The sequence below is a fragment of the Pseudoalteromonas sp. SG45-5 genome (genome assembly GCF_014164085.1).
In the GTDB taxonomy this organism is placed as follows: Bacteria; Pseudomonadota; Gammaproteobacteria; order Enterobacterales; family Alteromonadaceae; genus Pseudoalteromonas; species Pseudoalteromonas aliena.
In genome coordinates this window covers 1-104,540 of the sequence record NZ_JACJEM010000006.1, presented here as the reverse complement: position 1 = coordinate 104,540, position 104,540 = coordinate 1, and the positions used below count along the sequence as shown (strand labels likewise).

At 39.4% G+C, this 104,540-nt stretch carries 95 protein-coding genes and 1 pseudogene; 60 read left to right on the top strand and 36 right to left on the bottom strand.

What is annotated here, in order from left to right; all coding sequences use genetic code 11:
- The first annotated feature begins 795 nt into the window (after positions 1 to 795).
- Positions 796 to 1,719: a glutaminase B gene (glsB, locus tag H5119_RS03090; RefSeq protein WP_138584423.1), complete on the top strand. Its 924-nt coding sequence runs from the start codon at positions 796 to 798 to the stop codon at positions 1,717 to 1,719.
- A gap of 36 nt (positions 1,720 to 1,755) precedes the next feature.
- Here the strand turns inward: glsB and H5119_RS03085 are convergent, their stop codons facing one another.
- A complete protein-coding gene (locus tag H5119_RS03085) occupies positions 1,756 to 3,060 on the bottom strand; it encodes an inosine/guanosine kinase (protein ID WP_138584424.1) in 1,305 nt (434 codons plus the stop codon).
- Between the two features lie 178 nt (positions 3,061 to 3,238).
- Between H5119_RS03085 and tadA the strand changes: the two genes are divergently transcribed.
- Positions 3,239 to 3,748: a tRNA adenosine(34) deaminase TadA gene (gene tadA / locus H5119_RS03080; RefSeq protein ID WP_182701169.1), complete on the top strand. Its 510-nt coding sequence runs from the start codon at positions 3,239 to 3,241 to the stop codon at positions 3,746 to 3,748.
- Here the strand turns inward: tadA and H5119_RS03075 are convergent.
- The gene (locus H5119_RS03075) at positions 3,741 to 3,908 is read right to left on the bottom strand and encodes a hypothetical protein (RefSeq protein WP_167368314.1); all 168 of its coding nucleotides are present in this window, start codon (positions 3,906 to 3,908) and stop codon (positions 3,741 to 3,743) included. The two genes, tadA and H5119_RS03075, sit on opposite strands and share 8 nt — an antisense overlap.
- A gap of 164 nt (positions 3,909 to 4,072) precedes the next feature.
- On the bottom strand, positions 4,073 to 5,581 hold the full coding sequence (gene mltF / locus H5119_RS03070; RefSeq protein WP_182701168.1) for a membrane-bound lytic murein transglycosylase MltF: 1,509 nt from the start codon (positions 5,579 to 5,581) through the stop codon (positions 4,073 to 4,075).
- A 211-nt stretch (positions 5,582 to 5,792) separates the two neighbouring features.
- Here mltF and purL point away from each other — a divergent pair, with 211 nt between their 5' ends.
- From purL to H5119_RS03050, 4 genes are all read left to right on the top strand, one after another.
- A complete protein-coding gene (gene purL, locus H5119_RS03065) occupies positions 5,793 to 9,683 on the top strand; it encodes a phosphoribosylformylglycinamidine synthase (protein ID WP_182701167.1) in 3,891 nt (1,296 codons plus the stop codon).
- 120 nt (positions 9,684 to 9,803) lie between these two features.
- Complete coding sequence (locus H5119_RS03060; RefSeq protein WP_182701166.1) at positions 9,804 to 12,272, top strand: YdbH domain-containing protein; 2,469 nt, start codon at positions 9,804 to 9,806, stop codon at positions 12,270 to 12,272.
- Between the two features lie 2 nt (positions 12,273 to 12,274).
- Complete coding sequence (locus H5119_RS03055; protein ID WP_007584699.1) at positions 12,275 to 12,472, top strand: YnbE family lipoprotein; 198 nt, start codon at positions 12,275 to 12,277, stop codon at positions 12,470 to 12,472.
- A gap of 11 nt (positions 12,473 to 12,483) precedes the next feature.
- A complete protein-coding gene (locus H5119_RS03050) occupies positions 12,484 to 12,813 on the top strand; it encodes a YdbL family protein (RefSeq protein ID WP_182701165.1) in 330 nt (109 codons plus the stop codon).
- 70 nt (positions 12,814 to 12,883) lie between these two features.
- On the opposite strand, the gene H5119_RS03045 is transcribed toward H5119_RS03050, so the two are convergent.
- Positions 12,884 to 13,432: a DUF1415 domain-containing protein gene (locus H5119_RS03045; protein ID WP_024598958.1), complete on the bottom strand. Its 549-nt coding sequence runs from the start codon at positions 13,430 to 13,432 to the stop codon at positions 12,884 to 12,886.
- Positions 13,429 to 14,712, bottom strand: coding sequence for a lipid IV(A) 3-deoxy-D-manno-octulosonic acid transferase (gene waaA / locus H5119_RS03040; protein ID WP_182701164.1), 1,284 nt, complete (start codon positions 14,710 to 14,712; stop codon positions 13,429 to 13,431). The genes H5119_RS03045 and waaA overlap by 4 nt, the downstream gene beginning before the upstream one ends.
- Positions 14,713 to 14,894: 182 nt before the next feature.
- Here waaA and H5119_RS03035 point away from each other — a divergent pair, with 182 nt between their 5' ends.
- Both H5119_RS03035 and hldE read left to right on the top strand, forming a co-directional pair.
- Positions 14,895 to 15,485, top strand: a complete 591-nt coding sequence (locus tag H5119_RS03035) for an SIS domain-containing protein (protein WP_002961065.1) — start codon at positions 14,895 to 14,897, stop codon at positions 15,483 to 15,485.
- The gene (gene hldE, locus H5119_RS03030; RefSeq protein WP_165729385.1) at positions 15,485 to 16,924 is read left to right on the top strand and encodes a bifunctional D-glycero-beta-D-manno-heptose-7-phosphate kinase/D-glycero-beta-D-manno-heptose 1-phosphate adenylyltransferase HldE; all 1,440 of its coding nucleotides are present in this window, start codon (positions 15,485 to 15,487) and stop codon (positions 16,922 to 16,924) included. Before H5119_RS03035 ends, hldE begins: the two co-directional genes overlap by 1 nt.
- A 420-nt stretch (positions 16,925 to 17,344) precedes the next feature.
- On the opposite strand, the gene H5119_RS03025 is transcribed toward hldE, so the two are convergent.
- Positions 17,345 to 18,892 (bottom strand): capsule assembly Wzi family protein, encoded by a 1,548-nt coding sequence (locus tag H5119_RS03025; protein WP_182701163.1) that lies wholly within the window; start codon positions 18,890 to 18,892, stop codon positions 17,345 to 17,347.
- A 169-nt stretch (positions 18,893 to 19,061) separates the two neighbouring features.
- Here H5119_RS03025 and H5119_RS03020 point away from each other — a divergent pair, with 169 nt between their 5' ends.
- Both H5119_RS03020 and H5119_RS03015 read left to right on the top strand, forming a co-directional pair.
- The gene (locus H5119_RS03020) at positions 19,062 to 20,135 is read left to right on the top strand and encodes a glycosyltransferase family 1 protein (RefSeq protein ID WP_182701162.1); all 1,074 of its coding nucleotides are present in this window, start codon (positions 19,062 to 19,064) and stop codon (positions 20,133 to 20,135) included.
- Positions 20,132 to 21,217, top strand: coding sequence for a glycosyltransferase (locus H5119_RS03015; protein WP_182701161.1), 1,086 nt, complete (start codon positions 20,132 to 20,134; stop codon positions 21,215 to 21,217). Before H5119_RS03020 ends, H5119_RS03015 begins: the two co-directional genes overlap by 4 nt.
- Here the strand turns inward: H5119_RS03015 and H5119_RS03010 are convergent.
- Entirely contained in the window at positions 21,206 to 21,937 is a 732-nt protein-coding gene (locus H5119_RS03010; protein WP_182701160.1) for a 3-deoxy-D-manno-octulosonic acid kinase, read from the bottom strand. The two genes, H5119_RS03015 and H5119_RS03010, sit on opposite strands and share 12 nt — an antisense overlap.
- Before the next feature lie 122 nt (positions 21,938 to 22,059).
- Between H5119_RS03010 and H5119_RS03005 the strand changes: the two genes are divergently transcribed.
- The 6 genes from H5119_RS03005 to glpG all read left to right on the top strand — a co-directional run bounded on the left by H5119_RS03005 (position 22,060) and on the right by glpG (position 27,318).
- Positions 22,060 to 23,118: a glycosyltransferase family 9 protein gene (locus tag H5119_RS03005; RefSeq protein WP_182701159.1), complete on the top strand. Its 1,059-nt coding sequence runs from the start codon at positions 22,060 to 22,062 to the stop codon at positions 23,116 to 23,118.
- Positions 23,118 to 23,681 (top strand): D-glycero-beta-D-manno-heptose 1,7-bisphosphate 7-phosphatase, encoded by a 564-nt coding sequence (gene gmhB / locus H5119_RS03000; RefSeq protein WP_182701158.1) that lies wholly within the window; start codon positions 23,118 to 23,120, stop codon positions 23,679 to 23,681. The genes H5119_RS03005 and gmhB overlap by 1 nt, the downstream gene beginning before the upstream one ends.
- 169 nt (positions 23,682 to 23,850) lie before the next feature.
- Positions 23,851 to 25,044 (top strand): glycine C-acetyltransferase, encoded by a 1,194-nt coding sequence (locus H5119_RS02995; RefSeq protein ID WP_182701157.1) that lies wholly within the window; start codon positions 23,851 to 23,853, stop codon positions 25,042 to 25,044.
- 50 nt (positions 25,045 to 25,094) lie between these two features.
- Positions 25,095 to 26,120, top strand: a complete 1,026-nt coding sequence (gene tdh, locus H5119_RS02990; RefSeq protein ID WP_182701156.1) for an L-threonine 3-dehydrogenase — start codon at positions 25,095 to 25,097, stop codon at positions 26,118 to 26,120.
- 65 nt (positions 26,121 to 26,185) lie between these two features.
- A complete protein-coding gene (gene glpE, locus H5119_RS02985) occupies positions 26,186 to 26,503 on the top strand; it encodes a thiosulfate sulfurtransferase GlpE (RefSeq protein WP_077537084.1) in 318 nt (105 codons plus the stop codon).
- Positions 26,500 to 27,318: a rhomboid family intramembrane serine protease GlpG gene (gene glpG / locus H5119_RS02980; RefSeq protein ID WP_182701155.1), complete on the top strand. Its 819-nt coding sequence runs from the start codon at positions 26,500 to 26,502 to the stop codon at positions 27,316 to 27,318. Before glpE ends, glpG begins: the two co-directional genes overlap by 4 nt.
- A gap of 98 nt (positions 27,319 to 27,416) precedes the next feature.
- On the opposite strand, the gene H5119_RS02975 is transcribed toward glpG, so the two are convergent.
- Complete coding sequence (locus H5119_RS02975; protein ID WP_077537086.1) at positions 27,417 to 27,815, bottom strand: flagellar basal body-associated protein FliL; 399 nt, start codon at positions 27,813 to 27,815, stop codon at positions 27,417 to 27,419.
- 168 nt (positions 27,816 to 27,983) lie between these two features.
- Between H5119_RS02975 and H5119_RS02970 the strand changes: the two genes are divergently transcribed.
- Positions 27,984 to 28,535 carry a chorismate lyase gene (locus tag H5119_RS02970; protein ID WP_182701154.1) on the top strand — a complete coding sequence of 184 codons (552 nt, stop codon included), beginning with the start codon at positions 27,984 to 27,986 and terminating at the stop codon, positions 28,533 to 28,535.
- Positions 28,532 to 29,410, top strand: coding sequence for a 4-hydroxybenzoate octaprenyltransferase (ubiA, locus tag H5119_RS02965; protein ID WP_182701153.1), 879 nt, complete (start codon positions 28,532 to 28,534; stop codon positions 29,408 to 29,410). The genes H5119_RS02970 and ubiA overlap by 4 nt, the downstream gene beginning before the upstream one ends.
- 37 nt (positions 29,411 to 29,447) lie before the next feature.
- Here ubiA and H5119_RS02960 read toward each other — a convergent pair whose 3' ends face one another.
- The 3 genes from H5119_RS02960 to H5119_RS02950 form a co-directional block, all read right to left on the bottom strand.
- Complete coding sequence (locus H5119_RS02960; protein WP_182701152.1) at positions 29,448 to 30,068, bottom strand: 2OG-Fe(II) oxygenase; 621 nt, start codon at positions 30,066 to 30,068, stop codon at positions 29,448 to 29,450.
- Positions 30,069 to 30,363: 295 nt separating this feature from the next.
- Complete coding sequence (locus H5119_RS02955; RefSeq protein ID WP_077537090.1) at positions 30,364 to 31,248, bottom strand: LysR family transcriptional regulator; 885 nt, start codon at positions 31,246 to 31,248, stop codon at positions 30,364 to 30,366.
- Between the two features lie 320 nt (positions 31,249 to 31,568).
- Complete coding sequence (locus tag H5119_RS02950; RefSeq protein ID WP_077537091.1) at positions 31,569 to 31,991, bottom strand: DUF2721 domain-containing protein; 423 nt, start codon at positions 31,989 to 31,991, stop codon at positions 31,569 to 31,571.
- A gap of 69 nt (positions 31,992 to 32,060) precedes the next feature.
- Here H5119_RS02950 and H5119_RS02945 point away from each other — a divergent pair, with 69 nt between their 5' ends.
- The 3 genes from H5119_RS02945 to tsaD are packed head-to-tail and all read left to right on the top strand — an operon-like array spanning position 32,061 to position 34,049.
- Complete coding sequence (locus tag H5119_RS02945; protein WP_138584664.1) at positions 32,061 to 32,414, top strand: DUF2007 domain-containing protein; 354 nt, start codon at positions 32,061 to 32,063, stop codon at positions 32,412 to 32,414.
- Positions 32,407 to 32,997: a YjaG family protein gene (locus tag H5119_RS02940; RefSeq protein WP_138584663.1), complete on the top strand. Its 591-nt coding sequence runs from the start codon at positions 32,407 to 32,409 to the stop codon at positions 32,995 to 32,997. Before H5119_RS02945 ends, H5119_RS02940 begins: the two co-directional genes overlap by 8 nt.
- 38 nt (positions 32,998 to 33,035) lie before the next feature.
- Positions 33,036 to 34,049, top strand: coding sequence for a tRNA (adenosine(37)-N6)-threonylcarbamoyltransferase complex transferase subunit TsaD (gene tsaD / locus H5119_RS02935; protein WP_077537094.1), 1,014 nt, complete (start codon positions 33,036 to 33,038; stop codon positions 34,047 to 34,049).
- Positions 34,050 to 34,060: 11 nt separating this feature from the next.
- Here the strand turns inward: tsaD and plsY are convergent, their stop codons facing one another.
- Positions 34,061 to 34,672, bottom strand: a complete 612-nt coding sequence (gene plsY, locus H5119_RS02930; protein WP_182701151.1) for a glycerol-3-phosphate 1-O-acyltransferase PlsY — start codon at positions 34,670 to 34,672, stop codon at positions 34,061 to 34,063.
- 247 nt (positions 34,673 to 34,919) lie between these two features.
- Here plsY and folB point away from each other — a divergent pair, with 247 nt between their 5' ends.
- From folB to H5119_RS02890, 8 genes are all read left to right on the top strand, one after another.
- Complete coding sequence (gene folB / locus H5119_RS02925) at positions 34,920 to 35,279, top strand: dihydroneopterin aldolase (protein WP_182701150.1); 360 nt, start codon at positions 34,920 to 34,922, stop codon at positions 35,277 to 35,279.
- Positions 35,280 to 35,768 carry a 2-amino-4-hydroxy-6-hydroxymethyldihydropteridine diphosphokinase gene (folK, locus tag H5119_RS02920; RefSeq protein ID WP_077537097.1) on the top strand — a complete coding sequence of 163 codons (489 nt, stop codon included), beginning with the start codon at positions 35,280 to 35,282 and terminating at the stop codon, positions 35,766 to 35,768.
- Positions 35,765 to 36,565: an undecaprenyl-diphosphate phosphatase gene (locus H5119_RS02915; protein ID WP_182701149.1), complete on the top strand. Its 801-nt coding sequence runs from the start codon at positions 35,765 to 35,767 to the stop codon at positions 36,563 to 36,565. Before folK ends, H5119_RS02915 begins: the two co-directional genes overlap by 4 nt.
- A 176-nt stretch (positions 36,566 to 36,741) precedes the next feature.
- The gene (gene mpl, locus H5119_RS02910) at positions 36,742 to 38,097 is read left to right on the top strand and encodes a UDP-N-acetylmuramate:L-alanyl-gamma-D-glutamyl-meso-diaminopimelate ligase (protein ID WP_182701148.1); all 1,356 of its coding nucleotides are present in this window, start codon (positions 36,742 to 36,744) and stop codon (positions 38,095 to 38,097) included.
- 1 nt (position 38,098) lies between these two features.
- A complete protein-coding gene (locus tag H5119_RS02905) occupies positions 38,099 to 38,719 on the top strand; it encodes a flavin prenyltransferase UbiX (protein ID WP_182701147.1) in 621 nt (206 codons plus the stop codon).
- Positions 38,719 to 39,648, top strand: coding sequence for an ABC transporter ATP-binding protein (locus tag H5119_RS02900; RefSeq protein ID WP_182701146.1), 930 nt, complete (start codon positions 38,719 to 38,721; stop codon positions 39,646 to 39,648). Before H5119_RS02905 ends, H5119_RS02900 begins: the two co-directional genes overlap by 1 nt.
- The gene (locus H5119_RS02895; protein WP_182701145.1) at positions 39,649 to 40,416 is read left to right on the top strand and encodes an ABC transporter permease; all 768 of its coding nucleotides are present in this window, start codon (positions 39,649 to 39,651) and stop codon (positions 40,414 to 40,416) included.
- Positions 40,416 to 41,084 (top strand): tRNA (guanosine(46)-N(7))-methyltransferase TrmB, encoded by a 669-nt coding sequence (locus H5119_RS02890; protein ID WP_182701144.1) that lies wholly within the window; start codon positions 40,416 to 40,418, stop codon positions 41,082 to 41,084. The genes H5119_RS02895 and H5119_RS02890 overlap by 1 nt, the downstream gene beginning before the upstream one ends.
- 13 nt (positions 41,085 to 41,097) lie before the next feature.
- On the opposite strand, the gene H5119_RS02885 is transcribed toward H5119_RS02890, so the two are convergent.
- Positions 41,098 to 42,981: an EAL domain-containing protein gene (locus H5119_RS02885; RefSeq protein ID WP_182701143.1), complete on the bottom strand. Its 1,884-nt coding sequence runs from the start codon at positions 42,979 to 42,981 to the stop codon at positions 41,098 to 41,100.
- A gap of 271 nt (positions 42,982 to 43,252) precedes the next feature.
- Here H5119_RS02885 and panP point away from each other — a divergent pair, with 271 nt between their 5' ends.
- Positions 43,253 to 44,878 carry a pyridoxal-dependent aspartate 1-decarboxylase PanP gene (gene panP, locus H5119_RS02880; protein ID WP_182701142.1) on the top strand — a complete coding sequence of 542 codons (1,626 nt, stop codon included), beginning with the start codon at positions 43,253 to 43,255 and terminating at the stop codon, positions 44,876 to 44,878.
- A gap of 32 nt (positions 44,879 to 44,910) precedes the next feature.
- On the opposite strand, the gene serA is transcribed toward panP, so the two are convergent.
- From serA to H5119_RS02860, 4 genes are read right to left on the bottom strand one after another with little or no spacing between them, the layout of a single operon-like run.
- Positions 44,911 to 46,140 (bottom strand): phosphoglycerate dehydrogenase, encoded by a 1,230-nt coding sequence (serA, locus tag H5119_RS02875; protein ID WP_182701141.1) that lies wholly within the window; start codon positions 46,138 to 46,140, stop codon positions 44,911 to 44,913.
- Between the two features lie 9 nt (positions 46,141 to 46,149).
- Positions 46,150 to 46,803 (bottom strand): ribose-5-phosphate isomerase RpiA, encoded by a 654-nt coding sequence (gene rpiA / locus H5119_RS02870; RefSeq protein WP_182701140.1) that lies wholly within the window; start codon positions 46,801 to 46,803, stop codon positions 46,150 to 46,152.
- A gap of 52 nt (positions 46,804 to 46,855) precedes the next feature.
- Positions 46,856 to 47,452 carry a 5-formyltetrahydrofolate cyclo-ligase gene (locus H5119_RS02865; RefSeq protein WP_138584650.1) on the bottom strand — a complete coding sequence of 199 codons (597 nt, stop codon included), beginning with the start codon at positions 47,450 to 47,452 and terminating at the stop codon, positions 46,856 to 46,858.
- A 19-nt stretch (positions 47,453 to 47,471) separates the two neighbouring features.
- Positions 47,472 to 48,020, bottom strand: a complete 549-nt coding sequence (locus H5119_RS02860; RefSeq protein WP_182701139.1) for a hypothetical protein — start codon at positions 48,018 to 48,020, stop codon at positions 47,472 to 47,474.
- A gap of 181 nt (positions 48,021 to 48,201) precedes the next feature.
- Between H5119_RS02860 and H5119_RS02855 the strand changes: the two genes are divergently transcribed.
- The gene (locus H5119_RS02855) at positions 48,202 to 50,193 is read left to right on the top strand and encodes an LTA synthase family protein (RefSeq protein ID WP_259399623.1); all 1,992 of its coding nucleotides are present in this window, start codon (positions 48,202 to 48,204) and stop codon (positions 50,191 to 50,193) included.
- A 163-nt stretch (positions 50,194 to 50,356) separates the two neighbouring features.
- Here H5119_RS02855 and metK read toward each other — a convergent pair whose 3' ends face one another.
- Complete coding sequence (gene metK / locus H5119_RS02850) at positions 50,357 to 51,508, bottom strand: methionine adenosyltransferase (RefSeq protein WP_182701138.1); 1,152 nt, start codon at positions 51,506 to 51,508, stop codon at positions 50,357 to 50,359.
- Positions 51,509 to 51,810: 302 nt separating this feature from the next.
- On the opposite strand from metK, the gene tkt reads away from it, so the two are divergent.
- The 7 genes from tkt (at position 51,811) to H5119_RS02815 (ending at position 58,963) form a co-directional block, all read left to right on the top strand.
- Positions 51,811 to 53,802, top strand: coding sequence for a transketolase (gene tkt, locus H5119_RS02845; RefSeq protein WP_182701137.1), 1,992 nt, complete (start codon positions 51,811 to 51,813; stop codon positions 53,800 to 53,802).
- A 537-nt stretch (positions 53,803 to 54,339) separates the two neighbouring features.
- Positions 54,340 to 55,389, top strand: a complete 1,050-nt coding sequence (locus H5119_RS02840) for a hypothetical protein (protein WP_259399009.1) — start codon at positions 54,340 to 54,342, stop codon at positions 55,387 to 55,389.
- The gene (locus H5119_RS02835; RefSeq protein WP_182701136.1) at positions 55,386 to 56,192 is read left to right on the top strand and encodes a hypothetical protein; all 807 of its coding nucleotides are present in this window, start codon (positions 55,386 to 55,388) and stop codon (positions 56,190 to 56,192) included. The genes H5119_RS02840 and H5119_RS02835 overlap by 4 nt, the downstream gene beginning before the upstream one ends.
- A 298-nt stretch (positions 56,193 to 56,490) precedes the next feature.
- Positions 56,491 to 56,805 carry a pyrimidine/purine nucleoside phosphorylase gene (locus H5119_RS02830; protein WP_077537112.1) on the top strand — a complete coding sequence of 105 codons (315 nt, stop codon included), beginning with the start codon at positions 56,491 to 56,493 and terminating at the stop codon, positions 56,803 to 56,805.
- 188 nt (positions 56,806 to 56,993) lie between these two features.
- A complete protein-coding gene (gene hpf / locus H5119_RS02825) occupies positions 56,994 to 57,350 on the top strand; it encodes a ribosome hibernation-promoting factor, HPF/YfiA family (RefSeq protein ID WP_077537113.1) in 357 nt (118 codons plus the stop codon).
- Positions 57,351 to 57,451: 101 nt separating this feature from the next.
- Positions 57,452 to 58,687 carry an NRAMP family divalent metal transporter gene (locus tag H5119_RS02820; RefSeq protein WP_182701135.1) on the top strand — a complete coding sequence of 412 codons (1,236 nt, stop codon included), beginning with the start codon at positions 57,452 to 57,454 and terminating at the stop codon, positions 58,685 to 58,687.
- Between the two features lie 66 nt (positions 58,688 to 58,753).
- Complete coding sequence (locus tag H5119_RS02815; RefSeq protein ID WP_182701134.1) at positions 58,754 to 58,963, top strand: hypothetical protein; 210 nt, start codon at positions 58,754 to 58,756, stop codon at positions 58,961 to 58,963.
- A 371-nt stretch (positions 58,964 to 59,334) separates the two neighbouring features.
- Here the strand turns inward: H5119_RS02815 and H5119_RS02810 are convergent, their stop codons facing one another.
- Positions 59,335 to 60,237: a LysR family transcriptional regulator gene (locus H5119_RS02810; protein ID WP_182701133.1), complete on the bottom strand. Its 903-nt coding sequence runs from the start codon at positions 60,235 to 60,237 to the stop codon at positions 59,335 to 59,337.
- A gap of 105 nt (positions 60,238 to 60,342) precedes the next feature.
- On the opposite strand from H5119_RS02810, the gene H5119_RS02805 reads away from it, so the two are divergent.
- Positions 60,343 to 61,092: a CPBP family intramembrane glutamic endopeptidase gene (locus tag H5119_RS02805; RefSeq protein WP_182701132.1), complete on the top strand. Its 750-nt coding sequence runs from the start codon at positions 60,343 to 60,345 to the stop codon at positions 61,090 to 61,092.
- Positions 61,093 to 61,626: 534 nt separating this feature from the next.
- A pseudogene (locus H5119_RS02800) lies at positions 61,627 to 61,785 on the top strand (helix-turn-helix domain-containing protein); the annotation flags it as partial.
- Between the two features lie 159 nt (positions 61,786 to 61,944).
- Here the strand turns inward: H5119_RS02800 and H5119_RS02795 are convergent.
- Positions 61,945 to 62,340, bottom strand: coding sequence for a hypothetical protein (locus tag H5119_RS02795; protein ID WP_182701131.1), 396 nt, complete (start codon positions 62,338 to 62,340; stop codon positions 61,945 to 61,947).
- A 104-nt stretch (positions 62,341 to 62,444) separates the two neighbouring features.
- Here H5119_RS02795 and H5119_RS20675 point away from each other — a divergent pair, with 104 nt between their 5' ends.
- Positions 62,445 to 63,275 (top strand): LysR family transcriptional regulator, encoded by an 831-nt coding sequence (locus tag H5119_RS20675; protein WP_182701130.1) that lies wholly within the window; start codon positions 62,445 to 62,447, stop codon positions 63,273 to 63,275.
- 35 nt (positions 63,276 to 63,310) lie between these two features.
- On the opposite strand, the gene H5119_RS02785 is transcribed toward H5119_RS20675, so the two are convergent.
- The 3 genes from H5119_RS02785 to H5119_RS02775 all read right to left on the bottom strand — a co-directional run bounded on the left by H5119_RS02785 (position 63,311) and on the right by H5119_RS02775 (position 65,902).
- Positions 63,311 to 64,498 carry a VWA domain-containing protein gene (locus H5119_RS02785; RefSeq protein ID WP_182701129.1) on the bottom strand — a complete coding sequence of 396 codons (1,188 nt, stop codon included), beginning with the start codon at positions 64,496 to 64,498 and terminating at the stop codon, positions 63,311 to 63,313.
- Between the two features lie 266 nt (positions 64,499 to 64,764).
- On the bottom strand, positions 64,765 to 65,610 hold the full coding sequence (locus H5119_RS02780) for a MoxR family ATPase (RefSeq protein ID WP_182701128.1): 846 nt from the start codon (positions 65,608 to 65,610) through the stop codon (positions 64,765 to 64,767).
- A gap of 52 nt (positions 65,611 to 65,662) precedes the next feature.
- Positions 65,663 to 65,902: a DUF1653 domain-containing protein gene (locus H5119_RS02775; RefSeq protein WP_077537121.1), complete on the bottom strand. Its 240-nt coding sequence runs from the start codon at positions 65,900 to 65,902 to the stop codon at positions 65,663 to 65,665.
- A 60-nt stretch (positions 65,903 to 65,962) separates the two neighbouring features.
- On the opposite strand from H5119_RS02775, the gene H5119_RS02770 reads away from it, so the two are divergent.
- From H5119_RS02770 to rpoS, 11 genes are all read left to right on the top strand, one after another.
- Positions 65,963 to 66,442: a DUF2947 domain-containing protein gene (locus H5119_RS02770; RefSeq protein ID WP_077537122.1), complete on the top strand. Its 480-nt coding sequence runs from the start codon at positions 65,963 to 65,965 to the stop codon at positions 66,440 to 66,442.
- A 74-nt stretch (positions 66,443 to 66,516) separates the two neighbouring features.
- Entirely contained in the window at positions 66,517 to 67,149 is a 633-nt protein-coding gene (locus tag H5119_RS02765) for a hypothetical protein (RefSeq protein WP_182701127.1), read from the top strand.
- A 41-nt stretch (positions 67,150 to 67,190) separates the two neighbouring features.
- Entirely contained in the window at positions 67,191 to 67,478 is a 288-nt protein-coding gene (gene ftsB / locus H5119_RS02760) for a cell division protein FtsB (protein ID WP_077537124.1), read from the top strand.
- Positions 67,468 to 68,169: a 2-C-methyl-D-erythritol 4-phosphate cytidylyltransferase gene (ispD, locus tag H5119_RS02755; protein ID WP_182701126.1), complete on the top strand. Its 702-nt coding sequence runs from the start codon at positions 67,468 to 67,470 to the stop codon at positions 68,167 to 68,169. Before ftsB ends, ispD begins: the two co-directional genes overlap by 11 nt.
- Positions 68,166 to 68,663 carry a 2-C-methyl-D-erythritol 2,4-cyclodiphosphate synthase gene (gene ispF / locus H5119_RS02750; protein ID WP_182701125.1) on the top strand — a complete coding sequence of 166 codons (498 nt, stop codon included), beginning with the start codon at positions 68,166 to 68,168 and terminating at the stop codon, positions 68,661 to 68,663. Before ispD ends, ispF begins: the two co-directional genes overlap by 4 nt.
- A complete protein-coding gene (truD, locus tag H5119_RS02745; RefSeq protein ID WP_182701124.1) occupies positions 68,660 to 69,712 on the top strand; it encodes a tRNA pseudouridine(13) synthase TruD in 1,053 nt (350 codons plus the stop codon). The genes ispF and truD overlap by 4 nt, the downstream gene beginning before the upstream one ends.
- Positions 69,693 to 70,457: a 5'/3'-nucleotidase SurE gene (gene surE, locus H5119_RS02740; RefSeq protein WP_077537128.1), complete on the top strand. Its 765-nt coding sequence runs from the start codon at positions 69,693 to 69,695 to the stop codon at positions 70,455 to 70,457. The genes truD and surE overlap by 20 nt, the downstream gene beginning before the upstream one ends.
- Positions 70,447 to 71,085: a protein-L-isoaspartate(D-aspartate) O-methyltransferase gene (locus H5119_RS02735; protein WP_077537129.1), complete on the top strand. Its 639-nt coding sequence runs from the start codon at positions 70,447 to 70,449 to the stop codon at positions 71,083 to 71,085. The genes surE and H5119_RS02735 overlap by 11 nt, the downstream gene beginning before the upstream one ends.
- Positions 71,086 to 71,094: 9 nt before the next feature.
- Complete coding sequence (locus H5119_RS02730; RefSeq protein ID WP_182701123.1) at positions 71,095 to 71,673, top strand: YqaA family protein; 579 nt, start codon at positions 71,095 to 71,097, stop codon at positions 71,671 to 71,673.
- A 41-nt stretch (positions 71,674 to 71,714) separates the two neighbouring features.
- A complete protein-coding gene (locus tag H5119_RS02725) occupies positions 71,715 to 72,539 on the top strand; it encodes a peptidoglycan DD-metalloendopeptidase family protein (RefSeq protein ID WP_182701122.1) in 825 nt (274 codons plus the stop codon).
- Between the two features lie 35 nt (positions 72,540 to 72,574).
- Positions 72,575 to 73,549 carry an RNA polymerase sigma factor RpoS gene (gene rpoS / locus H5119_RS02720; protein WP_077537132.1) on the top strand — a complete coding sequence of 325 codons (975 nt, stop codon included), beginning with the start codon at positions 72,575 to 72,577 and terminating at the stop codon, positions 73,547 to 73,549.
- A gap of 92 nt (positions 73,550 to 73,641) precedes the next feature.
- On the opposite strand, the gene mutS is transcribed toward rpoS, so the two are convergent.
- Positions 73,642 to 76,227: a DNA mismatch repair protein MutS gene (mutS, locus tag H5119_RS02715; protein WP_182701121.1), complete on the bottom strand. Its 2,586-nt coding sequence runs from the start codon at positions 76,225 to 76,227 to the stop codon at positions 73,642 to 73,644.
- 21 nt (positions 76,228 to 76,248) lie between these two features.
- Between mutS and pncC the strand changes: the two genes are divergently transcribed.
- Both pncC and recA read left to right on the top strand, forming a co-directional pair.
- Positions 76,249 to 76,737, top strand: a complete 489-nt coding sequence (gene pncC / locus H5119_RS02710; RefSeq protein WP_182701120.1) for a nicotinamide-nucleotide amidase — start codon at positions 76,249 to 76,251, stop codon at positions 76,735 to 76,737.
- A 67-nt stretch (positions 76,738 to 76,804) separates the two neighbouring features.
- Complete coding sequence (gene recA, locus H5119_RS02705) at positions 76,805 to 77,848, top strand: recombinase RecA (protein ID WP_182701119.1); 1,044 nt, start codon at positions 76,805 to 76,807, stop codon at positions 77,846 to 77,848.
- 181 nt (positions 77,849 to 78,029) lie between these two features.
- Here recA and H5119_RS02700 read toward each other — a convergent pair whose 3' ends face one another.
- Both H5119_RS02700 and H5119_RS02695 read right to left on the bottom strand, forming a co-directional pair.
- Positions 78,030 to 80,153, bottom strand: a complete 2,124-nt coding sequence (locus H5119_RS02700) for a TonB-dependent siderophore receptor (protein ID WP_182701118.1) — start codon at positions 80,151 to 80,153, stop codon at positions 78,030 to 78,032.
- A gap of 303 nt (positions 80,154 to 80,456) precedes the next feature.
- Positions 80,457 to 81,623 (bottom strand): DcaP family trimeric outer membrane transporter, encoded by a 1,167-nt coding sequence (locus tag H5119_RS02695; protein ID WP_182701117.1) that lies wholly within the window; start codon positions 81,621 to 81,623, stop codon positions 80,457 to 80,459.
- 692 nt (positions 81,624 to 82,315) lie between these two features.
- Here H5119_RS02695 and acs point away from each other — a divergent pair.
- From acs to H5119_RS02680, 3 genes are all read left to right on the top strand, one after another.
- Entirely contained in the window at positions 82,316 to 84,256 is a 1,941-nt protein-coding gene (acs, locus tag H5119_RS02690) for an acetate--CoA ligase (RefSeq protein WP_182701116.1), read from the top strand.
- A 96-nt stretch (positions 84,257 to 84,352) separates the two neighbouring features.
- A complete protein-coding gene (locus H5119_RS02685; protein WP_182701115.1) occupies positions 84,353 to 85,003 on the top strand; it encodes a response regulator transcription factor in 651 nt (216 codons plus the stop codon).
- Positions 85,004 to 85,226: 223 nt separating this feature from the next.
- Positions 85,227 to 86,819 carry an AbgT family transporter gene (locus H5119_RS02680; RefSeq protein WP_182701114.1) on the top strand — a complete coding sequence of 531 codons (1,593 nt, stop codon included), beginning with the start codon at positions 85,227 to 85,229 and terminating at the stop codon, positions 86,817 to 86,819.
- 76 nt (positions 86,820 to 86,895) lie between these two features.
- Here the strand turns inward: H5119_RS02680 and purU are convergent, their stop codons facing one another.
- On the bottom strand, positions 86,896 to 87,726 hold the full coding sequence (gene purU / locus H5119_RS02675; protein ID WP_182701113.1) for a formyltetrahydrofolate deformylase: 831 nt from the start codon (positions 87,724 to 87,726) through the stop codon (positions 86,896 to 86,898).
- A gap of 181 nt (positions 87,727 to 87,907) precedes the next feature.
- Positions 87,908 to 89,794, bottom strand: coding sequence for a hypothetical protein (locus H5119_RS02670; protein ID WP_182701112.1), 1,887 nt, complete (start codon positions 89,792 to 89,794; stop codon positions 87,908 to 87,910).
- A 391-nt stretch (positions 89,795 to 90,185) separates the two neighbouring features.
- Here H5119_RS02670 and H5119_RS02665 point away from each other — a divergent pair, with 391 nt between their 5' ends.
- The 3 genes from H5119_RS02665 to H5119_RS02655 all read left to right on the top strand — a co-directional run bounded on the left by H5119_RS02665 (position 90,186) and on the right by H5119_RS02655 (position 94,691).
- Positions 90,186 to 91,853, top strand: a complete 1,668-nt coding sequence (locus H5119_RS02665; protein WP_182701111.1) for a methyl-accepting chemotaxis protein — start codon at positions 90,186 to 90,188, stop codon at positions 91,851 to 91,853.
- A 402-nt stretch (positions 91,854 to 92,255) separates the two neighbouring features.
- Complete coding sequence (locus H5119_RS02660) at positions 92,256 to 93,608, top strand: magnesium transporter (RefSeq protein WP_182701110.1); 1,353 nt, start codon at positions 92,256 to 92,258, stop codon at positions 93,606 to 93,608.
- A gap of 21 nt (positions 93,609 to 93,629) precedes the next feature.
- Entirely contained in the window at positions 93,630 to 94,691 is a 1,062-nt protein-coding gene (locus H5119_RS02655) for a DUF21 domain-containing protein (RefSeq protein WP_138586289.1), read from the top strand.
- Positions 94,692 to 94,889: 198 nt separating this feature from the next.
- Here the strand turns inward: H5119_RS02655 and H5119_RS02650 are convergent, their stop codons facing one another.
- The 8 genes from H5119_RS02650 to H5119_RS02615 form a co-directional block, all read right to left on the bottom strand.
- The gene (locus H5119_RS02650) at positions 94,890 to 95,879 is read right to left on the bottom strand and encodes a sensor domain-containing diguanylate cyclase (RefSeq protein ID WP_182701109.1); all 990 of its coding nucleotides are present in this window, start codon (positions 95,877 to 95,879) and stop codon (positions 94,890 to 94,892) included.
- A gap of 247 nt (positions 95,880 to 96,126) precedes the next feature.
- Positions 96,127 to 96,564 (bottom strand): hypothetical protein, encoded by a 438-nt coding sequence (locus H5119_RS02645; RefSeq protein WP_182701108.1) that lies wholly within the window; start codon positions 96,562 to 96,564, stop codon positions 96,127 to 96,129.
- Positions 96,565 to 96,577: 13 nt separating this feature from the next.
- Complete coding sequence (locus H5119_RS02640; protein ID WP_182701107.1) at positions 96,578 to 98,353, bottom strand: S8 family serine peptidase; 1,776 nt, start codon at positions 98,351 to 98,353, stop codon at positions 96,578 to 96,580.
- A gap of 219 nt (positions 98,354 to 98,572) precedes the next feature.
- The gene (locus tag H5119_RS02635; protein WP_182701106.1) at positions 98,573 to 98,956 is read right to left on the bottom strand and encodes a DP-EP family protein; all 384 of its coding nucleotides are present in this window, start codon (positions 98,954 to 98,956) and stop codon (positions 98,573 to 98,575) included.
- Between the two features lie 23 nt (positions 98,957 to 98,979).
- Positions 98,980 to 102,234, bottom strand: a complete 3,255-nt coding sequence (locus H5119_RS02630) for a winged helix-turn-helix domain-containing protein (protein ID WP_182701105.1) — start codon at positions 102,232 to 102,234, stop codon at positions 98,980 to 98,982.
- Between the two features lie 168 nt (positions 102,235 to 102,402).
- Complete coding sequence (locus H5119_RS02625) at positions 102,403 to 103,233, bottom strand: mechanosensitive ion channel family protein (protein WP_138585361.1); 831 nt, start codon at positions 103,231 to 103,233, stop codon at positions 102,403 to 102,405.
- Positions 103,234 to 103,269: 36 nt separating this feature from the next.
- Positions 103,270 to 104,010, bottom strand: coding sequence for an LrgB family protein (locus tag H5119_RS02620; RefSeq protein ID WP_259399036.1), 741 nt, complete (start codon positions 104,008 to 104,010; stop codon positions 103,270 to 103,272).
- On the bottom strand, positions 104,003 to 104,356 hold the full coding sequence (locus tag H5119_RS02615; protein ID WP_182701104.1) for a CidA/LrgA family protein: 354 nt from the start codon (positions 104,354 to 104,356) through the stop codon (positions 104,003 to 104,005). The genes H5119_RS02620 and H5119_RS02615 overlap by 8 nt, the downstream gene beginning before the upstream one ends.
- Positions 104,357 to 104,540: the final 184 nt, after the last annotated feature.

Here is a 104,540-nt window from a genome sequence, read left to right as displayed (position 1 = left end):
CTTTTTTACGTCTGCAGAAAAGTAAAATACGCGCAATTAATACACACTCATATCGCGACACAAAGATAGTGTAGCATTTGCTATGTGGCTCTCCACCGCTGTGGGCACTACGACATCACCAGGCTACAAATTGTAGAAACCCGTTACAGAAATGTGACGGGTTTTTTGCTGTCTGGGATTTAGTAAATAGCCAAGAGCCCATGCCGTACTCAGTAGTGAAACGAAACAGCTCGAAGGCGAGCCCCACGGAAGGCCGCCCCGACACAAAGATAGTGTAGCATTTGCTATGTGGCTCTCCACCGCTGTGGGCACTACGACATCACTAGGCTTCAAATTGTAGAGAGCCCGAATCTAACGATTCGGGCTTTTTTACGCCTGCAGAAAAGTGAAATACACGCAATTAACACACACTCATATCAACATTCATCATGTAGGTCGGGCGAGCGCAGCGACTCCCGACGTTAAAAGCATAAAAAATCTTCTCTCGGTAATGAGTGCGTAGCATTTGCACTGTGGCTCTCCACCGCTATGGGCACTACGACATTCTACTGCGTAGCGCACCGACCTCAAATTGTAGAAAGCCCGAATCTAATTATTCGGGCTTTTTTACACCTGCAGAAAAGTAAAGTTGGGTGGATAAGCGTATCTTAGCCAATTTTCCTTCATAATGAGCTCTGCCATAACTTCATATTAATTTTTTAATTTAATCTTTTTCAACTTTCATAACAAAGTTAGCCGTAGTTAATCTTAGCGTGTTAAAATTTATTTTTATATTACTACTTTTTGAGGTGCCGATTGCCTACTGCTGATTATCAAGATGTATTGAATGAAATAACCCAAGAAGTAGCACCTTTACTATCACAAGGTAAAGTAGCTGATTATATACCAGCTCTTGCGGAGGTTGACCCTAAGCAATTTTCAATTGCTATATACACTACTGAAGGTGAAACTATTTGTGCAGGTGATTGCACGCAACGTTTTACTATTCAATCGGTTTCTAAAGTGATGACTCTCACTATGGCGCTGCAACGTTATGGTGATGAGCTTTGGCACCGAGTAGGAAAAGAACCATCAGGCACCGCATTTAACTCGCTTACACAGCTTGAATTTGAAAAAGGGATACCACGTAACCCTTTCATTAATGCAGGCGCAATTGTAACGTGTGACGCGTTATATAGTCGTTTATCTGCCCCGATGCACTCTATGCTTGAAACGTTTAGATTGTTAGCAGATAACCGAGGTATTGTGATCGATAAAAAAGTAGCTAATTCAGAGTATGAGTTTAGGCATCGTAACGCGGCTATGGCGCATTTAATGAAATCGTTTGGTAACTTTGAAAATGAAGTTGATGATGTTTTATGGTCTTACTTTAATTTTTGTTCTATTGAGCTCAATTGTATTGAACTAGCTAAAGCTTATAATTTTTTAGCTAATAAAGGTGTTGATAATCGATCGGGTAATCGTGTTTTAAGTAGTCGTCAAAACAAGCAGTTAAACTCGCTTTTATTTACGAGCGGTTTATACGATGCAGCAGGTGATTTTGGTTACAGAGTCGGTATGCCTGGTAAATCAGGTGTGTCGGGGACTATTTTAGCGGTATTACCAAATAAGTTTACTGTGGCGGTTTATTCTCCGGGGCTTAATTCGTTTGGTAATTCTGTGGCAGGAATAGCAGCACTTGAGCTGCTATCCAAAAAGCTTGATATTTCTATTTTTTAGATCCCATCAGGGAACAATAATTGCTCCCTCAGTGATTTACTGCTCCCAATAAACCTGCTCTAAACAATCCTCACGCTCAGGTAAGCCGCGAGATAAACGAGGCGAATGCTGAACTAACACTTCATAGCTAGCTCGGTTAGCATATTTACTAATTTGCGATAGTGATGAATAAGTAATAGCCTGTTGCTGATGTTTAGCTGAGTTTGCCACATTAAGTTTATGGTAAACATTCGCTGATAAATCATGTAGTACAGCGGCTAGAGCACAATCGCCTGCACCATTGGTGTTTTTGATTGAATCAGGTCCACCCATAAAGGGGGCTGTATGGCTGTATGCTCTGATTGGTTCAGCACATTCATCTTTGCGCATAGCTCGTGAGAATTCGTAACGGTTAAAGTCAGGTATTGCACCTGGTAATAACGGGTATTCGGTTTCACGTTTTAAACTGTCATCAACGTAGCCGGCCATAAATAAGCCTTTTTCGCCTGCAGTACAAATAACTAAGTCTACCCAATCAAGTGCTTTGTCAGCGGCTAAAAGAGGGTCTTCAAAGCCTGTAATTGCTAGGCCTTCTTCTTCGTTCATAGCAAGTATATCAACATGCTGTTCAACAAAGTTTGCCCACCAAGTAGGATCTTGTTCAATTAAGAACTTGGTACCGAGTGTTAATACAACTGGCACGCCTGCATCATTAGCGTATTTAACCGCTTGCAGAGTAGCTTCAGTCATTGTTTCACTGCCTTGAGTACGCATCAGGTAAGCACTGATCACTAGCGCAGATGAGTTTTCAATAAGTTCTTTATCGATTGACTCAGGACGTAAGTGATTCATTAGACCTGCACTTATTGCGAAGGTACGTTCACCGGTTTCATCAATTAACGTAAAGCAGCGGCCAATAGGTCCGTCAACCGGTTGAAGGTAGTCTAAATCTACACGGCTTGAGGTGTTACATAAAAAACGATAGGCGTAGCTACCTATTTTTATGTTTTCGCTCATTACGCCTAATAAAACTGAGCGATCATCTGCAAGTACGGAGTAGTTGTGCATAGTGTTACCAATAGTGCCACCTGCAAACTCGTAATCAACCATGTCGTTTAATTTTAAACGATCGTATAAAGCGTTTGTTATATCGCTATCAATAACTTGCGACATACCTCTGCGCAATTGAAACTCGTCAAGGAAAGCCTGATCAACTTTTGCCTCTATATCAACAACGATCTGATCGATACCCGTAATATAACTACGTTGTAATCGCTCAGTTGCGTTAAGTTGATTGGTAAGTGGATCTTTGGCTTCCACTGGAAAATAATGTTTATGCCTGCGGCGTCCAGGAAATTTCATTTGCTACCCGTGTTGTGAGCTAAATAAAAAAAGCGTGAGATTATAGCGTAAATCAGCACGAGTGAGCCATTACAAACGGGTAAATATTGTTTTATTTTTGCAATAAACTAATCAATAGCGCACTTTCAAGCGCTAACTAGGTATAATTACAGCATAAAAAGTTATTTAAGTAGAAATTATGAACGAGCAATTTGACGATTCTTATTGGATGGAACAAGCACTTTTGTATGCTAAACAAGCAGAACAGCTTAATGAAATACCAGTAGGTGCAATTGTAGTGAAAGATAACCAACTAGTTTCAGCTGGCTATAACCGTTCAATAACGGATAACGATCCCTCTGCGCATGCCGAAATGATTGCAATACGCGAAGCTGGAAAAGTACTAAATAACTACCGCTTGATTGATTGTACGTTGTACGTGACGCTAGAGCCTTGCTCTATGTGTGCGGGATTGTTAGTTCATAGTAGAATAAAGCGTTTAGTTTTTGGTGCTGCGGATGCAAAAACAGGATCTGCAGGCTCTATTATGAATTTGCTGCAAGAGCCTAGATTGAATCATCAAGTAGATGTGTGTGGTGGCGTTTTAAGTGAGCAGTGTGGGAATGCTATTTCTGATTTTTTTAAATCTAGAAGGGCACAAATTAAAGCAGCTAAAAAAGCTGCTCGTGATGCTGCTGATTTTAGTTAGTCTCTGTCTTAATTTCTAGCTCTGCCATTTCTTGCACTGCAAACATGCGTCTGCGCCAGATTATTTTCTTATGGAGCTTACGTAACATAACACGACGACGTGTGGCGGTAGAATAAATTACATTACGTTTTAATTTTTGTGTGCGTCTACGTTTTAGCATGTTTTCTCCTAATGCAAGAGTGAGAAAGGCACGGGTATATCTTATAAAATAATGATATACGATAAACACACATTAGTGATCATTTGACGACAAGTAAACAGATATTTAATTTACTTAAATTCTACTTATTAATATGCTCAAAAAAACGGATACCTATACGAATCTTAGTTATTGTTTTCACTCGGCTGTTTGGGCTCAATTAAAGCTTGTTGTTTTTCTGTTTGAGCTTCATCTTCCTCATCTTTTACGTCACTTTGTCCATTTAGCTTTGGCTTGGTATCAGTGCTCAGCTCTTTGATTGGTTCTGGCTCACGTTCTTCTGTAATAGCATTATTTTCATCTAACCAAACAAGTGCATCGTAATAGCGACGAATATTATCAACGTATTTAACAGCGACATCGCCACGAGCATAACCGTAGCGGGTTTTACGGTAATAGCGCTTTTTAATTAAAAGTGGCAGGCGTTTTTTAACGTCAGCCCATTTGTCGGGGCTTGCACCTTGTTGCTCGGTAATTGTACGTGCGTCATTAACGTGCCCCCAACCTACGTTGTAAGCCGCTAATGCAAGCCATGTTCTATCCGGTTGCGGGATTCTGTCTGGAATGCGTTTAATCAACTTAGTTAAATATTTTGCACCACCGCGAATATTTTGTTCAGGCTCTAATCTGTTAGTGACACCAACCTGCTTTGCCGTGCTGCGAGTAAGCATCATTATACCGCGCACGCCAGTAGGAGATTTAGCGCGTGGATTCCACATCGATTCTTGATAACTAAGTGCTGCTAATAAACGCCAATCAAGACTCCCAGCATATTGTTCAAACCATGGCTGATAGGTGGGTAAAGTTTCTTTAATTGCTTCTATATAGGCGAGTGTATTTACATAATTAAATTGGCGTACGTGGCCAAAGTACTTTTCTTCAAGTACGTAAAGTTGGTTGCTTTGTTTTATATCGCCAAAAAAAGGTACGAGTAAAGCATATAATGAATCGTCTTTTGTTTTTTGAAGTATCCATGCAATAGGGTCGTTATGACTCACTGAAAAACCAATACTTAAATTTGGGTGATAACGACGAAATAATGACAACGTATGTGTGTCGGCAAGTGTGTAATCTATCTCACCATCAATAACCGCTTGAAGTAGTTCTTCTTCATCAAACTCTTCGCTTTCTGTCCAAGTTAGCTCGGGGTTGTTTTTCTTTATTTTTTGTAGAGTAAGCGAGTGACTACTTTTAGCTATAACGGTAAAGTTACCATCTAGGTCGTCAAAGTCACGTGGACGCACACGCCCTTGTTTATAAACTAATTTTTGGCTAATTGTGCGATAAGTTGGGCCATAGCGATATTGCTCTGCCCGAGCTTTATTATAGGTAAGTCCTGAGGCAATTAAATCTAAGTCGCCGTTTTCAAGGCGTTCAAACATATCAGATAAGTTAAAAAATGGCACTATTTCAAGCTCTACACCTAAATATTCGGCAAAAGCTTGTGATAATTCATATTCAAAACCTTGCTCGCCTTGTACCGCTTGATAATAGTTACTAGCACTGGCAAGTGTGCCTACACGAATTTTATTTTGCTCTTTTATTTGGGCGAGTTGAGTTGGTTGTTCTTGCATATCACATGCACATAACAATATAACTAAAGTAATGATTATTATTAGTTTTTCTTTGAACATTGTGTGCCCCTTAATCTCGCTAGCCACCGTTATAGCAAAACTAAGCCATCGCGTCACTTTACGTTTTATTTTATTAACTAAAATAGACTATAAATAAAGCCAAAAAGTTAATTTTATGAAAAGCGTAATTTTGAGTTAAATCTGAATGCTAATTGGACTATAATGCGTGCCTAAAATATCGTTCAATCCCTAACCCCGGATGAAATTATCTATGTTGATCCTTCGTGGTGCACCAGCACTTTCAGAGTTCAGAGTTAATAAAATTTTAGCGCGTTGCCAACAATCGCAACTTCCTGTCACTAACGTATATGCCGAATATACTCACTTTGCCGATTTAACATCGCCCTTGAGTACTGCTGAGCAAACCAAGCTTGAAAAGCTATTAACTTACGGTCCAACTATTGCTGAGCATACCCCAGCAGGCAAACTTGTACTCGTTACACCTCGCCCTGGTACCATTTCACCTTGGGCATCTAAAGCAACTGACATTGCCCACAACTGTGGTTTAAAGCAAGTTCATCGCGTTGAACGCGGTATTGCTTATTATGTAGAAGGTGATTTAAACGCAGAGCAATTTGCACAAGTCACGGCGTTATTACACGACCGTATGACTGAAGCCACGCACAGTGAGTTTGAAGATGCAGCGCAGTTATTTCGCAGTGATGCACCGCGCCAAATGTCGTCTGTCGATATCTTAGGTGGTGGACGCGAAGCGTTAGCTAAAGCGAATGTTGAGCAAGGTTTTGCCCTTGCTGATGACGAAATAGACTACTTGGTAGAAAACTTTATAAAGTTAGGGCGTAATCCTAACGACATCGAATTGTTTATGTTTGCACAAGCAAACTCAGAGCATTGTCGCCATAAAATATTTAATGCTGACTGGACAATCGATGGAAAAGAGCAGCCAAAATCGCTGTTTAAAATGATTAAAAATACGTTTGAGCTAAATCCTGAAAATGTATTGTCGGCGTATAAAGATAACGCGGCAGTAATGAAAGGCTCAAAAGCGGGTCGCTTCTTCCCCAATGCGCAAGGTGAATATGCGTATCACCAAGAAGACATTGAAATACTAATGAAGGTTGAAACTCATAACCACCCAACCGCTATTGCGCCATTCTCTGGTGCGGCTACAGGTTCTGGTGGTGAGATTCGCGATGAAGGCGCAACAGGTCGTGGCTCTAAGCCAAAAGCAGGTTTAGTTGGCTTTACTGTATCAAACTTACGTATTCCAGGTTACGAGCAACCATGGGAAAGCGATTTTGGAAAACCGGGTCGTATTGTTAACGCACTTGATATAATGACAGAAGGTCCGCTAGGTGGCGCTGCATTTAATAATGAGTTTGGTCGTCCTAACTTATTAGGTTACTTCCGTACTTACGAAGAAAAAGTAACAAGCCATAATGGCGAAGAAGTACGTGGTTATCATAAACCAATTATGCTTGCCGGAGGTTTAGGTAATATTCGCTCTGATCATGTTCAAAAAGGCGATATTCCTGTTGGCGCTAAATTAATTGCGCTAGGTGGGCCTGCAATGAACATTGGTTTGGGTGGTGGTGCTGCATCAAGCATGGCTTCTGGTCAATCGAACGAAGATTTAGATTTTGCTTCAGTACAACGCGAAAATCCAGAAATGGAACGTCGTTGCCAAGAAGTTATCGATAAATGCTGGCAGCTAGGTGATGAAAACCCAATTGCATTCATCCACGATGTAGGTGCTGGCGGTTTATCAAATGCGTTTCCTGAGCTTGTTAATGATGGCGGACGTGGTGGTAAGTTCCAATTACGTAGCATTCCTAACGATGAGCCAGGCATGGCACCACACGAAATTTGGTGTAATGAATCACAAGAGCGTTATGTACTCGCTGTTGGCGTAGAAGACTTTGACCGCTTTGAAGCAATTTGTAAGCGTGAACGTGCCCAGTACGCTGTTATAGGTGAAGCAACCGCTGAACCTCACTTAACTGTGTCAGACAGCCATTTTGAAAATAACCCTGTTGATTTGCCGCTGGACGTATTATTAGGTAAAGCACCTAAAATGCACCGCGATGTAACGTCAAAGCAAGTTGTTGGCAAAGCGCTTGATACTACATCAATAAATGCAGCAGATGCAGCGCAGCGCTTAATGCGTTTGCCAACTATTGCAGAAAAAACATTCTTAATAACAATCGGCGATCGTTCAGTTACGGGTTTAGTCGCGCGTGACCAAATGGTTGGTCCTTGGCAAGTACCTGTTGCTAACTGTGCAGTAACTGCGGCAACGTATGACACTTACCACGGCGAAGCTATGTCACTTGGTGAGCGTACGCCGGCGGCATTACTTAATTACGGTGCATCGGCTCGTTTAGCGGTAGCTGAGTCGTTAACTAATATTGCCTGTACAAATATTGGTAGCCTTGAAAACATTAAGTTATCGGCAAACTGGATGGCAGCAGCGGGTCACCCAGGTGAAGATGCTGGTTTATACGAAGCGGTTAAAGCCGTAGGCGAAGAGCTTTGTCCTGCGCTTGGTTTAACGATTCCAGTAGGTAAAGATTCTATGTCGATGAAAACGACATGGAAAGATGACAGTGACTCACAAGAGAAGTCAGTAACATCGCCGCTTTCACTGGTTATAACGGCGTTTGGTCGTGTTGACGACGTACGTAAAACAGTAACGCCACAACTGCGCACAGATAAAGGCGATACATCGCTTATATTAATTGATTTAGGTGCGGGTAAAAACCGCATGGGCGCATCAAGCCTTGCGCAAGTTTATAAGCAATTAGGTGATGTAACCCCTGATGTTGATAGTCCAGAGTTATTAAAAGGCTTCTATAACGCAATGCAAGCGCTTGTGGCTGATAGTAAGTTACTTGCTTATCATGACCGCTCAGACGGTGGTTTATTTACCACGGTTGCTGAAATGGCGTTTACGGGTCATACCGGTGTAACGGTTGATTTAGCTGGCTTAACGGGTTCAGACATTGAAGCGCTTTATAACGAAGAGCTAGGTGCAGTAATTCAAGTTGCAAATAGTGATTTAGATGCGGTAAATGCAGTGTTTGAACAACATGGTATAGCAGCCATTAGCCACAATATTGGCACGCTTAACAGTGACGATACGATTATATTTAACCGTGGCGAAAATACGGTACTTAATCATACGCGTACTGAGCTTCGTACTATTTGGGCTGAAACAACGTATCAAATGCAAGCACGCCGTGATAACCCTGAGTGTGCTAAGCAAGAGTTTGATGCTAAATTTGATGCAAAAGATCCAGGCTTAAACGTAAAACTTAACTTTGATTTGAACGAAGATATAGCGGCGCCATACATTGCAACCGGTGCTAAACCGCAAATGGCTATTTTACGTGAGCAGGGTGTTAACTCTCATTTAGAAATGGCGGCTGCGTTTAATCGTGCTGGTTTTGCTGCCATTGATGTACACATGAGCGACATTTTAGAAGGTCGTTTAACGCTAGAGCAATTTAAAGGTTTAGTGGCCTGTGGTGGTTTCTCATACGGTGACGTACTTGGTGCGGGTGAAGGTTGGGCTAAGTCTATTTTGTTTAACGACATGGCACGCGAACAGTTCCAAAACTTTTTCCACCGTGAAGATACCTTTAGCTTAGGTGTGTGTAACGGTTGCCAAATGTTATCAACGTTAAAAGAGCTGATCCCTGGCACTGAACATTGGCCGCGCTTTGTAACTAATAAATCAGAGCGTTTCGAAGCACGCTTTAGTTTAGTAGAAATACAAGAAAACCCGTCTGTGTTCTTTAACGGAATGGCTGGCTCGCGTATGCCTATAGCGGTTTCTCATGGTGAAGGTCATGCTGAGTTTGCAAACGATGCAGCCATTAAAGCTGCGCTTAATAGCGGCACTGTTGCGGTTAAGTTTGTAGATAACTACGGTAATCCTACAACGCAATACCCAGCGAATCCTAATGGTTCTCCAGAAGGTATTACCGGTATTACGTCTACTGATGGTCGCGCCACTGTAATGATGCCGCATCCAGAACGCGTATTCAGAAGCGTTGCCAATTCTTGGCATCCTGATGAGTGGATCGAGGATAGCCCGTGGATGCGTATGTTCCGTAACGCACGCAAAAACGTAGGGTAATTTAATTACTTTTATACAAGTTAGATTCATAATCTAGCTGTAAAATAAAAAAGGCTGCACTGTGCAGCCTTTTTTGATTAGTATAGTTTTAGCTAAAAGCACAAAGCATTTAAGGATAGTATGTTTAAGCGAGTTGGTTTAATTGTTGGAGCTGTATTACTAAGCATCTTGCTGCTTGGTTATGTATTTCGCTTGCCATTATTACAGTGGGTTATAGCGCCTGAGCTTAAAAAAGCAGGCATTACGTTAAGTTGTCTCGATTTTTCAATTACGTCTAGCTTAAATATCCATTCTGATAAAGTGTGTTTAAATTATCAAAATCAACAATTACAACTCACTGGTATTACTGCAAATACAAAGCGTATAGATATTAAAAATGCAGTGCTAACGGTTAATTCACTCCCTAAAAGTGATAATGCTAATCAAGGTGCTAAAAATCTCGATTTAGCACTTCCCTTAAATCGCCCATTAATCAGCATTAAACAGCTTGTAGTAAAAAGTGACGAGCTCAATAAGCCACTTAAAATAAGTATATTAGAACCCGAGCTAAATAAATTTAATGTCTCAGGTGATATAAAAGCGAGTGCAATTTTGACTGCTAATAAAGTAAGTGGTCAGTTTTTAATTAATGACACACTTTTAAAGCAAGTTATAAACACTAAAAATACATTAATCTCAGATGCTAATTTTAATATTCAGCAAGCATTTAGTTTTGATGGTATAGAACTTGAGTTAAATGGCGATATTAGCTCCCAGTTTACTCACATGTATGAGTTTTCTCATACAAATCAGCAGTGCCAGGTTAACGTATTAACCAATGGTAAATTAGCGACTCGTTTTAATTTAAATAGCCAAGCGTTAATATTGAATACCGACTTTCTAAATAACAAAATTAATTTAACACCAAGCTGTGCCGAGTTAATTCCACCGAGTGAATACTCAGACTTTGTGAGCAATCAAGTTCCTTTAAATTGGCAACTTAAACTCCCTCAATCAATTCGCTTAGAGGGTAGTGAGCTCAGTGTACCTGTAATTAATTTGGTAAGCGTGGGCTATAAGCAATTTGATATTTTAATAACAGATACAACACTAAATATTACATCTCCACTTGAGTACTTACAGACAAATTTATCAGCTCAAATAAATACACCCGATATAAATAATATTAGCGTTAATGCTCAGTTATCTGGCGCTGTGATTAAAGGCGATTACGCCGTTATGCTTGAAAGCTTGCCTGAGTTTGTCCCTGCAACAGCGAATGGGCTTAGCCTTAGTGGTCGCTTTGATATAAGTGAGTTTATAGACTCAAAACCAATTGGGCTTATAAATGCTAAATTAACGCTTAATAGTGTAGATGCGTTTGATATAAGTGCAGTGCAATATCAAGGTGATTTAACAGCAAAAATGGATAAACAGTTAAACGCAGAGGTAGCGTTAACTCAGCAATTAAAAAGCGCAGAATATAAAGAATTTAAAGTCACAGATATAAGTAACACATTAACAGCAAATGCTAATTTAGGCGTAGGTGAGTTATTTGCTGATCTAACAGCAAAAACGAATATAAAGGCTGTTAATAGCCCTGACATAAAACTTAATAATATAAAAGTAGAGTCTACGGGCTTGCAAAGCCGTGCACTAAAAGCCTCGCATCACGCATTTATAAACGATGTTGAGTTAGTTATAAATCATCATGTGTCGTCGCAAGCTCATCCGTTTGAAGTCATTATTCCTGAACAAAGTACTCTGCCGTTAAATGCATTTATTAGGCAATTTGAGCCACTTGCACAGCTAACTAAGGGCGAATTTAATGGCTATATTAGTGGCGATGTAAACTTACAAAATGCACTGTTCAATATAGGGATTAGTCATGCAAGTGCACTGTATAACGATTACCTTGCGAGCGATTTAAACAGTACATTTAGTGGGGAATATAATTCAGGTAAGCTTAATGTAAAACCAACTACCTTTAATTTAAATGAGTTTAGGGCGGGTGCCGTAGTTAAAGCGATTGAAGGGCAATGGCAAGTTAATAGCAATACCGCGCTTATAAATGATGTAAAAGGAAGTGTGTTTGGTGGCGAGTTTTCATTAGATAGCTACACAGTAGGGAAGCCAAACCAAGTTGCTAATGTTAAGTTTGAAAATATTGATGCGAGTAAACTTGTTACATTCGACGATAAGTCGGGCATTGTATTAACGGGACGCTTGGCGGGGTCTTTACCGGTTCACTTTGATAGTGGAAAAATTGAAATAATTGACGGTAGCTTATTTAGCCAAGGAACAAGTAATTTAAAAATTACCAATAATGCCGCGTTTGATTCAGTAATGCAGCAACAGCAAGAGTTACAACCTGTGTTAGGGCTATTAACTAATTTAGATATTCAAAAACTTAATAGCAGTGTGGCACTAAAAAATGATGGTTGGTTAAAACTAGGGGTTAATTTGCAAGGCTATAATAAAGCAGAACAGCAGCAGGTTAACTTTAATTATAACCACGAAGAAAACGTATTTACACTTTTACGCGCACTGCGTTTAAGTGACGAAATTACACAGAAAGTTGAGCAACAATACTCACAAAAAGGAAACTAATAATGAGACAGTCGTTATTGATAAAAGTACTGCTCGCGCTAGGTGCTATTAGTGCACTCAGTGCCTGCACGCACCGTGTTGAGGTGTCTGCTAAAGAGCCCATTACTATTAATTTAAATGTGAAGGTCGATCACGAAATTCGCGTAAAAGTAGATAAAGAGCTCGACAGTTTGTTTAGTGACGACAGTGAATTGTTTTAAGGAGTTAGGAGATGAATAGTATGAAAAAATTAAATGTTATTACGTTAGTTAGTGCAGTATGTATGTCGTTCTCTGCTTGGGCTATTAGCCTTGATGACGCTAAAAACCAAGGTTTAGTAGGTGAGGATAGCTCTGGTTATTTAGGACTTGTTGTACAAAACGCAGAAGCTAAAGCCGTTGTTGATGACATAAATGCAAAGCGTAAAGCGCAGTACTTAAAGTTGGCTAAAAAGAATAACTTGTCACTTTCACAAGTAGAAGCGCTTGCTGCCGCTAAAACAATTGAAAAAACCCAAAGTGGTCATTACGTTGAAGTAAATGGTAACTGGGTTAAAAAATAAGCTTAAGTATTACCTTGTTTTTCAAAAGTTTTGCACAAAGTTTTGTACAAAACAAAATAAAACCGAGCATTTAAGCGCTCGGTTTTTTACAGCCTTCAAGTAACTGCTGCCAAAAATCAATACCCTTACGCCTTGCTAAATTTATATTATGCTCAGGAATAGATTCAGGCTCGTTATAACTATCAAGTGCTTCACTCATACTTGCTTCGCGAATTAAATGCAGGGTAGGAAAGGGTGCTCTATTTGTGTAGTTTGCGGCATCGGTCTCATCGCTATCGGCAAATACGTAATCAGGATGAAAATTAGCAATTTGATACTTACCTTCAAACCCCTGCGCGACTAAAAGTGCATTAGCTAAATCGACCAAGTCTAAAAAGTCTTCAAAGTCACTAAAGCCGTTGTCAAACATGATAAGGGTGGTTTCGCGCTCTGGTTCACGGTCAAGCTCAACACATTGCTCAAGCATATCCATTACAGCATCATCCATACTTGCTGCTGGACTTACGATGTAATGAATACAGTTGTTTTCTACTTCTTTGCGAGCAAACGGGCAAAAGTTATATTTAACAATAACAGATGACACCCATTCGCGGGTTTGGCTTATAGCTATGTTGGTCACGGTTTTGGCTCTAAATATTGATTAATAATGGTAAGTGTTTTTTGTATAGCACCTTGGTTTTTAGTTACGCATTGCGCAGCTTTAATACCTAAGGTTTGGCACGCTTTTGTGTTTTGGCTAAACGTTATAAGCTGCTTTGCGAGTTCGTCGTTACTATCAACCACTACAGCGCCTTTAAGTTTTATTAGCTCGGGATAAACATGGTCAAAATTGTATGTGTGTGGACCTGTTATTACACCTACCGAAAACGCTGCTGATTCCAGTGGGTTATGCCCACCTCTGCGAATTAAGCTGCCACCAATAAAGCTCACATTTGCAGCGCCATATAAACACTGTAATTCACCAAGCGTATCAGCAAGAAGTACTTGCTCATTATTATAGTTATTTTGGCTACGACGGCTAAAACTAAGTGGGCTTTGTGTTAAATGCTCAGCCACTTTATCAAATTTCTCTGAATGGCGCGGGGCAATTATAAGTAATGCATTAGGTTGCTTTTTTAGTAACTGTTGGTGAGCTGCCAATACTAATTCATGTTCTACAGGATGTGTTGAGCCTGCTGCCCATACAAAGCGTTCGTCACTTCTATAAAGCTGTTTAAGGTTGAGTACTTTAGCTAATTGCTCGTCACTTGGTGTTATATCAAATTTTATTGAGCCTGTTACATGGCTTTTTGACTTATCAAGACCAAGCTCTATAAAGCGTTCAGCATCTGCTTTGTTATGGCTCGCAAGTACTGTAATTGAGCGCATAATAATATGCGTTAATTTAGCGACCTTTTGATAGCCTTGCTGCGACTTTTCAGAGAGTCTTGCATTGATAACAAGTACCGGTATATTTTTTTTGTGACTTATCGCCATTAAATTTGGCCATAGCTCGGTTTCTAAAATACATAATGCTTGTGGCTTAATACGCTTTAAAAATCGGGCTGTCGCAAACGGAAAATCGATTGGTAAGTAGCTACACGCCACAGTATTTTTAAACTGGCTAAGTATTTGCTCTCTGCCTGTTGGGGTATTACAGGTTATAAGTATATTTAGATTTGGATGCGCTTTTTGAAGAGCTTTAATAAGCGGCGTTGCGGCAAGTACCTCACCAACAGAAGCACAATGAAAAACTAAAGGTTTGGTTTTAGTCGTAAATAAAGACTTACTGATAAAGCCAAAGCGCTCTTTAAAGTGTGCACGATAGCCTTGGTTTTTTTTACCTCGTAATATATAGAGATAAAATACAATCAGTGGGCTAATAAAAATTAATGCGGATGAGTAAAAAATGCGTGCCATACTGATCTTTCTTAAAGGGAGATGGCGTTAGTTTACCGTGAAATAGCCGTTTTCTAAACATACTCACAATAAAATATGGTCTGGGTTCAGTTATTACCCGATAAAATGCACACAATTAAATAAAATTATGGAATAATGGATTTAATTTTTCCCTGCTATTTCAGTTCCTAGAGGAATTTTTCATGTCAATTATCGATTCAGTGGCAACTAGCTACGTTGAAACATTAAACCGTCATCAAGCATTATTTGAAACGATGGAAGCTTATCATCAAGAATCTATGCAACTGTTAGAAGCATGCCACAGCGCATTACAAGCTGGTGGCAAGATTGTTTGGTTTGGTAACGGCGGTAGTGCAGCCGATGCGCAGCATTTAGCAGCAGAATTTGTAGTGCGTTACAAATTAGAACGTGGTCCGCTTGCCTCTATGGCATTGACGACTGACACCTCTATTTTAACAGCGCACAGCAACGATTATCACTTTGATACGGTGTTTGAACGCCAAGTTCAAGCGCTATGTAAGCCAGAAGATTTGGTTATTGGTTTAACCACATCAGGTACTAGTAATAATATTAATTTAGCATTAGAAGCGGCAAATAAACTAGGCGCTTTTACAGTGGCATTAACTGGACGTGATGGCGGTAAAGTAAAAGATATTGCTAAGTTACCTATCATTATAAAAAATGACGAAACAGCACGTATTCAAGAAGCTCATATGTTTATAGGTCACTGGTTATGTGAAGCCATGGATATGGTTGTTGCGGAGCAGCAGTAATGGATTTATCGTTATTAAAAAACTTATCAGCGGCACGCATATTAGTTGTTGGCGATGTAATGCTAGACCGTTATTGGTATGGCGATACAGGGCGTATTTCGCCAGAAGCGCCAGTACCTGTTGTTAAGGTAAGTAAATTTGAAGACAAAGCGGGCGGCGCAGCTAACGTTGCAAAAAATATAGCGCGGTTAGATGCAAAAGTTGGCTTACTGGGCTTAATTGGTGAAGATGAAAGCGGGCAGATTTTAGAGACTATTCTAAAAGGTGAAAAAATAAGTTCACAATTAGTCAGTGTATGTGATTTACCGACTATTTCAAAAATGCGTGTTATTAGCCGTCATCAACAACTCGTTCGTCTTGATTTAGAAGAAACGTTTACCGAGCAACACAGCCAGCTTTTATTAAACCGGTTAGAGTTGGTACTTGATGAATACGACTTTATTGTGTTTTCTGATTACAGCAAAGGATCTTTAAGCTTAATTAAAGAGATGGTAAGCCTTGCTAAGGGCGCCGGAAAAACGGTTTTAATCGACCCTAAATCGCCAGATTTACATTTATATGAAGGTGCTGATTACATTACGCCTAATTTACATGAGTTTAAGTTAGCGGGTGGTCAAACCGATTCAGAAGAAGCTTTAGCTGCAAGTGCGCGTGATTTAATTAGCAAAAATGGCATTAAAGCCATGTTGCTTACGCGTTCTGAGCAAGGTATGTCGTTAATTAATGCAGATGAAAAGTTTGATTTTGCAGCACAAGAGCTTGAAGTAAGCGATGTGACAGGGGCCGGTGATACGGTTATAGCTACATTAGCCGTTATGCTTGGTGCGGGCATGGAACCCAAAGATGCTGTCGAAATTGCTAATTTAGCGGCAGGTATAGCGGTTAGTAAATTTGGTGCTGCAACTGTTTCGCCAGAAGAGTTAAGTCGTAAGCTTGGTCAGTATTTACATACTACTGGTGAGCATTACCAAACCCCATTTGATGATGTACTTCAGCATATTGAATTTGCAAAACAAAACGGTGAAACCATTGTATTCACTAATGGTTGTTTTGATATTTTACATGCTGGGCATGTGCGTTATTTAGCACAAGCTAAAGCGCGAGGCGATAGGCTCGTTGTTGGATTAAATAACGATGAATCTATTACGCGCTTAAAAGGGGCGGATCGTCCTATTAACCCACTAGATGAGCGTGCAATGGTACTTAGCGCACTTTCATCTGTTGATTGGGTTATTCCGTTTGGTAGCTTAGATGAAAATGATACTCCCGCTAAATTAATTGAGCAAATAAGCCCTGATATTTTAGTTAAAGGTGGCGACTATACCGTAGAGCAAATAGCGGGTGCTGAGCATGTACTTCGCCATGGCGGAAAAGTTGAAGTGCTTGAATTTTTAGATGGGTGTTCAACATCAAAGGTAATAAGTAAAATTAAACAGTAATACCAATTTTATTAAAAACATGATCATTCTAGCGTATTAAATAACTCACTAACTACGTTAAAAATTATTTATATAGAACAACTATGCATCATAATTTTAGCCTTGTTATTGAGCTGTTTTCTTATCGCTATAATAGATCACTAATTTAATGCAATTGGTATAATACCAAACTGCATAAATCTTTGATCAATTTAACGAATTAAATTGCACTATAACGTCGTTAAAAATTTTTTATTTAGAACAACTAGATACAAAAATTTTTGCCTAGTTCCAGCGTAATTTTCTTAACGTTAAATAGACCCTATATATAAGCAGATTGGTATAATTACTGATTTAAGTTACTAAAAATACAAAAAAGGGATGAAAACACGGTTTTCATCCCTTTTGCTTTTAATATCTTACTTTATTAAAAATAACGTATTAAAAGTTATATTCGTACTTGGCAAATGCTGATGTATCGTTTTCAGCGCCGTCATTGTTAGAAGCAAAAGCACCTAGCGTTAAGCGTCCGCCCATAGAAAGCATTCTGTAACGTAATTCTAACTGCTTACTATTAAATCCTGTTTTGGTAATTGTATTACCTAAGTTAGGGTTGTTAGGGTAACGGTCGCGATTATCACTGTTGTAATCAACATTGCGCAATTTAACCTGCCAATCATCGCCATTAGATAGTTGGCCTAATAAAGTTAAAACAACGGATTGTGCATCGTTATCATAGGTTGAACCAATAGTGCGACCATGGTAGCGATAACCTGATTTATATTCAGTGTGTTCGTAATAGCAATTTTCAGTGGAAGACTCAGAACTACAAGATACGCCCGTATCTGTATATTCAACATTCACCAATATATTTTGATCGTATATGCGCTGTGTTGTTTGTACACCAAATAAATAGGCTCTATCAGCAGGTTTAAATTGCGAACTTGCATCTTCACCAATTGTGCTTGCATATAATGCATAAGGTTGCTCAAAGAGTGTGTCAGACCAGCGAATGTCGACACCGGCAAGTTGGTTGCCAATTTTTGAATCCAGTGCGCTGTCACAGCTTTCACTGCCATTAGCACACGTCGTTTGCCCGGTGATAACATCAATAAAATCCCCCGCTGAACTTGGCTGACCGTCACCAGCCCATTGTGCTGACCAGCTAAGTGCAACTTCTAACTGTTGGAGTGGGCGAAAATTAACACGGCTACTCCAAAGTAACGCGTCAGGAATTACACGAGTTGATTCAAGCTTTGCCATTTGGGCGGTAAAGCCCCATTGGCCGATCCAACTTAACCAAGGGGTTTCAAAGGCAGTACTTTGCTCTCGCGTTATGCTTACTGCTGGGAGTGGCTTGGCATTGCCTGACATTATTAAACTGTTATCAACACCAGGTCCCCAAAACTGTTCAACAGCACCTGCTCTAAAAATCCAGTTACCTAAGCGATACGCTAAATAACTATCGTCGAACGAGGTATCTTTACAGTCTATAAGTGCTTGTTCATTAGTAACAATATCATCTGTTTTTTTGTCTTTGGCTAAACACTTCTTTCCATCACTTCTTGAGTTAACGGCGATTTTAGCTGCAAAGTTATTGCCTAAATAAGTGTAAGCTGCTGAAAGTTCAGACTCTTGCGTGTTAGTCGCACCAAAACTGGTTGCAATAATAGAATCTGTGGCTGCAAAAGCGGCAAGTTGAACGTTATGCGAACTACTATTTTCTGATTTATAGCGATGCTTTACGCGCAGTAACGCATCTTGCAAGCTTGGCGTTAATTGCTCAAGTGGCGTGCTGTCAACATCATTTATAAAGCTCTTCCACATCAGCGGGTAAGTGGTTACAGGGGCTAAAATAACACCAGCATCAGCTAATTGTTGAATATCAGCTCTTAAGCCATAATCATCTGGTTTTACCCATGGTTCAGCATTAACTGATACGCTTATTGCACAAAAGAGAGTAGAAAGAAGAAAAATTCTGTTTCGCAAAGTTCAGATCCTTATGATTGAAATTGCCGCCAAGTTTATCAACCTAAGCTAGCTATTGCAGCAAATAATAAAATAAAGAGGGTTAATTTTTTGTATAAAAATGTAAGCTATCTATCGTAATAAGTATGCGATTGATATACTGGATGCAAAATAGGAAATAAGGAATGTAATGAGCAACAAACGACTTTTATTTATTCCGGTATCATCACCACAAGGCATTGGTGAATATATGCGTTCGTTGCTATTGGCGCAAAGTTTACAAATCGAATTTGCGAACTCTATTGATATCCACTTCATATTAAATAAGCATACGGCGTATGCAAAAGATTGCCCTTTTGAAACCACATTACTTGAACATTCAGCCACTAAAGAACTTGATTATGTTTGCGAATTTATAGAGCAATTTAAACCTGATGTTGTGGTTTTTGATTGTGCAGGACGCGCAGGGCATATGAAAGCAGCTAAAAAAGTAGGGGCTAAAGTCGTTTTTATTTCCCAGCATGCTAAAAAACGAGCAAAAGGCTTAAAGCTTAATCGAGTTAATTTAATTGATGTACATTGGGTTGTGCAGCCCGATTATTGCATAGAGCCACTAACTTGGGCTGAAAGCACTAAGTTAGCAATGTTTTCTCTGGCATACCCAAATAATGTAGGTCCTTTTGTTGCTTTTGCATCTAGTGAGCAAAAACGGGATGTGTTGAATCGATATCATTTAGAGCCAAATAGCTACTTTATTGTTAATGCGGGCTCCGGTGGGCACAGTGTAAATAACTTAAATTGTGCGGATGTTTATTTTAATGCTGCTCTTAAAATTACTAAACGTACAGGGTTAACAGGTGTTGTGGTTTTTGGTCCAAATTATCCAGGCGTTATCCCAAACTCTAATGAACTTATTTGCTTATCAAGCTTACAAAATACTGATTTTTTGGCGCTAATGAGCCAAGCTAAAGTCGCGCTGCTTAGTGGTGGCGATACTTTACTGCAAGCTATTGCAGTTCAAACTCCTGTTGCTGCATGCGCTATATCTAAAGACCAAGCAGCACGTTTAGCGCACTGCGTTGGTACAGGGGTTGTTTTAAAAGCGAATTTTGATACTGATGATATATCGGCTAAAGTCGAGCATATTATTGAAACGTCTTTTTATAATGGGCTTGTTAATAAATATGCTCAGCTTGAAAATATACACAGCTATGATGTTATTACTGAAGGTGTAAAAAATATGCTCATAGGAGATCATTCATGAACGTTATAATTGTTATTGATTCATTGGTTGGCGGTGGTGCTGAAAAAGTGATGCTTACGCTTACCGAGGAGTTGATAAAGCTACAGCATAATGTCACTATTTTATCTCTTGCTAGCAGTGTTGAGTACGATATTCCAGACATGGTGAATGTTGATAGTTTATTTTCAGATAGAGCATCTAAAGTTGATAGATTTTGGCAGCGTAAAAACAGTGTTTTGAAACTCGAAGCGTGGTTTGAAAAAAAACAGAGCGAGATTGGCAGTATTGATTTAGTTCTTTCTAACCTTGATAGAAGTAATAACTTACTCGCACGCAGTAATATCAAAAATGTTCATTTTGTTATTCATAACTCCGTTAATGCTGAACTTGCTCGTCAAAAAAAGTTAGGTCCATTTTCTTACTTATACCTTAAAAAAAGTAAACAAAATTTAAATGGTAAATCACTGATTTGCGTATCAAAGGGGGTTGAAAAAGAAATAACACAAGGGGATTTAATTCGCCCAAGTGCAATTACGACTATTTATAACCCGTTTGATTTTGAAAAAATAAATCAGCAAGCGAACGAGCAAAATAACAATATTCCAAGTGAGCCTTATTTAATTCACGTCGGGAGGCTTGCTAAACAAAAGCGCCACGATATATTATTTGCAGCGTTTGCCAAGCTTGATAAAAAATACAAGTTAGTACTTTTATGTAATAAACCGGCTAAAGCACTAAAGCTTGCACAGGCGTACGGCATAGAAAAGCAGTTAGTAGTGCCGGGCTTTCAGCAAAACCCGTATAACTGGATTAGACATGCCAAAGCATTGATCCTTAGCTCTGATTTTGAAGGGTTTGGAAATGTAATAGTTGAGGCATTAGCGGTGGGTACTCCGGTAGTTAGCACTAATTGTACATTTGGACCAAACGAAATATTAACAGGCGAGCTAAGTAAATATTTAGTACCCGTTCAGCAAAGTGAGGTATTAGCCAGCGCTGTTAAGCAGGTATTAGCTGACAAACCTAATATAAAAAACGCTGAAATTTTAAAACAAGTACAGGCAGAGCAGGTGGCTCTGCAGTATTTAGCGCTAGTTAACTAGCGCTTTATAAGCTTTAAGGTAGTTGCTGTGTAGTGTTTGCCAGTCGCTCACTTGCCAATTAAATGTATTATTTCGGCCTTGTTCTTTTAAAAATGAACGTTCAAGGCGCGTTATATTACTTTGTTGCCACTGTGCATTAGGTTTTTTTATTTCACCTCTATCAAAGTCGATAATATACACATCACCAATGTCATTAAATAAAATGTTATTAATGTTCAAATCGGCGTGGTACACACCTTTTGCATGAAATAGCGCGATTGTTTTCGCAATGCGCTCCAACTCATCGTTAGTCAATGGGCGTTCAATTAATATATCGAGTACACTTTTAGCACCAGTGACGGCCTCTGTAATAATATCACCACGATAAATTAACCCGCTGCGGGTTACTTTAGCTGCAATAGGGGTTGGTACGTTTAAACCAAGCTCTATAAGCTTACTCATTAAACTAAACTCTTTATACACGCGGGTTTGTTCAAGCCCTAGGAATGAATATTGATCGCTTAGTAATTTACCGACTAAACCACCACGCCAATAATGCCTCAGGACGGCTGTTAATTTGTCTTGTTTAAAAAACCATGCTGTTGCTCTGCCTTTTTTAGCACCCACAATTTTATTTTGTTGTTGCCAAAAATTGGCATCAAACCAATCGAGAGTAATTTGGCTTGTGTATTTAGGATGGCTTAATACAGTGTGATTGCCTTGCACGTGTTGTTTAAACATAGCTCTGTGTAATTGCTAAATAATGTGACTATATTAGCGCGTTTTAAAGCGCAGGATAAGTGCTTGCAATAGCGTGATTATAATTTAAGATCGGCTTTTGTATTTAATACCTAAGGGAATGTGTGACTCAAGCTCCTAATTATTCATCTATTTGTATATTAAGACTCTCAGCCATTGGTGACGTATGTCATGGTGTGAGTGCAGTACAAGCTATTCAAAAAGCACATCCTAATGCAAAAATCACCTGGATTATTGGCAAAGTAGAAGCCATGTTACTTGCTGACTTACTGGGCGTTGAGCTGGTGGTATTTGATAAAAAGCAAGGCAAAGCTGCACTTAAAAGCTTAAAACAACGCTTTAAAGGTCAACAGTTTGATGTACTGCTTAATATGCAAGTTGCACTAAGAGCGGGGTTAGTAGCGCGTTGTATTCCGGCAAAAGTAAAAATAGGGTTCGATTGGGCACGTTCAAAAGAATTACATAGCTTATTTATTAATAAACGAATAGCCCCAGAAGCTCAGGCGCATGTGCTTGAAGGCTTTAAAGGTTTTGCAAAAGCCATTGGTGTAGCTGATTATAAGCCTAGCTGGAACATGCCATATACAGAGCAAGACCAAGCGGCTGCAGATGAGTTACTAACACCAGAGTACCTAACTAATAAACTATTAGTAATATCGCCCGCAGCAAGTAAAGCACAGCGCAATTGGCTCGTTGATCGTTATGCAGCATTGGCTGATTATGCAAGTGGGCAAGGCTTTAAGGTGGTATTGACGGGCGGCCCAACCGAGCTTGAAATTAGCCTAGCAAATAGCATTATTGAGCACAGCAACACGCCTATTTTAAACTTGGTGGGTAAAACGAAACTCAAAGAATTGTTGTGCGTGTTAAAGCGTGGCAGCTTAGTGCTCGCGCCCGATACTGGTCCTGCACATATGGCAGTAACTGTTGGTACGCCGGTTATTGGTTTATATGCACATTCAAACCCAGCACGAACAGGTCCTTACTTATACCAAGACTACGTGGTTGAGGTTTATCATCAAAATTTGCTTAAACAAACCGGTAAAACGGCAAAACAAGTCTCGTGGGGGACGCGCGTTAAAGGCGATGATTTAATGAGTCAGATTACGGTTGATGATGTAAAAGCGATGTTTGATCATGTTGTACAAAAAGAGTCTTTGTAATGAATAAGCAACAAAAAAATAAAGCACTTTTTTTAGATCGAGATGGCGTGGTAAACGTTGATCATGGTTATGTGTATCAAAGCGATAAATTTGAATTTATTGACGGTGTTTTTAGCACTTGTAAAACATTTTATGATGCAAGCTATAAAATCATAATCGTCACTAATCAATCTGGAATTGGTCGAGGTTATTACAGCGAAGCTGATTTTTTAGCACTGACCGACTGGATGAAAGACCAGTTTAGTGCCCACAGCATTGAAGTTACCGATGTGTATTTTTGCCCGCATCACCCTAAAAAAGCGCGCCCTGAATATTTGAAAGAGTGCAGTTGCAGAAAGCCTGCGCCAGGTATGTTATTACAAGGCATACAAGAGCATAACATCGACCCTGCTTGCAGTATTATGGTGGGCGATAAACTCAGTGATATGCAGGCTGCGAAAAAAGCGGGCATCACTACACGCGTTTTAGTGCGTTCAGGGCAAAGCTTTGACGAAAGCGCTAAGCAAGAAGCTGATTTAATTATCGATTCTATAAACAGTTTACCTGCACTTTTAAATACATAAATAAACTAAACAGATTAGCCTGTAAACTGGCAGGAATTCCTTCCAGTTTAGGGCGTTTGCGACGAACTGCAAACCGTGCATTTTCCCCATTAAACTTTTACAATACCCCCCATAATAAACAGTCGCTTAAATGTGGTTGTGTACCCGTTCAAATAGATGGAGAACCTAGATGAGAGCATCTGCTTTTTTTAGCCAGTTACAACAGCAAATTGAAGACGTAAAAACCGAAGGTTTGTATAAAAACGAACGTATTATTAAGTCCCAGCAGCAAGCTCAAATCGAAGTTGCATCAGGTAAAGTAATCAACTTTTGTGCTAATAACTACTTAGGTTTAGCTAATAGCCCAGAGTTAATTGAAGCGGCGCAAAATGGTTTAAATAATCATGGTTTTGGTGTGGCTTCAGTACGTTTTATTTGTGGCACTCAAGATATTCATAAAACACTAGAGCAAAAAATCAGTGCGTTTTTAGAAACAGAGGATACTATTTTATATTCTTCATGTTTTGACGCAAATACAGGTTTGTTTGAAACTATTTTAGGCGCAGAAGACGCTATTATTTCTGATTCGTTAAATCATGCATCAATTATCGACGGTGTACGTTTATGTAAAGCTAAGCGTTTTCGTTATGCAAATAACGACATGGGTGATCTTGAGAAGCAACTTATTGCAGCAGATGAAGCAGGCGCTAAAACTAAACTAATTGCTACCGATGGCGTGTTTTCTATGGACGGCGTTATTTGTAATTTAGAAGCTGTGTGCGACTTAGCCGATAAATATGATGCGCTTGTAATGGTAGATGACTCTCACGCAGTTGGCTTTGTTGGCGAAAACGGTAAGGGTACACCTGAGTACTGTAATGTATTAGACCGTGTAGATATTATTACCGGTACATTAGGTAAAGCGCTGGGCGGTGCTTCAGGTGGTTATACATCAGGTAAAAAAGAAATTGTTGAATGGTTACGTCAGCGTTCACGCCCATACTTGTTCTCAAACTCATTAGCGCCTTCAATTGTTACTGCATCAATTAAAGTACTTGAAATGCTTGAAAATGGCGGCGAGCTTCGCGCTAAACTTTGGTCAAATGCTAAATATTTCCGCGAGCAAATGGAAGCTGCTGGTTTTACGTGTGCAGGTAAAGATCATGCAATCATCCCTGTAATGCTAGGGGATGCCAAAGTAGCCTCGTTAATGGCTGATAAGCTACTTGCTGAAGGCATTTATGTCACTGGTTTTTCATTCCCTGTAGTACCAAAAGGGCAAGCGCGTATTCGTACACAAATTTCAGCGGCGCATAGTATTGAGCAACTTGATATTGCGATTGATGCATTTACCCGTATTGGTAAAGAAATGGGCGTTATTTAATTTTATTTTAAACCGAAGCCTCGCTTCGGTTTTTTAGTTGAGTGTGGATTATGAAAGCATTATCTAAATTAAAAGCAGAACCGGGCATTTGGATGACAGATGCACCAAAGCCAGAAGTGGGTCACAACGACTTACTGATTAAAATTCGCAAAACAGCTATTTGTGGTACCGACGTACATATTTACAAGTGGGACGAGTGGGCAAGTAAAACCATTCCAACGCCTATGGTTGTTGGTCATGAATATGTTGGTGAAGTCGTTGATATGGGACAGGAAGTTCGTGGCTTTAAAGTAGGTGACCGCGTATCTGGTGAAGGTCATATTACGTGTGGGCACTGTCGAAATTGTCGTGCAGGGCGTGTACATTTATGCCGTAATACAACGGGTGTAGGTGTAAACCGTGAAGGTGCGTTTGCCGAATATTTAGTTATTCCTGCATTTAACGCATTTAAAATTCCAGATAATATTTCTGACGAACTCGCTTCAATTTTTGACCCATTTGGTAATGCAGTTCATACCGCACTATCGTTTGACTTAGTTGGTGAAGATGTACTTATCACTGGTGCAGGCCCAATTGGTATTATGGCAGCAGCCGTTGCAAGGCATGTTGGAGCTCGCCACGTTGTAATTACCGACGTAAACGAATATCGCCTAGATTTAGCACGTAAAATGGGGGCTTCACGCGCTGTAAACGTTGCAAATGAAAAGCTTGAAGATGTAATGAAAGAGCTAGGTATGACAGAGGGTTTTGATATTGGCCTTGAAATGTCAGGTGTGCCAAGCGCGTTTAATTCAATGCTTAATAATATGAACCACGGCGGTAAAATTGCCATGCTAGGTATTCCACCATCTGATATGGCAGTTGACTGGAACCAAGTTATTTTTAAAGGCTTGGTGATTAAAGGTATTTACGGTCGCGAAATGTTTGAAACGTGGTACAAAATGGCAAGTTTGATTCAATCTGGTCTCGATTTGAATCCAATCATCACACATCAGTATTCTGTGGATGACTTCCAAGCTGGCTTTGATATGATGATTTCAGGCCAGTCAGGCAAAGTAATTTTAAACTGGGATTAGTTTTAAAAATTCTAGATAGGGCGGCTTAGGCCGCCTTTTTTATACTATTAATTAAAGAGACTCCAATGGCATTTAAACATATTTCTATAGCGCAAACGTTAGAGCTTTTAGATAAAGAAGACGTTGTAATTGCAGATATTCGCGATCCTAATTCGTATCAGGCTGGTCATATTCCAGGCTCTGAAGCGCTGTCTAACGGTAATATTGCGCAATTTATGATGGAAAAAGAGTTCGATCAGCCAATTATTATCGTGTGTTATCACGGGATGAGCTCTCAAGGTGCCGCTAGCTATTTAGTTGAGCAAGGTTTTGAAGACGTTTACAGTATGGATGGTGGTTTTACTGCTTGGGAAGCGGCTTATAGCGAGAAAGTAGAGCGATGATAGAGCTTGGCAGTTTAAATAACCCGCGCGCCGCACAGGGCTTTATAGATTATTTAAAAAGCCAAGGCCTAGATGCAAAGATACACCCAGCTGATGGCAGTAATGTCATTATTAGTGTGCTTGAGGAGGACTTTCATCAAGTGCAGCCGCTATGGGCTGAATTTACACAAAACCCTAATCATGAACGCTATCAACAAGCGTCTTGGGATGTAGGTAGCACACAATCGCCGCTTAAATATCAAGGGCAATCACTTAATTTAATGGCGCGATTTAAAGCGCTAAGCTGGCTTAATCAAACGGTTAGCATATTGAGTCTTGTTATTTATGTTGCTTTTTTATTGGGGGGATTTAATGAAATTTATACTGTGCTGCAATTTAATCCATCGCAACCGCTTAGCTGGTTAACTCCCGCTCTTGTTCACTTTAGCGCGATGCATATTGTGTTTAACTTAATTTGGTGGATGTCGCTTGGTGATAATATCGAAAAGCAATGTGGGAAATTAAGCTTAATCGGCTTATTTTTGGTGACTGCGCTTATTAGTAATTGGGCACAATATTTAATGGTTGGCCCCAATTTTGGCGGCTTGAGTGGTGTAGTGTACGGGCTACTTGGTTTTTGCTGGATCCATAGCTTTTTAAACCCTAACAAGCCTGCGTTAGTAAGTACGGCAATAGTTGGTTTTATGTTAGTTTGGTTAGTGCTTGGCTTTGCAGATGTATTGTTTGTAGGTATGGCTAATTGGGCGCACTTAGGTGGGTTAATAAGCGGTATTGCTTATGCCTACACCGCAAAAATATTTAACAAAAACAGTTAGCGTTAAAACCAATCCGCTTGATTATGGCCATTATTTAACTATTTATAAGAATTTACTCTGTTAAATTAAGCAATGCTTACGCGGATTGGTATCAATTACTAATGATATAAATACTTAGTAAACAACACTTCACGGATAATTTCGTGGCCAGTTTCTTCTTTTAACAAGCTTTTAAGTCTTTCGAAGCATTTAGCGCGTATTTCTTCGCGGCCAATAAGTGATTTTATTTTTTCTTCAGGTTCTTTTGATAATATTTCAACCAATGCGTCGCGAAGTAAAGGCGTGTGGTGTTCTACAATCGCTATGTCTGATGTATCGGTCAGCATTAAATCCACAGTGACACGCACATAGCCCATTTTTTTACTCGAAACGCCAATGTAGTTAGTAATAATGTCAGGCTCAAAACCAAAATAACCAACGGTCGATTTTGCGTTTGCCGTTAAGCTTATAGCGCTCATTATTAGTGCAAAAAGACCTATGTATACTATTTTTTTCATATTTAAAGCGTTTCCGTAAATCTGTTACAAATAGTTTATACTTAATAAGTCCTAATAAACAGCGCCAAGCAATTATTTATATTAGTTATTTTAGGCTGCCGAATCATCACTTTTTCAAATGCATCGGCAATGTTATCATTACCTTGGATTTTATTTTATTGAGCTAATGTGACTACTTTCCCTATTTCTTTATCTGTTGATTGGTCTCCTGCTTCACAAGTAAGTGATTTATCTAATTCTGAGCACGATTGGCTGTTTGAATCGCATTCTTTAACGGCTAAATTAAAAAGTCATTCGCAATCCTTTAGTGTGAAAGTGCTTAGTGAGCAGGTTTTTGACTTATCAATACAGCAGCAAAAATTACTTAATTGCACCTTAACATCAGCATTGAATCGCGAAGTGCTATTATTGTGTGACGATAAACCTATGGTATACGCGCAAAGTTGGCTGCCAGATAATCTATTACTAAAGCAATCAAAAAACCCTTTGCATAATATGGGAGAAAGGCCATTAGGCGATGTGATTTTTCAAGATCCAGAACTTGTTCGTAAAAATATAGAAATTGCGCGCTTTAATTCCATCCATCCATTGCAGCAACTCGTGTCACAATTAAATTTGCCTAAGCAAACCTTACTAGGCAGACGCAGTGTATTTTCATTGCAAACTTATAACTTTTTAGTCTGTGAAGTTTTTTTACCCGGAGCGTATTTGTACTCATGAAGCTAGCCCTTTTAAAAGCCAACCATATTCCTTATTACATACAGCTAATGCGTGTAGATAAGCCTATTGGTACGTTATTATTGCTTTGGCCAACATATTGGGCATTATGGTTTGCTAATAATGGCATGCCAAGCTTGGTTAATTTTGTTGTATTTACACTTGGCGTTATTGTGATGCGAAGTGCTGGATGTGTAATAAACGACTTTGCAGATAGAAAAATAGACGGCTCAGTAAAGCGCACAGCCCAGCGCCCACTGGCTTCAGGGGTCGTTAGTAGTGGTGAAGCGCTTAGTTTATTTTTGCTGCTTATTGTACTCGCGTTTATTTTGGTATTAATGCTAAGCATTAATACTATTTTACTTTCTTTCGCAGCGCTGGCATTGGCATTTTGTTACCCGTTTATGAAACGCTACACACAGTTACCCCAAGTTGTACTCGGTGCAGCTTTTGGTTGGGCAATACCTATGGCTTACATGGCTTCAATAAATCAATTACCTATACAAGCTTGGTTGTTGTTTTTTGCAAATGTTTGTTGGACGGTGGCTTACGACACTATGTATGCCATGGTTGATAGAGACGATGATTTAAAAATAGGTGTTAAATCAACAGCTATCTTATTTGGTAGGTATGACCGCCATCTCATTTTTTTACTTAATGCGATGTTTATTACGTTAGTTGCTTTTATAGGTTTAGTTAATGGGTTGTCTGTCCCCTTTGGAATTGGTTTGGGGATAGCAGCGGGTTTATTAGTTTATCAACAAGTGCTTATCCATCATCGTGAACGAGATGCCTGCTTTAAAGCATTTTTAAATAACCACTATGTAGGCTTAGCTATTTTTATTGGTTTGTTGTTTTCATATCCAATAGTATTTTAAAGCCTCAATAAAGGTTGTTAAAATACGCTATTTTGAGCTATCGGGGTGGATCAATAATACCGCTAATAGATGCATTTTTTCTAAACCAACCAGCTATTGAGTAGCGCTTGTCTATGGCTGGGAGTACCTCGTGAACAAAGCGCTCACTTTCAAATAGCACTAAGGTGCCAGCTGTGGGCTTAATAATGATTTCGATTTCTTTACTTTTATGTTTATAAATAACAAGTTCGCCGCCTTGAGCTGGCGTGTTTAAGTAGAGCACACTCGTTATAACCCTATTGGAGCGGCCTTTAAAAGCATCAACATGTTTTTTATAAAAATCACCCGACGTATATTTGGCATAATGGCATTCATAATCAAATAAGCCGATAAAAAACGTGCGATTGAGTGTCGTTTTAATGTTTTCCATTATAGCTTGATAAGCTACTTGAGCTTGTGAAGTGCCATCAAACCAATAGGTTTTATCTTTGCGAATACTATCGTCTACTTGTAAATTATTTAAACGACCAATACCAGCAAGTGTAAAATGCGGGTTTATACGATAACAATCTGCCATTAAATCGCTAATAAGTCGTTCATCAATAGCTTGATGAATAACACTGTAACCTTGTACTTCTATTTCAGTTAAATAATTGTCGTAGGCTAATAGGTTGAGCATTTATGTCAGCTGTTTTTTTAAGGTGCGACAGTGTAGCCGAAAAGATATCAAAAGCTACCACTTTTATGTCGCATAGTTCTTAAAAACAGCGCTGTTTCAGTAACCTGAACTCTGGATAATAAATTCATCTCAAATTGCTATTGTCAGTGCTAACTGCGTTGAATTTACTTGCAATAAGCCCGCTATTGACACGTAAATTCGCCTTGTTTTCACTGATAATCACTGGTTAGAGAAAGATAAGCTTACATGTTTTTACATTTCAATGTGTTAATGAATCTCTTAACCAGAGTCCAAGTTACGTAATCGCCGTTGCTGCCTTTTTGATCAGCGATAACAAGTGCTCTACATGTTCGCCAACAGCTGTTTTTTGGCTTGTTTGAACAACCAATTGTTCATGGCTTACATCTTTATTAGTTTTTAATTGAACCAGTTCAGAGTGTTCGGCGACTGTGTTTGCATGCTCAATACTTGCAATAGCAAAATGATCAGACTTAGCAAGGCCAACCATCACCTGATCAATATTACCCACTTTAATACTTGACGATTTATTCAAAGAATCAATCGCTTCATTTAACATAGTTTGCACTTGCTTTGATTGGGAAAAGCAGCCAAACATAGGGTATTTATCTAAGTCACGCTTACTAATATCATTTTGATGAGCAAGTGGGTGATTATTAGAAACGAATAAAATGAGTTGATCTGGCAAATGTATATCACTGCCTATGCTATTAACTGCTTGGGAGTAAACACTAATATCTATTTCACCTTGCTGCAGTTTACGGCTAAGTTCGTGCTGCTCTTGCAGTTGCATCTCTATTTTTACATGAGGGTATTGTGCTAAAAATTGCCCACAAGAAATAGGAACTATACTGCTTGCTGTATTAGTGTAGCCAATCACGAGTTTTTCATCAGGGCTGCCATTAGCTGATTGAAAAATACGTTTTTTGGTTAGCTCTAGTTCACAGAGGGTGTTTTGGGCGTATTCAAGAAAAAGTTCACCCTCAGGAGTCAGTTTTACTGAGCGAGTAGAGCGCTTTACTAATTTATATCCAATTTCATCTTCAAGAGTTTGAATGCTGCGGGTCAGTGCTGAAGTACTTATTTTAGTTTGCTCTGCTGCTTGTCTAAAATGACGTAATACGCCAAGCGCTAAAAATTGCTCTAATTGTTCAAATCTCACTCTATAGTCCCTTTTTATAAGTAAGCTGTAAATTGTGCACACATCAATTATATTAAGTTTAGCTGCGTGGCTAAAAAATTAATATTTGATGTATTTACAATTTTTGGGAATCCCTTTTATATCTCAATATCTAACCGTTAAAAGTTTACTTTTTATTCATCCAATATAAGTAAATAATAAAAAATATTTTTAAAATTAGATTAATAGTCATCTTACATTAAGTTAACCATTCGATTTAATGAAAAAGTATGCCACAAATAAGGGTACTGATTAAAGCACAATTTATAAATAATTGAGTGAAAAATGACTTGTATCAGTTTTTACTTAACAAAATTACGGTTAATACGATTACTAAGAGGTTTATTCTCAATGCTTTGTAATTCTATTTCGATCGCATCGCATGAAATATAGATCTCAAACAAGGAAGTTAAGAGTGACAAGCTTAGGCAGGTCAAACTAATACCAAACAAAATAATACCGGTTGTATTAAATTCAATAAACAAAGCGAACATAGACAGTGTGCACAATAAAAATGCAGCTACGCCATATACCTGCATTGTTCTTATTAAGTTTATCCGTTTTCTTAAGTTAGTGATTTGAGCAACTACAACAGGGCGAATTGATTCGCCTTCACGGGCATTTAACTCCCTAATTAATTGCGCTAGCACTAAAAATCGGTTTGTATAGGCTAGTAATAATAGTGATATCGCTGGAAAAAGTAGGCCTGGGGTTGTGAGTGTCATGTTTATTCCTTAGAAAGTGCAGCATGCAAGTAGTGCAGATATTGTTAACATAAATAAATGAGGTGGATATTGCAAAATATTAATAATAGCAGTTCAACAGATAGTGCTTTTCAATGGGTTACAATATACAAAGCTGAAAATACCCTTGAAGCTAATATTATTAAAGGTTTAATACTCGCAAGTGGGATTGAATGTAAAATTGCAGGTGAAATGCTACAAGGAGCCATCGGTGAGATACCATTTGAACAGACACAGGTTAGTGTGCAGGTTTATGTGATAAAAGAGCGCCATGCGCGGCAAATATTGGTAAACTATCAACAAGTAAAACAATCAGCTCCAGACTGGGTATGCCCTAACTGCAATGAGCATAATGGATCAACATTTGATTTTTGTTGGTCGTGTGAGACGTTAAAAAATGACTAAAGCAAATAATTTTCAGCGCATTAGAGAGCTAAACTATTTACAAAAAGCCGTTTTAGCGAGTGCTTTAATAGAGCGCATGCTACCAAATTACGGTTTATTTAGCGAGGCAACTGGGTTTGGTGATGAAACCTTGTTACGTAGTTCGCTTAATGTTTGTTGGGAAAAAATATTACTGCCTAAAAGTAAAATAGATCTCGAAAAACAAGTTGAAAAAATAGAACCAAATGTTCCTGAACTTGCTGATTTTGATATGTTTGGTACTTACCCTGCAATTGATGCTGCTACCTCTTTACTTAGTTTAATGCATGGTTTAATGGCGCAAGATGAGCAAGAGTTCATTAGTGTGAGTAAAATATCGCAAGCTACCGTTGCGCGCTTTATTGAATATCAAATGACCGTTGAAGGTGAAGTTGCAGATAATAAAGCAGTGAGAGAGCATCCACTAATGCAATACGAAATTGAAGTATTGGGTGAGCTAATTGATTTTGTAGAAAACATGGGGCGTATTACCTCTGAAAGCGTAAAGGCGCTTAAAAAGTTTGCCCTAGAAGATGGCCAAACCAATATTGGCCTGGCGTTATAAAAACAGCGAAGTGAAATTTTAAAGGCAGGAGAAGTACAGTGCGAATTTTAGGCATTGAGTCGTCGTGTGATGAAACAGGTATTGCGATATATGATGACGAAAAAGGCTTATTAGCTCATCAGCTATACAGTCAAGTAAAAGTACATGCCGATTATGGGGGCGTAGTACCTGAGCTCGCATCGCGCGATCATGTTCGAAAAACGCTACCGCTTATAGACGCAGCTTTTGCGCAAGCGGGTTGTGGTCCCGAAGACTTAGATGGCATCGCCTATACAGCGGGGCCTGGCCTAGTAGGGGCATTATTAGTTGGCACCTCTATTGGTCGCTCGCTTGCATACGGTTGGGATATTCCAGCTGTTGCTGTTCATCATATGGAAGGGCATTTACTCGCCCCAATGCTTGAAGAAAATGTACCAGAGTTCCCGTTTATTGCATTGCTTGTATCGGGCGGTCATACCATGATGGTAAAAGTGGCTGGTATTGGTCAATACGAAGTACTCGGTGAGTCAGTTGATGATGCCGCAGGCGAAGCGTTTGATAAAACGGCTAAGTTACTTGGACTTGATTACCCAGGTGGTCCTCGCTTAGCTAAAATGGCTGAACAAGGTGTTGCTAAACGCTTCGTATTTCCTCGCCCAATGACTGACAAGCCAGGCCTTGATTTTAGTTTTAGTGGTCTAAAAACGGCCGCCTCTATTACTATTCGTGAAAATGACGATGACGAGCAGACCAAAGCCGATATAGCGCATGCATTTCAAACCGCAGTTATTGATACCCTTGTTATTAAATGTAAGCGTGCGCTCAAACAAACGGGCATTAAACGTTTAGTAATTGCAGGTGGAGTGAGCGCCAATACGCAGCTTCGACTGCAGCTTGAGCGTGTTATGAAAGGTATGAAAGGTGAGGTGTTTTATCCTCGCACTGAATTTTGTACCGACAATGGTGCTATGATTGCTTATGCAGGTATGCAGCGTTTAAAGGCTGGCCAATTTGCAAGTCTTGATATGAAAACAAAGCCACGTTGGCCAATAGACAGTCTTGAGCCGATTTAATGACTCATATTTTAGATATTTTTGTTTTCATCAGTGGGTGCTTTTTTAGCGCCCACCTTTGGTTCATCCCCACTGAATAAACGAACAATATTAGTGCGATGACGAAAAATAATTAATAGCGTTATAAATACAACTGGAAGCGTATAAAGAGGTTTTATTAACCAAGTGTAAAGAGGTGCTAGCGATACGGTAACTAATGCGGCAAGTGATGAATAACGTGTTATTGCAACAATAAGAAGCCAAGTACATACCAGTAAACCAGCTAGTGATAAGCCAATAGGCAATAATGAACCGAACGCAGTTGCTACAGCTTTACCGCCCTTAAAGCTAAAAAATACAGGGTACATATGCCCCAAACAAGCACCTACGGCGACTAACCCAAGCGCTAAAGGTTCCAACTCTAAAAAGTAAGCCCCCCAAACCGGAATAGTGCCTTTTAAAATATCAAAAACCAAAACAAGGCATGCGGGCAATGTTCCGCCTAATCGGTAAACATTTGTAGCGCCGGGGTTGTTAGAACCGTTAGTACGAGGATCAGGAAGTTTGAATAGCCGTGACACTAATATAGCCGATGAAATCGACCCGAGGAAATAAGCTAAAACAAACATCAAAATGGCTAACACACGCTTCCTTACTTTTTTATCATTATACTAATCACATTTAATGCAATTAGCATTGCTTTTGGGCTATTATTGGCGGCAAAATTTATCGTAAAAAATTATTATGCTTCTTTAATTATTAGCTAACCGAGCTATTTCGTTATTGTAGAAGGATTTTTTACATATTTAAACACTGATTAAAGCATAGGCAGTATTAATTTTATTAATGCTTAATATCACTATTCAGTCGTTTTTGTCATTTGGAGTATCAATGGACAAGGTATTTATATCTCAATTGCACGTCGACACCATTATTGGAGTGTACGACTTTGAAAAAGAAAGTAAACAGAGCCTTTATTTTGATATTGAAATGCTTAGTGATATTAAGCCCGCAGCAGCCAATGATGACATTAATTTAGCACTTGATTATTCAAAGGTGAGTGAACGAGTCATTGAACACAGCACCGCTAAGCCTGTTGAATTACTTGAAACGCTAGTGGAGCAGCTAGCGGATATTATTTTAAGCGAGTTCAATACGCCACAAGTTACTATAAGAGTAAGTAAACCTGCAGCAGTAGCACAAGCACAAACTGTGGGTGTTGAAATTACACGTGTTAAGGCAACTGACTAAATGGCTCAAATTTATATCAGCCTAGGGTCAAATATAAATAAAGCGCATTATATTCAATGTGCATTAATTGCACTTAAGCAGCAATTTGAGCACATTGTGCACTCGTCTGTTTTTGAAAGTGAAGCAGTTGGGTTTGCTGGCAATAATTTTTATAATTCAGTAGTTGGCGCTACAACTGATATGTCGCTTGCTGATGTATGCGCTTTATTAAAACTAATAGAGCGTGATAATGGACGCACAGCGAATGATAAAAAATTTAGTCCACGAACGCTCGATTTAGATTTACTGTTTTATGATGATGTAATTTGCGACTCCCCAGCGCAATTACCACGTGATGAAATAACTAAAAATGCATTTGTATTACAACCTCTGAGTGAGGTTGCCCCAGATTTTTATCATCCTGTGGCTAAGCAAACGATTGCGCAGTTATGGAATGAATATAATAACCCCCAACAAAAGCTATGGAAGGTGGAGTTTTCTAACCTATGAGTATTATCGAAATAATTATTTTAGCCCTCATACAGGGATTTACAGAGTTTTTACCAATATCAAGTTCTGCGCATTTAATTCTACCATCACAAATTTTAGGCTGGGAAGATCAAGGACTCGCATTTGATGTGGCAGTACATGTTGGTACTTTAATTGCCGTTGTTATTTATTTTCGCAAAGAGGTGGCCGATATACTCAGTGCGTGGTTTAAATCATTTGGCGCGCAAGGTACTACTGACGATAGTAAGCTAGGCTGGTGGATAATTTTAGGGACTGTCCCCGCTGCTATTTTAGGCTTACTTTTAAAAGATTTTATTGAGTTGTATCTGCGAAGCGCTTGGGTAATTGCTACTACCACAATTGTGTTTGGTTTATTGCTTTGGTACGCCGATGCAAAAGGTAAACAAATTAAAACTATTTACCAACTTAATTGGAAAACAGCGCTCATTATTGGTTTTGCACAAGCTGTTGCAATGATCCCTGGTACTTCACGTTCAGGTATAACCATGACTGCAGGTTTAATGCTGGGCATGAATAAACAAAGCGCTGCACGTTTTTCGTTTTTACTAGCTATTCCGATTATTTCTATGATGGGGCTTTATTATATTGCAGAGCTTGCACTGGGTGACCATGTAGTTGATTGGAATACATTATTACTTGGTGTGGTACTATCGTTCTTATCGGCTTATGCATGTATATTTATGTTTTTAAAAGTAATAGAGCGAATGGGTATGTTGCCATTTGTGATATATCGTTTATTACTCGGTGTAGGTTTAATTATACTTTTAACGATGTAGTAAATTATCGAATAACAAAAAAGCCTTCTGACTAAGAAGGCTTTTTTGTTATCAAGTGGTCAGTTAGGCACGAGTGAAATGCTTACTCGCAATGGTAACTAAGCGCGAATTTTGGCATCATAGCGCCATTAAACTTTGCACCGCTGTAAAGTAGTCACACAATTTAAGGAAAGTATATGCATATACATATTTTGGGTATTTGTGGCACGTTTATGGGTGGTATTGCAGCCATTGCTAAATCACTAGGGCATAAAGTAACGGGTTCTGATCAAAACGTTTATCCACCAATGAGCACGCAACTTGAAGAACTCGGCATTGAACTGACTCAAGGCTATGCTGTATCTCAATTAGATCCAAAGCCAGATATGGTAGTTATCGGTAATGCAATGAGCCGTGGTAACCCGTGTGTTGAATATGTGCTTGATAAAGGTCTGCCTTACACCTCCGGCCCTGAATGGCTTAAACATAATTTATTACAAAACTCGTGGGTACTTGCTGTCGCCGGTACGCATGGTAAAACAACCACAGCAAGTATGCTTGCGTGGGTTTTAGAGTACGCAGGTTTAAAACCAGGGTTTTTAATTGGCGGCATAGTCCAAAATTTTGGTGTATCGGCCAAAGTCGGTGAAACGCCATTTTTTGTTATTGAAGCCGATGAATACGACACTGCTTTTTTTGATAAGCGCAGTAAGTTTGTACACTACCTTCCGCGTACGCTTATTTTAAACAATCTTGAATTTGATCATGCTGATATTTTTGAAGATTTAAACGCAATAAAAAAACAATTTCATCACTTAATGCGTACATTACCTCAAAGTGGCAAAGTAATTTGGCCTAAGCAAGACCTAGCGCTTAATGACGTAATAGCACAAGGGCTTTGGAGTGAAAGCGAAACCCTAGGGGGTGATTGGGGCTATGAATTAATAAAAGCCGATGGTAGTGAGTTTAATGTACTTTTAAATAACGAAAAGCAGGGCACTGTTTGCTGGCAAGCAATAGGCGAGCATAACGTTAAAAATGCAATTATGACTATCGCAGCAGCGCGCCATGTGGGTATAGCTGTTGATCATAGTATTGATGCGTTAGGGGAGTTTATTAGCCCGAAAAGGCGCATGGAGCTAAAGGCTGATATAAATAATATTAAAGTGTATGACGATTTTGCGCATCACCCAACGGCAATTAAAACAACGCTTGCAGGACTGCGCGCAAAAGTAGGCGATGAAAAAATTATCGCTATTTTAGAGCCACGCTCAAACACCATGAAAATGGGCGTGCACCAATATACATTATTAGATTCACTACGTGATGCTGACGACGTGCTACTTTTTGAGCCAGAGAATCTAAACTGGTCGCTAAAAGAGCAAGCAGATAAAGCCGGTATGCAGTGCTTTACCAGTACACAAACAATTATTGATACGGTGCTTGAAAATATTGAGCCTAATCAACATATTTTAATTATGAGCAATGGCGGTTTTAATGGTCTTCATCAACACCTTGTTGATGGTTTAGCTGCTAAATACAGCGGAGAATAACGTGCAATTTAAAGATAAAATTACGCTCGCTTTTAGTGGCGCATCGGGTGCGCCTTATGGTTTAAGGCTACTTGAAGTATTGCTTGAGCAGCAATTTCAAGTTTACGTACTTATCTCAAGTGCTGCGCGAGTGGTGCTTGATACAGAATCAAATATTAAGCTCTCTGGTAATGAAGATAAAGCCACAGAGCAGTTAAGTACGCTGTTTAATGCCAAACTTGAACAGCTAAAAGTATACGGTAAAGATAACTGGTTTAGCCCTGTGGCTTCGGGCTCTGCTGCACCTAAAAAAATGGTGGTATGTCCATGCAGTGCTGGGTCGGTTTCTGCAATTGCAGTAGGGGCGTCTGATAACTTATTAGAGCGCGCCGCTGATGTGGTTATTAAAGAACGTGGGCAGCTTATTTTAGTACCACGCGAAACACCATTTAACGAAATTCATTTAGAAAACATGCTTAAGTTATCTCGTTTAGGGGTAACAATTATGCCAGCAGCGCCGGGCTTTTATCATAAACCGCAAAGTATTGAAGACTTAGTTGATTTTATGGTGGCGAGAATTTTAGATCATTTAAACATTGAACATAACCTAACAAAACGTTGGGGTTATGGTGAGGGTAAGTAATGAATAAGCAAACTATTGCTTTAAATATTGAAGGCCTTACCAAGGTTTATAAAAATGGTGTTGAGGCTATAAAAGGCGTTGATTTACAAGTGCGAGAGGGCGACTTTTTTGCGCTGCTTGGTCCAAATGGAGCGGGTAAATCAACCACTATTGGTGTTATTTCGTCTTTGGTGAATAAAACAAAAGGTAAAGTAGAAGTATTCGGTTGTGATATTGATACTGACTTAGAAGCAGCTAAAGCGCATTTGGGCTTAGTGCCGCAAGAGTTTAACTTCAGCCAATTTGAAACGCTTAGCCAAATACTCGTTAATCAAGCTGGTTATTATGGAGTACCACGCGGTGAAGCCCACAAGCGCGCCGACAAATACCTAGCGCAGCTTGGCTTACTTGAGAAAAAAGACAAACAAGCGCGTACGCTTTCAGGTGGTATGAAACGCCGCTTAATGATTGCTCGCGCACTCATGCACGAACCAAAACTGCTTATACTTGATGAGCCAACAGCAGGGGTCGACATAGAACTTCGTCGTTCAATGTGGGACTTTTTACGCCAAATTAATGAGCAAGGCGTGACCATTATTTTAACCACCCATTACCTTGAAGAAGCCGAATTACTGTGTAAAAACATTGCTATTATCGACAGTGGCCGAATTGTTGAAAACACCACAATTAAAGCACTGCTTGCAAAGCTTGATAAAGAAACCTTTATTTTAGATTTAAAAGTGCCAGCAAATCCAGTCACACTTGATGGTTATAAATTTACCATGACGGATGATCATACTGTTGAAGTCGAAGTCGCTAAATCACAGGGCTTAAATGCGGTATTTAGCGCATTAACAAACCAAGGTAATACAGTGTTAAGTATGCGAAATAAAGCAAACAGACTCGAAGAGTTATTTGTCGGATTACTAGAGCAAGGGCGGGGCGAATAAATGTTTAAATATGGCGTAGCCTTAAAAAGTTTATGGATCAAAGAATGTATTCGTTTTTTACGTATTTGGGTGCAAACCTTAGTACCGCCTGCAATTACAATGAGTTTATATTTTGTTATTTTTGGTAACTTAATAGGTTCACGCATTGGCGACATGGGGGGCTTTAGCTACATGGAGTTTATTGTACCGGGCCTTATAATGATGTCGGTCATTACTAATTCCTATTCAAATGTAGCCTCTAGTTTTTATTCAACAAAGTTTCAAAAAAGTATTGAAGAGCTTTTAGTTGCACCTGTACCTAACTACATCATTGTTCTAGGTTATATGGGTGGCGGTATGACGCGCGGTATAATGGTGGGCTTTATAGTGACCTGTGTGTCGTTATTATTTGTTGATATTCAAATTCATAATATTTTTGTAATTATGGCGACGGTTATTTTAACCTCGGCTGTATTTGCACTAGGTGGTTTAATTAATGCAATTTACGCAAATAGTTTTGACGATATAAGCATTATCCCTACTTTTATTTTAACGCCATTAACTTACTTAGGTGGTGTATTTTATTCAATTACGCTATTGCCAGAATTTTGGCAAAACGTATCGCAAATAAACCCTATAATTTATATGGTTAACGCGTTTCGTTACGGCTTTTTGGGTGTGTCGGATGTTGATTTAACACTCGCGCTAGGCATTATTTTAGTATTTATAACAGCGTTATTTACATTAGCGCTTACGTTAATTAAAAAAGGTGTGGGGCTAAGACACTAATGAGTGATGCAAATTCACGTAGTATTGTATCTAATCAAGCGGGTATTCACGAAAAGCTTGATGAAATAGTAAATAAGCACTTAGAGGCTGAGTTTAAAAAACCGATTGCAGCGCATACTCAGGCCGCATTTGACGAGGTTAATGCTAAAGTACAAGCCTTTAGTGGCCCGCTTATTTTAGACTCGTGTTGTGGGGTCGGGGAAAGTACAGCTAATTTAGCTAAGCGCCACCCTGATGCACTTGTGGTAGGCATTGATAAATCATCGCACCGCCTTGATAAACATGATGTTGAATATAAACAAACCGACAGCGGGCAATATATTTTAGTGCAAGCAGACTTAAACGACTTTTGGCGCTTAGCGGTTGCTGCTAATTGGCAACCTACGCACCATTATTTGTTGTATCCAAACCCGTGGCCTAAGTCTAAACATATTCGAAGACGTTGGCATGGCGCGGCTATTTTTCCGTTTATCGTTAAATTAGGCGGTTTACTAGAAGTACGTAGCAATTGGGATATTTACGTTAAAGAGTTTGCAAGAGCGCTTGAACTCACTGGTAACTCTTGCGATGTAGCGCTTTATGAATCTGATGATGCGATTACGCCTTTTGAGCGAAAATACTGGGCCAGTGGCCAGCAAAGCCACCGACTTATTATTAATTTAACTTAATTTGATGACCAATTTAGCTTGTTAATTCTTCATCAATTTGTGAATTAACATGTGGCGCTGGGTGAGCAAAGTAAACACCTTGCATCAGCGTCACATTCGCTTTTTTCAGCGCGGTCACTATGGTCGCATTTTCCACCGAACCAGCCATTAACTGTAACCCCAACTGATTTGCAAAGCTAGCAATGTGCTCAATAAATAGATAGATATCTTTATCGTTTACTATTTGCTTTATTAAAGCGCCATCTAGTTTAATACCATCGACTTCAAGTTTAAGCACGTTAGAAATATTCGAATAACCGCTACCAAAATCATCAATAATTACTTTTACACCTTTGGTTTTAACCATTCCTATAAATGCTTTTACCTCTGAAAAATTAGCAATTGCCTGTGTTTCCAAAAGTTCCAAAGTGATGTTGCTCGGGTGTGGATAACGTTTTAATTCGTCGGCTATAAACTCACTCAAACTAGGATCAAGCATATCTTGCGCGGTTATATTTAAGCTCCAGCAAATATCTGTTTTTCTAAAGCGGCTAATACATTGTGAAAATAGTGTGCGGGTCAATAAGCCATCCATTCTTGAACGGGTAACCACATTTAAAAAAGCCTCAGGCTTGAGTATTTCACCACTTGCTGTAACCATGCGCGCTAAACATTCATACTGCACTACGCGTTTAGTGTTTATATCAATAATAGGCTGAAAATAAGGGACAATGCGATTGTTATCAAACGCTTCGCGAACCTCTTTAGCCATTTCGACATTGTATTGATATTGTACTTTTACATCGTGAAGTGCTTTTGAGTAATTAACGACGGTATGACGACCTTGTTTGGCTTGTAATGCCGCTATGTGAGCATTTTCGAGTAGCAGCGATTTATTGCCACTGGCTATTCCAGCGCACAGAGTAATATAAATAAATGGATCGGTGAGCAGTGGAGCATTAAAGTTATAGGTTTCAATAAGATCAGTAAATTCATCGTAAGGGATTTCCTTAGGCGCAAGTAACACTAGCTTATTCGTCGCTAAGCGGTACACACGACAACGAGAAGAGCTGCGGCGTTTAAAATGAATAAGTAAGTTTTTCATTACTTTATCGCCGACCTCAGTACCATAGAAGCTATTTATATCTTCAATTTCGTTGATCCAAATAACCGCAAGTTGCATATGGTGTGCATTACTTTGTTTAATAAAATACTCAAGAGCAATATGATTTTCAAAGCCTGTACTTGAGTCTGTTGCTAAAGAACGTTTGAGCAAATAGATATAAATAGCTGCAACAAGTAATGCGATAAAAAAGAAGAAACTCGCCATTGCCGCTGCTTTAGATACACTTTCCTTAAGCTTTTGGTTTAAATCATAAATTGTAATGTCGGCACCGGTTAGGTAGGTGTGCCCACTCGCTGTATCAACATAAGGAATAAAAATGGTTTTAAAATGACCCCATTGATCGCTCGATATTTCAAATACGGGTTCGGTTGAATAAAAAGCGCTAATATTTGCATCTGTTGCTTCAGGGTAAATATCTAAAAACTGAGTTACTTTGCCATTGCTTAGATCGTCTTGTGTATAGCTAGAACCACTAAAGTAAATTTTGTCGTTCTTTAATATCATAGAGTAAACATAAGCGATGTCGAGCGCTTGGGCAAACTCAGAAAGCTGTTTGCTCTTAGTTTGATATTCAGAAAAATCAATGGCTTCACCTCGATTAACTCTGCTGAGGTACTCCTCGCCCAAAATATGCTTTACGCTAGTTGCAGCATTTAGTAGGCGGGTGTCGACCGATTGCATTATTTCAGCGCGAGTCGTTTGATAGGTGTAGTAAACATAAGTAAGTAAACTGATTAAAAATAATGAAAAGCCAGCCATTAACCAACTTACTTTTACTCTTCCTTTAAGCATAAATATTCCTTTTTTATTATCATTTTATTATACGCAAAATATGTAAATGCCCAATAAATAATTGGTATTTATTGGGCCGATTAAAATATTAATTAAATTATCATTTTTTTGTCATGGATTTGAGCGCTTTTATGGCTTTAAACGAGACATTTTAGTTATATTGCAGTAAAGTTAGCGCAATTATTCAAAAACACTGTTGCTTAAAAAATGCCTAAATTGAGCATTTTCCTCTGATAAACACGTGTTTTAGCTACACACACTAGGTATTAAGATGGATCAAAAGCGTTGTGCCGTCGCCTCTAAAGAAAGCCTTAAGCGTATATTTACTGTACCTGAAGCGCCAGACTCAACTTTAAGCAAAATCGAGCTTGAAATTTCGAGTAATTTAGCAGGTTTCTTAAACGAAAATATTGCGGCAATTGAAAAACCATTACATGAAATTGAAAAAGATTTTCAATCGGCTGTTATCCCTGAGGATCCAACGTTTGTATCTGCTTATGCACAGGACATAATGGAGCAGCTCGTTGCGCATTCAGTGCATACCGCAGCCCCCAGTTTTATAGGTCATATGACTTCGGCTTTGCCACATTTTTTATTACCGCTGTCAAAATTGATGGTGGGGCTAAACCAAAACCTAGTAAAAATAGAAACGTCTAAAGCATTTACACCTCTTGAGCGCCAAGTGCTTGGAATGATGCATCATTTAGCTTATGGGCAAGAAGACTCATTTTATTCTAAATGGATGCACAGCGCTAAAACCTCTCTCGGTGCTTTTTGCTCAGGTGGTACGGTTGCTAATATTACTGCGCTTTGGATTGCACGAAACCGCTTATTCAAGCCTGATGGTGATTTTAGAGGGATAGGCGCACAAGGCTTAATTGCTGGTATGCTGCATTACGGATACAAAGGTTTAGCGGTATTAATATCAGAACGTGGACATTACTCGTTAGGTAAATCGGTAGATTTATTAGGTATCGGTCGCGAAAATTTAATAGGCATTAAAACCAGCGAAGATAATAAAGTCGATGTAGGAGCGATGCGTGAAAAGGCACTTGAGCTAGAATCGCAAGGCATTAAAGTAATGGCAATTATTGGGGTCGCCGGTACAACCGAAACTGGAAATATAGATCCCCTTAATGAAATGGCCGATTTAGCAGAGCAAATCAATTGTCATTTTCATGTCGATGCAGCATGGGGAGGAGCAACACTTTTATCAACGACTCATCGCCCTTTATTAAAAGGCATTGAACGCGCTGATTCAATCACCATTGATGCGCACAAACAAATGTATGTACCAATGGGGGCAGGTTTGGTTTTATTTAAAGACCCTGCGGCAACCGATGCGATAGAACACCACGCAGAGTATATTTTGCGTAAAGGCTCTAAAGACTTAGGTAGTCACACGCTTGAAGGTAGTCGTCCTGGAATGGCGATGTTAGTGCATGCTTGCTTACGTGTTATTGGTCGTAAAGGCTACGAAATGTTGATCGATCGAAGCATTAAAAAGGCGCACTATTTTGCTGATTTAATTAAAGCCGACGAGGATTTCGAACTTATTTCAGAGCCCGAGTTGTGTTTATTAACATACCGCTACGTACCTAAAAAAATAAAACAAGCAATAGCTGAAGCGGATGTAGCAACGCGTTTAGATATTTTTGCATCATTAAATCGCTTTACTGCCAGCATGCAAAAAAGGCAGCGTGAATCAGGTCGCTCGTTCGTATCTCGTACGCGTTTAACACCTTCTAAATATGATAACCAGCCAACCGTTGTATTTAGGGTTGTACTTGCAAACCCACTTACATCGGGGGCTATTTTAAAAGATATTTTAGCTGAGCAAAAAGAATTGGCTAAAACTGATCCCGTGTTCAAAAAGTATTTAAGAAAGTACATGTAGTTTAAAAGGGTCCATAAGGACCCTTTTAAATATTAATGTAAAATACGCGCTCTAATTGTTCCTTCAACGGCACTGAGTTCTTTTAGTGCAACTTCTGAATGATCTGTATCCACATCAATAACAACATAACCAATTGCTTCATCAGTTTGCAAATACTGTGCGGCAATATTAATACCGTGCTGGGCAAAGGCTTGGTTAATTTGTGTTAATACGCCAGGGCGATTGTGGTGTACGTGTAATAAGCGGCTACGATTAGCAAGCTCTGGCAGTGATACTTCAGGGAAATTGACCGCGGTGATGGTAGAGCCATTATCTGAGTATTTAGCTAGTTTACCGGCAACTTCAATGCCAATATTTTCTTGTGCTTCTTGTGTTGAACCACCAATGTGCGGCGTTAAAATAACATTGTCGAACTCACGCAATGGCGATACAAATTCCTCATCGTTAGATTTAGGCTCAACTGGGAATACATCGATTGCTGCACCACTGAGTTTTTTCTCTGTTAATGCCTCTGCAAGTGCGTCAATATCAACCACAGTTCCGCGAGAAGCATTAATTAAAATAGCTCCATGCTTCATAACAGCAAGCTCAGCGGTGCCAATTAGGTTTTTAGTTTGCGGTGTTTCTGGTACGTGCAAGCTAATAATATCAGAGCGTTGTAATAACTGAGTTAAATTATGTACTTGAGTGGCGTTCCCAAGTGATAATTTATCCTCAATGTCGTAAAAATCAACGTTCATACCAATGTTTTCGGCCATGATACCTAATTGCGTACCAATATGACCATAGCCAATAATACCTAAGGTTTTGCCACGCGCTTCAAACGAACCATTGGCCGTTTTTAACCAACCGCCACGGTGAGCTGCTGCATTACGTTGTGGAATACCACGTAATAATAATAAAATTTCACCAAGCACCAGCTCTGCAACTGAACGAGTGTTAGAAAATGGCGCATTAAATACGGCAATACCACGTTCGCGTGCGCTGTTTAAGTCAACTTGGTTTGTACCAATACAAAAACAGCCAATTGCGATGAGCTTTTCAGCCGCATCTAATACGGCTTCATTTATATGAGTGCGAGAACGAAGTCCTACAAAGTGTGCATCTTTAATACGTTCTTTGAGCTCGTCCTCAGGTAGGGATGTTTTAACGTAGTCGATATTGCTATAACCATTGCGCTTTAGCGTTTCAACTGCGCTTTGGTGCACACCCTCAAGCAAGAGAATTTTAATTTTGTCTTTTGCTAATGATACCTTACTCATAACCTCATCCTATTTAATTTGAGGCCCATTTTTAGTGCCAATAATTACTTTATCAGCACCACGCTCTGCGAATAGGCCATTGGTAACTACGCCAACAATTGAATTTATTTGTGCTTCAAGTTGTTTAGCATTGGTAATATTTAAATTGTACACATCTAAAATAACGTTACCGTTATCGGTCACTACGCCTTGACGGTAAACAGGATCGCCCCCCAACTTTAACAACTCACGTGCTACGTAGCTGCGCGCCATTGGAATAACTTCTATCGGAAGTGGGAAATCTCCTAATGTCTCTACTAACTTAGTGTCATCAACAATACATACAAATTGTTTAGCAACAGCCGCGACTATTTTTTCGCGAGTCAGAGCTGCACCACCGCCTTTGATCATTTCATTTTGGGCGTTAATTTCATCTGCGCCATCAACGTATACATCTAAAACATCGATGTTGTTAAGCTCAAACACTTCAATACCCAACTCTTTTAAACGAGCAGTAGAGGCTTCTGAGCTTGATACCGCGCCTACAATTGTGTCTTTTACTGAGCCTAATGCATCAATAAAATGATTAACTGTTGAGCCTGTGCCTACACCCACTATGGTGTTTTCTTTTACAAACTCGAGTGCAGCCCATGCTGCAGCTTTTTTTAATTCGTCTTGTGTCATTGCTCTGTGCTCATTTAGTCATAAATATGTCGCTAGTATACAAGTTAACGTGTTACCAGCAGTAGGTTTTATCTGGAGTGATAATAGTTTTAAGTGGTACGTCCCACGATTCAATAGGTAGCTCATCAACTTTTTGGCATTCATGTGCTAAGCCAATTAGTTGCGGTTTTTGCCAGTGTTGATCATGTAAACGTGCCAACGTTCTATCGTAAAATCCACCCCCCATTCCCAAACGATTACCTTGTTCATCAAATGCAACAAGTGGCATAAGTAAGTAATCAAGCGTTGGTAACGGGCATATTTGAGTGCAGTTGAGCTTAGGTTCCAAGATACCATAGCGATTTGCTCTCATGGGTGAGTTTTTTTCATAACGCTGAAATAGTAAATTAGCGCCATTGAAGGGGTGTATTACAGGGAGGTAGATGTGGTGATTTAAATCCCATAAACTCTTAATTAACAATGAAGTGTCTAACTCTCCGTCATTAGTTAAATAAATTGCAATATGCTCTTTTTTAGTTGTTTTTTTATCTTTTAAATATTGAATAAAATTCATGTTTACTTGCTGAGCCGCTGTACCCTGTTGACTTTTTGATAAGTTATTACGGGTTTTACGGATATATTCTCTTATCTGTGAACGTTTATTGCTCATTTTCGTTCCCAGAACATAATTAAAAAGAGAATAAATTAGGAAATGCTAAATATGCAGCTAACACTATGAGCAGTGTGATTACTGTTGCTATAAGTGAATATAAAACGATATTACTGCGCTCATTAGGCGGGCTAATAAGCTCTTCATCAAGCATAAGATCGTCGTCCTGCCATTCTTCACTATTTGAAACGGGTGTTTTTGATTCAATTTCAGGAAGACGTTGCTCTAGCTCTTCTAGTTTTTCTTCGAGGCGAATTAAGCTACTTGTGATGTAATCTAGCGCATCAAAAATTCGTTCATCACGTCGATCATTATTTGCTAGAGCAGAAGTGTTTTGAGCGTTACTCGAAACGGCTTGTAGTTTGCTTTGGATCCCTAAACTAGCAAGTAATTTAGCCTGTTTTAAGGCTTTATCTTTATTGCTCGGTGCGAAGAGTGATTTACCCTTAAAAAAAGTAGTTACTTTTTCTTCAGAGGTTTTTAATTTTTCTGCTAGGTTTGTACATGCTGTTTTAGCGTTAGTGCCATCAGCTAACCCTGCAAATATAACGCGAAAATTGTCGGCCATCTAACTACCCTTAAAGCTTTTATTATTTAACGAGTATAAACCTAACTCATTTAGAAATGCAGTCCTACCTATAAATTAAAGTTATTTAATTAATTACAAATAATTACATTTGTTTTGTTGTTGGCTTTTGTTTATTCAGTAAAATTGCGCGCCCAAGGATATTTCATTTAAGGACACACCTTTGTTTGATTCTCACATGGCTCCTGCGAGTCGTTGGCTACAGTTTGTAAAAGAAAGTGGACGTATTGCAACACTATGGTTTGCCGGCGTTTTACTTTTTATGAGTTTTCGCGTTTTCTTTTTGATCTATTTTAAAGACAGAATAACAGCACAGTTAGATGCAGATGCTATTTTTGCAACGTTAAAAGCGGGTTTTGCATTTGATTCAGCAGCTACCGGTGTATGCTTTAGCATCGCATTTCTTTTAAACTGTATTTTACAACCTATGCGTTTAGGGCACTGGGTAAGTAAGGCTCGTCTGTATACGGGAAGAATATTTTTTATAGTCACCACGTTACTATGCATTGTGAGTGTTACTTATATAACAGAGTACGGCAGCCAATTTAACTACTTTATGCTTGAAGGGTTGAAAGACGATCAACAGGCTATTGCTTTAACAGTTGTTGAGCAATATAAACCATGGGGTAGTCTTCTTAGTTTAGTTATTTTATTAGCGCTAACGTTTAAAATAAATAAAGTGGTTGATCAAAAACACTATACATTTATTAATCGCCTTTTCACTACTTGTATTTATAAGCGCACAATACTAATTATTTTAATAGTTGTGTTATTTGTATGCGCAATACGAGGGTCTTTTGAAACACGTCCAGCGTCCAGAAAATGGTCAGCAGTAACAGCCGATGCATTTGTAAATAACCTAGTAATAAACCCGTTTAGAAGCTTTATTTATGCGATTAAAGACTATAACGACTTACAGAGCTTTGGTTTAAATGGCCACAACCCTTATCTAGAAAAAAACTTACCAACGATAGAAAACCCTCTAGCCGCTTTTGAGCAAAAAACAAATGCTCCATTATTGGCTGCTCCATCACAGATATTTTTTATCGTAATGGAAAGTTACGATGCTTGGCCGTTACAACAAAAATATGCATCACTTAACTTAACTAACGAACTAAGTAACTTGGCGAGTAAAGGCATCTATTTAGATAATGTTTTGCCTGCCGCAAGTAGCACAATGAATTCGTTATCAAGCCTTATGTCGGGTATTGCGTATGCTGGTGTGAATATGAGCCGTATTGGACCTCAAAAGCCAACCAGTAAAATGTCAATATTTAGCCAAGTAGAGCAGCTAGGTTACAAAAGCCGATTTTACTATGGTGGCTTATTATCATGGCAAAATGTCGGAGAATATGCACTTTCACAAGGTGTCGATAAAGTATTTTCAGCAGTTGATGCTGGAGGAAAAGGCAGTGCTGGTGTGTGGGGAATTGACGATGGGCAATTATTTGATTTAGTTGATAAGACAACAAACGATAAAAGTTTTAATCTCATTATGAGCGGCAGCTACCATGGTCCATTTAACCTAGATTTAGATCAATATGGTTACCCTTTTAAATCTTTGGCAGATTATCCAAAAGAAATCCAAGCCTTAGGCGATGACTTGCTAGACCCTTATGTGTTGGGACACCTTTGGTACTCAGACAAAATGTTAGGTCAGTTTGTTCGTAAAATGGAGCAGCGATACCCAGATGCTTTATTCATAATAACGGGGGATCATTATGGTCGTCGTTACCTTCATCACCAGCCTGATCTGTACGAGCTAACTCATGTTCCGATTGTAATTTATGGTAAAGGGGTTAATTCAAATTGGGTCGCTAAAGATCAACTAGCAAGCCACATGGATATTGCACCGACTTTATTAAACCTAATAGCGCCAAAAAATACTGAATTTTATAGTATGGGGCAATCATTACTAAATATGCCAGAAAAAGAGCGCACTGTATTTGGCTTTCAAACAATACGAACTGAAACAGAGCTTTGGCGTGGTGATTTATCTTCGGTCTATGAATACCAAAAAATAGATCCACTTGATAAAACACGTTTATCACCAAACCATAAACCTGAATTTAAAGCCGTCGACAGCCAAACAGAGCAAGCATATAATCAATATATGGCTACAGCGTGGCATTTGCTTACCAGAGGGATGGATTAAAAAAGCAGTTTTTACAGGCTGCCTTTATTTAATTTTTGATACTTTAATTATGCATAAAAAAAGCGCCAATTGGCGCTTTTTTTGTATTTAACCTGAACACTGGTTAAGAGATTTACCAACTTATTATCCAGGGTTCAAGTTATTTAGATAGTTACTTAACCAATTAAAGGCCAGCTGCTGCGCGAAGTGCTTCAGCTTTATCTGTACGTTCCCAAGGGAATTCGTCACGACCAAAGTGGCCATAAGCCGCTGTAGGAAGGTAGATAGGGCGCTCTAAATCAAGCATTTGAATTAAGCCGTAAGGACGTAAGTCAAAGTGTTCACGAATAAGCTCGATTAAACGGCTTTCTTCTAGCTTGCTTGTACCAAACGTTTCAACGCTAATAGATGTAGGCTCTGCAACACCAATTGCGTAAGAAACTTGTAGCTCACACTTGTCAGCAAGACCAGCAGCAACAATGTTTTTAGCAACATAACGTGCAGCGTATGCAGCACTACGGTCAACTTTTGATGGATCTTTACCTGAGAAAGCACCACCACCGTGACGAGCCATACCACCGTATGTATCTACAATGATTTTACGACCTGTTAAACCACAATCGCCCATTGGTCCGCCAATTACAAAACGACCTGTTGGGTTAATGAAAAACTTAGTCGCGCTTGTAATAAGCTCTGCAGGAAGTACTGGCTTGATGATAGTTTCCATTACAGCTTCTACTAAATCAGCTTGAGAAATGTCTTCGCTGTGCTGAGTAGACAGTACAACAGCATCAATACCTACTGGCTTGCCGTTTTCGTATGCAAAAGTAACTTGAGATTTTGCATCTGGACGTAACCAGTTAAGCTCGCCGCTTTTACGAACCTCAGCTTGGCGTTGTACTAAGCGGTGTGAGTAAGTAATTGGAGCAGGCATTAGTACTTCTGTTTCGTTACATGCGTAACCAAACATTAAGCCTTGATCGCCCGCGCCTTGCTCTTCTGGGCTAGTACGGTCAACACCTTGGTTAATGTCAGGAGACTGTTTACCAATAGTGTTTAAAATTGCACATGAGTCTGCATCAAAACCCATGTCTGAATTTGTGTAGCCAATGTCACGAATTGTTTTACGTGTAATTTCTTCGATATCAACCCATGCGCTAGTAGTGATTTCACCACCAACCATAACCATACCGGTTTTCACGTAAGTTTCACACGCTACGCGGGCATGAGAGTCTTGCTCTAGGATAGCATCAAGTACCGCATCAGAGATTTGATCGGCGATTTTATCCGGATGACCTTCAGAAACTGATTCAGAAGTAAATAAATGTTTTGCCATTGTATTTCTGCTCACAAATATTGCGCTTCACAAACGTCGGTATTAGCGCTAAAAAATTAAGGGGCGTATTTTATCGAAAACAAAACACCTTGCATAGTGTTTTTACGCCTAGACGTCTAAATAAAATAACTAATATCATTATGGTCTTAAAAAATATTCATAATAGCTCCTTTTATAGGGTTTTTAATTGCACACAGCCCCCACAATAAGTAAGAATAGATGTATTACAGTGTCCAAGTTACTTGGATGCATAAACGAATACATTAATACCCGTGCAAATACACATAAAGGTAGGAGAATTCATGCCATCTCGCAAAGAACTTGCAAATGCTATTCGCGTCTTGTCAATGGACGCAGTACAAAAGGCCAAATCTGGCCACCCTGGAGCCCCAATGGGCATGGCCGATATCGCAGAAGTATTATGGCGCGATTATCTAAAACATAACCCAACGAATCCAGAGTGGGCTGACCGTGACAGATTTATTCTTTCAAACGGCCACGGTTCAATGCTTATCTATTCTCTATTGCACCTAAGTGGTTATGACTTACCACTAGACGAAATTAAAAACTTCCGTCAAATGCATTCTAAAACACCAGGTCACCCTGAATATGGCTATGCACCAGGAATCGAAACTACTACGGGCCCATTAGGTCAAGGGATCACAAATGCCGTAGGTATGGCAATTGCTGAAAAAGCACTCGCTGCACAGTTTAACCGTGAAGGTCACGATATTGTTGATCACTTTACCTATGCATTTATGGGCGATGGCTGCCTAATGGAAGGTATTTCTCATGAAGCAGGTTCACTTGCAGGCACATTAGGTCTGGGTAAACTTGTTGCATTTTGGGATGACAACGGCATTTCAATCGATGGCGAAGTAGAAGGTTGGTTTACTGATGATACGCCAGCTCGTTTCAAAGCATACGGTTGGCATGTAATTAGTGGTGTTGATGGTCACGACAGCGATGCAGTAAGTGCTGCAATTAGCGAAGCAAAAAGCGTTACGGACAAGCCATCACTAATTTGTTGTAAAACAATTATTGGTTACGGTTCACCTAACAAATCGGGCAGCCACGATTGTCACGGTGCACCACTAGGTGATGACGAAATTAAAGCGTCTCGCGAATTTTTAGGTTGGACTGGCGATGCGTTCGAAATTCCTGATGATATTTACGCACAATGGGATAGCAAAGAAAAAGGTCAGCAGCTTGAATCAAGCTGGGACGAAAAATTTGCAGCATACGCAAAAGCATACCCAGAGCTTGCTGCTGAATACAAGCGTCGTATTAACAACGAACTGCCTGGTGATTGGGCTGAAAAATCTCAAGCATATATTGAGCAATTGCAAGCAAACCCTGCAAATCCAGCGTCTCGTAAAGCATCGCAAAATGCTTTAAACGCATTTGGTCCGTTATTGCCAGAATTCATGGGTGGCTCAGCCGATTTAGCAGGCTCAAACTTAACAATTTGGGATGGCTCTAAAGGTTTAACGGCAGATGATGCAAGCGGTAACTACATTTACTACGGTGTACGTGAGTTTGGTATGTCGGCAATTATGAATGGTATTGCCCTTCATAAAGGCTTTATTCCTTATGGTGCTACGTTCTTAATGTTTGTTGAATATGCAAAAAATGCCGTACGTATGGCTGCATTAATGAAGCAACCAAGCATTTTTGTATACACGCACGATTCAATCGGCCTAGGTGAAGATGGTCCAACTCACCAACCAGTAGAGCAAATTGCAAGCATGCGTTTAACGCCTAACTTATACAACTGGCGTCCATGTGACCAAGTTGAGTCGGCAATTGCATGGCAACAAGCTATTGAGCGTAAAGACGGTCCTACATCGTTAATCTTTACTCGCCAAGGTCTTGAGCAGCAAGCGCGTGACGCACAGCAATTAGCAGACGTTAAAAAGGGTGGTTACATCCTTAGCTGTGACGGTAATCCAGAGATTATCTTTATTGCGACGGGCTCTGAAGTGCAACTAGCACAAGATTCAGCAAGCGAACTACGCAGCCAAGGTAAAAAGGTACGTGTTGTATCTATGCCATGTACTGATGCCTTTGAAGATCAAAGCGCAGCATACAAAGAAAGCGTATTACCGGCATCTGTTTTACGCCGCGTAGCAGTAGAGGCGGGTATTGCTGATTACTGGTACAAGTACGTAGGCCTAAATGGCGCAGTAGTCGGTATGACTACTTTTGGTGAGTCAGCGCCTGCTGGCGAGCTGTTTGAGCACTTTGGCTTTACAGTGGCAAACATTGTAAGCAAAGCAAACGAGCTTTTTTAATCGATTGCTTTAAAGGTTAAAAGCCCGCCTTGTGTAAAACAGGGCGGGCTTTTTTGTTTGTAGGTCGTGCTTTAGCGCGTTATACCAATCTGCTTATATATGGGGTCTATTTAACGTTAAGAAAATTACGCTAGAACTAGGCAAAAATTTTTGTATCTAGTTGTTCTAAATAAAAAATTTTTAACGACGTAATAGTGCAATTTAATTCGTTAAATTGTTCAAAGATTTACGCAGGTTGGTATTAAAGGTAAATCAAAAATATGACGCCATAAATGACGACCTACAATGGAGCCAAAAAGTACAATCCAACATTATAATACTGTGTTAAAAAACTTTTGCTCTAACAAATAATTTAACGTAGTATTTTAAATTCAGACTCATTTACAAGGAAGAAATATGTCTTGGTCTAAACTCAATAAAACTATCAATGCGCATTCTGTTATCCCTCTTGACGCGCTTAGCTGTTGAGATTTTGGTGTTAAGCTCCCTGTTAACTTCCCATTTAGTAAAGCTAAATTTACTTGCCAAGCTCTCGCTATGCTATCGCAACTTAATGACTATGATTTAAAAATGGTATGCGCCGATATCATTAAAATATGCGCGAACCCTAATGCTAACAACTCAATTAAGCACAGCCGTAACCCGCTGCGCCGTTTATGGCGAACAAAATATCCATTTCGTAATTATCATTTTTTAATTCAATATATGTTGACTGATGGAATGATAAATATCGATGATATTCTATTTGATTCACAGTTACATGGAGCTAAAAGTAACTTTTCTGCGGAGCGGACTATGTTATATGAGGTGAAAAGGCGCAGCAGTGATACATACGACAAAGCAATGAACGAAGAAGAAATAAAGAAAGTACAAGGTGCTTGGGAGCCAATTCCAACTCCAACCACACAAATAAAAACGCAGCATGCGGCGGTCAATGGTATGCAAAATGAGCTTACCAAAGCCACATGGTTAATGGGCACTCACCTTGATAGAGCTTATGAGGGAGACGGTATTAAAGCTTATACGTTATTTCATAACCCCACCGATTATACAAAGCTTGACTTAATTGAGTGCGCGTTTGATAAACTCTCAAGTACTAAATCCCATAATGCCCAACATTTAGCGGCTGTGCTGGCACAAAATAGCCAACAAGGTAAACAGGTAAAATGGCTGGCGCACAGCCAAGGCGCGATAATTTTTTGCGCGGCTCTGGAGCACTATCGTATTTATTATGGTAAGCCTCTTACAGGCCAACAACTTGCTGTGCATGGCTCAGGCTCAAATGTCGAGCGTTTAAAACGCATTGCCCACAGCATGGGTGTAAAAGTAATCGCAGTGCGTAACAACCCTTATGATTTTGTACCTAACTTAGCTGACCGCAGTAAAATATCACCCAGTAGTTTAGTGCGTTCGATGAAATTTAAAGGTCTTGTTACAGGTGGCTCTGTTGGCGAAAGCCCACACACTTTACCGTTTTTAGGCTTAGTCACCTATGCAGCTCAGCTAGAAATGCTAGGAAATAATGAAAAAGCCGATATTGTAAAAAACTTTATTAAAACCCTACCACCTACGGATAAGCGATTATGATCAAATTAGCCAAGGCTTTTTACCGTGGCTTTGTAGGTGGGCCCCGTTTTGAAAATTGCATCCACTATCGCCTTATTTTAGAAAACAAACTGTTAACCCTTGACATGCCTAGCAGTAATGTTACTGCTGTACCTTCTACGATTGATGTCTCATTTCCTTTTAATTCAACTGCTTGGTTTAATCAGTATAAGCAAGATTATTTACAGCACGTATATGTACATATGCTCACTAAAAACTGGATGTACTTGCCACCAATAAGTTATTTGCCAAGTGGTGAGTATGGCATGCTCAGTTGCCAATTGAGAATTAAGCAAGTTTTAGAAATAAATGTACTGGATATCGCACAATTAAAACATTTTGTTATTGAATCATATGATAAATTTCATTGGCGTACTGATGGGAAAAATACAGAAATAACTGAAAAAATCAAATTACAAAAGAGTAAAAGTTCAGTGGCGTGGACTGAAGCTGAAATAGAGGAAGAAATTGAGGAATACATCAAACTACATGGTCAACCGCCCTTACCAGCGGCTAAAGAGATAATTATTAATAATCGCCTGTGGGTGTTTTACAAAGAGTGCAGAGATAATGTCCTTTCTCGCCAAGATTTTTATTGTTTACCATTAAGTGAACATGCTTTTTTAGAGGTTGAATTTAATCATCGTATTGATCGCTCTGATAAGCATAAAAAATGGGCGGATCATGCACTAGAATCACAACAGCTGATTATGGAATCAATAAAGCTTACTGAGTTACCTCCCGACCACGATAATTTAATAACAGATAACTCGCAGGGTTTTTAACTTTCTCAAAGCCCGCCTTTTATAAAAGAGTTACTTTTAAAAGCCAGAAATATGCGCATCTACAAAAAGTTGCACCAAAAGTTAAGGATCGTTATTTGTAGACGTAGAGCTTGCTCACGTAAAAAGCGCAGCTTCTAATTATTTAATGTATCCTCTAAAGCTAATATTCAATAAAAATAAGTTGTTGTTTGCCATTGTGGCGTTTTAACTGAATGTTTTTCGCTCCACTTCCTTGCAAGCTCATTATGTATCAGGCAATGTGACCGCAATTAAATATAAAAATTAGCAGGAGCTAAAAATGCCAAAGTTCGATAACGTAAGTGTAGTAAAAAAAGCCAATGTGTATTTTGATGGCAAGGTGTCGAGCCGAACTGTACTTTTAGGAAATGGCGAAGCAAAAACATTAGGCTTTATGCAACCAGGTGAGTTTGTTTTTGATACAAACCAAAAAGAGTGCATGGAGCTTTTAGCGGGCCAATGGGATATTTTATTACCAGAGGCAAGTGAGTGGAAAACATTTAACGCAGGTGAATCGTTTAATGTTGATGCTAATGTGAGCTTTAAAGTGAAAGTATCGGATTTTGCTGATTACTGCTGTTCGTACACAGATTAATTAATCTGTGTTTAAGTTAAGTAGACGTCTGAAAGCCCGTGTACTATGGGCTTTGCATAAACTTTGCGCAACGTATGATTTAAATCAGCAAAAGATGCAAATAAACCTCAAATATCTCTCTTTTTTCCTTGTGTTAATCTAAATAGCCCCCAATACTATTTATGAGGTAACAAATAAAAGGATACCCTATGAAAATTAATCTTTCTGGTCACCATGTTGAAGTTACTGACTCTATTAGAGAGCACATCAACGAAAAATTTTCTAAAATCGAGAGCCATTTCCCATCGCTTATTGCACTCGAGATTATTTTGTCTAAAGAACATCATAAAATCCAAGCAGAAATTAGCACTAATTACGAAGGTGCGCGTATATCAGTAAAAGGGGAAAACGAAGTTATGTACCCTGCTATTGCAAGCGCAGCTAAAAAACTCGATGCGGCACTAAAGCATCGTAAAGGGCAAATAAAAGCAAATCTACACGAAAAGCCTATAAGTACAACGCCAGAGATTGCACACGAGATCATCCAAGAGATGGATCTTAAATAAAAGCAATCACAAAGCACTACAAAAAAGAGCCTGACGGCTCTTTTTTATTGTCTGTAATTTCTGTAAGTTAGGGGGTCACACAGACAATTTTTGAGCAGTAAATGAAGCAAACAGTATCGAAATGGAAATCACGGCTAAACGCGCTTGGGCCTGGAATACTTATGGCAACGGCCGCTATTGGCGGATCTCACTTAGTTGCCTCTACGCAAGCGGGAGCAATATTTGGCTGGCAACTATTTTGGCTAATACTTGTTGTTAATGTTTTAAAATATCCGTTTTTTCGTTTTGGCATGGAATACACGCTTACCACCAAACATAGCTTAGTAGAGGGTTACAAAAACAAAGGTCCGTTTTACTTTTACAGCTTTATTGGTTTAAATATTGTAGCCGCCGTTGTTAATACCGCAGGCGTATTACTGCTTACCGCAAGCTTACTTCATTACGCCTTACCTGTGGTTATTGAAGTAACCTTACTTTGTTGGATGCTGCTGGGAATATGTTTAGTTATATTGTTACTTGGGCACTTTAAAGCGCTTGATAACATTGCTAAAGGCATTATGGGGCTGCTTACACTCGCTACTTTGATTGCCCTTGCCATTGCATTTGGTAACGGCCCAATGGCACCTGCTGACTACGTTGGCCCTTCACCGTATGAACTTGCTATGCTTAGCTTTATGGTGGCTTTAATGGGCTGGATGCCAGCGCCTATCGAAATATCAGCTCTTAGCTCTTTATGGCTAAAAGAAAAACAAGCACAGCAAACAGTGACTAAAAGCCAAGGCCTGTTCGACTTTAACGTAGGTTACTGGCTTACAGCTGGCTTAGCACTGGTGTTTTTTAGCTTGGGTGTATTAGTGCAATATGGGCAAACCAGCAGCATAGAACTCGGTGGTGTTGCCTTTGCCAAGCAGCTGATTGATATGTACGCATTAACAATAGGCGAGTGGGCAAGGCCGCTTGTATCAGCAATCGCTTTTTTATGTATGTTTGGTACCACACTTACCGTGCTTGATGGTTACGCCCGTACGCTTAACGAATCTCATAAATTACTTGGCTTTGGGCAATCAAAACACAGCTTAAGTGTTTGGTTAATACTGCAAGCACTTGCTGGCATGGCGGTTATTTTATTTTTTAAATCAGCCCTTGGCCCCATGCTTACGTTTGCAATGACACTTTCATTTGTTACAACGCCTGTATTTGCATGGCTCAACTTTAGCCTTGTACGATCAGAGCCTGATATTAAACACAGCGTGTTATTGCGCAGTTTAAGTTGGTTAGGTTTAGTGTACTTAGTGGGCTTTGCTGTTGCGTTTGTAGTGTGGAAACTAGCTGCTTGAGATAGACTTACTATCCAGAATTCAGGTTATTAGCAAACTTTATCTTTAGTTTACAAGGAAGAAACCATGAAATTTGATATGGCAATTACAGACAACTTCGCATCATTTTATGATGAACAAGAAGGAAGTCATATTTTCATAGGTAGTTTTGATAATGAAAATTTTGAAGTGAGAATAGGAAGTTTAGAAGATTCGAAGCCCGTTGGTAATATAGTTGCTTTTACTGATGATGAGTTAAACATAGGGTTATTAGAGTTATATAATGAGCAAAAATAATATTAGCTTCACTTGGCTAGGGCGTGTTGACCTTTTTGGATTGAAATTTGTTCAATCTAGGGACGATTTAATCGCGGCGCGAGGCTTGTAACCTAGTGGGCTAAGTAAAAACCGAGCAACAAAGAGTCAATCGTCCCTAGAAAGAACCCAAAGGGCAGCGCATGTTTGGTATTTATGCTGCGTTATCGCCTATTTGTGGGGAATAACCACACTACATAGGCTCTGCCTTGCCTAAAAACCAAACAGTCAGCTGCAAAATCAATCACGAAATGTCAACACGCCCTAGTATTATGTAATGCTCATTGAAAAGTTAAAAACTTGATTTCATTGTTTTGTTTAATCAACGGTAAATTGTTCAACCTGTTTTTAGGTTACCAATAATCGCGTTTATCACAAAAAAAGTCTAAAAATGCGCGCACTTTGCTCTGAATAGGATTTGATGGGTGATAATAGGCGTATACTTGAGCGTCTTCCCACCAATGATCTTTAAGTATTGGGACTAGGCGACCTTCATTGAGTGATTTTTGAATTCGACTTGAGTCTACAGGGGCATTAATTAACCCTAAACCAGCTTCCGCTAGCTCGACGATACCGCTTACAGTTTTAACTTGGCAGTGCGGGGTTGCATAAATAGGCTCACCATTTTCACTTTGCAATACTAAAACATTACTGGGTTGATTATACAAATAACCTACTACGTTATGATGTTCCAATGCCTTAATATCTGTCGGGTCCCCGTGGCGCTGGATGTATTCAGGGGATGCAAAAACACCATATTTAGAGCGCCACAAAGGTTTACATTTTAACCCTGGATAGCGCTCTCCCAGATAGGAGCTAATAGCCCAAAAAACATCAAACTCGTTTTCATTAATACTAATAAGGGATTCTTTAACGTCCATTGTTATATTGAGTTCGGGATAAAGTGCTGTAAATTCTGCCATCCAAGGGACTAGGGTTTCTTTAATTATATCGTTCGCTTGGCAAATAACCCGTAGCTCTCCATTAATCACGCTATCACTATTGTGGCTCCACAATATCAACTCTTGATGTTGTTGAAGAAGCTGGGCTGCTTTGTGTTTAAAAGCACTACCAAATTCAGTAAGAATTAGTTTTCGTCTAGATCGAACAAATAAAGCTTGGTTCAGTTGAGTTTCTAAACGAGCAATTTGTTTGCTAATAGCCATAACTGTTTTGGCTTCGGCCTCTGCAACCCTAGACATGTTGCCTATTTCAGCAACCTTACAAAAGGTCGTTAAATCTCTTGGATGAAACATAGTAAACTTTTTGTTTAATTATTATCTATTTTTAATATATTTATTTAATTAAGTCTAGCAATTAATCTTGTCTCATCAACCAACATAAATTCGACAGGAAAGATGATGACCCTACATATAGGTGAATGGATTGTATTATTAATGATTATGGCAATGCCAATATACAGTTTCTGGGAGTCCGACAAAACAAAGCGAGCGGTCATTGCTGGACATAAAACTAAATTGCGCATGTATCAAGAAACGATGGTTTATTTATGGTTACCAACAGTTACGCTGCTTGCTTTAGTATTGATGCAAGTAGTCAGAATCAGTGATATTGGCCTTTATTGGCGCTCTAGTATGGCCAATTGGATTGGCGCTTGTTTGGTAATATGTTTATTCGTTTACTTGGTGTTGGGAGTCTATAAAACCAAAAATAACGGCCCAAATAACGAAGAACTACGTAACGCAATGAAAACTCATAATTGGATGATGCCCGCATCTCGTTGCGAATTAACTTGGTTCACATTTGGCGTGTCCATGTCCGCAGGGATCTGCGAAGAATTATTGTTTCGTGGTTTTTTACTTTCTGTTTTTAGTGATTATATTGGTTTATTTGCCAGCTTAATATCAAGTAGCTTTTTATTTGGACTTTGTCATATTTACCAAGGTTGGTTAAATGCTATTCGAACCGGTATTTATGGATTAGTTTTCGGTGGTATTTATATTATTACAGACTCTCTGCTAATCGTTATTATTCTTCACGCCATGATTGATATTTATGGCGGAATGATTGGCTACTTAGTAAATCAAAGCTCTATTGATAACGCTAAGTTACATATTACGAAAAGCGATACAAAAGCCACTGCGCCATAATATTGTGCCCTCAAAGCTTATTTTAGAGCAAAGTATTTTAAGTTAAATTAAAAAGCACCTCTTGTTCTTTAGCCAAAATTTTTGATTAAATTTGTACGCTATCTTCGTATATTTTAATGCATGAAAAGTTTATCTACTCACTATTTACAGTAAAAATGAAGTAACCGATTTAACAGCGGATCAGAAAAAGCAATTAAAAGAGCTTTTAGAGGTATGGCGTAATGAGCAAACACGATTTGTTTTCAGAATTAACTACAGCCCTTGTTGATGCTAAAGCACATTTATAAGGAAAACTTACGTTACGTACTCATTAAGTAAAGGAGTTCAACGATCTTGTTATCTCACCTGGGCTAAGTAAAAACCGAGCAACAAAGAGTTAATCGTCCCTAGAAAGAACCCAAAGGGCAGTGCATGTTTGGTATTTATGCTGCGTTATCGCCTATTTATGGGGAATAACCACACTACATAAGCTCTGCCTTGCCTAAAAACCAAACATACTGCTGCAAATTCACCCACCAAAGTTCAACACGCCCTAATATGTCGCGCGGTGTATTTGCAAGCATTCTACATACTTCGGCAAGAACGCTCGAAAACTGGGAACAAGGGCGCAGCACTCCTAATGGGCAAGCGATAACATTGCTAAAGCTTGTGCAGCGTCATCCTGAGACGCTAAATCACATAGCTGAGCTGTAAATTTTATAAAGCTCATCTAAATATGTAATTCAGGTTTCCTCTGAATTACATATTTCAAAAGGCAAAAAGAAAGACGCGATCTTATCGCAAGTAAATTTAACGCAGTTAGCGCTGAAAATAGCTATTTGAGATAGATTTATTATCCAGAGTTCAGGCTACTTAATATTTTAGAGTACTTACTGTTTCACGAAAGTAATCGACTTTGCCATTTAGTTCATGAGAAATAATATAAGTACGGCTATTAACATCTTGCTTTGCCTCACCATACCAAAACGATTGATCAAAGGTTGTTATATGCCAGTCATCGCCTAGAGATTGAGATTCTAGGCCCGTAATAAGAGTTCCTTTGGGGAATATATCAGTGCCCAGACGAGTCAATAAAGTAATAAAGCCTGCTTTGTCATTACATTGCTGCCAAGCGATATCTGTATCATCTTTGTAGTGCTCTATACGCAGATCAATATCATCAGCAATTAAGTCTAGGAGTGACATATCTCCTTTTTCAAATAAATTTAATACTTTATGAATTGTAATATCACTATAACGCTCAAGCATTTTCTAGTCCTTTTAATTGATTTTATTATCTTCAAGTTTGAAATTAGCAAATCCAATGATATAGGTATAATATTGTTTATATTATCAACTTATAGGTAAATTATGTGATAGAGGTTAAGCCATTAAATTACTTTATTGCAGCATATGAAGAAGGGTCGATTACTGCAGCTGCATCGCGATGTTTTATTGCTCAGCCCTCTGTTACTCATGCGATTAAAACATTGGAAATAAATTTAGGAGTTAAGTTATTTGAACGCAGTAAACGAGGCATAAAGCCAACAGCGGATGGTCATAAGCTCTACAAACTTGCAAGTGATTTACTATTACAAAATCAGCAGTTACAAGCCGCTTTTATCCCTAATAATACGCATGATCTGCACCTTTATGTACAGCCTGATATAAATATTGAGCGCTACGTTAGTATTCTCGAATCGATAAAAAATACGCCGATGGATATTGATTTATCTATAGTCGATGCTATTGAGCAAGCGCAAATAGCGATTATTGATGAGCAGCTTTTACCATCCCAGTTTAAATTTAAAAGGCTTAATCAAGAAAGTTATAGGCTGATTGTGCGTGGGGATCATCCATTAGCAAAAAATAAAACAGTGGGTCTTGGGGAATTAGAGGGTTTAGGTTTTATCGAAAGACCATATTGTACTAATCGAAAAGCATTTGAGAGACTTATTAATGATGAGAATATATCAATTACTTACCAAGGCAAAGCTATTCATGATTTACAGCTTCAAGGCCTTGTTAAGTTAGGTTTTGGTGTTGCTGTTATACCTGAATCATACATTCAAAAAGAGTGTGACTTAAAGTATATACCTATTACTTTAAGTAACGCTATAACGCGCTCGATTGTATTTGCTTATCGTAAGTTACCAAATACAATAATGAAAGCTATTGAGGATATCACTGCAACTAAATCTTAAGGCTAGTTGCAGTTAATATCTATACCTAATATATTTTAACTCAGCTCTTTTATCGCTCTACTTATTCCATCTAAACTCAACGCATACATGCGGTTGTTCATTAACTCTTTTATAAAACCAATTGATTGATAGTACGGCCAGTGTTCAACGGGCTGTGGGTTGAGCCAGGCGACTTTATCAAAGTGATTGGTGATTCGTGATAACCATGCACTGCCAGGTTCTTCGTTGTAATGTTCTACCGAGCCGCCGGGGTAGGCTATTTCGTAAGGGCCCATAGTGGCATCGCCAACAAATATGACTTTGTAGTCACTGGTAAATTTATTAATCAGCGTCATGGTGTCGATGATGTTTGAGTGGCGGCGGACGTTGTCTTGCCAAACATGCTCGTACAGGCAGTTATGAAAGTAGTAAAATTCTAAATGCTTAAATTCGCTATGAGCCGCGCTAAATAAATCTTCGCAGGTGTGAATGTAGTCATCCATTGAGCCGCCAATATCAAACAGCATCAATACTTTTACGGCATTGTGGCGTTCGGGTGCCATTTTTACATCTAGCATGCCGCCTTGCTTAGCTGTCGCGCGAATGGTTTCGTTTAAATCCAGCGTGTCGCTTGCGCCAGTACGGGCAAACTTTCGTAACTTTTTAAGGGCGAGTTTAACTGTGCGCGAACTAATTTCTCTGTCGGTGTCGAGGTTTTTGTATTCTCGTTTGTCCCACACTTTTACCGCTTGGCGGTTACGGTTGCCGTCTTGCCCTATACGCACGCCTTCGGGGTTATAGCCGTATGCGCCAAAAGGTGATGTACCGCCAGTGCCCACCCATTTATTGCCGCCAGCGTGACGTTTTTGTTGTTCTTCTAAACGCTCTTTTAGGGTTTTCATAAGCTCGTCGAGTCCGCCCATCGCTTTAAGTTGGGCTTTTTCTTCATCGCTTAGGTTTTTTTCAAACTCTTTACGTAGCCAATCTTCAGGTAAGTTGTGTTGCTGCTTTAAACTCTCGAGTAAATCAAGGTCGGCAATACCGCTAAAGTAGTCGCTAAAGGCTTTGTCGAAACGGTCAAAGTGCGTTTCGTCTTTTACCATTATGGTGCGAGCTAAATGGTAAAAGGCGTCTACGTCGGCAAATATAACGCCTTTTTTTAAGGCGTTAATTAAATCGAGTAACTCTCGCAGGCTTACCGGTAAGCGGTATTTGCGCAGCGTGAAAAAAAACTGTACTAGCATGTTTGGGCCTGTTTATCTTTCGAGGTTAAATTTGCAGCAGTGTGTTTGGTATTTAGGCAAGGCAGAGCCTATGTAGTGTGGTTATTCCCCATAAATAGGCGATAACACAGCATAAATACCAAACACGCGCTGCCTGAAGGTTCGTCCTAGGGACGATTGACTCTTTGTTGCTCGGCTTTTACTTAGCTCACTAGGTTACAAACCTCGCGCCACGATTAAATCGTCCCTAGTTAGAACAAATTTTAATCCTGAAAGGTCAACAGGCCCTAGCGGCTCATAAAGGCAAGTTTTTCGATTAGGCTTATGTCTTGCTCATTTTTAAGTAATGCGCCAAACATCGGCATTAAACCACCTTTTTTTGCTTTATCGTGCAGTGTTTTAGCGTCTATGTCTTCTGCCATTAGCAGTTTAAGCCAGTCGAGTAATTCGCTAGTGGAAGGTTTCTTTTTAAGGCCGTTAGCTTCACGCAGGTTAAAAAACACTTCGAGTGCTTGGCGTACTAAATCTTGTTTAACGTTAGGGTAGTGTACGTCAATAATTTGCTGCATTTCATCGCTGCTAGGAAAATCAATGTAATGAAAAAAGCAGCGGCGTAAAAAGGCGTCCGGCAATTCTTTTTCATTATTTGATGTGATGATCACAATAGGGCGCTCTTTTGCGACAATGCGCTCATTAGTTTCGTAAACATGAAACTCCATTTTATCAAGCTCAAGTAGTAAGTCGTTTGGGAACTCTATGTCGGCTTTGTCTATTTCATCAATTAATAATACAGGGCGTTTACCGTTAAGCTCTGCATACGTAAATGCTTGCCAAAGCTTACCTTTAACGATGTAGTTACCAATATTATGTACGCGCTCGTCACCTAATTGGCTATCGCGCAGACGCGACACTGCATCGTACTCGTATAAGCCTTGCTGCGCTTTAGTGGTCGACTTTATGTGCCATTGAATAAGCTCGGTATCTAAGCTTTTAGCTAACTCTTCGGCCAGCATGGTTTTACCTGTGCCGGGTTCGCCTTTAATTAAAAGTGGTTTTTCGAGCATAATGGCAGCATTTACAGCTTGTTTAAGCGCGCTACTCGCTATGTAATTGTCAGTTGAATTAAATTGCACGGTGTACCCTTGTCTGGTCTGAGCAGTAAGTTATTTTGTTATAATGCCATAGTTAAACGGCAGGTCCAAGGTATGCAAAACGCGGTATGGTTTTACCGTCTTTTTCGATTGTTTCGTTAAACATACTCAATGGGCGCGCCCATATGCCAAATTCACCATAGAGTGCTTGGTAAATTACAAGTTGCTCTTGCGTTTCGCTATGAGTGGCTTGGTATAAAACTTTATACTGTGGACCTTTATAGTGTTGGTATATGCCTGGTTTGAGGGAAAGTGGTTTTATTGCTGTAGTCATGTTTTGATCTCTTGTATAATTTGGCTTTGCACTTTTAATGCTAACTAATTTGCCAACACTATGAACTATATTTCTTTAGATGATTACAAAAAGGCGTGGGTTTTTCGCCATAAAGACTTACCTGTATCTGATGATGACGCAGCAAAAATTAAACCTATGAGCGACGAGCGCGCGGCTGTACTTTGGACAACGATGGTGAGCCGTGAGTTTGATCATCCTGACTTTTTTGAGGACACCGACTGGTGTGGTCAAGAAAAGAGCTTTAGCCAAGAAGTAGATTGGCAAGATGCATGGGAAAATGGCGATGCACTTCCACCAGAGAGTATTTTAACTTTTTTAGATTGGGAAGCTAATACCACGGTTTATTTTTGTATGGCGCGCGATAATATTATCGAAACAACCTTTGATGTATTTAAACGCAATTGGCAAAACTTTATGTTTTTAGCCGATGGCAGTTTGTTAATTGGTAAAAAACGCAATACGGTTGTGCAATTTTTAGAATCAGGTAAAGCTAAATTAGGTGAAAAGCCAAGCGCTTAAATTAGTATGTAATGCTTAAAAAGCATTCAGTACTGTGCTATAAAACACTTATCTATTTGTTTTGAGTACAGCTTTTGGTCGCGAAAAATCAGTCACTTGGTGCTCAGCAACAAGTTGAAATTTGGCAAACTGATGCACAAAAAGTGTTGTATGCGCAATTGTGCAATGCGCTTTATCAGCGTGAGGTTCAGCGTTTAGTTGCAGAGCCCAATGCTGATAAACTGCGTCGCCAGTTAAAAAGCCTACCTTATTATATTGAGCGAGCAGCGACGTTAGTTGCCAATGGAGATTCTCCTTTTACGCTGGACTCACAAAATGGCTCTTGGCTTGAAAAGCAAAAACCAACACCGCCCGATGTGAATGCTCAAGCTAATGAACTTTTTTATCAAACACATGCCAAAGTGGGGCTTATAGTGCCCGTTGTGTTACATGACTTTGAGCAGGTGCGTCTTAGAATAGACAGTATTGATCAGTTAGGTGACAATAAACTGCATTGCAATGAGCTTGGCTGGTTTGATTTTTTAGGTAACGGGCTCGAACAGCAAAGTGCGCAACTATTAAAGCCAAGTAAGGTGAGCTTAACCGCTGCATGTTGTGGGCACCAGTGGCAATTTTCGAAGCGTTGTTTGCCTCGCGTTTTATCACTACGCGAAATGCTTTTAGCGGGTAGTATTAATTGGCGTAATTTAAAGCGCCCCCTAGCTTAAATAAAGCGAGGTTTTTAGGGTTTTAAAATAAGGAGTGTTAAATGCGTATTTTTCAAGTTGGCTTACTGTGCTTAGCACTGTTTGTACAATATAGACTTTGGTTTGGGCATAATGGCGTACAAGACTACACACGACTAAAAAGTGCCGTAGCGTCGCACCAACAAAGCAACGAAAAGCTTATCAAGCGTAATAAAGTACTTACCGCTGATATAGAAGATTTAAAGCTCGGCCAAGAAGGTATTGAAGAGCGTGCACGTAACGAATTAGGAATGATTAAACCGGACGAAACATTTATTCGTGTTTTACCGGGCAAACAATATGACAAATAAACAGATTATTGCTGCAATAGTACCTGCAGCGGGTGTTGGCAGTAGAATGCAGCACAATGCGCCCAAGCAATATATACAGTTAGCGGGCAAAACTATTTTAGAGCATACCTTAGCTAAACTTTCTCAATTACCTCAATTAAGCACTATTGTTGTTGCCCTGAGCGACAGTGACCCCTATTTTGATGAACTCCCACTTGTTGATAATCGCATTGTTCGTGCCAGTGGTGGGAAAGAGCGAGCCGACTCAGTGCTCAATAGCTTACTTTTTTTAGCGCCTAACCCGCCTACATGGGTGTTGGTGCACGATGCTGCCCGTCCGCTAGTTAATATTAGTGATATAGAACGTTTAATTGATGAATGCATAAGCGCTAATGAAGGTGGCATTTTAGCTAGCAAAGTAAAAGACACCATAAAACGTGGCGATACCCATGCTTTGCAAACTGTACCACGAGATGATTTATGGCAAGCACTTACCCCGCAGTTTTTTAAATATGACGAGCTTAAAAATGCACTTCAAAACGCATTAGCAAGTGGGGCAACTATTACCGATGAAGCCAGTGCAATTGAATGGGCCGGCAAACAGGTAAGGCTTGTAATAGGGCGTAGCGATAATATTAAAATAACCACGCCAGAGGATTTAGATTTGGCTGGGTTTTTACTACATAAACAACAAAACGAGAGTGCATTATGATACGAATTGGCCATGGTTTTGACGTACATAAATTTGGCGGCGAAGGCCCGTTAACTATTTGTGGTGAAAAAATTGATTACCCACAGGGCTTTTTAGCGCACTCCGATGGTGATGTTGCTATTCATGCATTATGCGATGCTATTTTAGGCTCGCTTGCAATGGGCGATATTGGCAAGCACTTTCCCGATACGGCAAGCGAATATGAAAATATCGACAGCCGTATTTTACTTCGCCATGTGGTGAGCTTAGCTAAAGAGCAAGGTTATGTACTTGGCAATGGCGATGTGACTATTGTTGCACAGGCGCCAAAAATGCTGCCGCACATACAAGCTATGCGCGCTAATCTAGCCAGTGACTTAAATTGCGACCTTTGCCAAATTAATGTTAAGGCTACAACCACAGAAAAGCTTGGCTTTGAAGGGCGCAGGGAAGGTATTTCGAGCCATGCGGTGGTTATTATGAACAAAGAATCAATGAGTACAAAATCCGCATGAGCGATTTAAATTATTTATACGGCGCGCCGCTTTCTAAAGCTGACTTTAAAACCACTGCTGAAGACTTTATGGTGGATGAAGAGTTAGGTATAGAATTTACCGGCAGTGGCGAACACGTGTGTTTGCAGGTGGTTAAAAAAGGCGAAAATACGCAATACGTTGCAAAGCTAATTGCGCAGCGCGCAGGTGTTTCACCGCGAGACGTGAGTTACGCAGGCATGAAAGATCGCCACGGTGTGTGCTCGCAGTGGTTTAGTGTAAAAGTACCGATTAAAAAGCCTATCGATTTTAGCGATTTAAATAGCGAGAGTATTTTTATTGTGTCGCAACAGCGCCACGACCGTAAATTGCGCACGGGTTGCCATAAAGGTAATAAATTTACTATTACGCTTCGTAATGTTACTCAGCCGCTTGATATTTTATGTCGTATTAACGCAGTGCGCGCAGGTGTGCCAAATTACTTTGGCGAGCAGCGTTTTGGGCATGGCGGCCATAACTTAGTAATGGCAGAAAAAATGTTTGCCGGTGAGCGAATTCGCGATAAGAAACTGCGCGGTATTATTATTTCAGCAGCGCGCTCGCATGTATTTAATCAGTTAGTGAGCCTGCGTGTAAAAGAGCATGGTTTAGCTAAAACAATGCACCGTGAAGTATTTATGCTTAGCGGCAGTAATGCATTTTTTGAAGATGCAATTAACGATGAAAATATAGAACGATTAGCCACTGGCGATATTATGATGTCGGCACCCATGGTCGGTAAAAGCGAAAAAGGCCTAACTGAACAAGAAAAAATATGGCTTGAACCTTTCCAAACATGGTGTGATGGTTTAGGTGAGCTAGGCCTTAAAAATGAGCGCAGAATGCTGCGCTTAATCCCACAAAACTTAGCGGTAGAAACATTAGACGAAACCACTTTAAAACTAAGCTTTGGTTTACCAAAAGGGTGTTTTGCAACCGCATTATTACGCGAGCTGGTGGATTATAGAGATGCAAGCCCGCGAGAGCGCAAAGAAAAGGATAATGACATAAATGAAGATACTGTTAAGTAACGATGATGGCGTAAATGCCAAAGGTATTGCGGTTTTATATCAAGCGCTCACTCAAATTGCAGATGTAACGCTTGTTGCGCCAGATCGCAATTGTAGTGGCGCAAGTAATTCTTTAACACTAATGAACCCATTGCGAGCAACTAAGCTCGAAAACGGATTTATGTCGGTTAATGGTACCCCTACAGATTGTGTACATTTAGGTGTAAATCAGTTGGTTGATGAAAAACCAGATTTAGTTGTTGCGGGTATTAACCATGGTGCCAACTTAGGTGACGACACGCTGTACTCTGGCACAGTGGCTGCCGCGACTGAAGGACGTCATTTAGGATTACCTGCCATCGCGGTATCACTTTGTTCACACAATGGTGAACACTTTGAAACAGCCGCAGCGGTTACCGTTAATATTATTAAAGGCCTGGCTTCGCATCCGCTGCCTAAAGATCAAATTATAAATATTAACGTGCCAGATATTCCATTAAGTGAATTAAAAGGAGTGCAAGTAACACGCCTCGGTGCGCGCCATAAAGCCGAAACGATGACCAAACAAACCGATCCCTGGGGTCGTGATATTTTTTGGTACGGATCGCTTGGCATAGAAAGTGATGCAGGTGAAGGCACCGACTTTTATGCAATTAATAATGGTTATGCATCGGTGACACCACTAAGTGTTGATATGACGGCTAAAGAAAGCTTAAAAGCGGTAGGAGACTGGTTGGCTGATTTGGAGATTAATCGTGCTCGCTAATTACACGCGCAGTGCTCAAGCGTTATCTGATTTACTTAAACGTGAAGGTGTTGAAGATGCGCAAGTGCTCAATGCGATTGCCCAAATTCCGCGCCATATTTTTATTGATGACGTTTTAAAACATAAAGCGTATGAGAATACGGCACTGCCCATTGGACAAGGGCAGACTATTTCTCAGCCTTATATTGTAGCGCGTATGACTGAATTACTTCGCCTTGCGGGTGCTTGTAATAAGATACTGGAAATTGGTACTGGCTCTGGATATCAAACGGCGATATTAGCTAAAACTTTTACAAAGGTATATTCAGTTGAGCGTATAAAAGCGCTGCAATGGCAAGCTAAAAGGCGTTTACAGCAGCTCGACCTATATAATGTCACTATGAAACATGGTGACGGTTGGCAAGGCTGGCAATCACAAGCTCCTTTTGATGGCATTATAGTGACAGCAGCGGCGTCTAAAGTTCCACAGGATTTACTCAGCCAATTAACTGAAGGCGGAGTGTTACTTGCGCCAATTGGTGAGAGTGATCAAAAATTAATAATGGTTATTCGCAAAGGCGATAGCTTTACAGAGCATGTGATTGCTCCAGTTAGATTTGTGCCGTTAGTGCCAGGCGATATTGAATAGGAATTTATTTTGAAGTTGTTTACTAAGTTATACGATATGGCTCTTGTATGGGCAAAGCATCACCATGCCGAACGCTATTTAGCTGCAATGAGCTTTGCCGAGTCTGTTTTTTTCCCGATTCCACCCGATGTAATGCTAGCGCCTATGTCGCTTGCGCAACCTAAAAAAGCATGGCGTTTTGCAAGCTTTGCCACTATCGCATCAGTTATTGGCGGTATAGTTGGTTACTTGCTTGGTTTTTGGTTATTTGAACCCGTTGTTGAGCCACTTATTGCACATATGCACTGGCAAGAAAAATTTGATATTGCACTAAATTGGTTTAAAGATTACGGAGTGTGGGTTGTATTTTTAGCCGGTTTTTCACCCATTCCTTATAAGGTTTTCACTATTGGCGCTGGCGTTTTACAAATGGCATTTTTGCCTTTTTTAATCGCATCAGCAGTAGGGCGCGGTGCGCGATTCTTTTTAGTTTCAGCTTTAATGAAATGGGGCGGAGTTAAAATGGAGCAAAAATTACGTCAATATGTAGAGATACTTGGCTGGGGATTAGTTGCATTAATTGCTATAGCGTACTTTTTATTGCGCTAAGCTTTATAAAATAACTTTTTTAACACAAGGAGCTTAATACGATGAATAAACAAATTAAATGTTATGTTGCTTTATTTATTAGTATTTTGCTCTTTGGTTGCTCGTCTCGTCATGTTCCCGCACCCGTCAGCAGTCTAAATAATAATGTTAATAAATATGACCATAAAATTAACATTGCTGGTGGTTATTATAAAGTGCAAAAAGGAGACACTTTATATTCTATTGCTTTTAGTGCTGGAAAAGACATTAGAGAAATAGCGAAAAACAATTCAATATCATCACCTTACATCATTTTTCCTGGGCAAAGAATATCCCTGAAACCGGCACCAGCAGAAAAGAAAAAGCGTAAAAAATATACGTATTCAACTAAAAAGTCTACAAAAAAAGCACAAAAAAATAACAATAAATTAAAAAAAGAGCTTGATCGCCCAAAACAACGAGAGTATGTTCAGAAACAAGCCAGTAACAAAGTTAGCAATAATAAGTATTTGTCGAACGGTAAAGTGCAGTGGTTTTGGCCAGCAAAGGGTAAAATTACGAAACGCTTTTCTAATAAGGAAAACGGCTACAAAGGCTTGCAGATTGCTAATAAAAAAGGGGCTTCAGTTTTAGCTGCGGCACAAGGAACGGTGGTGTACGCGGGTAACGCTCTTAGAGGTTATGGTAGTTTAATCATATTGAAACATAATGATGATTATCTAAGCGCTTATGCACATAACTCAAAATTACTTGTTAAAGAAAAGCAGAAAATTAAGGCAGGTCAAAAAATAGCAGAAATTGGTAATTCAGAATCTCCGGTCACCGCACTTCGCTTTGAAATTCGCTACCGAGGGCAAGCTGTCAATCCTGCTAAATACCTTCCCTAATTTTTAGGTATTGATAATTGCTCGGGAGAAGGCTTATGGCTAACACTGCAAAACTTGACACAAACAATACGAATGACGAAAAGTTTGATGACACCGCCGTTGAAGAAACCACACCACTACTTGAAAAGGTAGACGAAGAAGATATTTTTGCCAAAGAAGAAGTCACTAAAAACTTAGATGCCACACAACTTTATTTAGGCGAAATTGGTTTTTCTCCACTATTAAGCGCAGAAGAAGAAGTATTTTTTGCCCGTAAATCCTTAAAAGGCTGTGAAGCCTCACGTAAACGCATGATTGAAAGTAACCTGCGTTTAGTTGTTAAAATTGCACGCCGTTATAATAACCGTGGCCTTGCCTTGCTCGATTTAATTGAAGAAGGGAATTTAGGTTTAATTCGCGCTGTTGAAAAGTTTGATCCAGAGCGTGGTTTTAGATTTTCTACTTACGCTACGTGGTGGATACGTCAAACAATTGAACGTGCCATCATGAACCAAACACGTACCATTCGCTTACCTATTCATGTGGTTAAAGAACTTAACGTATATTTACGTACGGCACGAGAATTAACGCAAAAACTTGATCATGAACCAACCGCCGAAGAAATCGCAGAGAGCTTAGACCGACCTGTTGAAGACGTGACTAAAATGCTACGTTTAAATGAAAAAATAGCCTCTGTTGATATGCCTATTGGCGGCGAAAACGACAGTGTGCTGCTTGATATTATTCCGGATGAAAAAAGTTTTGGTCCTGAAGGCGAAGTACAAAATAACGATATTAATAAACATATTATTGATTGGTTAGGGGAGCTAAACCCAAAACAGCGTGAGGTATTAGCGCGTCGATTTGGATTGCTTGGTTATGAACCTTCGACACTTGAAGATGTAGGTCGCGAAATTGGTTTAACGCGTGAACGAGTAAGGCAAATACAAGTTGAGGCATTGCGTCGTTTGAAAGACATTTTGCAACAAGAAGGGTTAAGTACAGATAGTTTGTTTAATCAATTCTCGTAATTATTAAAGCGGTACAAACTAGAAAAGATTATGTGTGTTAAAAAGCCGAAGGATTTATTCTTCGGCTTTTTTATGTTTTATATAAAGTAAATTTAAAGTAATGCTTTTAGTTTATATAATAAATCGTGTGCTTGGCGCGGCGATAAATTATCAGGGTCGATAGCACTTAACTGCTCTTCTATTTCAGAAGGCGTACTTTGTACGGCCTCGTTGTTAAAAGTAAATGCTTGTTGCTCTGTATTTGGCGCCGTTACGCTTTGATGGTTTTCAAGTAATTTAAGTTTTTGTTTTGCTTGCGCAATGACTGCTTTTGGCACCCCCGCGAGAGCTGCTACTTGTAAGCCAAAACTTTTACTTGCTGCGCCATCAAGTACGGTGTGCATAAAGGCAATTGTATCGTTATGCTCTATGGCATCAAGGTGCACGTTTACAAGGCCCGTGGTTTGCTCTGCAAGTTCTGTTAGTTCAAAGTAGTGTGTTGCAAATAATGTTTTTGCAGATATTTTTGATGCTAGATGATCGGCTGTTGCATACGCAAGCGAAAGCCCATCATAGGTACTTGTCCCGCGACCAATTTCATCCATTAATACTAAAGACTGCTCAGTCGCATTATTTAAAATAGTGGCTGTTTCGGTCATTTCTACCATGAAGGTTGAGCGCCCAGAGGCTAAATCATCGCTAGCACCAATACGTGTAAATATGCGATCGATATTGCCAATTTTAGCGCTGTCTGCAGGTACATAACTGCCAATGTGAGCCATTAGTACAATAAGTGCTGTTTGGCGCATATAAGTTGATTTACCGCCCATGTTTGGACCCGTAATAATCAACATTTTACGTTGGCTGTTTAATTCAACAGGGTTAGCAATAAACGGTTCTTTCATTACTTGTTCAACAACAGGGTGACGACCTTGCTTAATGCTTATATTGTCGTTATCGCACAGTTCTGGTTTTGCATAATTGAGTGCAAATGCACGCTCAGCTAAATTATTTAATACGTCTAAATCAGCCAGTGCGGCGGCCATCATTTGTAACTGTTCAATATGTGGAGCAATAAATCTAAACAACTCCTCGTATAGCTGCTTTTCAAGCGCTAAGGCTTTTGATTGGCTGCCAAGCACTTTATCTTCGTGCTCTTTAAGCTCTGGGATTATATAACGCTCGTTATTTTTAAGCGTTTGGCGACGAATGTAGTCGGCGGGTACTAAGTGCGCGTTGGCACGGCTTACTTCAATAAAGAAACCATGCACGCGGTTGTAACCAATTTTAAGCGTACTAATACCCGTACGTTCGCGTTCACGCAACTCTAGTTGATCAAGTACATCAGTAGCGCCTTTGCTTAAGTTGCGCCATTCATCAAGTTCACTGTTATAACCTGAGGCAATAACGCCACCATCACGAATAAGTACAGGCGGATTTTCTATTACAGCTTGCTCTAACAATGCTTGTAAATCAGGGAGTTCAGGCGAGTGCTTGATAATACCCGCTATACGAGGGTCGTTAGCGTCAGCTAATAAAGTATGTAGCGGCGCAAGCGCTTGTAATGCACTGCGCAGGCGAGTTAAATCGCGTGGGCGAGCTGTGCATAAAGCTAAGCGCGCAATAACACGCTCTACATCACCAATCTCTTTTAGTGATTCGTGTAATTCGCCGCACAATTGTGCATCTAAAATAGCGCTAATTGCATTTAAGCGAGAATTTAGCTCATCTTTATTACGAATAGGTGTATGTATACGGCGCTTAAGTAAACGGGAGCCCATTGGGGTTGCTGTTTTATCAAGTACTTGGGCAAGTGTATTTTCAAACCCGCCAGATAAATTAACGGTCAGTTCTAAGTTTTTACGCGTTGCTGCATCTAAAATAACAGCGTGTTCGTTGTGCTCAAGTGTAATAGCACGAATATGTGGCAGTGCAATACGCTGCGTATCTTTTACGTATTGCATTAAACAACCGGCAGCAACAAGTGCGCTGTGGGCTTTATCAACACCAAATCCTACTAAATCTTTAGTACCAAACTGATCGCATAATAAGTGCTCGGCCGTATCTAAGTCGAATTCCCACTCTGGGCGACGACGAGCCCCTTTTATATGCTCAATTAAATGAAAATTTTCAAAGCTTTCGCTATATAGCAATTCTGCTGGTGATAGGCGCTGAACCGTTGAGCTAAATGCTTCGTCGGTATTAACCTCTACAACGTTAAAGCGACCAGAGTTAATATCTAAGTACGCAATACCGTACAGGCCTTTTTTACTTTGCCAAACACTGGTAAGCAAATTGTCTTGTCGTTCTTGTAAAAGCGCTTCGTCAGAAATTGTACCTGGGGTAACTATACGAACAACTTTGCGATCAACGGGGCCTTTACTGGTAGCTGGATCGCCAACTTGCTCGCAAATAGCAACAGATTCACCCATTTGAACTAGGCGTGCTAAGTAGTTCTCTACTGCATGATAAGGCACGCCCGCCATAGGGATAGGATCGCCACCGGCTTTACCGCGATGGGTTTGCGAAATATCGAGTAATTGAGCGGCGCGTTTAGCGTCGTCAAAAAAGAGTTCGTAAAAATCGCCCATACGATAAAACAATAAAATATCGCGATGCTCTGATTTTATTTTTAGATACTGCTGCATCATAGGGGTTTGTTGTTTTATAGTGTGTGGTGCATAAAGATCAAACGACATGTATTTACCCAAAGGCTGAATATGGAATTACATCAAGAGATTAAAACACTTGCTGCGCAATTAGGCACTATTTTAACGGATAAATGCTTATGGATCACTAGTGCTGAGTCATGTACTGGTGGCGGAGTAAGTTATGCGCTTACAGATACGCCAGGAAGCTCTGCTTATATTGACCGTGCATTTGTCACTTACAGTAATCAAGCAAAGCAGGATTTACTGAATGTAAATAGTAGTACATTAACGCAATACGGTGCTGTGAGCGAGCAAACAGTACAAGAAATGGCATTAGGTGCAATTAAAGCAGCAAACGCTGATATTGCGATAGCTATATCGGGTATTGCTGGACCAGGTGGAGCTAGCAAAGATAAACCTGTTGGGCTTGTGTGGTTTGGCCTGCAGATTAATGGTAAAGCGTTTACATTTAAACGAGTATTTACCGGTGATAGAGCTCAGGTTCGTCTGCAAGCTATTGTATTTTCTTTAAAAACTATAATAGATGAGATAAAATAAAAAATTAGCTTGATACTGTGATTTCATACAGTATACTTGGTTCCATTAGCTGGATTTGGAGAACAAAATGAACGATAACAAACAAAAAGCGTTGGACGCAGCACTATCACAAATTGAACGTCAATTTGGTAAAGGCTCAATCATGAAATTGGGTGATAACAAAGCGTTAAACATTGAATCTGTATCTACAGGATCATTAGGCATTGATATTGCTTTAGGCATAGGTGGTTTACCTATGGGACGTATTGTTGAAGTGTATGGCCCTGAATCATCTGGTAAAACAACGCTTACTTTACAAGTTATCGCTGAAGCGCAAAAAGAAGGCAAAACATGTGCCTTTATTGATGCTGAGCATGCTTTAGATCCAGTTTATGCACAAAAGTTAGGTGTGAATATTGATGACCTTTTTGTATCGCAACCAGATACCGGTGAGCAAGCATTAGAAATTTGTGACATGTTAGTGCGCTCAAGCGCGGTAGACGTGGTTATTATTGACTCGGTTGCTGCACTTACACCAAAAGCTGAAATTGAAGGCGACATGGGCGACTCGCACATGGGCTTACAAGCACGTTTAATGTCACAAGCATTACGTAAGCTTACTGGTAACATTAAACGCTCTAACACGTTATGTATTTTCATTAACCAAATCCGTATGAAAATTGGTGTTATGTTTGGTAACCCAGAAACAACAACAGGTGGTAATGCACTTAAGTTTTACGCATCTGTTCGTATTGATATTCGTCGTATTGGTTCGGTTAAAGAAGGCGATGAAGTTGTTGGTAACGAAACGCGCGTTAAAATTGTTAAAAACAAAGTTGCGCCGCCGTTTAAACAAGCTGAATTTATCATTATGTATGGTGAAGGTATTTCCAAGCAAGGCGAGTTAATTGACTTAGGTGTTAAGCACAAAATTGTTGAAAAAGCAGGTGCTTGGTACAGTTACTGTGGCAACAAAGTTGGCCAAGGTAAATCTAACTCGATTAAATTCTTGAAAGAAAATCCAGAAATTGCAGATGAGATTGAAGGTAAATTACGCGAAATGCTTTTATTAAAAGCAACTATTGAGCCAGAAGATGGTGAAGATAAGTTAGGCGATGATCCAGACCTTTAAACAGTCTTAAATGAGTTTTAAGCTTGATTTGACCCGAGCTTTAAAAAGCGCTGATCAGTAATGATTAGCGCTTTTTTGTTGTTCAAAACTCGAAGCGGATAAAAATAAAAACGACACATTTAAAATGTGTCGTTTTTAATTTAACCGCAAAAATCTACAGCCTTAAATAAATCAAATATATTTATAACTGCCAGTTTACAGATAGGCCGTAGTTACGTGGTGCACCGTAGTAACCTTGTGCCCAGTATAGGCTGTGCAAATATTTTTCACCGGTGGTGTTATTAACGTTGAAAGTGACTCCTACGTTATCTGTAATTTTGTAAGTGGCCATTAAATCAAGTAATCCGTATGCATCTTGATTTGTGGTAACAGCCGCCATACCGTTAGCATCTTTAACTTGAACGCGGCTAGTTGAATCTTGCCAGCGGTAATTTGCGCCAAACGATAAACCATCAACTAACGGAACTTGGTAAGTTGCTGCCACTTTAAGTTGGTTTTCTGGTGTGTAGTCTTTTACTAGGTCATCACCATCAATACTTAAATTACTGAAGCTAATACTTGCACTTAAATCGTCTGTAAACTTACCACTTAGTTCGACTTCAAAGCCGTTACTGTTAATCCCATCGGCTGCATAATAACGTGTATCACCAGGTACGGAATTAGGAAGAGCAACAGCAAGGCCATCTTGTTTTGCATCAAAATAAGCAAAGGTTACAAATAATTGATCGTCAAGAAGCTGCGCTTTAACACCTATTTCACTACTTTTACCAGTAATAGCCGGAAGTTGATTCGCATTTATATCAAGCTCTTTTTGCGGTACAAATGTTTCTGTGTAGCTTGCATATGCAGATAACGTATCACTGAAGTCATACACGGTACCTATGTATGGTATTAACTCTGAGTCACTGCGTGTTTGAGACACGCTATAAGCTGTACCTTTTGTTTCCCAATCAGTATAACGCACGCCAGCAAGTAGGCTTAGCGGTTCACTTAACTTAAGGCGTGTAGATATATAAGCTGATTTTTGTTCGTTAGTTATATCACTCCCATTTTCACTATCAGCAAGAGTTGCCTCTGGCATTACGCCATCCCATGTTTTAAGAGATGGCATTGCTGGAAAGCCATTACCTGTAGTGTAATCGTAAAGCGACAGGTCTTTGTAATCCATTTTTGCTTGGCTAACACCAAACGATAGGTCGTGCTCTTGGCCAAATAAATCAAATTTACCACTGGCATATAAATCAAATAAATCGTGTTTATCACTATAATCATAGCGGCTAGCATAACCTGTTAAACCGAGCTCTGTTTCTTTGTTTGGCGTGCCATATACGTAAAACAATTCCGATTTTTGATCATTTTTAACATGAGCATAACGCGCTCTAGCCACCCATGTTGCTGATAAGTTTTGCTCAAGTGTTACATATACTTGCTCTGCACTGTTATCCCAGTAAGACCAATCGGCAGCAGTGCTGGTTGATTCGTCATAGTCAGTAGGTGTGCCATCTGTGTAATAAAGAGGAAGTGCGCCCCAAAGCGGGCTGTCGGCATCTTTTTGTTGATTCACGTAATTAACGCTAAGCGATGTACTGTCTGTTAATTTGCCTTCGTAGGCTAAATATACAATCGTTTTATCTGTCTCATAACGATCGAGGTAAGAGTCAGCTTTTTGTTTTGTAAATACCGCACGTACAGCATGTTCGTCATTTATTGGTGTAGATACATCTAAATCCAAACGTTTTTTATTCCACGAACCATAAGAAGCAGATGCATTAGCTTGCGTTGTATATGTTGGTTTTTTTAACACCATGTTGACGGTCGCTGAAGGGTTACCTGCACCTGTCATTAAACCGTTTGCTCCACGCACAATTTCAACGCGGTCATAAATTGATGTATCAAGACTGCCTTGAATAGAGCCTGAACTTTGCGGAATGCCTAAGCCATCAACTTGGAAATTGGTGATTTCAAAACCACGAGCTTTAAAATAAGTACGGTCAGTTTCTATTTGTTCTACCGTTACACCTGGTGTGCTTTCTAATACAGAATTAATATCGTCTAGTGAAAAGTCGTCCATTAGGGCACGTGAAACAACTGAGATTGACTGTGGCGTTTCTTTAATTGTTAAGCCTAATTTTGTAGCCGATTGTGCTTCTTCTGTGATGTAGTTTTTATGATGCTGGCCATAGACTGCAATTTTTTCGAGAGGTTGATCTTTTACTTTCACTTCATCTGCAAAAGCATAACCAGATAGAATTAAAGAAGTAGCAAAGCTTAGTTTAGATAAACGCAAAACTTGAGGGGACGACATGAGTTTTTCCAATTAGTTCAAAAGAAGTGCGTAATTTAATCTAAATGATATTGATTTGCAATTGCATTTTATTGTTTTTATCCATAATTTTTTAGTGTCATATATAAAAGCTAACTCTAACTTTAATCACGTTCATAAAAAAACGGCCGAAGCCGCTTAAAGGAAGTAAACTGTTTTTACTTAACCTGAGCTCTGGTTAAGAGATTTACTAACGCATTGAATCATTTTGATATTTAAATTTATTTTCTAGCGTTGAAAATAGCTGCTCGAGATAGATTTATTATCCAGAGTTCAGGTTATTTATTAAAAAGAGTATTTTACAGAGAACTGCAGGCGCTCTAAATCGCCATCAACGCCGCTTTCTGTTTCTCGCTCAGCATGTTTAAATTCAGCACCAAACGTTAAGCGTTTAACTGGAGAGTATAAAATATTGGCACTATAGCTTTGGCTTGATTCAGTTGGATCGCCAGAAATAGCAAGTAAGTCTGCGTTGTTATCTGCTGAAAAGAACGAATAAAGGAATGTTGAACGCCATTGGCTGTTCCACTTGTGCTGATAAGCAACAAAACCAGACGTAGAATCTATCGCATCGAGATCATCGCCATTAAGCACAGCACCGTGCGCTACGTTTAAGCCTACGTATCGGCCTAAGCCTTTACCTTGAGTAAGCATAAATTTAAGGTTGTCATCGCCTAGGTTTATTTTACCGGATGCGCTTATACCAAACGATGTTTCATCTGCATCTACAGCGCCTACTTTATAAGTTAGTTGGCGTGCAAGTGCTGCTACAACTATATTACCCCAGTCAGCTTTGTGCGTATAACGCGCTGTAAAATCTGGTAATGATGCATCATCAGTAACAGCCATTCCGCTAGCTGTAGAAATTGTACTTTCTGGATTTTCTAATGAAAAAGACCATGCGCCAGTTGTGTATTTAATTTGAGATTGACGAACAAAAACAGTGCCTTCAGCTGGACCTACGAAATCAAGCGTTTCTGCAAGGGCACCCACATTTTGAAAATTTGACCATGTTTGACCAAATAACCAACCGTCATAGGTTACAAAGGCATGGCGAATACGTGGAGCATATGAATTTGAAACGCGTTCGTTACCGCCGGTAGCTGATGCTAAAAAATCAATTTCAATTTTAGTTTTTATTGTTTTACCGTTATCCATAACGGTGGTAGTACCAAAATTAAAACGAGATTCACGGGCATGCATATCAAACACCGCATCAGAGTTGCTATCGTTACCAACAGTCAGTGTGCTTGGAACGTAAAAATCACGTCCTACATTTGAACCTGCTGGTGCACCCGCTGAATAATCACTCCACATAGAGTCGAGTTTAATATATCCACCGTAGTTAAATTCTGTATCACCAATTTTTGCTGCTGTTGCCGCATAAGCTGTGCTCGAAAGTGCACAGATAACAGCGCTTGCAGCCAATGTTTTTAATGGAGTAAATTTCATTGTAGTGTCCTTTATTTAGACTACTTGTTGTTTGTTGCTTTTTTATTCACAATTTTTTTATAACACTTGCTACGAGTATTACTTGCTAATAAAAAGAGGTTTAGTAAGTTCTTATAGTCAATAACCAGAACTCTTGATAACAATGCCAATCTGCATAAATCGTTGAACAATTTAACGAATTAAATTGCACTATAACGTCGTTAAAAATTTTTTATTTAGAACAACTAAATACAAAGATTTTTGCCTAGTTCTAGCGTAATTTTCTTAACGTTAAATAGACCCCATATATAAGCAGGTTGGTATAAATCTATCTCAAGCCATTATTTTTAGTGCTAACTGCGTTGAATTTACTGGCAATCAGCCCGCTATTAACATGTAAATCCGTTATGTTTTCACTGAAAACTTCTGGCTAGAGAAAAATATATTTAACTTTTGTGTTTGCTACTGTTGAGTATGTGTAATATTTACTCAATAACCTATTGGTCTATAAGACTAAGGTTTAAGGCCAAGCGAGTATGTATTCACTTATATTTAACGTCTTGTATTTTTTATGTAAAAAATTGAAATCAGTAAGATTATAAACTACATATTAGCAATTTGAAGGGATGTACAACTAAGGTCTAATACTTAATAAAGCACTGCTGAGTAATCCTTGATAAGAGCCAAAGGCAAGTAATTTAATGGAGACGAAGATGTCACAAAGTATCTATCCTGTTCCTGCGCACATTAAAGACGCAACACTCATCGATAAAAATAAATACGATACGCTTTACAAGCAATCAATTGACGATCCTCAAAGCTTTTGGGCTGAGCATGGTAAACGTCTTGACTGGTCGACTCCTTATTCAATCGTTAAAAACACATCATTCGATAAAGGCCATATTAGTATTAAGTGGTACGAAGACGGTTATCTTAATGCCTCTTATAACTGCATTGATCGCCATCTAAAAACCAAAGCAAATAAAACAGCGCTTATTTGGGAAGGTGATGACCCATCTCAAAGTGAGAATATTACTTATCAGCAATTACACGATGAAGTTGCTAAATTTGCGAACGGTTTAAAAAAGCTAGGTGTACAAAAAGGTGACCGTGTAGCTATTTACATGCCAATGACACCTCAGGCAATTTACGCAATGCAGGCATGCGCACGTATTGGCGCTATTCATTCTGTTGTATTTGGTGGTTTTTCGCCATCAGCGATTGCAGACCGTATTAGAGATTCGGGCGCTAAAGTTGTTATTACTTCCGATGAAGGGCGACGCGCGGGCAACTGTGTGCCATTAAAAGCAAACGTTGATGAAGCGGTAGCGCAAGATTCAGTTACAACGATTGAGCACGTTATTGTGCATCAATTAACGGGTGGCGAAGTTGATTGGCACGACCATGATATTTGGTGGCATGATTTAGTGGCTGATTTACCAGCGCAATGCGCGCCTGAGCCAATGAACGCTGAAGATCCACTATTTATACTCTATACATCGGGCTCAACGGGCCAGCCAAAAGGTGTTGTACACACAACCGGTGGTTATCTAGTTTATGCATCAATGACTCACGAATACGTATTTGATTTACAAGAAGATGATGTTTATTGGTGTAGTGCTGATGTGGGCTGGATCACAGGTCACAGCTATATCGCATACGGGCCACTTGTAAATGGCTGTACACAAGTTGTTTTTGAAGGTGTGCCAACCTACCCAACCGCTGGACGAATGGGTGAAGTAGTTGATAAACATGGCGTTACTATTTTATATACCGCACCGACTGCAATTCGTGCCTTAATGGCTAAAGGTGACGAGCCAATCGCTTCATCAAATCGCGACAGCTTACGTATTTTAGGATCGGTCGGTGAGCCAATAAATCCAGAAGCGTGGACTTGGTATTATGAGAGTATTGGTAAATCGAATTGCCCGATTGTTGATACATGGTGGCAAACAGAAACGGGCGGTATTATGATAACCCCGCTGCCTGGTGCAACCGATACGAAGCCGGGCTCTGCAACACATCCATTTTTTGGTATTGCGCCAGCATTATTTGATGCCGAAGGGAATACACTAGAAGGCGCAGTTGACGGTAATTTAGTTATTTTAGATAGCTGGCCATCGCAAGCACGCACTGTGTATGGCGATCATGAACGCTTTGAACAAACTTACTTTAGTGCATACCCAGGCGTGTACTTTACTGGTGACGGTTGTCGCCGTGATGAGGACGGTTATTACTGGATAACAGGACGCGTTGATGACGTATTAAATGTATCGGGACATCGCTTAGGAACAGCTGAAATTGAAAGTGCATTGGTATCACACGAAGCGGTCGCTGAAGCTGCTGTAGTGGGCTATCCACACGATATTAAAGGCCAAGGGATTTATGTTTATATTACGCCTAATGAAGGTGTAATAGTGAGTGAAGAACTAACAAAAGAGGTACGTAATTGGGTTCGCAAAGAGCTCAGTCCTATTGCGTCTCCAGATATGATTCAGTGGTCACCTGGTTTACCAAAAACACGTTCAGGTAAGATTATGCGTCGTATTTTACGTAAAATTGCAGCAAATGAGCACCAACAGCTTGGTGACACATCAACACTTGCTGATCCATCAGTCGTGGATGAGCTTATCGAAAATCGATTAAATCGTTAAATATGCGTTAAAAACTTGATTACAAGTTGATTCTAAACGTAGTATATCGGCTGTTGCTTAGTGATAAGTAACAGCCGAATTTTTTAGGAGTGAACCATGAGTCAGTTTTTAATAGCGGACGATCACCCGTTATTTCGTGAAGCACTAAAGGGCGCACTGAGCGCAAAATTTGCAGATTTAGACGTTTTTGAATCATCAGATTTTGACAGCACATTGCAGGTGTTAAGCGAACAAGAAGATCTTGATATATTACTGCTAGACCTTCATATGCCAGGAAATGGCGATTTGTATGGCCTAATCCGTATTCGCGAAGAATATCCAAGCTTACCTATTGCTGTTGTTTCAGGTAGCGAAGATGCCAATATCGTCTCTAAAGTAATGGGTTATGGTGCAATGGGGTTTATTCCTAAATCATCCACCTCAGATGATATTGCCAGCGCAATTAATCAAATACTTGAAGGCGATACATGGTTGCCGGTAGAGCTAAAAAATAAAGTAGCCGAGATTGAAGGTGAAGACCGAGAAATTGCTGCGCAAGTCGCCTCGCTTACACCACAGCAGTATCGTGTTTTACAGTATTTACACGAAGGCTTACTTAATAAGCAAATTGCTTACGAGCTTCACATCTCTGAAGCAACCATCAAAGCGCACATCACTGCTATATTTAGAAAACTTGGCGTATACAACCGCACGCAAGCTGTACTTATTGCCGCTAAATTGCAATTAGAGCCTATTGAGCAGTCATAAAAAATCGGAAACTAAAGAGAGCTTTTGTGCCAATTGCATTCAAAATATGATTATTTTAGCGAGCTGTTTCTTTGGCGCTACAATAAGGTATTAACAATTGGTATTACGGCTCTGTTTACCTTTGGCTATTTTAACCTTCCTCACAAGCTATTCACCTTTTATACATGATCTAATTTACAAAAAATGCTAGGTTACGGCAATTTTGTAACTTTAAGAGCAGAGTATGACAGACTCCACACACTCATCTAGTAATAACCCAAATAACAAGGGCCTATTTAATCGATTTTTAGCCACTGTTGAATTTTTAGGAAACATGCTGCCACACCCCATTACTTTATTTGCAATATTTGCAGTCGCAATTGTTGTATTTAGCGGTATTGCTGATTGGTATGGCCTAAGTGCAATAGATCCTCGCCCAGAAGGTGCATCAGGGCGCGCTCCTGATGGCGTTATTGAAGTGGTTAGTTTATTGAGTGCTGAGGGATTACAGCGGATCATGACAGGACTTGTCACTAACTTTACTGGCTTTGCACCACTTGGCACAGTGCTTGTTGCATTGCTAGGTGTGAGTGTTGCAGAGCATTCAGGTTTACTTTCTGCTGCGATGCGAGGCATGGTGATGGGCGCATCTAAGCGTTTAGTGACGTTTATGGTGGTATTTGCCGCTATTATGTCTAACACCGCCGCTGAGCTTGGTTATGTTGTACTGATCCCGCTTGCAGCAATGATATTTCATAGTTTAGGACGTCATCCTCTCGCTGGATTGGCAGCTGCATTTGCTGGTGTGTCGGGCGGATATAGCGCTAACTTATTATTGGGTACTATCGATCCATTATTGGCAGGTATTACAACACCCGCTGCGCAAATGATTGACCCTACGTATGTGGTAGGCGCTGAGGCAAACTGGTATTTCATGATGATATCGGTTTTTTTAATTGCCATTTTGGGTACTCTTGTAACCGAAAAAATAGTAGAGCCACGCTTAGGTAAATACAACCCAGATGAAGCGAGTATCGATTTATCACAAAACAGCATTGATAGACTGACGAAACAAGAAAAGTCAGGTTTAAAATGGGCAGGTGTATCGTTATTAGTTGTTTCATTATTACTTGCATGGACTATTATTCCAAGCGACGGCATTTTACGAAACCCAGATACGGGAGAGGTTGCTGGTTCGCCTTTTTTAAAAGGTATTGTGGTTATTATTTTTGTGACATTTAGTATTCCTGGTTTTGTATATGGGCGTGTTGTAGGCACCATGAAAAACGATAAGGATGTAATAAATGCCATGAGCAAAAGTATGAGTTCTATGGGACTTTATATTGTACTGGTATTTTTTGCAGCGCAGTTTGTTGCCTTTTTCAAGTGGACTAATTTAGGTACTATTTTAGCTATTAACGGTGCTGCATTATTACAGGCACTTAACCTAACAGGCCCTGAGGTATTTATACTGTTTATTTTAATGTGTGCCTTAGTTAATTTAAGTTTAGGCTCATCTTCAGCGCAATGGGCGATTACCGCGCCTATATTTGTGCCTATGTTAATGTTAATTGGCTATGCGCCAGAGACGATTCAAGCGGCTTATCGTATTGGTGATTCAGTGACCAATTTAATAACACCAATGATGAGTTATTTTGGTTTGATATTAGCCGTTGCAGTTAAATATAAAAAAGATATGGGTATAGGAACGTTGGTTGCCACAATGTTACCGTACAGCATGGTGTTTTTTGTAGGCTGGGTTATTCTATTTTATGTTTGGGTGTTCTTATTGGGAATGCCTGTAGGGCCAGAATCACCTACATATTACACGCCTTAAAAAATTAGCGTGTACGTTAGTTAATCTGTAATAATTAAAAAGCCAGCTAAGCTGGCTTTTTTATGCGTACTAACTTTTAGCTAAATACGACGGTTTTATTGCCATTAATAAATAGTTTATGTTCAGAGGCTAATTGTAGCGCTTTACAAAAAACGGTTTTTTCGACGTCTTTACCTATTTTAGCCATCATTTCTGCGGTGTTAGCATGTGTAACATGGGTAACGTCTTGCAAAATAATAGGCCCTTCATCAAGCTCATTATTTACAAAGTGGGCCGTTGCACCAATAATTTTTACACCACGTTCAAATGCTTGGTGGTAAGGTTTAGCACCAATAAATGCAGGTAAAAACGAGTGATGAATATTAATGATTTTACCATCAAATCGACCCACAAATTCAGGGCTTAAAATACGCATGTATTTGGCAAGACCAATAATGTCAGGGTTGTAGCTGGCAATTAAATCAGCTACTTTTTTATCGTGCTCGCTGCGAGTGAGTCCTTCATGCGATATAACATGAAACGGCACGTTAAACCCTTTTACGAGCGGTTCTAAATCAGCGTAGTTAGCAATGACGGCGAGTACTTCAATATTAAGTGTTTGCTCAAACTGCTTTAATAACATGCCACCTAAACAATGTGCTTCTTTGGTGGCAAGTAATACCACTTTAGTTTTTGCATCATTGTGCAGTGCAAGTTTAGCGCCTTGAGGTAATAGCGAACGTAGCTGCTCTAAAAAGTCACTTTGCGGCTCACCTGTAAGCTCTGTACGCATAAAAAATCGTTGTGCGTCTTTATCTACAAATTCGTTATTGCGTGTAATATTTAAATTATTTTTATGACAAAGTCCTGTGATTTTAGCGATTAAGCCTACATCATCAGCACATTGGGTGGTTAATATATAGCTCATTTTCCTCATTCTTACCCAGTGATTAATATTTCATTATTTGTGTTTTAGCGTATAAAGCAAGGGCTTTGTGCACTAATACAGTATTAATCATGTTGTTGAGTATAAAAGAGGTAATAAAGTTAATTGGGGCATAAAAAAATGCCACCTTATTTACAAGGTGGCAATTATTAATAACGTCTAATTAGGCTTTCGGTTCGCCAGATAGATTTTCTTCTTGTCTGAGGTAACCTGCAGCTTCTTCGTCATCTTTCGTGATAGCTTGCTGAGTTGGCATAGCGCGGGTTTGTTGATTTAATTGATGTATTTGTGACGCGTTCCCTAAATCACGCTCACTGGTAATTGACGCAATAGACTCGCGGTCTTTTAAGAATGCAATAACATCTTTTTTGATTGCTTGTAATTGCCCTTCGTCTTTATGCATTTCCATAATATGGCGAGGATGCTCAAGGTTTTTCATCCCTGTTGCAGCAAACGTTGTCGAAATAACACGAGAAACAATAATCCAAGGCGTTATGCTGCTGCGTACTAAGGTGTTTTCTGAGCGGGTACTATCGTGAATACCAGTACCCGTTGATATTTTAGACTCGGTGAATGTACCTTCACATTTAAAATACACAAGTAGCGATTCAAATTGCATTTCGGCAAAAAATAGATGAGCCGTGTTTGTTAGTAATTGCGCGAATGCTTTAATAAGCATACCAATTAACAATAAGTGAAAGCTTGTCATTAATAGCTCACTAAATTGAATAATATGTTGGTTATTAAATGCTTGTTTAAAGCTACTGATATTCGCAGCGTCAATGTACTGATAAACATTAATAAATGAATACGCTAAAAATACAGTAAACACCAATGCAATAATATAAAGTAAGTTGCCACTTACTAGAGCAAGTAATCTCGCCAGAGTGAAGTTTTTACCTAAATCCGTAGAGTAAAGTTTAGGCTGAATTTCTTGGATCATTTCACCTTTAAAGCCACCTTTACCTTCTATTTGCTCTTGCAACTTAGGGTCTAATTCTCGATAAACTCTGTTTGGTACTTCTTTATAACGACGATTAGCCATAACCAAGTTATCAAGGTTTATAAAAATCTCGTCAGGATGAACAGACTCTTGCCAGTTTTCGCGCAGCTCAGATACTTCAGCAGACGGCGTAACTGAATTTAAACGTGCTTTAATCATGATAAAAACAAGGGCGCAGCTTAATGTAGCTAAAACAATAATGGCAATTAAATACATTCCAGCATGAAGGCTTGGTAATTGTTCAAGCCAGTTATCTATTTGTTGCTTACTAATACGCTGCTCTTTCATTAGCCACGACATAGAAAGGCCAATAGCGATTGGTAAAATAAAAGATAAAGAAATAATTTTTGCGAGTGCACCAGTACCCAAAGCTTCAATGTTCTTTTCAGCATCGCGAGAAATAGGTTTGCCAGAAGAGCGCCATGAAAAAAGTACATAAAACATCAATATGGCACTGTAAACAGGAAATGCTAATTCGCCAGCTTCACCGGTAAAACCAGATAAAGAAACAAACGCCACAAGTCCGTATGCAATAAGTGCAACAAAGGTGCTGACCCACGAGCCAAATAAACGCTGGGCAACATTACGAATAGGGTAAGGTAAAAATAATAGCTTAGGTATTAAGCTGTGAAGTAAACGAGACAAAAATCCATTCGGCTCTTTAAATGTACTATTTTTACGACCAGCAAGCATTTCTTCGAGTGACTGTGCGGTATACGCAACGTCTTTTTGTTCTTCTTGGGCGGTCGATGTTTGTGATTTACTATAATTGTAAGCCAGTGATGTGGGGTGATTTCTGCCTACAAAATACTTAAGCGTTGCATAAATCCCAGATGATAGGGAGCGAATGCCCAGTGCTAAAATAAGCATGCCAAATATCATTAAAATCCAACCTGCGGTTGTATCTTCTTTTACAGAACCTGCTGCAATAACGAGTAAGCTAATACCGGCTACAGATTCGATAAGCCCTCTAGCTGCGGTTATTTTACCTTCAAGTTTGAAGGGGTTTTTTAGTCCAAGATCAATCGATCCATAATCAAAAGCCATTGAATGCTCCTTTTAAATAGCGTGTATGGGTGTAAATAAGCTTACTGGGTGAACTTGCTTTGCCGAACTTTTATAGTATATCAATAACCTGCAGGTTATAAGTCTTTTAAAGGTCGGTTTTATCATCTTCCTTATTTATGCTTTTAAATTTAATTTATGAATTATGAGACTAAGGTCTAAATAGCAAATATATCAATACGGCTATACAACAACTACACTGCGTGCAAATAAATTTGGGCGTATTTATCTTTACTTATCAGCAATATTTATATTTTAAAGTCACTATTACAGCTTAAGTAACTATACTTTTATAACTATTAGGCTTTTAGAAAAGCTGATGAGCTTATTCAGCCATTGTTTAAATTGGCCGTCGTTATGTTTTGGAGAAGTTATGAGTAATTTAAGCTTAAAAAACAAATTAATACTACTTGCTATCGTACCGCTTATGCTGCTGTTAATTAGCTTAATGCTGAGCTCTTACTACTTAGAGTCTAAAAATCAGCAGCAAAATTTTGATTCGTTTAAAGTTAAGCTTATTGAAGATAAAAAAAATCTATTAAAAACTGAGGTTGAAATTGCCAGTAAAATTGTCAACTATCAGTTATCACAAGGTACTGAGCAGGATGCTAAAAAGGCATTACGAGATATCACATTTGGGCAAGGTGGCTATTTTTTTATTTACGACACTGATGGCGTTAGTGTATTTCATGCGTTACTTGGCAGTGCTATTGAAGGGCAAAATAAAATAGCAATGACAGATCCAAATGGCAAAAAAATTATTGTTGGTTTGCTCGAGCAAGCAAATAAAGGAGGTGGTGCATTCAATTACCACTTTCAAAAACCAAACACCACTGGCTTGGTGGAAAAAATGGGTTATGCCGATATGATACCAAATACCAATTGGATGATTGGTACAGGTGCCTACATGGATGATATAGACGCTGAATTAGAAAAATACCAAACGGCAATGCAAACGCATATAAATGACAAGATAAAAACCTTATTATTAATTGCATTATTTTGGGTGGTATTAACGGTTGTGTGCGCACTTATTGCGGCAAACACTATGATTAAGCCAATCGAAAGTATGGTGCAAAATCTTGATGATATAGCTAAAGGCGAAGGCGATTTAACCAAGCGTTTAGAGGTGCAAACACATGATGAAATTGGTCTGTTGGGTGAAGCGTTTAATGTATTTGTGAGTAAGCTGCATGGTATTATTGCAAACGTTGTGGATGTAACGCACGATGTTAAAACAGCCTCTGGCGATATTAATACGCAAACCCAGTTAATTGAAAGCAAACTACTTAATCATAATCATGAAACAGATCAAGTGGCGACAGCTATTACAGAAATGTCGGCAACATCACATGAGGTAGCACAAAATACCACTCAAGTTGCCCAATCAACTCAAGCTGCAACCCAAGAAGTGGCAAAAGCACAAGAATGCGTTGATATTTCGCTTAGTGAGGTATCAACATTAATGAGTGAAATAAATACAGCCGCTCAGCAGGTGGACTCACTAAGCGAACAATCTAAAAAAATTAATAGTGTATTGAGTGTAATAGGCTCAATTGCAGAGCAAACTAACTTGTTAGCACTTAATGCAGCTATTGAAGCAGCTCGTGCAGGCGAACAAGGCCGAGGCTTTGCCGTCGTAGCAGATGAAGTGAGAAGCTTAGCAAGTCGTACACAAGCAAGTACCTTAGAAATTAGTGAAATGCTTAGCGAATTACATAATTTAGTAACGGCTGCGGTTAATGGAATGCAAGCAAGCCAACAGAGCTGTAATCGTTCGGTTGAATCATCTCGGGCTATTTCAGACAGTTTAGCTGCAGTGACCATCTCGGTAACTACAATTAATGATATGAGTACACAAATTGCGACAGCTGCTACACAGCAAAGCAGTGTAACAGAAGAGATAAATCGTAATGTATCTGCCATTCAAGAAATAGTGAATGAGCTTACACTATCGAGCAAAACAACCTCTTCAATAAGTGAGCATTTAGCTGGACGCGGTGAAAATTTAGAAAGTTTAGTTGGACAATTTAAAATTTAACGCTTTTTGTATATCCGTGTTTTTACTTTAGCCGTAACAGAAAATGTTACGGCTTTTATTTGCTCTATTAGTCATGGGCAGTATCTTGTTTATGACGTATTAATTTCACCTTGAATCCCCCGTTTTTGTTACTTTTTAGTACTATAACTTTTGAGAATATAAGCCATTATTCTGCTTTTTTATAAATTTAAAATAAACATTAGTGCTCTTGAATTTTTACACATACAATGCGCAAAAATTAGGTGCCAACTTTTATCAATCGCATCAAATATATAAGACATGTAGCTCGCTAAAATGCTCAACATTTTAATGAACTGGTATTACGCCCGTAAATTTAATCAGCATTTATTTACAGCTAAGGTACACTCTTTACATAACATAATGATTTTTTAAGGCTTTAACATGATTGAGTATCCGGTAGACCAGCTTCCACAACTCATTAATGATTTGTTGCAGTGTGATACAACAGAGCGCAAAAATAAATTATTGGCTGATGCCCAGCTAACGCTTTCGACCGAGCATTTATCTTTGCTTTTTGAAGCAATTCCAAAAGAACAGCGCCTTGAAATTTGGCAATTATTAGATGAAGACACACAACACGAAATTTTTGTTAACTTAAGTGAAGACAGCTGTTTATGGTTACTGCAAACACTTGATGATAGTTACGCATTTAAGCTCCTTGATGAAGTGAATGTAGAAGAGCTACTTGAGCTTGAAGAAGTTATTCCTGAACGCTTTGTTGAATACGCTAAAAGGCAACTCGATGAAGCTCAAACTAAGCAGTATGATTTGGCGCAGCAATACCCGCCAGAGCAATTGGGTCACTGGTTGGGTTTTGACTTTTTAAAAGTGTCAGAAAAGTTAACTGCAGGGGGGGCTAAAAAGCTGCTACATAAAGGCTTACCACAGTACAGCGAAGTTATTTATTTAGTAAGCCGTAAAGGCAGTTTAATAGGCGAAGTAGCGGTTAATGATTTAATTAAAGCAAATGATGGCGACAACCTAATGGCACTGGCAAATCATGACTTTTCATCGTTACATGCCGATGATGACTTATATGAAGCGGCAGAAGTGGTGATCCACAGTGAAAAAATGGCACTGCCGGTAGTTAATGCCGACAATAAATTGCTCGGGCGATTAACCATTGCCTCGGCGTATGAGTTACGCCAAGAAATAGCCGACGAAGCGGCGGCAAAAGCCGGTGGTCTTCGCGAGGACGAAGATTTGTTTGCCAGCGTACGAAAAAGTGCTAAAAACCGAGGTATTTGGTTAGGTATCAACTTAGCAACTGCATTTTTAGCATCGTGGTTTATTGGTTTATTTGGCGCAACAATCGAGCAAGTTGTTGCGCTAGCTGTGTTAATGCCTGTGGTGGCTTCGATGGGAGGGATTGCAGGTAGCCAAACATTGACCGTTATTGTGCGCGGCTTAGCACTGGGTCAGGTTACCGACTCCAACCGCAAAGCGTTACTTAAAAAAGAGCTGCGAGTGGGGGCTGTAAACGGATTGGTATGGGCATTTGTTATTGGCGCACTTACTTATTTATGGTTTAGCGATATTATGCTCAGTATTACGATTACGGTCGCAATATTATTAAACCTAGTTGCAGCGTCGCTAGCGGGTGTTGTTATTCCGTCTATTTTAGACAAAATGAAAATAGATCCTGCGTTATCTGGCTCGGTTATATTAACGACCGTGACCGATATTGTTGGATTTGTTACCTTTTTAGGTTTAGGTAGTTTATTACTGCTATAACCTTTTTTACAGGAAACTATAATGACCTTTGAAGTCATGATTTGGTGTGCAATAGCGCTGTGTATTTCACAGTCGGCTATATTTTCAGGCTTAAACTTAGCGTTTTTTTCGTTAAGTAGATTGCAGCTTGAAATGGAAAGTACAAAAGGCAATGCGGCAGCAATTAAAGTGATGGCGCTGCGAAACGATTCAAACTTTTTATTATCGACTATTTTATGGGGTAACGTGGGTATTAACGTACTGCTTACGCTACTGTCTGACTCGGTATTAATGGGGGCAAGTTCGTTTTTATTCTCAACAATAGCCATCACCATTATTGGTGAAATAACACCACAAGCTTACTTTTCGCGTAATGCACTTAAAATGGCGAGCTTGCTTTCGCCACTTATTAAATTTTATCAAATATTATTTTATGTTGTGGCAAAACCAACGGCTTTAATTTTGGATGCATGGCTGGGTAAAGAGGGTATTACCTACTTTGCTGAAAGCGAGCTTAGAGGCATTATTCGTAAACATATTGAAGCAGAAGAGGCCGATGTTCAGCATGTTGAGGGCATAGGCGCACTTAACTTTTTTAGTTTAGATGAAATAAGTGTCACTAAAGAAGGGGAAGTGATTGATCCCGACTCCATCATAGCGTTGCCAACAAAGCTGGATTTACCAATATTTCCTGAGCTTACATTAACGGCCGATAACGAGTTTTTACGTAAATTACATAAATCGGGTTACAACTGGGTGATAATCACCAATGAAGATGGTTGGCCTTTATTGGTTGTTGATGCGGATGGTTTTTTACGTTCAGCCTTGTTTGAACCAGATACGTTCGACCCGTATCATTACTGCCATAGACCTATTATTGTTGCCGACGAAACAATGCGTTTAAGTGAAGTGATTTTAAAAATACGCGCCAACCATTCACTCGATAAGTCGTTTGATGGTGCCATTGATCACGACGTTGTATTAGTGTGGAGCGATGAAAAACGGATTATCACTGGCGCTGATATATTTGGCCGATTACTCAAAGGAATGAGTGCACCTAAACTCGCCGCAAGCGATGTGGTTGAACCTACAAAACAGAGTTAGCGAACGTAAAACTAATTAACCTGAATTCTGGATAATAAATCTATCTCGAGCAGCTATTTTCAGCGCTAACTGCGTTGAATTTACTTGCAATCGGCCCGCTATTGACGCGTAAATTCGCCTTGTTTTCATTGAAAATCTCTTAACCAGAGCTCAGGTTAAGTAACTAAAGAGCTAAACATCTATGTATTATATAAGTGTTTATATAATACATAGTTTGTTTCGCCCCTCAGATTTAGCTCTGTATAGAGCGGTATCCGCTGCACAAATTAATGCTTCCGATGTTCTGTACTGCACGCCGTATTCGCATGCGAGCCCTTGGCTCACGCTTATTTTTACGTTAGCGGGCAAACCTATGTCTCTAAAGTTAATGTTGAGTATTTTTTCTTGAATACGTTTCGCAATCATTTCGGCATTTGAAATGTGAGCGCGAGGAAGTACAACAGCAAACTCCTCTCCACCATAGCGGGCAACTAAGCACTCATTTGATGGTAAACAGTTTTCAATTGTTCTTGCGACTATCTGCAAACATTTATCGCCTTTTACATGACCAAAGCTATCATTAAATTGTTTGAAAAAATCAATATCTATTAATATAAAGCTCAAAGGCTGCTTATTAGTTAAGCACTCTTGCCAGTTTTTAATCATTGTTTTTTCAAGAGTACAGCGATTAGCCACCCCCGTTAAATGATCGAGCTTAGCTAACGCTTCAAGTTCTTTGTATTTTTTTACGTGTTTGGAAATGTCGTGCATGATGCAAATAAACAAAGGGGTATTGCCAGTAATGGCTGTTGGTAGGCAGGAGATTGAAAGCTCTACATCTAAAAAGTTTCCATTTGCTTTAATTACTTTTACTTCTTTTGGGCCATGATTAAGTGGCGTTTGGTAGTTGTTGTTCCAACTGTTAAACATATACTCATAATCGTCGCGATATTGTTCTTGTAAAAAGTATTGCCACTTTTTGCCTATTAGGGAGTCAGCGGGTACATTAAAATATTTAGCAGCAATTGGGTTTACCGATTCAAAAACACCTTGTGCGTTAACAATAAAAATAGCATCGGCCATAACATTGGTGACATTAATAATGGCGCTTATTTTTTCATTGTTAAATGTATTAGAAATGCGATTCATTAATGCCGACACACCTGAGTCTGCATTTTGTTTGCTATGGTTTTCATTATTATTAGACATTGTGCTTGCTCATTTTTATTTTAATGAAATTTGATGTCTAGTAGTTTATTGAATTTAAGTGTTTTAAACCTTTCGGTAATCTTCTTATTTAACTGATTGATTTTATTTTTATTTTTTAGCGGTGCCTTTACTCAGTTTTCATAATATTTAAAAGAGTGATTTGCAAAAAAGTGGTTAGCTTATAAAAAACTGCACAGGAATAAATCAGGCCTGTGCAATTTAAAAATCAATGATTAAACGTTGTTAATTAGTTTTCTTCTTCATTGATAACTTGAGGATCGGCGCTTAAGCCTAGCTCACTTAGATCAAAGCTTGCTTGTTTTATTGTGGGTTCTTGCGTTAATTGTTGCACTAGCTGCTGAATATTATTAGTGGCTGTGATTACAACAACAATATCGCCTACGCGGTGTTTTAGCTGTAAGTTATAACGGGTTGCCAGTTGGCTAAAGTCGGCTTGCGTTGTTAATTGCAGTAACACTTCGCCGGTGAGCTTTAGGCCATTACCGCTTTGGCTATCAGTTATAATATCTCCAAGCTGTAAGCTATTTGCGTTATTGGCTTGACTAGTTAAGCTGGCGATAATTGCAGCGCCTGGTTTTACAGCTGTGTTTTTAGTTTGTGCTTGCGCCAATGAAAGAGTACTTACAATAAAAGTGAGTACTAAAATAACTGTATTTGTTTTCATAAAAATTCCTTTATTAGTGGCCGTAAAAACGCAAAGACCAAGATAACACAGTGCCATCTACACTATTATTAGTGTCGTTCATGCTGAGTAAGCCTGCTTGCTCATTGTAAAGTAGGGTTTGGCTAGTGCCATTGTCGGTATCAATTAAGCGAATTTGCCATTGTCCAGCCGCCGATTCGCCATAAAAATGTTGGCTCAATAATAGAGCGTTTTGTACGGGGATACCGGTTGCATTTATTAACCCTGTGCGTGGGCTTAATAGCACACTGCGAGTTCCTGATGGTGAAATAAGCTCAACGGCTAGGTCACGCATACGGGTATGATCAATCGATAGCTTTAACTGTACAGCTTCAATGGTTAGATTATCAGTGATTGCTAGCGTATCTTGCACACCGTTTACGTTAGCATCGGGTATTGTTAGCTCTGTGTTAGCGGTATGCCAATCAGATACCTGTAATGTGGGTAATAACGCAGTAGTTTGTTGAGCCATTGCAACAGCAGCGTCAACATCAATTGCGCCTAAGCCATAAAAGGGATGAACGTTGTATCCTGCCGCATTTTGTTGCCAACCAGGAATGGCGTTGTAGCTGACTACATCACCATTTGCATCTGTAAAATTAATATCAACACCTGCATTGTTACCATCGAGTTTACGTGCTGTAGTGGCGAGGGTATGTTTAATGGTTCTGGCATCAAGTTGCGGGTTAGCCGACATAACAAGCGCTATTACGCCCGATGTATTGGCTGCTGCCGCAGAAGTGCCATACATGGCAGCGGTAGCATCGCAGTGGCTATCTAATCCGGTGTTTTGCAGGAGGATATCTATTGTGCTGTTAATGGTATTAAACCCGGCAGCGCAGCCACTCATATCTGTGGTAACAATACCTGCTTGGCTTTGAGCGTTTTCACCACCGGGTGCGGTTAAAAATACATTAGCGCCAACAGAAGAATACGATGCTAATTTACCGTTTGCGTTGTAGGCCGACACCAGCATATTCCAAAAACTAGCGTTATCGGTACTTAAATTAGCGTTATGAAATGGCAAGCCCGCGTTATTAAATGGTTGTTGCTGCTCATACGGAAATACTTGAAATGGCGTATCGCCAAAAAAAGTAGTGTATTGGTAAAACGCGTTACCCGCTGACTTTACAAATAATGCACCTAAGCCGTTGTTACTGTTTAAGCTTACTTGCTGCATTACGCGCTCTTTTAATTGCAGGCTAAGAGTGTGCTCATCTGCATCAACGTTTTTAAATAATGCTGGTTTACTGCTGTAGCTTTGATTGTAAACGCGAGAGTTTGCAGAGCCCGTTAATGGCATACCATGCGATTGTAGCCAATTACTCATTGTTTGCGCATCAAGGTAATTAAACCCAACAAGGTCTGCATTAGGTGCAACACCACGACCGCCAATATTATTATTTGCTTGTGCGGCGATAATACCAGCCACTGCCGTACCATGACCGGTGTTATCGGTTGGTGTTGCAGTGCCGGTTAACAAATTAAGTGAGCCTGTAGCGACATTGTTGACTAAATCAGGGTGACTAAGTTCGATCCCGCTGTCTATTACAGTAACAGTAACGCCATCCCCTTTAATACCTTGCATATCAGTATTGAGTAAATTTAAATCTTCGCCAGCAACCGTGTTTGTAGTAAGACCATTGTGGCCGATGTTATTTAAATGCCATTGGTAAGGTGTAAGAGGGTCGCTATTGGTTAAGTGATCCGCAGCGAGGCTGCTAAATGCACCAAGTAGGCAGCAACTTAGCAGGGTTTTTTTAATATACATAAATAATACAATCCTTATTTTTATGTTTTTGATATATAAATCAATTTGTTATTAGATTGTTTCGTATATTAAATTATTAAGCAATTGAAAGTTGAGGTTTTTATTATAGATTAGTAATAAGGGATGGTTATTAATAATGCTGCTTGGTATGTGTTAGCGTTAAAGTGTTTGGCTTGTAAAAATTACACAGGAATAAACCAGCCCTGTGCAATTTAGAAATTAATTTTTGTCTTTATTTTCAATTTGAGGATCGGCGCTTTTATAGGCTATGCCATTGCATTCAACATTAAATACTAAACAGGCAGTGCCAGGGTTTTCATCGGTATCGATAATAGTAATTGTGCGGCCGTTATCGCTTACTTCATAGCTGAAGTCTTGAGCGCAAGGTGTTTCTTTATCGACATCAGTAATAGTAGCGCCAGTAAATAAAAAGCCCTTAGCAAACGTGGCTTCATCTAAACTATAAATGCCCGCGGTTTCGGTTCTTACAACTCCGCCGCCAGTCACTTCTTTGCCATTTATAGAGTATGTAAAGTTAGCTTCGCCGTCATTGTCTAGTACAATCTTAACTGTAAAGTGAATTTGTTCTTGAGTGTTATTCATATTATTTCCTTTTTTATTCATAGTCATAATGTAAAATTAGTAATGCCTAGTTTTACTAGGCTTGCTTTTGTCTTGGGCATTTCGTTTGCACGGTTCAAGCAAGTGTATGCTTGCATTAGTGGGTGCGTTACATGAATGCTTTGGTTTATTTTTACTGTTTGAATGATCGCATTAAGTGCATTTAAGCAGAGTTGCTCTTGCTGTAATTTATTTTCAGTTAATTTAGCTTCAAGTAAATTTTTGTTTGTAAAGTCTACATTATCATCACTCTTTGCTTTATTCGTTATGTACCGTTGATAGTTTACATCGTTCTCAAGTGCTTTTAATAGCTCATGGGCTTTTTGTGGTAACTGCCTATCAATAAAGTACTGTATAAGACTTAATTGTGTATTGATTGCAAAGTTATTTTTAAAGTCCTGCATTTTCATAAAATTGATAATGTCTTTAACTCGGTTATCAATCTTTTTGTCTCCTGAAAGAGTTAGTTGGTGGACTAAAAAGCGATAATAATAGCGTTGAATTTCTTTACTTTTTGGATCTTGCAATCGCGCGTTATTAATTGTGTTAGTAGCTTGTTGCGCTTTTTTGTAGGCAGGTTGTCTATTTGGTAAATAGCTTAAGAGGTAGCTTTGTTGAATATATGTATAAGCTAAACTGCTTGCTAAACTTGCATCAGCGGGGTATTCAATTAATAAACTTTTTAACTCATTAGATGCATTTGCATACATGGTTAATGCTGCGTTAAAATTACCCAATCTTTCTTCTGTTTTTGCCAGCCAGCTGATGGTATCGGCTTTATCGCGTAATAAGTTTTTATTATTGGGTTTAAGCTCAAGCGCTTTATTTTTAAGGGCAAGCGACTCTGTAAAGCGTTGTTTCGCGCCAGTGTAGTTAAATTGCTTTAAATACAAAGACCCCAGCGAATTATGTGAATACGATAACTCCATAATCGAGTTAAAATCATTCGGTGCTAATGAATACATGATTTCACTGTAAGAGTGGTACTTTTTAAATAATGGCTCAGTGGCAGCGTAATCACTTTTATCATAACTAAGTTGGCCTAACCAAAATGCATTGGCACCGGCGAGGGTGAGTAGCTCTAAGTTGTTTGGCTGAATTTTTAATAATGCCTCAAGGCGAATGCGGGCGTTTTCAAAGGCAGTGAAGGCCTCAATGGTTTTACCCCGTGAATAAGCCACTTCACCCATTGCCTCAAGGGTTTGTGCGTATTGAAAGCGACTTTTAAACTCGGCTTGTTGACTGTTAAAGTTAAATAGCGAGCTTGGCTCCTCAACTTGATTGGTAAAATACTCAAGTGCTTTATTACTAATGCCATCAAGTAAGTCCATACGCTTTACGCTGCGTAATTTGTCGGCAAAATCGCCGACCATAAAACCGAGCAAGCTTTCGGCTTCAAGTCGCTTTTGCTGCGCCTGCTGTTGCGCTTTAAAACTGCTAAAGCTCATTAATAGTGCGGTAAATGTGAGTAAACAGAGTAAAAATATTGTGCCACGTTTTATGTTTGTTTTAGTTTTAGTGCTTTTAATGGAGCTTTTAATGAGTGCATGTTCGTTATCGTCAAGCTTGAATACGTTACCGTCGAGTAGTGAAATAACTTCTTGCAGTGGTTTACCTGGCGCTAACAGGTAAGCGGCACTTTTGTGCTCGGCTAACCAGTGCTGAGTTTGATTTTGTAAGCGGCTTTTAACGCCAAGGGCCTCTTTATGTTCACTGATCCAGTTTTTTGCACGTGGCCATTGGCGTAATAACGCCTCGTGGGCAAGGCTAAAACAGGCTTCGCCATTTTGTAAGTGCGATACAAATAAACGGCTTTCTACCATGGCCTGCACAAATTCTTTTTGGCTTTTATTATTTAATGTTTGCCAACGTGCTGCGCGGCTAGTAATGGTTTTACCATCTGGGTTTAGCGTTACTAATTGCGATAACACGCTTTTTAGTTGCTGTTGTTGCGCTTGAGAAAGCCCTATAAATATCTCTTCGGCTTTTTTACCAATGGCACCCTCAATACCACCGAGTTTTTCATACACACTGTGTAACAACTCATTATTATCACTGCGCTGTAAATACAGCTCTTGCAGTGTGTATTGCAGCATGGGCAGTGCATCTGGATTATTGGCGGTATCGGCGCAAAGTATTTCATCCAGCGGGGTTTTGGTGTGTGGGTCTTGCGAAAACGTTAAATTAGCGGTTAAGGCTGGCAAGCGAATAATTTGTTGTAGTTCATGGCGATTTGGTGGTGTTAAATCGTAATGCGCACCATGAGCTTTGCCCGCCATAAAGCTGGGTTGTTCAACCACTAAAGGGTAAAAATCGTTACGACAGGCACTAAATACAATCACCGCTTTAGAGGTCGCTAAACGCTCAATAACAGATAAAAAATGACTTCGGGTGTCGTTACTAAATAGCGGCGAGGAGAGTAGTACTTCCAAACGGTCTATAAACAAAAACAATTGCGGTGTTTTAAGTTGCGTAGCGGCTTTGCTTAGTGCAGCTTGTATGGCGTTAATTACGTCATCGATTGCGAATTGTAGTTGCTCTGCCAGTGTTTGTGCGCTTAATCCTTCAAATACGGGGTGAGTGTTTATATCCCAATCGAGTAGAGCACAGGCTAAATCTAAAAAAAGCCTATTTTGATGTACATCTGCAAAGTCGAGCTGGGTGTAGGAAACAACCCCAATGCCGTTATAGCCTCGCTCATCAAGTAGTTTTGGTAAAATACCGGCATTCACAAGTGATGATTTACCTGTACCGCTTGGGCCGAGTATTAAACAAAAAGCGCGACCAAAGTTAATTTGGCTCGATACTCTATCGAGTAACGTTTCTATGGATTGATTGCGGCCAAAAAATAAATGTGTATCGCTTGGGTTATAAGCGCTTAATCCTAAAAAGGGAGAGCCACCTTGCCAAGTTTTATTAGCGCTTGGTATGTCATCGGTGAGTGGAAAATCAAGTTTTGCAATAACGCGATAACCACGTTTACGGATAGTTTCTATGTAATGAGGCTCACTGGCTTTATCGCCGAGTGCTTTTCTGAGTTGAGTAATGGTTTTATGGAGTGGGTTATCGCCAACGTCGATATTTTTCCAGCAATGATCAAGTAACTCATCACTTGTAACGATATCACCTTGTTGCTGACAAAGTCGTAGCAGCACATCCATTGCTTTTGGCTCAAGTTGCTTTGTTTTACCTAGTCGCTGAATAGAGTTGGCTAAGGGCGTTATCTGCCACTCGCCTAAGTAAAATGGACTACGATTCATAATTACTCATTATTATATGGTGAAACTAAATGGTGTCGGTTTGTACTACTTAACTCCTATATAATAAACAAAAAAATAAATAATGTATGCAATTTATAAAGCGTGTGACGATAAAATATAAAGCTAACGGGTAAGTTAGCCTTTAAAGATTATAAAAGTGATAGTGCGTTAAAAATCACTTTTATTTATTGTGATTACGCGCTGCGGAAACGGAATTTCTATATTAGCGCTATTAATCGCTTTATAAACTCCGCCATTAATAGCGAGTTTAGTTTCAATAATTTTAGTTGTTGGCACCCAATAGCGATAACTAATGGTAACGCCACTGTCTGCAAAACGTTCAATACCGACTTGAGAGTCAGGATTTTTAGCGACTAACTCATTTGCATTTAAAACATTTTCAATGAGATTAATTGCGGTGTCGGAGCACGCGTTATACGCAATGTCGATTTCACCTTTTACTAATGAATAGCTAAACGAGTTATGCAGTATTTCGCCTACAATGTGTTTATTTGGAATGGTAATTTCTACTTTTTCTTCGTTAATTAAAATGGTGTAACCCAGTTCAATGGTTTTAACTTGGCCGCTTACATTTTTAACTTCAATTGTGTCGCCCACTACAAAGGGGCGTGTGGCAATAATTGCAAGCCCAGCACCATAGTTAGATAACATCCCTTGCAGCGCCAAACCAGCCCCTAAAGATGCAGCACCAATAGCCGCTACAAAGGGAGTAACACTTATACCGATTTTGCCAAGTGCGATAATTATAACCATCACAATTAACAGTACTTTTACAACGCTACTGACAAAATTGGTGAGGGTGATGTCAACATTGTGACGCGTCATTATGCTTGCAACCACTTTGGCAAGTTTTTGTGCTAACCACAAACCAATCAGTACTATAAAAACAGCGCCAACAATTTGCATACTGTAGGTCACTAAGTATTCGGTAAGCATGGTGTAGTATTTTTCAAACTGCTCTATTTCGGTGCTGATCATAGTGGGCTCTTTACACGGCAATATTATATTTGCCAACTATAGCAAAATGTTAACAAGAAAAGGATACAGCAAGGGAACTATTACAGCGGTTAGTAGTGCACTTAATGCCATTGCGACAGATGAAAAAGCCCCAATTTTTGGGTGCTCTGCAAGTGCTGCAGCGGTGCCTATTGCATGACAAGCGGTTCCCATTGCTACGCCTTGTGCTTCATAATTATATATTCCTATAAATTTTAGCAACATCATGGCAAATAAAGCCCCTAGTAAGCCAATAAAAATAACTAAAGCAGCAGCAAGCGAACTAATGCCCCCCAATGAGTCTGTAACAATAAGAGAAATTGGTGTTGTAACGCTTAGCGCGGCAACCGAGGCGCTCAATTGAACCGAAGCGTCAAATAATAAGCTAAGAACAAACGCCACACAGGTTGCGTTAATAATACCTAAGCTGCATGCAAGCACTATTAATAATAAGTTTTTACGTATATGAATAAACTGTTGATATAAAGGCAGGGCTAAAGCAACAATCGCGGGCTCTAGTAACCAATTTAGTAATTTACTGTGAGAGGCAAACTGCGTGTAAGGTAGATTTAGATTAACTAATAGCAAAGCGATAATAGCAATGCTTAAAAAAACCGGATTAGTGAGTGACTTTAGTACGCTGTGCTTTATGCCCTTATTTATAGCTCTTAACGTTAAAAATAGTGCGATGATAAAAGGCACACTCAACCACCATAAATCGGGTGCTAGCATTTGGGCTTGCTTTGCTTGTTCAATCATTATTTTCTCGACCTTTAAAGTAAGCGATGACACTGCTTATTAAAAGTAACGACGAGAGAGGAATAAAAATAATAATAGACACTAAAAAAGGCCATTGTGATTTTATTAGCCCAAGGTGTTCAATAAAGCCAACACCAGCAGGAATAAAAAATATAGGCATAATGTTTAGAATTGGCGTTGCACAGGGCTTTATGTGCTGCTCTTTTACGAGGCCTGATAAAAGTAAAACTAATAAAATAACCATCGCTAATAATGGGGCGGGGAAGCTTCCGCCCATAATATGCATTATTAACTTAGCAACGGCTAAACATAGTAAAATAATGGCGCTACTAAGCAGAAATTTCATCAAAGTGGCTCGCAGAAAAGATAAGAGCTTAACTTTAACAAATCAAACTCTTTTGTGCATTAGGGCGTGTTGATCTTTGTGGATTGAAATTTGTTCAATCTAGGGGCGATTAAATCGCGGCGCGAGGTTTGTAACCTAGTGGGCTAAGTAAAAACCGAGCAACAAAGAGTTAATCGTCCCTAGA

Bases quoted from the DNA above. Each gene is read 5' to 3' on its own strand.
- H5119_RS02995 (WP_182701157.1), top strand. From the start codon at position 23,851: ATGAGAGCATCTGCTTTTTTTAGCCAGTTACAACAGCAAATTGAAGAC.
- H5119_RS02810 (WP_182701133.1), bottom strand. From the start codon at position 60,237: ATGTTTCATCCAAGAGATTTAACGACCTTTTGTAAGGTTGCTGAAATA.
- H5119_RS03075 (WP_167368314.1), bottom strand. From the start codon at position 3,908: ATGCTAAAACGTAGACGCACACAAAAATTAAAACGTAATGTAATTTAT.
- tdh (WP_182701156.1), top strand. From the start codon at position 25,095: ATGAAAGCATTATCTAAATTAAAAGCAGAACCGGGCATTTGGATGACA.
- H5119_RS02700 (WP_182701118.1), bottom strand. From the start codon at position 80,153: ATGTCGTCCCCTCAAGTTTTGCGTTTATCTAAACTAAGCTTTGCTACT.
- H5119_RS02650 (WP_182701109.1), bottom strand. From the start codon at position 95,879: ATGTCTAATAATAATGAAAACCATAGCAAACAAAATGCAGACTCAGGT.
- hldE (WP_165729385.1), top strand. From the start codon at position 15,485: ATGGATTTATCGTTATTAAAAAACTTATCAGCGGCACGCATATTAGTT.
- metK (WP_182701138.1), bottom strand. From the start codon at position 51,508: ATGGCAAAACATTTATTTACTTCTGAATCAGTTTCTGAAGGTCATCCG.
- H5119_RS02725 (WP_182701122.1), top strand. From the start codon at position 71,715: ATGAATAAACAAATTAAATGTTATGTTGCTTTATTTATTAGTATTTTG.
- folK (WP_077537097.1), top strand. From the start codon at position 35,280: ATGGCTCAAATTTATATCAGCCTAGGGTCAAATATAAATAAAGCGCAT.
- H5119_RS02890 (WP_182701144.1), top strand. From the start codon at position 40,416: ATGAGTGATGCAAATTCACGTAGTATTGTATCTAATCAAGCGGGTATT.
- ispF (WP_182701125.1), top strand. From the start codon at position 68,166: ATGATACGAATTGGCCATGGTTTTGACGTACATAAATTTGGCGGCGAA.
- H5119_RS03085 (WP_138584424.1), bottom strand. From the start codon at position 3,060: ATGAAATTTCCTGGACGCCGCAGGCATAAACATTATTTTCCAGTGGAA.
- H5119_RS02805 (WP_182701132.1), top strand. From the start codon at position 60,343: ATGACCCTACATATAGGTGAATGGATTGTATTATTAATGATTATGGCA.
- H5119_RS02660 (WP_182701110.1), top strand. From the start codon at position 92,256: ATGATTGAGTATCCGGTAGACCAGCTTCCACAACTCATTAATGATTTG.
- H5119_RS03010 (WP_182701160.1), bottom strand. From the start codon at position 21,937: ATGTTTAAACAACACGTGCAAGGCAATCACACTGTATTAAGCCATCCT.
- mltF (WP_182701168.1), bottom strand. From the start codon at position 5,581: ATGTTCAAAGAAAAACTAATAATAATCATTACTTTAGTTATATTGTTA.
- H5119_RS02775 (WP_077537121.1), bottom strand. From the start codon at position 65,902: ATGACTACAGCAATAAAACCACTTTCCCTCAAACCAGGCATATACCAA.
- tkt (WP_182701137.1), top strand. From the start codon at position 51,811: ATGCCATCTCGCAAAGAACTTGCAAATGCTATTCGCGTCTTGTCAATG.
- waaA (WP_182701164.1), bottom strand. From the start codon at position 14,712: ATGGCACGCATTTTTTACTCATCCGCATTAATTTTTATTAGCCCACTG.
- H5119_RS02655 (WP_138586289.1), top strand. From the start codon at position 93,630: ATGACCTTTGAAGTCATGATTTGGTGTGCAATAGCGCTGTGTATTTCA.
- H5119_RS02630 (WP_182701105.1), bottom strand. From the start codon at position 102,234: ATGAATCGTAGTCCATTTTACTTAGGCGAGTGGCAGATAACGCCCTTA.
- H5119_RS02645 (WP_182701108.1), bottom strand. From the start codon at position 96,564: ATGAAAACAAATACAGTTATTTTAGTACTCACTTTTATTGTAAGTACT.
- purL (WP_182701167.1), top strand. From the start codon at position 5,793: ATGTTGATCCTTCGTGGTGCACCAGCACTTTCAGAGTTCAGAGTTAAT.
- purU (WP_182701113.1), bottom strand. From the start codon at position 87,726: ATGAGCTATATATTAACCACCCAATGTGCTGATGATGTAGGCTTAATC.
- H5119_RS02785 (WP_182701129.1), bottom strand. From the start codon at position 64,498: ATGCTAGTACAGTTTTTTTTCACGCTGCGCAAATACCGCTTACCGGTA.
- H5119_RS02640 (WP_182701107.1), bottom strand. From the start codon at position 98,353: ATGTATATTAAAAAAACCCTGCTAAGTTGCTGCCTACTTGGTGCATTT.
- H5119_RS02815 (WP_182701134.1), top strand. From the start codon at position 58,754: ATGAAATTTGATATGGCAATTACAGACAACTTCGCATCATTTTATGAT.
- H5119_RS02820 (WP_182701135.1), top strand. From the start codon at position 57,452: ATGAAGCAAACAGTATCGAAATGGAAATCACGGCTAAACGCGCTTGGG.
- rpiA (WP_182701140.1), bottom strand. From the start codon at position 46,803: ATGACACAAGACGAATTAAAAAAAGCTGCAGCATGGGCTGCACTCGAG.
- H5119_RS03055 (WP_007584699.1), top strand. From the start codon at position 12,275: ATGAGACAGTCGTTATTGATAAAAGTACTGCTCGCGCTAGGTGCTATT.
- H5119_RS02900 (WP_182701146.1), top strand. From the start codon at position 38,719: ATGAATAAGCAAACTATTGCTTTAAATATTGAAGGCCTTACCAAGGTT.
- H5119_RS03060 (WP_182701166.1), top strand. From the start codon at position 9,804: ATGTTTAAGCGAGTTGGTTTAATTGTTGGAGCTGTATTACTAAGCATC.
- serA (WP_182701141.1), bottom strand. From the start codon at position 46,140: ATGAGTAAGGTATCATTAGCAAAAGACAAAATTAAAATTCTCTTGCTT.
- surE (WP_077537128.1), top strand. From the start codon at position 69,693: ATGAAGATACTGTTAAGTAACGATGATGGCGTAAATGCCAAAGGTATT.
- mpl (WP_182701148.1), top strand. From the start codon at position 36,742: ATGCATATACATATTTTGGGTATTTGTGGCACGTTTATGGGTGGTATT.
- glpG (WP_182701155.1), top strand. From the start codon at position 26,500: ATGATAGAGCTTGGCAGTTTAAATAACCCGCGCGCCGCACAGGGCTTT.
- recA (WP_182701119.1), top strand. From the start codon at position 76,805: ATGAACGATAACAAACAAAAAGCGTTGGACGCAGCACTATCACAAATT.
- glpE (WP_077537084.1), top strand. From the start codon at position 26,186: ATGGCATTTAAACATATTTCTATAGCGCAAACGTTAGAGCTTTTAGAT.
- H5119_RS02635 (WP_182701106.1), bottom strand. From the start codon at position 98,956: ATGAATAACACTCAAGAACAAATTCACTTTACAGTTAAGATTGTACTA.
- acs (WP_182701116.1), top strand. From the start codon at position 82,316: ATGTCACAAAGTATCTATCCTGTTCCTGCGCACATTAAAGACGCAACA.
- mutS (WP_182701121.1), bottom strand. From the start codon at position 76,227: ATGTCGTTTGATCTTTATGCACCACACACTATAAAACAACAAACCCCT.
- H5119_RS02685 (WP_182701115.1), top strand. From the start codon at position 84,353: ATGAGTCAGTTTTTAATAGCGGACGATCACCCGTTATTTCGTGAAGCA.
- H5119_RS02975 (WP_077537086.1), bottom strand. From the start codon at position 27,815: ATGAAAAAAATAGTATACATAGGTCTTTTTGCACTAATAATGAGCGCT.
- ftsB (WP_077537124.1), top strand. From the start codon at position 67,191: ATGCGTATTTTTCAAGTTGGCTTACTGTGCTTAGCACTGTTTGTACAA.
- H5119_RS02960 (WP_182701152.1), bottom strand. From the start codon at position 30,068: ATGCTCAACCTATTAGCCTACGACAATTATTTAACTGAAATAGAAGTA.
- H5119_RS03020 (WP_182701162.1), top strand. From the start codon at position 19,062: ATGAGCAACAAACGACTTTTATTTATTCCGGTATCATCACCACAAGGC.
- H5119_RS02885 (WP_182701143.1), bottom strand. From the start codon at position 42,981: ATGCTTAAAGGAAGAGTAAAAGTAAGTTGGTTAATGGCTGGCTTTTCA.
- H5119_RS02665 (WP_182701111.1), top strand. From the start codon at position 90,186: ATGAGTAATTTAAGCTTAAAAAACAAATTAATACTACTTGCTATCGTA.
- H5119_RS02940 (WP_138584663.1), top strand. From the start codon at position 32,407: ATGACTAAAGCAAATAATTTTCAGCGCATTAGAGAGCTAAACTATTTA.
- H5119_RS02915 (WP_182701149.1), top strand. From the start codon at position 35,765: ATGAGTATTATCGAAATAATTATTTTAGCCCTCATACAGGGATTTACA.
- H5119_RS02620 (WP_259399036.1), bottom strand. From the start codon at position 104,010: ATGATTGAACAAGCAAAGCAAGCCCAAATGCTAGCACCCGATTTATGG.
- H5119_RS03035 (WP_002961065.1), top strand. From the start codon at position 14,895: ATGTCAATTATCGATTCAGTGGCAACTAGCTACGTTGAAACATTAAAC.
- H5119_RS02950 (WP_077537091.1), bottom strand. From the start codon at position 31,991: ATGACACTCACAACCCCAGGCCTACTTTTTCCAGCGATATCACTATTA.
- H5119_RS02695 (WP_182701117.1), bottom strand. From the start codon at position 81,623: ATGAAATTTACTCCATTAAAAACATTGGCTGCAAGCGCTGTTATCTGT.
- pncC (WP_182701120.1), top strand. From the start codon at position 76,249: ATGGAATTACATCAAGAGATTAAAACACTTGCTGCGCAATTAGGCACT.
- H5119_RS02680 (WP_182701114.1), top strand. From the start codon at position 85,227: ATGACAGACTCCACACACTCATCTAGTAATAACCCAAATAACAAGGGC.
- H5119_RS02615 (WP_182701104.1), bottom strand. From the start codon at position 104,356: ATGAAATTTCTGCTTAGTAGCGCCATTATTTTACTATGTTTAGCCGTT.
- H5119_RS02895 (WP_182701145.1), top strand. From the start codon at position 39,649: ATGTTTAAATATGGCGTAGCCTTAAAAAGTTTATGGATCAAAGAATGT.
- gmhB (WP_182701158.1), top strand. From the start codon at position 23,118: ATGAATAAGCAACAAAAAAATAAAGCACTTTTTTTAGATCGAGATGGC.
- H5119_RS02830 (WP_077537112.1), top strand. From the start codon at position 56,491: ATGCCAAAGTTCGATAACGTAAGTGTAGTAAAAAAAGCCAATGTGTAT.
- rpoS (WP_077537132.1), top strand. From the start codon at position 72,575: ATGGCTAACACTGCAAAACTTGACACAAACAATACGAATGACGAAAAG.
- H5119_RS02865 (WP_138584650.1), bottom strand. From the start codon at position 47,452: ATGAGCAATAAACGTTCACAGATAAGAGAATATATCCGTAAAACCCGT.
- ispD (WP_182701126.1), top strand. From the start codon at position 67,468: ATGACAAATAAACAGATTATTGCTGCAATAGTACCTGCAGCGGGTGTT.
- hpf (WP_077537113.1), top strand. From the start codon at position 56,994: ATGAAAATTAATCTTTCTGGTCACCATGTTGAAGTTACTGACTCTATT.
- H5119_RS02625 (WP_138585361.1), bottom strand. From the start codon at position 103,233: ATGATCAGCACCGAAATAGAGCAGTTTGAAAAATACTACACCATGCTT.
- H5119_RS02840 (WP_259399009.1), top strand. From the start codon at position 54,340: ATGCTATCGCAACTTAATGACTATGATTTAAAAATGGTATGCGCCGAT.
- H5119_RS02770 (WP_077537122.1), top strand. From the start codon at position 65,963: ATGAACTATATTTCTTTAGATGATTACAAAAAGGCGTGGGTTTTTCGC.
- folB (WP_182701150.1), top strand. From the start codon at position 34,920: ATGGACAAGGTATTTATATCTCAATTGCACGTCGACACCATTATTGGA.
- tadA (WP_182701169.1), top strand. From the start codon at position 3,239: ATGAACGAGCAATTTGACGATTCTTATTGGATGGAACAAGCACTTTTG.
- panP (WP_182701142.1), top strand. From the start codon at position 43,253: ATGGATCAAAAGCGTTGTGCCGTCGCCTCTAAAGAAAGCCTTAAGCGT.
- ubiA (WP_182701153.1), top strand. From the start codon at position 28,532: ATGAAGCTAGCCCTTTTAAAAGCCAACCATATTCCTTATTACATACAG.
- H5119_RS02795 (WP_182701131.1), bottom strand. From the start codon at position 62,340: ATGCTTGAGCGTTATAGTGATATTACAATTCATAAAGTATTAAATTTA.
- H5119_RS02860 (WP_182701139.1), bottom strand. From the start codon at position 48,020: ATGGCCGACAATTTTCGCGTTATATTTGCAGGGTTAGCTGATGGCACT.
- H5119_RS02670 (WP_182701112.1), bottom strand. From the start codon at position 89,794: ATGGCTTTTGATTATGGATCGATTGATCTTGGACTAAAAAACCCCTTC.
- H5119_RS02835 (WP_182701136.1), top strand. From the start codon at position 55,386: ATGATCAAATTAGCCAAGGCTTTTTACCGTGGCTTTGTAGGTGGGCCC.
- H5119_RS03015 (WP_182701161.1), top strand. From the start codon at position 20,132: ATGAACGTTATAATTGTTATTGATTCATTGGTTGGCGGTGGTGCTGAA.
- truD (WP_182701124.1), top strand. From the start codon at position 68,660: ATGAGCGATTTAAATTATTTATACGGCGCGCCGCTTTCTAAAGCTGAC.
- H5119_RS03050 (WP_182701165.1), top strand. From the start codon at position 12,484: ATGAATAGTATGAAAAAATTAAATGTTATTACGTTAGTTAGTGCAGTA.